118 protein-coding genes, 4 tRNA genes and 1 riboswitch (1 of these 123 only partly in view) are annotated in these 115,343 nt (G+C 33.7%); of the genes, 76 read left to right on the top strand and 46 right to left on the bottom strand.

The features are described from left to right. Window positions 1-239: 239 nt before the first annotated feature. From thrS to C4F50_RS24440, 10 genes are all read left to right on the top strand, one after another. The gene (gene thrS / locus C4F50_RS24490) at window positions 240-2,186 is read left to right on the top strand and encodes a threonine--tRNA ligase (protein WP_194141246.1); all 1,947 of its coding nucleotides are present in this window, start codon (window positions 240-242) and stop codon (window positions 2,184-2,186) included. A gap of 22 nt (window positions 2,187-2,208) precedes the next feature. Next, entirely contained in the window at window positions 2,209-2,760 is a 552-nt protein-coding gene (gene infC, locus C4F50_RS24485) for a translation initiation factor IF-3 (RefSeq protein WP_194141268.1), read from the top strand. A 99-nt stretch (window positions 2,761-2,859) separates the two neighbouring features. Beyond that, window positions 2,860-3,057 (top strand): 50S ribosomal protein L35, encoded by a 198-nt coding sequence (gene rpmI / locus C4F50_RS24480; protein ID WP_007810722.1) that lies wholly within the window; start codon window positions 2,860-2,862, stop codon window positions 3,055-3,057. Window positions 3,058-3,158: 101 nt separating this feature from the next. Beyond that, a complete protein-coding gene (gene rplT, locus C4F50_RS24475) occupies window positions 3,159-3,503 on the top strand; it encodes a 50S ribosomal protein L20 (RefSeq protein WP_035649542.1) in 345 nt (114 codons plus the stop codon). Window positions 3,504-3,623: 120 nt separating this feature from the next. Next, window positions 3,624-4,439: a hypothetical protein gene (locus tag C4F50_RS24470; protein ID WP_194141245.1), complete on the top strand. Its 816-nt coding sequence runs from the start codon at window positions 3,624-3,626 to the stop codon at window positions 4,437-4,439. Between the two features lie 140 nt (window positions 4,440-4,579). Next, window positions 4,580-5,152 carry a Crp/Fnr family transcriptional regulator gene (locus tag C4F50_RS24465; RefSeq protein ID WP_194141244.1) on the top strand — a complete coding sequence of 191 codons (573 nt, stop codon included), beginning with the start codon at window positions 4,580-4,582 and terminating at the stop codon, window positions 5,150-5,152. Between the two features lie 174 nt (window positions 5,153-5,326). Continuing rightward, entirely contained in the window at window positions 5,327-5,761 is a 435-nt protein-coding gene (locus C4F50_RS24460; RefSeq protein ID WP_194141243.1) for a carboxymuconolactone decarboxylase family protein, read from the top strand. A 560-nt stretch (window positions 5,762-6,321) separates the two neighbouring features. Continuing rightward, the gene (locus C4F50_RS24455) at window positions 6,322-7,653 is read left to right on the top strand and encodes a tetratricopeptide repeat-containing sensor histidine kinase (protein ID WP_228012130.1); all 1,332 of its coding nucleotides are present in this window, start codon (window positions 6,322-6,324) and stop codon (window positions 7,651-7,653) included. Between the two features lie 241 nt (window positions 7,654-7,894). Further along, window positions 7,895-8,563 carry a response regulator gene (locus C4F50_RS24450; RefSeq protein WP_194141241.1) on the top strand — a complete coding sequence of 223 codons (669 nt, stop codon included), beginning with the start codon at window positions 7,895-7,897 and terminating at the stop codon, window positions 8,561-8,563. 397 nt (window positions 8,564-8,960) lie between these two features. Continuing rightward, window positions 8,961-9,764 carry an endonuclease/exonuclease/phosphatase family protein gene (locus C4F50_RS24440; protein WP_194141239.1) on the top strand — a complete coding sequence of 268 codons (804 nt, stop codon included), beginning with the start codon at window positions 8,961-8,963 and terminating at the stop codon, window positions 9,762-9,764. On the opposite strand, the gene C4F50_RS24435 is transcribed toward C4F50_RS24440, so the two are convergent. The 9 genes from C4F50_RS24435 to tgt all read right to left on the bottom strand — a co-directional run bounded on the left by C4F50_RS24435 (window position 9,761) and on the right by tgt (window position 20,087). Continuing rightward, window positions 9,761-11,020: an asparagine synthetase B gene (locus C4F50_RS24435; RefSeq protein ID WP_194141238.1), complete on the bottom strand. Its 1,260-nt coding sequence runs from the start codon at window positions 11,018-11,020 to the stop codon at window positions 9,761-9,763. The two genes, C4F50_RS24440 and C4F50_RS24435, sit on opposite strands and share 4 nt — an antisense overlap. Before the next feature lie 342 nt (window positions 11,021-11,362). Beyond that, window positions 11,363-12,028 carry a response regulator transcription factor gene (locus C4F50_RS24430; RefSeq protein ID WP_194141237.1) on the bottom strand — a complete coding sequence of 222 codons (666 nt, stop codon included), beginning with the start codon at window positions 12,026-12,028 and terminating at the stop codon, window positions 11,363-11,365. A 111-nt stretch (window positions 12,029-12,139) separates the two neighbouring features. After that, a complete protein-coding gene (locus C4F50_RS24425) occupies window positions 12,140-12,931 on the bottom strand; it encodes a sensor histidine kinase (RefSeq protein WP_194141236.1) in 792 nt (263 codons plus the stop codon). Between the two features lie 696 nt (window positions 12,932-13,627). Further along, entirely contained in the window at window positions 13,628-14,014 is a 387-nt protein-coding gene (locus C4F50_RS24415) for a hypothetical protein (RefSeq protein WP_194141234.1), read from the bottom strand. A gap of 122 nt (window positions 14,015-14,136) precedes the next feature. Then, window positions 14,137-15,681: a replicative DNA helicase gene (dnaB, locus tag C4F50_RS24410; protein ID WP_194141233.1), complete on the bottom strand. Its 1,545-nt coding sequence runs from the start codon at window positions 15,679-15,681 to the stop codon at window positions 14,137-14,139. 140 nt (window positions 15,682-15,821) lie between these two features. Beyond that, window positions 15,822-16,775 (bottom strand): acetyl-CoA carboxylase carboxyltransferase subunit alpha, encoded by a 954-nt coding sequence (locus C4F50_RS24405; protein ID WP_194141232.1) that lies wholly within the window; start codon window positions 16,773-16,775, stop codon window positions 15,822-15,824. 112 nt (window positions 16,776-16,887) lie between these two features. Then, complete coding sequence (locus C4F50_RS24400; protein ID WP_194141231.1) at window positions 16,888-17,778, bottom strand: DMT family transporter; 891 nt, start codon at window positions 17,776-17,778, stop codon at window positions 16,888-16,890. Then, a complete protein-coding gene (locus C4F50_RS24395; protein ID WP_194141230.1) occupies window positions 17,765-18,853 on the bottom strand; it encodes an LptF/LptG family permease in 1,089 nt (362 codons plus the stop codon). Before C4F50_RS24395 ends, C4F50_RS24400 begins: the two co-directional genes overlap by 14 nt. Before the next feature lie 103 nt (window positions 18,854-18,956). After that, window positions 18,957-20,087 (bottom strand): tRNA guanosine(34) transglycosylase Tgt, encoded by a 1,131-nt coding sequence (gene tgt, locus C4F50_RS24390; RefSeq protein WP_071634924.1) that lies wholly within the window; start codon window positions 20,085-20,087, stop codon window positions 18,957-18,959. Window positions 20,088-20,503: 416 nt separating this feature from the next. On the opposite strand from tgt, the gene C4F50_RS24385 reads away from it, so the two are divergent. From C4F50_RS24385 to C4F50_RS24375, 3 genes are all read left to right on the top strand, one after another. Continuing rightward, window positions 20,504-20,806, top strand: coding sequence for a hypothetical protein (locus C4F50_RS24385; protein WP_194141229.1), 303 nt, complete (start codon window positions 20,504-20,506; stop codon window positions 20,804-20,806). A gap of 331 nt (window positions 20,807-21,137) precedes the next feature. Then, window positions 21,138-21,989 (top strand): transketolase, encoded by an 852-nt coding sequence (locus tag C4F50_RS24380; RefSeq protein ID WP_194141228.1) that lies wholly within the window; start codon window positions 21,138-21,140, stop codon window positions 21,987-21,989. 88 nt (window positions 21,990-22,077) lie between these two features. Further along, window positions 22,078-23,031 (top strand): transketolase family protein, encoded by a 954-nt coding sequence (locus C4F50_RS24375; RefSeq protein ID WP_194141227.1) that lies wholly within the window; start codon window positions 22,078-22,080, stop codon window positions 23,029-23,031. Window positions 23,032-23,163: 132 nt separating this feature from the next. On the opposite strand, the gene bamM is transcribed toward C4F50_RS24375, so the two are convergent. Continuing rightward, entirely contained in the window at window positions 23,164-24,333 is a 1,170-nt protein-coding gene (gene bamM / locus C4F50_RS24370; RefSeq protein WP_194141226.1) for a BamM family beta-barrel-assembly machinery protein, read from the bottom strand. 79 nt (window positions 24,334-24,412) lie between these two features. Here bamM and C4F50_RS24365 point away from each other — a divergent pair, with 79 nt between their 5' ends. Both C4F50_RS24365 and C4F50_RS24360 read left to right on the top strand, forming a co-directional pair. Then, window positions 24,413-24,802, top strand: a complete 390-nt coding sequence (locus C4F50_RS24365) for an RNA-binding S4 domain-containing protein (protein WP_194141225.1) — start codon at window positions 24,413-24,415, stop codon at window positions 24,800-24,802. A gap of 143 nt (window positions 24,803-24,945) precedes the next feature. After that, window positions 24,946-25,446 carry a phosphoribosyltransferase family protein gene (locus C4F50_RS24360; RefSeq protein ID WP_194141267.1) on the top strand — a complete coding sequence of 167 codons (501 nt, stop codon included), beginning with the start codon at window positions 24,946-24,948 and terminating at the stop codon, window positions 25,444-25,446. Here the strand turns inward: C4F50_RS24360 and C4F50_RS24355 are convergent. Further along, window positions 25,438-25,956, bottom strand: coding sequence for a shikimate kinase (locus tag C4F50_RS24355; RefSeq protein WP_194141224.1), 519 nt, complete (start codon window positions 25,954-25,956; stop codon window positions 25,438-25,440). The two genes, C4F50_RS24360 and C4F50_RS24355, sit on opposite strands and share 9 nt — an antisense overlap. A gap of 126 nt (window positions 25,957-26,082) precedes the next feature. Between C4F50_RS24355 and C4F50_RS24350 the strand changes: the two genes are divergently transcribed. From C4F50_RS24350 to C4F50_RS24340, 3 genes are all read left to right on the top strand, one after another. After that, window positions 26,083-26,155: transfer RNA gene (locus C4F50_RS24350), tRNA-Lys, on the top strand. Window positions 26,156-26,195: 40 nt separating this feature from the next. After that, a tRNA-Lys gene (locus tag C4F50_RS24345) sits at window positions 26,196-26,268 on the top strand. A gap of 44 nt (window positions 26,269-26,312) precedes the next feature. Continuing rightward, window positions 26,313-26,395: transfer RNA gene (locus C4F50_RS24340), tRNA-Leu, on the top strand. 237 nt (window positions 26,396-26,632) lie between these two features. Here the strand turns inward: C4F50_RS24340 and C4F50_RS24335 are convergent. The 6 genes from C4F50_RS24335 to C4F50_RS24310 form a co-directional block, all read right to left on the bottom strand. After that, window positions 26,633-27,112: a DUF416 family protein gene (locus tag C4F50_RS24335; RefSeq protein ID WP_194141223.1), complete on the bottom strand. Its 480-nt coding sequence runs from the start codon at window positions 27,110-27,112 to the stop codon at window positions 26,633-26,635. A 175-nt stretch (window positions 27,113-27,287) separates the two neighbouring features. Then, window positions 27,288-27,902 carry a hypothetical protein gene (locus C4F50_RS24330; protein ID WP_194141222.1) on the bottom strand — a complete coding sequence of 205 codons (615 nt, stop codon included), beginning with the start codon at window positions 27,900-27,902 and terminating at the stop codon, window positions 27,288-27,290. 330 nt (window positions 27,903-28,232) lie between these two features. Continuing rightward, complete coding sequence (locus tag C4F50_RS24325; RefSeq protein WP_194141221.1) at window positions 28,233-28,682, bottom strand: DUF7832 domain-containing protein; 450 nt, start codon at window positions 28,680-28,682, stop codon at window positions 28,233-28,235. A 164-nt stretch (window positions 28,683-28,846) separates the two neighbouring features. Further along, window positions 28,847-29,569 (bottom strand): SMI1/KNR4 family protein, encoded by a 723-nt coding sequence (locus C4F50_RS24320; RefSeq protein ID WP_194141220.1) that lies wholly within the window; start codon window positions 29,567-29,569, stop codon window positions 28,847-28,849. A 164-nt stretch (window positions 29,570-29,733) separates the two neighbouring features. Then, complete coding sequence (locus C4F50_RS24315) at window positions 29,734-30,378, bottom strand: tetratricopeptide repeat protein (RefSeq protein ID WP_194141219.1); 645 nt, start codon at window positions 30,376-30,378, stop codon at window positions 29,734-29,736. Window positions 30,379-30,841: 463 nt separating this feature from the next. Then, entirely contained in the window at window positions 30,842-31,483 is a 642-nt protein-coding gene (locus C4F50_RS24310) for a hypothetical protein (protein ID WP_194141218.1), read from the bottom strand. A gap of 632 nt (window positions 31,484-32,115) precedes the next feature. On the opposite strand from C4F50_RS24310, the gene C4F50_RS24305 reads away from it, so the two are divergent. From C4F50_RS24305 to C4F50_RS24250, 12 genes are all read left to right on the top strand, one after another. Beyond that, window positions 32,116-32,523, top strand: a complete 408-nt coding sequence (locus C4F50_RS24305) for a helix-turn-helix domain-containing protein (RefSeq protein WP_194141217.1) — start codon at window positions 32,116-32,118, stop codon at window positions 32,521-32,523. A 170-nt stretch (window positions 32,524-32,693) separates the two neighbouring features. Continuing rightward, window positions 32,694-32,766 (top strand) — tRNA-Lys (locus C4F50_RS24300). A 23-nt stretch (window positions 32,767-32,789) separates the two neighbouring features. Beyond that, window positions 32,790-33,608, top strand: coding sequence for a hypothetical protein (locus C4F50_RS24295; RefSeq protein ID WP_194141216.1), 819 nt, complete (start codon window positions 32,790-32,792; stop codon window positions 33,606-33,608). Between the two features lie 42 nt (window positions 33,609-33,650). Beyond that, window positions 33,651-33,935: a hypothetical protein gene (locus tag C4F50_RS24290; RefSeq protein WP_194141215.1), complete on the top strand. Its 285-nt coding sequence runs from the start codon at window positions 33,651-33,653 to the stop codon at window positions 33,933-33,935. A 115-nt stretch (window positions 33,936-34,050) separates the two neighbouring features. Next, entirely contained in the window at window positions 34,051-34,497 is a 447-nt protein-coding gene (locus tag C4F50_RS24285) for a hypothetical protein (protein WP_194141214.1), read from the top strand. A gap of 46 nt (window positions 34,498-34,543) precedes the next feature. After that, a complete protein-coding gene (locus C4F50_RS24280) occupies window positions 34,544-34,876 on the top strand; it encodes a hypothetical protein (RefSeq protein ID WP_194141213.1) in 333 nt (110 codons plus the stop codon). A gap of 101 nt (window positions 34,877-34,977) precedes the next feature. After that, on the top strand, window positions 34,978-36,006 hold the full coding sequence (locus tag C4F50_RS24275) for a helix-turn-helix domain-containing protein (RefSeq protein WP_194141212.1): 1,029 nt from the start codon (window positions 34,978-34,980) through the stop codon (window positions 36,004-36,006). 103 nt (window positions 36,007-36,109) lie between these two features. Next, window positions 36,110-36,571: a nuclear transport factor 2 family protein gene (locus C4F50_RS24270; RefSeq protein ID WP_194141211.1), complete on the top strand. Its 462-nt coding sequence runs from the start codon at window positions 36,110-36,112 to the stop codon at window positions 36,569-36,571. Window positions 36,572-36,612: 41 nt separating this feature from the next. Continuing rightward, window positions 36,613-37,362: a type 1 glutamine amidotransferase domain-containing protein gene (locus C4F50_RS24265; protein WP_194141210.1), complete on the top strand. Its 750-nt coding sequence runs from the start codon at window positions 36,613-36,615 to the stop codon at window positions 37,360-37,362. 136 nt (window positions 37,363-37,498) lie between these two features. After that, window positions 37,499-38,650, top strand: coding sequence for a DUF6438 domain-containing protein (locus C4F50_RS24260; protein WP_194141209.1), 1,152 nt, complete (start codon window positions 37,499-37,501; stop codon window positions 38,648-38,650). Between the two features lie 11 nt (window positions 38,651-38,661). Beyond that, window positions 38,662-39,009 (top strand): hypothetical protein, encoded by a 348-nt coding sequence (locus C4F50_RS24255; RefSeq protein ID WP_194141208.1) that lies wholly within the window; start codon window positions 38,662-38,664, stop codon window positions 39,007-39,009. Window positions 39,010-39,012: 3 nt separating this feature from the next. Further along, window positions 39,013-39,501, top strand: a complete 489-nt coding sequence (locus tag C4F50_RS24250) for a hypothetical protein (protein ID WP_194141207.1) — start codon at window positions 39,013-39,015, stop codon at window positions 39,499-39,501. A gap of 20 nt (window positions 39,502-39,521) precedes the next feature. Here C4F50_RS24250 and C4F50_RS24245 read toward each other — a convergent pair whose 3' ends face one another. The 6 genes from C4F50_RS24245 to C4F50_RS24220 are packed head-to-tail and all read right to left on the bottom strand — an operon-like array spanning window position 39,522 to window position 44,532. Then, a complete protein-coding gene (locus C4F50_RS24245; RefSeq protein WP_194141206.1) occupies window positions 39,522-39,986 on the bottom strand; it encodes a hypothetical protein in 465 nt (154 codons plus the stop codon). 44 nt (window positions 39,987-40,030) lie between these two features. Next, window positions 40,031-40,765: a hypothetical protein gene (locus C4F50_RS24240; RefSeq protein ID WP_194141205.1), complete on the bottom strand. Its 735-nt coding sequence runs from the start codon at window positions 40,763-40,765 to the stop codon at window positions 40,031-40,033. 57 nt (window positions 40,766-40,822) lie between these two features. Then, on the bottom strand, window positions 40,823-41,365 hold the full coding sequence (locus C4F50_RS24235; RefSeq protein ID WP_194141204.1) for a hypothetical protein: 543 nt from the start codon (window positions 41,363-41,365) through the stop codon (window positions 40,823-40,825). A 38-nt stretch (window positions 41,366-41,403) separates the two neighbouring features. Beyond that, complete coding sequence (locus tag C4F50_RS24230) at window positions 41,404-41,826, bottom strand: hypothetical protein (protein ID WP_194141203.1); 423 nt, start codon at window positions 41,824-41,826, stop codon at window positions 41,404-41,406. 26 nt (window positions 41,827-41,852) lie between these two features. Beyond that, complete coding sequence (locus C4F50_RS24225) at window positions 41,853-43,181, bottom strand: sensor histidine kinase (protein ID WP_194141202.1); 1,329 nt, start codon at window positions 43,179-43,181, stop codon at window positions 41,853-41,855. 1 nt (window position 43,182) lies between these two features. Beyond that, on the bottom strand, window positions 43,183-44,532 hold the full coding sequence (locus tag C4F50_RS24220; protein WP_194141201.1) for a sigma-54-dependent transcriptional regulator: 1,350 nt from the start codon (window positions 44,530-44,532) through the stop codon (window positions 43,183-43,185). 273 nt (window positions 44,533-44,805) lie between these two features. Here C4F50_RS24220 and C4F50_RS24215 point away from each other — a divergent pair, with 273 nt between their 5' ends. The 11 genes from C4F50_RS24215 to C4F50_RS24165 all read left to right on the top strand — a co-directional run bounded on the left by C4F50_RS24215 (window position 44,806) and on the right by C4F50_RS24165 (window position 58,305). Then, entirely contained in the window at window positions 44,806-45,516 is a 711-nt protein-coding gene (locus C4F50_RS24215) for an ABC transporter ATP-binding protein (RefSeq protein ID WP_194141200.1), read from the top strand. Window positions 45,517-45,520: 4 nt separating this feature from the next. After that, window positions 45,521-47,932 carry an ABC transporter permease gene (locus C4F50_RS24210; protein ID WP_194141199.1) on the top strand — a complete coding sequence of 804 codons (2,412 nt, stop codon included), beginning with the start codon at window positions 45,521-45,523 and terminating at the stop codon, window positions 47,930-47,932. Between the two features lie 41 nt (window positions 47,933-47,973). Next, window positions 47,974-50,397, top strand: coding sequence for an ABC transporter permease (locus C4F50_RS24205; protein WP_194141198.1), 2,424 nt, complete (start codon window positions 47,974-47,976; stop codon window positions 50,395-50,397). A gap of 160 nt (window positions 50,398-50,557) precedes the next feature. Next, window positions 50,558-51,595, top strand: coding sequence for a hypothetical protein (locus C4F50_RS24200; protein WP_194141197.1), 1,038 nt, complete (start codon window positions 50,558-50,560; stop codon window positions 51,593-51,595). 121 nt (window positions 51,596-51,716) lie between these two features. Further along, entirely contained in the window at window positions 51,717-52,217 is a 501-nt protein-coding gene (locus C4F50_RS24195) for a tetratricopeptide repeat protein (protein WP_228012128.1), read from the top strand. A gap of 219 nt (window positions 52,218-52,436) precedes the next feature. Continuing rightward, complete coding sequence (locus C4F50_RS24190) at window positions 52,437-53,336, top strand: MerR family transcriptional regulator (protein WP_194141196.1); 900 nt, start codon at window positions 52,437-52,439, stop codon at window positions 53,334-53,336. Window positions 53,337-53,375: 39 nt separating this feature from the next. Then, the gene (locus C4F50_RS24185; protein WP_194141195.1) at window positions 53,376-54,848 is read left to right on the top strand and encodes a phytoene desaturase family protein; all 1,473 of its coding nucleotides are present in this window, start codon (window positions 53,376-53,378) and stop codon (window positions 54,846-54,848) included. Beyond that, complete coding sequence (locus C4F50_RS24180) at window positions 54,845-55,684, top strand: phytoene/squalene synthase family protein (RefSeq protein ID WP_194141194.1); 840 nt, start codon at window positions 54,845-54,847, stop codon at window positions 55,682-55,684. Before C4F50_RS24185 ends, C4F50_RS24180 begins: the two co-directional genes overlap by 4 nt. Window positions 55,685-55,810: 126 nt before the next feature. After that, on the top strand, window positions 55,811-56,251 hold the full coding sequence (locus C4F50_RS24175) for a sterol desaturase family protein (protein ID WP_194141193.1): 441 nt from the start codon (window positions 55,811-55,813) through the stop codon (window positions 56,249-56,251). A gap of 129 nt (window positions 56,252-56,380) precedes the next feature. Beyond that, window positions 56,381-56,854 carry an SRPBCC family protein gene (locus C4F50_RS24170; RefSeq protein WP_194141192.1) on the top strand — a complete coding sequence of 158 codons (474 nt, stop codon included), beginning with the start codon at window positions 56,381-56,383 and terminating at the stop codon, window positions 56,852-56,854. 158 nt (window positions 56,855-57,012) lie between these two features. Further along, window positions 57,013-58,305 (top strand): cryptochrome/photolyase family protein, encoded by a 1,293-nt coding sequence (locus C4F50_RS24165; protein ID WP_194141191.1) that lies wholly within the window; start codon window positions 57,013-57,015, stop codon window positions 58,303-58,305. Between the two features lie 191 nt (window positions 58,306-58,496). Here the strand turns inward: C4F50_RS24165 and C4F50_RS24160 are convergent, their stop codons facing one another. Beyond that, window positions 58,497-59,801, bottom strand: a complete 1,305-nt coding sequence (locus C4F50_RS24160) for an ABC1 kinase family protein (RefSeq protein ID WP_194141190.1) — start codon at window positions 59,799-59,801, stop codon at window positions 58,497-58,499. Beyond that, on the bottom strand, window positions 59,798-60,460 hold the full coding sequence (locus tag C4F50_RS24155) for a TetR family transcriptional regulator C-terminal domain-containing protein (protein ID WP_194141189.1): 663 nt from the start codon (window positions 60,458-60,460) through the stop codon (window positions 59,798-59,800). Before C4F50_RS24155 ends, C4F50_RS24160 begins: the two co-directional genes overlap by 4 nt. A 95-nt stretch (window positions 60,461-60,555) precedes the next feature. Between C4F50_RS24155 and C4F50_RS24150 the strand changes: the two genes are divergently transcribed. Further along, window positions 60,556-61,467, top strand: coding sequence for a TIGR01777 family oxidoreductase (locus tag C4F50_RS24150; RefSeq protein ID WP_194141188.1), 912 nt, complete (start codon window positions 60,556-60,558; stop codon window positions 61,465-61,467). A 115-nt stretch (window positions 61,468-61,582) separates the two neighbouring features. Here the strand turns inward: C4F50_RS24150 and C4F50_RS24145 are convergent, their stop codons facing one another. The 5 genes from C4F50_RS24145 to C4F50_RS24125 all read right to left on the bottom strand — a co-directional run bounded on the left by C4F50_RS24145 (window position 61,583) and on the right by C4F50_RS24125 (window position 65,731). Then, complete coding sequence (locus tag C4F50_RS24145; RefSeq protein ID WP_194141187.1) at window positions 61,583-62,149, bottom strand: YceI family protein; 567 nt, start codon at window positions 62,147-62,149, stop codon at window positions 61,583-61,585. Between the two features lie 476 nt (window positions 62,150-62,625). After that, a complete protein-coding gene (locus C4F50_RS24140) occupies window positions 62,626-63,021 on the bottom strand; it encodes a VOC family protein (protein WP_194141186.1) in 396 nt (131 codons plus the stop codon). Window positions 63,022-63,061: 40 nt separating this feature from the next. Further along, window positions 63,062-63,442, bottom strand: a complete 381-nt coding sequence (locus tag C4F50_RS24135; RefSeq protein ID WP_194141185.1) for a DUF5071 domain-containing protein — start codon at window positions 63,440-63,442, stop codon at window positions 63,062-63,064. A 9-nt stretch (window positions 63,443-63,451) separates the two neighbouring features. Continuing rightward, window positions 63,452-64,000, bottom strand: coding sequence for an acyl-CoA thioesterase (locus C4F50_RS24130; protein ID WP_194141184.1), 549 nt, complete (start codon window positions 63,998-64,000; stop codon window positions 63,452-63,454). Window positions 64,001-64,357: 357 nt separating this feature from the next. Next, entirely contained in the window at window positions 64,358-65,731 is a 1,374-nt protein-coding gene (locus C4F50_RS24125; protein ID WP_194141183.1) for a DNA recombination protein RmuC, read from the bottom strand. A gap of 188 nt (window positions 65,732-65,919) precedes the next feature. Here C4F50_RS24125 and C4F50_RS24120 point away from each other — a divergent pair, with 188 nt between their 5' ends. The 5 genes from C4F50_RS24120 to C4F50_RS24100 are packed head-to-tail and all read left to right on the top strand — an operon-like array spanning window position 65,920 to window position 70,460. Further along, window positions 65,920-66,789: a protease complex subunit PrcB family protein gene (locus tag C4F50_RS24120; protein ID WP_194141182.1), complete on the top strand. Its 870-nt coding sequence runs from the start codon at window positions 65,920-65,922 to the stop codon at window positions 66,787-66,789. 7 nt (window positions 66,790-66,796) lie between these two features. Further along, entirely contained in the window at window positions 66,797-67,195 is a 399-nt protein-coding gene (locus C4F50_RS24115; protein ID WP_194141181.1) for a hypothetical protein, read from the top strand. 51 nt (window positions 67,196-67,246) lie between these two features. After that, complete coding sequence (locus tag C4F50_RS24110) at window positions 67,247-67,798, top strand: RNA polymerase sigma factor (RefSeq protein WP_194141180.1); 552 nt, start codon at window positions 67,247-67,249, stop codon at window positions 67,796-67,798. Next, complete coding sequence (locus C4F50_RS24105; RefSeq protein ID WP_194141179.1) at window positions 67,795-69,900, top strand: hypothetical protein; 2,106 nt, start codon at window positions 67,795-67,797, stop codon at window positions 69,898-69,900. Before C4F50_RS24110 ends, C4F50_RS24105 begins: the two co-directional genes overlap by 4 nt. Before the next feature lie 41 nt (window positions 69,901-69,941). Beyond that, entirely contained in the window at window positions 69,942-70,460 is a 519-nt protein-coding gene (locus C4F50_RS24100; protein WP_194141178.1) for a MepB family protein, read from the top strand. Window positions 70,461-70,526: 66 nt separating this feature from the next. Here the strand turns inward: C4F50_RS24100 and C4F50_RS24095 are convergent, their stop codons facing one another. The 3 genes from C4F50_RS24095 to C4F50_RS24085 form a co-directional block, all read right to left on the bottom strand. After that, window positions 70,527-73,934, bottom strand: a complete 3,408-nt coding sequence (locus tag C4F50_RS24095) for a T9SS-dependent choice-of-anchor J family protein (protein WP_194141177.1) — start codon at window positions 73,932-73,934, stop codon at window positions 70,527-70,529. Between the two features lie 302 nt (window positions 73,935-74,236). After that, a complete protein-coding gene (locus C4F50_RS24090; RefSeq protein ID WP_194141176.1) occupies window positions 74,237-74,989 on the bottom strand; it encodes an SDR family NAD(P)-dependent oxidoreductase in 753 nt (250 codons plus the stop codon). Window positions 74,990-75,148: 159 nt separating this feature from the next. Continuing rightward, on the bottom strand, window positions 75,149-75,547 hold the full coding sequence (locus C4F50_RS24085) for a hypothetical protein (RefSeq protein ID WP_228012127.1): 399 nt from the start codon (window positions 75,545-75,547) through the stop codon (window positions 75,149-75,151). A 176-nt stretch (window positions 75,548-75,723) separates the two neighbouring features. On the opposite strand from C4F50_RS24085, the gene C4F50_RS24080 reads away from it, so the two are divergent. From C4F50_RS24080 to C4F50_RS24065, 4 genes are all read left to right on the top strand, one after another. Continuing rightward, window positions 75,724-76,296: a pseudouridine synthase gene (locus C4F50_RS24080; protein ID WP_194141175.1), complete on the top strand. Its 573-nt coding sequence runs from the start codon at window positions 75,724-75,726 to the stop codon at window positions 76,294-76,296. Window positions 76,297-76,439: 143 nt separating this feature from the next. Then, on the top strand, window positions 76,440-76,895 hold the full coding sequence (locus C4F50_RS24075; RefSeq protein ID WP_194141174.1) for a tRNA (cytidine(34)-2'-O)-methyltransferase: 456 nt from the start codon (window positions 76,440-76,442) through the stop codon (window positions 76,893-76,895). A gap of 1 nt (window position 76,896) precedes the next feature. Next, the gene (locus C4F50_RS24070; RefSeq protein WP_194141173.1) at window positions 76,897-77,385 is read left to right on the top strand and encodes a hypothetical protein; all 489 of its coding nucleotides are present in this window, start codon (window positions 76,897-76,899) and stop codon (window positions 77,383-77,385) included. 151 nt (window positions 77,386-77,536) lie between these two features. Continuing rightward, the gene (locus tag C4F50_RS24065) at window positions 77,537-78,115 is read left to right on the top strand and encodes a hypothetical protein (protein WP_194141172.1); all 579 of its coding nucleotides are present in this window, start codon (window positions 77,537-77,539) and stop codon (window positions 78,113-78,115) included. Here C4F50_RS24065 and C4F50_RS24060 read toward each other — a convergent pair. From C4F50_RS24060 to C4F50_RS24050, 3 genes are all read right to left on the bottom strand, one after another. Further along, window positions 78,102-78,878 (bottom strand): ABC transporter ATP-binding protein, encoded by a 777-nt coding sequence (locus tag C4F50_RS24060; protein ID WP_194141171.1) that lies wholly within the window; start codon window positions 78,876-78,878, stop codon window positions 78,102-78,104. The two genes, C4F50_RS24065 and C4F50_RS24060, sit on opposite strands and share 14 nt — an antisense overlap. A 62-nt stretch (window positions 78,879-78,940) precedes the next feature. Next, a complete protein-coding gene (locus tag C4F50_RS24055) occupies window positions 78,941-79,969 on the bottom strand; it encodes an iron chelate uptake ABC transporter family permease subunit (protein WP_431357483.1) in 1,029 nt (342 codons plus the stop codon). A gap of 1 nt (window position 79,970) precedes the next feature. Beyond that, complete coding sequence (locus C4F50_RS24050; protein WP_194141170.1) at window positions 79,971-81,113, bottom strand: ABC transporter substrate-binding protein; 1,143 nt, start codon at window positions 81,111-81,113, stop codon at window positions 79,971-79,973. A gap of 95 nt (window positions 81,114-81,208) precedes the next feature. Here C4F50_RS24050 and C4F50_RS24045 point away from each other — a divergent pair, with 95 nt between their 5' ends. The 8 genes from C4F50_RS24045 to C4F50_RS24010 all read left to right on the top strand — a co-directional run bounded on the left by C4F50_RS24045 (window position 81,209) and on the right by C4F50_RS24010 (window position 89,223). Then, on the top strand, window positions 81,209-81,571 hold the full coding sequence (locus C4F50_RS24045) for a C1orf53 family protein (protein WP_194141169.1): 363 nt from the start codon (window positions 81,209-81,211) through the stop codon (window positions 81,569-81,571). 112 nt (window positions 81,572-81,683) lie between these two features. Continuing rightward, window positions 81,684-82,208 (top strand): bifunctional adenosylcobinamide kinase/adenosylcobinamide-phosphate guanylyltransferase, encoded by a 525-nt coding sequence (locus C4F50_RS24040; protein WP_194141168.1) that lies wholly within the window; start codon window positions 81,684-81,686, stop codon window positions 82,206-82,208. Window positions 82,209-82,362: 154 nt separating this feature from the next. After that, window positions 82,363-84,039, top strand: coding sequence for a nicotinate-nucleotide--dimethylbenzimidazole phosphoribosyltransferase (gene cobT, locus C4F50_RS24035; protein WP_194141167.1), 1,677 nt, complete (start codon window positions 82,363-82,365; stop codon window positions 84,037-84,039). A gap of 30 nt (window positions 84,040-84,069) precedes the next feature. Beyond that, window positions 84,070-84,501 (top strand): IS200/IS605 family transposase, encoded by a 432-nt coding sequence (gene tnpA, locus C4F50_RS24030; protein ID WP_194141166.1) that lies wholly within the window; start codon window positions 84,070-84,072, stop codon window positions 84,499-84,501. A gap of 208 nt (window positions 84,502-84,709) precedes the next feature. Next, a complete protein-coding gene (locus C4F50_RS24025) occupies window positions 84,710-85,507 on the top strand; it encodes an adenosylcobinamide-GDP ribazoletransferase (protein ID WP_194141165.1) in 798 nt (265 codons plus the stop codon). After that, the gene (cobC, locus tag C4F50_RS24020; RefSeq protein ID WP_194141164.1) at window positions 85,492-86,028 is read left to right on the top strand and encodes an alpha-ribazole phosphatase; all 537 of its coding nucleotides are present in this window, start codon (window positions 85,492-85,494) and stop codon (window positions 86,026-86,028) included. The genes C4F50_RS24025 and cobC overlap by 16 nt, the downstream gene beginning before the upstream one ends. Window positions 86,029-86,094: 66 nt before the next feature. Beyond that, a riboswitch (cobalamin riboswitch) is annotated at window positions 86,095-86,300 on the top strand. A 28-nt stretch (window positions 86,301-86,328) separates the two neighbouring features. After that, window positions 86,329-88,182 (top strand): TonB-dependent receptor plug domain-containing protein, encoded by a 1,854-nt coding sequence (locus tag C4F50_RS24015; RefSeq protein ID WP_194141163.1) that lies wholly within the window; start codon window positions 86,329-86,331, stop codon window positions 88,180-88,182. Between the two features lie 3 nt (window positions 88,183-88,185). Next, window positions 88,186-89,223: a DUF5074 domain-containing protein gene (locus C4F50_RS24010; RefSeq protein WP_194141162.1), complete on the top strand. Its 1,038-nt coding sequence runs from the start codon at window positions 88,186-88,188 to the stop codon at window positions 89,221-89,223. A gap of 68 nt (window positions 89,224-89,291) precedes the next feature. On the opposite strand, the gene C4F50_RS24005 is transcribed toward C4F50_RS24010, so the two are convergent. Beyond that, window positions 89,292-90,764 carry a S41 family peptidase gene (locus C4F50_RS24005; RefSeq protein WP_194141161.1) on the bottom strand — a complete coding sequence of 491 codons (1,473 nt, stop codon included), beginning with the start codon at window positions 90,762-90,764 and terminating at the stop codon, window positions 89,292-89,294. A gap of 166 nt (window positions 90,765-90,930) precedes the next feature. On the opposite strand from C4F50_RS24005, the gene C4F50_RS24000 reads away from it, so the two are divergent. The 6 genes from C4F50_RS24000 to C4F50_RS23975 all read left to right on the top strand — a co-directional run bounded on the left by C4F50_RS24000 (window position 90,931) and on the right by C4F50_RS23975 (window position 94,342). Continuing rightward, on the top strand, window positions 90,931-91,440 hold the full coding sequence (locus C4F50_RS24000; RefSeq protein ID WP_194141160.1) for an RNA polymerase sigma factor: 510 nt from the start codon (window positions 90,931-90,933) through the stop codon (window positions 91,438-91,440). After that, on the top strand, window positions 91,427-91,903 hold the full coding sequence (locus C4F50_RS23995) for a hypothetical protein (protein ID WP_194141159.1): 477 nt from the start codon (window positions 91,427-91,429) through the stop codon (window positions 91,901-91,903). The genes C4F50_RS24000 and C4F50_RS23995 overlap by 14 nt, the downstream gene beginning before the upstream one ends. A gap of 57 nt (window positions 91,904-91,960) precedes the next feature. Then, entirely contained in the window at window positions 91,961-92,488 is a 528-nt protein-coding gene (locus tag C4F50_RS23990; protein ID WP_194141263.1) for a DUF4252 domain-containing protein, read from the top strand. Between the two features lie 2 nt (window positions 92,489-92,490). After that, window positions 92,491-93,030, top strand: coding sequence for a DUF4252 domain-containing protein (locus C4F50_RS23985; protein ID WP_194141262.1), 540 nt, complete (start codon window positions 92,491-92,493; stop codon window positions 93,028-93,030). A gap of 184 nt (window positions 93,031-93,214) precedes the next feature. Beyond that, entirely contained in the window at window positions 93,215-93,613 is a 399-nt protein-coding gene (yiaA, locus tag C4F50_RS23980; RefSeq protein WP_194141158.1) for an inner membrane protein YiaA, read from the top strand. 186 nt (window positions 93,614-93,799) lie between these two features. Then, entirely contained in the window at window positions 93,800-94,342 is a 543-nt protein-coding gene (locus C4F50_RS23975) for a Riean_0653 family protein (RefSeq protein ID WP_194141157.1), read from the top strand. A gap of 54 nt (window positions 94,343-94,396) precedes the next feature. On the opposite strand, the gene carB is transcribed toward C4F50_RS23975, so the two are convergent. Further along, a complete protein-coding gene (gene carB / locus C4F50_RS23970) occupies window positions 94,397-97,252 on the bottom strand; it encodes a carbamoyl-phosphate synthase large subunit (protein WP_194141156.1) in 2,856 nt (951 codons plus the stop codon). Window positions 97,253-97,400: 148 nt separating this feature from the next. After that, window positions 97,401-97,562 carry a 50S ribosomal protein L34 gene (gene rpmH, locus C4F50_RS23965; RefSeq protein ID WP_008464848.1) on the bottom strand — a complete coding sequence of 54 codons (162 nt, stop codon included), beginning with the start codon at window positions 97,560-97,562 and terminating at the stop codon, window positions 97,401-97,403. Window positions 97,563-97,729: 167 nt separating this feature from the next. Between rpmH and C4F50_RS23960 the strand changes: the two genes are divergently transcribed. Continuing rightward, window positions 97,730-98,245 carry a DUF2892 domain-containing protein gene (locus C4F50_RS23960; protein WP_194141155.1) on the top strand — a complete coding sequence of 172 codons (516 nt, stop codon included), beginning with the start codon at window positions 97,730-97,732 and terminating at the stop codon, window positions 98,243-98,245. 140 nt (window positions 98,246-98,385) lie between these two features. Here the strand turns inward: C4F50_RS23960 and C4F50_RS23955 are convergent, their stop codons facing one another. Further along, the gene (locus tag C4F50_RS23955; protein ID WP_194141154.1) at window positions 98,386-99,045 is read right to left on the bottom strand and encodes an alpha/beta hydrolase; all 660 of its coding nucleotides are present in this window, start codon (window positions 99,043-99,045) and stop codon (window positions 98,386-98,388) included. Window positions 99,046-99,316: 271 nt separating this feature from the next. On the opposite strand from C4F50_RS23955, the gene C4F50_RS23950 reads away from it, so the two are divergent. After that, a complete protein-coding gene (locus tag C4F50_RS23950) occupies window positions 99,317-99,619 on the top strand; it encodes a GNAT family N-acetyltransferase (RefSeq protein WP_228012126.1) in 303 nt (100 codons plus the stop codon). On the opposite strand, the gene C4F50_RS23945 is transcribed toward C4F50_RS23950, so the two are convergent. The 4 genes from C4F50_RS23945 to C4F50_RS23930 all read right to left on the bottom strand — a co-directional run bounded on the left by C4F50_RS23945 (window position 99,616) and on the right by C4F50_RS23930 (window position 105,420). Continuing rightward, window positions 99,616-101,046, bottom strand: a complete 1,431-nt coding sequence (locus tag C4F50_RS23945; protein WP_194141153.1) for an anion permease — start codon at window positions 101,044-101,046, stop codon at window positions 99,616-99,618. The two genes, C4F50_RS23950 and C4F50_RS23945, sit on opposite strands and share 4 nt — an antisense overlap. A 20-nt stretch (window positions 101,047-101,066) precedes the next feature. Continuing rightward, window positions 101,067-102,227 carry a porin gene (locus tag C4F50_RS23940; RefSeq protein WP_194141152.1) on the bottom strand — a complete coding sequence of 387 codons (1,161 nt, stop codon included), beginning with the start codon at window positions 102,225-102,227 and terminating at the stop codon, window positions 101,067-101,069. A 217-nt stretch (window positions 102,228-102,444) separates the two neighbouring features. Then, complete coding sequence (locus C4F50_RS23935; RefSeq protein ID WP_194141151.1) at window positions 102,445-103,599, bottom strand: porin; 1,155 nt, start codon at window positions 103,597-103,599, stop codon at window positions 102,445-102,447. Between the two features lie 186 nt (window positions 103,600-103,785). Beyond that, window positions 103,786-105,420: an ABC-F family ATP-binding cassette domain-containing protein gene (locus C4F50_RS23930; RefSeq protein ID WP_194141150.1), complete on the bottom strand. Its 1,635-nt coding sequence runs from the start codon at window positions 105,418-105,420 to the stop codon at window positions 103,786-103,788. Between the two features lie 439 nt (window positions 105,421-105,859). Here C4F50_RS23930 and C4F50_RS23925 point away from each other — a divergent pair, with 439 nt between their 5' ends. The 5 genes from C4F50_RS23925 (at window position 105,860) to C4F50_RS23905 (ending at window position 109,398) form a co-directional block, all read left to right on the top strand. Continuing rightward, on the top strand, window positions 105,860-106,531 hold the full coding sequence (locus C4F50_RS23925; RefSeq protein WP_194141149.1) for a response regulator transcription factor: 672 nt from the start codon (window positions 105,860-105,862) through the stop codon (window positions 106,529-106,531). Continuing rightward, the gene (locus C4F50_RS23920; RefSeq protein ID WP_194141148.1) at window positions 106,531-107,802 is read left to right on the top strand and encodes a sensor histidine kinase; all 1,272 of its coding nucleotides are present in this window, start codon (window positions 106,531-106,533) and stop codon (window positions 107,800-107,802) included. The genes C4F50_RS23925 and C4F50_RS23920 overlap by 1 nt, the downstream gene beginning before the upstream one ends. 72 nt (window positions 107,803-107,874) lie before the next feature. Next, complete coding sequence (locus C4F50_RS23915) at window positions 107,875-108,318, top strand: PepSY-like domain-containing protein (protein WP_194141147.1); 444 nt, start codon at window positions 107,875-107,877, stop codon at window positions 108,316-108,318. Between the two features lie 32 nt (window positions 108,319-108,350). Further along, a complete protein-coding gene (locus tag C4F50_RS23910; RefSeq protein ID WP_194141146.1) occupies window positions 108,351-108,809 on the top strand; it encodes a PepSY-like domain-containing protein in 459 nt (152 codons plus the stop codon). A gap of 145 nt (window positions 108,810-108,954) precedes the next feature. Further along, on the top strand, window positions 108,955-109,398 hold the full coding sequence (locus tag C4F50_RS23905; RefSeq protein ID WP_194141145.1) for a PepSY-like domain-containing protein: 444 nt from the start codon (window positions 108,955-108,957) through the stop codon (window positions 109,396-109,398). Window positions 109,399-109,484: 86 nt separating this feature from the next. Here the strand turns inward: C4F50_RS23905 and C4F50_RS23900 are convergent, their stop codons facing one another. Both C4F50_RS23900 and C4F50_RS23895 read right to left on the bottom strand, forming a co-directional pair. After that, complete coding sequence (locus C4F50_RS23900) at window positions 109,485-110,660, bottom strand: GlmU family protein (protein ID WP_194141144.1); 1,176 nt, start codon at window positions 110,658-110,660, stop codon at window positions 109,485-109,487. Between the two features lie 337 nt (window positions 110,661-110,997). Next, a complete protein-coding gene (locus tag C4F50_RS23895; protein ID WP_008464817.1) occupies window positions 110,998-111,252 on the bottom strand; it encodes a type B 50S ribosomal protein L31 in 255 nt (84 codons plus the stop codon). Between the two features lie 243 nt (window positions 111,253-111,495). Between C4F50_RS23895 and C4F50_RS23890 the strand changes: the two genes are divergently transcribed. From C4F50_RS23890 to C4F50_RS23875, 4 genes are all read left to right on the top strand, one after another. Then, window positions 111,496-112,029, top strand: a complete 534-nt coding sequence (locus tag C4F50_RS23890) for a DUF4199 domain-containing protein (RefSeq protein ID WP_194141143.1) — start codon at window positions 111,496-111,498, stop codon at window positions 112,027-112,029. Window positions 112,030-112,050: 21 nt separating this feature from the next. Beyond that, window positions 112,051-113,007 carry a glycosyltransferase family 2 protein gene (locus tag C4F50_RS23885; protein WP_194141142.1) on the top strand — a complete coding sequence of 319 codons (957 nt, stop codon included), beginning with the start codon at window positions 112,051-112,053 and terminating at the stop codon, window positions 113,005-113,007. Window positions 113,008-113,092: 85 nt separating this feature from the next. After that, on the top strand, window positions 113,093-114,820 hold the full coding sequence (locus C4F50_RS23880; RefSeq protein ID WP_194141141.1) for a phospho-sugar mutase: 1,728 nt from the start codon (window positions 113,093-113,095) through the stop codon (window positions 114,818-114,820). Between the two features lie 235 nt (window positions 114,821-115,055). Continuing rightward, window positions 115,056-115,343: the 5' portion of an ABC transporter ATP-binding protein gene (locus C4F50_RS23875; protein ID WP_194141140.1), read on the top strand. 1,542 nt of this gene lie beyond the right edge of the window; the window shows 288 of its 1,830 coding nt (coding positions 1-288); its start codon is at window positions 115,056-115,058; its stop codon lies beyond the right edge, outside the window.

The raw sequence follows: 115,343 nt of genomic DNA, 5'->3' as shown, positions 1-115,343 counted from the left end.
AAAGCAGGTAACAGCTCCAAATTCCTGAAATATCGAATTAAAAACAGAAAGGATTATTCAGAGAAATGATTTTATACTTATATGATAATAGAACAGTAAAAACAAACCCGACAGGTTTTGGAAAAGCTGTCGGGTTGTGGGAATGAAATCTACTCTTATATATAATAGTGGAAACTTCTACATATATATTGTATGTATTTTTGTAATATCCTATATTTGCATTCACAAAATTATAAACAATGATCAAGATTACTTTACCCGATGGGTCAATTAGAGAGTTTGCTTCTGGCGTAACTCCAATGGAGGTCGCTAAAAACATTAGCGAAGGTTTTGCAAGAAATGTTATTTCTGCATCTTTTAATGGTACAACTATTGAAACCGAGACTCCATTAACGACCGATGGTAATCTAATATTATATACTTGGAATGATGCTGAGGGTAAAAAAGCTTTTTGGCACTCTACTTCTCACGTAATGGCTCAAGCTCTAGAGGAATTATACCCTGGAATTAAATTAACTCTTGGACCTGCTATTGCAAATGGGTTTTATTATGATGTTGATTTTGAAGATCAAAAAATCACTGAAGCTGATTTTAAAAAGATAGAAGATCGCGTTTTAGAAATTTCGAGAGGAAAACATGAATTCAAAATGCGTCCTGTTAGTAAAGCAGATGCACTTGAAATGTACAAAGACAACGTTTACAAGACTGAATTGATTTCAAATCTTGAGGACGGCACTATTACCTTTTGTGATCATTCTACTTTTACTGACTTATGTCGTGGAGGTCATATTCCGAATACTGGAATCATCAAGGCGATGAAAGTAATGAGTGTTGCTGGAGCGTACTGGCGTGGTGATGAGAAAAACAAACAGCTGACTCGTGTTTACGGAACTTCTTTTCCTAAACAAAAAGATCTGACTGAATATCTTGAATTACTTGAAGAAGCTAAACGTCGTGATCACCGTAAACTTGGAAAAGAACTTGAATTGTTTGCTTTCTCTCAGAAAGTTGGACAAGGATTACCTTTATGGCTTCCAAAAGGCGCAGCACTGAGAGATCGCTTAGAGCAATTTTTAAAGAGAGCTCAAAAGAAAGCTGGATACGAGCAAGTGGCTACTCCGCACATTGGCCAAAAAGAACTTTATGTTACTTCTGGACATTATGCAAAATATGGAGCTGATAGTTTTCAACCTATCCATACTCCAGCGGAAGGCGAAGAGTTTTTGCTAAAACCAATGAACTGCCCTCACCACTGCGAGATTTACAACGTAAGACCTTGGTCTTATAAAGATTTACCTAAGCGCTACGCTGAATTTGGTACTGTATACAGATACGAGCAATCTGGAGAATTACACGGTTTAACTCGTGTAAGAGGATTTACTCAGGATGATGCGCACATTTTTTGTACTCCGGAGCAATTAGATGAGGAGTTCAAAAAAGTAATTGACTTGGTACTATATGTATTTGGTTCGTTAGGTTTTGAAAACTTTACTGCACAAATTTCATTAAGAGATCAGGAAAACAGAGATAAGTATATTGGTACTGACGAAAATTGGGAAAAGGCCGAAAATGCGATTATCAATGCTGCTGCAGATAAAGGATTGAATACTGTTGTAGAATATGGTGAAGCTGCTTTTTACGGACCTAAGCTTGATTTCATGGTAAAAGATGCTTTAGGAAGACAGTGGCAATTAGGAACTATTCAGGTAGATTACAACTTGCCTGAGCGTTTTGACTTAACCTACAAAGGTGCTGATAACGAATTACATAGACCTGTAATGATTCACAGAGCTCCTTTTGGATCTATGGAACGTTTTATAGCAATTTTATTAGAACATACAGCAGGAAATTTCCCACTTTGGCTTATGCCTGAACAGGCTATTATCTTGTCTTTGAGCGAGAAATACGAAATATATGCTAAAAAAGTTTTAGATTTGCTAGAAAATCACGAAATTCGCGCCCTAATTGACAACCGAAACGAGACTATCGGTAAGAAAATTAGAGATGCAGAAATGCAGAAAACGCCGTTTATGCTGATTGTAGGTGAGGAAGAAGAGAAAAATGGAACCATTTCTATTCGTCGTCACGGTCAAGAAGGAAAAGGAAACATCACAGTTACAATTGAGGAATTTGTCAGAATTGTAAACGAAGAAATAAATAAGACATTAAAAGTATTTACAGTTTAACTTAAATTAGAAAGTCATAGCAATAAAAAGTAACAGAGGTTCTCAACCTCGAGTAGAAAAAAAGGATGCACACAGAATAAACAACTTTATTCGTGGAGTACAAGAAGTGAGACTAGTTGGAGAAAACATCGAGCCTGGTGTTTTTAAACTAGCTGAGGCACTGCGTTTAGCTGACCAATTTGAATTGGATCTAGTTGAAATTTCGCCTAATGCTGATCCACCGGTTTGTAAAATCATGGATTATAAAAAATTTGTGTACGAGCAAAAGAAACGTGACAAAGCATTAAAAGCTAAATCTTCACAAGTTGTTGTAAAAGAAATTCGTTTTGGTCCTCAGACTGATGAGCATGATTATGAATTTAAAAGAAAGAATGCTGAGAAATTCTTAAAAGAAGGATCTAAATTAAAGGCTTTCGTTTTCTTTAAAGGTCGTTCGATCATTTATAAGGATCAAGGTCAGATTCTATTATTGCGTCTTGCTCAAGATTTGGAAGAACATGGTAAAGTTGAAGCTATGCCTGTTTTGGAAGGAAAGAGAATGATTATGTTCATTGCTCCGAAGAAGAAAAAATAGTGGTCAGTTTTTAAGTATCAGTGTTCCCATTGAACCTGAGATTTTAAAATTGAAACGAACAATATAAGTAAGTAAGAATAAATTAAAACACTAGGAAAAATGCCTAAAATGAAAACAAAATCTAGCGCTAAGAAACGTTTTAAAGTTACTGGCTCTGGAAAAATTAAAAGAAAGCATGCTTTTAAAAGTCACATCTTGACTAAAAAATCTAAAAAACGTAAATTAGCTTTGACACACTCAGCGCTAGTTCACTCTACAGATATGAAAAGCATCAAACAACAATTAAGAATTATCTAATAATTCTTTAGGTTAAAAAATTATTTAAATAACCTTGGAGTACGGCTTTGAAGTTCCTTTGATTCAATTCAGGACGCCTGCTACAAAAACACATTAAAATTATGCCAAGATCGGTAAATTCAGTTGCTAAAAGAGCAAGAAGAAAAAAAATAATGAAGCAAGCCAAAGGTTTCTTTGGAAGACGTAAAAACGTTTGGACAGTTGCTAAGAATGCAGTAGAGAAAGCAATGTGCTACGCTTACCGCGATAGAAAACAAAACAAAAGAAACTTCCGTTCTTTATGGATTCAACGTATTAACGCTGGAGCTAGATTAGAAGGAATGTCTTATTCTCAATTCATGGGGAAAGTTAAAGCTAACGGAATCGAATTGAACCGTAAAGTTCTTGCAGATTTAGCTATGAACCACCCAGAAGCTTTCAAAGCTATTCTTAATAAAGTAAAATAAACGTTTTATAAACTCAATTTACTATTACTTACTTATCATAAAAAAGCCATTCGCTATGTCGAATGGCTTTTTACTTTTTTATTATCTTCACAAGCTGGTTATTAAAAATAGATTTTAGAAATGAAAAAATTCTTTATCGTTTTATTTTTATGGAAGCTTTCTTATATCAAATCTCAAGAGCATAATGCTGACCAGAACTCCATCAATACAATAATTGGTTTTATTGACAAACGAGATTCTAATTGTCTCTTTGAAATTAAAAAAGCTAAAATAGATTTTAAATCTCAAGAAATCTATTATCACATCATCCCCGAAGGTTATCTAGATACAGACTCAAACAGACATCATCAAATTTTAGGAGCACTTCTTACGAAAAAAGGAATTCGTTTTTTAACTTCTACAGAACCTGAATTCGATTCTTTTTGGTCAGATGGGAATGGCGAAAAATACCAGTTACAAACCAATTGTTATTGCAAATCATTTAATGAATTATTAAATTTAAAGTACGGACGGAGCTTCACAAAAAACATTGAACGCACAGCTGACAGTTTGTATGTAATAAGCCGGATCGATCAACCTTTTAATTATCCGTATGGAGTAGATAATTACTGTATGATATATCCCAATGCTAAAGATTTCCTGGATCAAAAAGAACAGATTAGAAAAGACTTTTTAGTAAATTTTAAATTTCCAGACGATTTCATTTATAGTGGTAAAGAAAGAGATTTTATGGCCAAAAGTAAATTCACAATAACAAAGGAAAGCACTATATCTAATGTTACTATTCAAGTTGAATTTAAAAATGAGAGTAATCAAAAATTTCAAGAGTACATAATTAACAGCATTACCGAGTTTATCAAAAATGCAAATTGGAAAGCAGCCATTTCCAGCGGTGTAAAAGTAAACAGCCTTTTTGAGGTTAATTTCTATAACTAGATTTACTACAATCTAAAATCGATTTATTACCACACAAAACAATAAAAAAGTAAATGGAGTTTTACTTTTATTGAAGCTTCAAATATCTATTATTTAAAACGAAATTAAAAAGTAACTTTGTACAAACCAAGCCTGTTATTATGTATAAATCACTTTTTGATCATATTCAAAAATTCGTTCCGTTAGAACCTTCAGACATTAATATATTAGAATCTTGTTTAGAACTTTCTAAAATAAAAAGAAAAGATCATGTTTTACAGGAGGGACAAGTTTGCAATACAATGTATTTTATTGTAAAAGGATGTATGCGTCAATATATTATTAATTCTAAAGGAACTGAGCAGACACTTCAATTCGGAATTGAAAATTGGTGGATTACCGATTATCTAAGCTTCCTTAATCATATCCCTTCTCATTTTTACATTCAAGCTGTTGAAAACACTGAAGTCATTGCAATCGATAAACCACTTATGGATTCTATACTCGTACAGATTCCTGCACTCGAAAAGTATTTTAAGATTGTAGCACAAAAAGCTTTTGGCGCGGCGCAGATGCGAATTAAATTCTTGTTTACGATGTCGGCAGAAGAACGATATCATCATTTTAACAACCTGAATCCGAATTTCACACAACGGGTTCCACAATATATGCTTGCCTCCTATTTAGATTTTTCTGCAGAATTTATGAGTAAAATCAGAGCGGGAAAAGTTTAAATGCAGATCCTGAGATTCTAAGCTGTTGAGATACTAAGTCTTTTGAGTATTTAAGTTTCATTTTTAAAATCAGCGAATTTGGAACCTTAACCGCTTGATTAATTTCTTGAAGTAGTTCAAGATTTTTAGAGTATTGTTTACAGAACTTTGTATCAAACTTTAAAACATATCAAAATGGAATCAAGAATTGTTATCCCGAATGTTGCTCCAGAAGCATATCAAGCATTAATGAATTTAGAAAAATACATTTCTACAACTTCATTAACTCCTACTCATAAAGAACTTCTTAAAATACGTGCTTCTCAAGTAAACGGTTGTGCATTCTGTATCAATATGCATACAGCTGACGCAAGAAAATATGGCGAAACAGAACAGCGTATTTATTTATTGAGCGCATGGCGTGAAGCAGATGTTTATACAGAAGAAGAAAAAGCTATTCTGGCATTGACAGAAGAAGTAACATTAATAAACAATCATGTTTCTGACGAGGTATATCAAAATGCTGCCCGATTGTTTGACAAAAAATATCTAGCTGAAATTATTCTTGCTATTATTACTATTAATGCTTGGAATAGATTTGCAATTACTACTGGATTAAGAGCTGTGTAATTTATAAAGATAAATTTTACAACTTACTATACTGCAAAAGCCTTCTTTAATTGAAGGCTTTTTGTATATTCCTCAAAATGAGAAATTCAAAAAAAGCGATTTAAAAATTATTTAAAATACCGTATTTCTACTCTTTCAAGGAAATTATATTTCTCTATTTTTGGCGCATGAGACCAAAAAAAATACTAACTTTTCTATATATTTTCTCTCTTATTGCCATTATTTTTTGTTGTCAAAAGAAGTCTTCTTGTAATGCAGCAGAAAGTAATCAGATCTCAATTTCGAAATTTATAACAAAAGCTAACCAATTTAATAAAAAATGTTCTAACACCGACAGCGCTTTCTTTTATTACAACAAAGCCAAATCACTCTGCAACCCAAAAAGTGACACAGAAAATTACGTCAGTATTTTAAACAATATGGCAGAAATTCAACTCAATCATGGCGATTACTTAGGTAGTGAAACTACTATTACGGCAGCGATTCCGTATATTAAAAACGTCAAGAAACCAGAAAATGTCTGGAACGTCTACACTACACTCGGGACCAATTATCTGTATATGTATGATTACAACAATGCGTTGCTAAATTTCAATAAAGCATTGGGACTGCAAACGGATGAATGGAGAAAGCAATCTACAAAAAGTAATATCGCTTTGGTATTGATAAAACAAAAAAAATACGATGAAGCACTACAGATTTTTTTAAAGCTTTCTACCAAAAAAGAAACACAGGAAAAACCAGAAATTTTTGCTAAAGTCATTGATAATATAGGTGTCTGCTATTTTAGACTGGGTGATCCACGAGGGATTCAATACCTGAATCGAGGTCTGCAGATAAGAACCGAAATAGAGGATCAACTAGGAATCGCAATTAGTAAACTGCATCTTGCGAGATATTATGATGAAAACCATAATAAACTGCTTGCTAAAAAAAATGCATTGGAAGCTTATACTATTTTTAATGAACTCCATCATGTGGAAAGAAAACAGTCGGCTTTAAAAATATTAATCAAAAACAATTCTCATAATGAATTAAAAAAATACGCTCTCCTCTATATTAATTTAGCAGACAGTATTTACGAAGTACGCCAGAAGGCAAAAAATCAGTTTGCTAAAATAAAATACGATTCAAAACTTGAAAAAGAGGAAAATTTAAAACTCAAAACAAATAAAGCAGAAGATGATTTAAAACTAGAAAGGCAGAAGAATAGAAATATTGTATCGTATATTTTTATTATCTTAAGTTTGTGTTTTGTTTTGATACTATATTATTATCTGACATCTAAAGCTAATCGCGAAAAAATTGAAGCGACTTATAGAAGTGAAACCAGAATTTCTAAAAAACTTCACGATGAATTAGCCAATGATATCTACCATACAATGGCATTTGCCGAGAATAAAAATCTCGCTTTGAATGAGAATAAAGAATTACTACTTCAAAACTTGGATGCTATTTATGCACGAACTCGAGATATTTCTAAAGAAAACGGCATTATTATAACAGATGAAAATTATGTTTTATCTTTAAAAGAGATGATATCTGGCTTTAGCACTTCCAACATTAATTTGATTTTAAACGGTCTAGATACCATTTCTTGGAATGAAATTGACAAAAATAAAAAGATAACACTGTATAGGGTCTTACAGGAACTTCTTGTAAATATGAGAAAGTATAGTGAGGCAACTCTTGTAGGCATAAATTTTAAAAAGACAGAAAAAAGTATTACTGTAAATTATACTGATAATGGAAAAGGAATTGAATCTGATAAAATTGTATTTAAGAATGGGCTTTACAATGTTGAATATCGGATATTAAAGATAAAAGGTGAAATTGATATAAAATCTAATAAAGATGAAGGTTTTAAAGTCTTTATAAAATTCCCTATTTAATTACAACAATAGCTCTTTCACCATCTTTTGCTATTGTAATTAACACTTGTCTTTCTTTAATTATTAAGTAATGGCGGGGCTTAAGAAAGATCATTCAATAAAAAATAAAAAATATTTCACAAAATGAAATGCAAAATGTGGAAAACCGTAAAAAAGGTAAAAAAAGAACTGTTAAATTTGAACTCTAATTAAGATGTGCTTTAAAATTAAGTTTCGCATTTCAGATCTAAAAGAATAAAATATGTTTAAAAAGGTTTTAGTCGCCGAGGATTTAGACAGCATTAGTTTAGCTGTTATACAGGTTTTGGAGGAGCTTAACGTTTCTACTATTCATCATGTAAAATATTGTGATGACGGTTTGATAAAAATTAAAAAAGCTTTGCACGAAAATGAGCCTTACGACTTATTAATAAGCGATTTGTCGTTTAAATCCGATCATCGTAAGACCACTTTATCCAGTGGTGAAGAATTAATTGAAGCCGTAAATGGTGTGCAAAATAATTTAAAAAAAATCGTTTTTTCGATAGAAGATAAGAACTTTAGAATAAAGTCTCTTTTTAATGACTTCGGAATAAATGCTTATGTCTCTAAAGGCAGAAACAGTATAACGGAATTAAGAAACGCAATTGAAGCTGTATACCGAAATGAAGAAAGAATTCTTTCGTCTGACCTTTCCTTTAATTTCAATGATAAAACTTTAATTGAAATCGAATCTTATGATATTTCAATACTAAAATTACTATCCAGAGGTTACATTTTGGAGAGTATTTCTAAAGAATTTAAAGAATTGTCTATTACACCAAACGGGACTAGCAGTATTGAAAAACGTATTAATAAACTAAAAATTTATTTTAAAGCAAACAATAACGTGCATTTGATCGCTATTGCAAAAGATTTTGGTCTGGTATAAAAACTTTATGCTTTTACGGAATCCCGTAAGGAAATGCCTTTTTATAGATATAAATTTGTTTGAACCTATTAACTAAACCATGAAACCTAGATATAGAGTTAATTTTTCTTCAAAGATTAACACCACGCAAAATAAAATTATCATGAAAACAATGCTCCTTTGCCTTTTTCTTTCCATCAGCTTTGCATTTATCTCCGAAAAAACGGGATGGCTGGAAATAGATTGGAAAATTATTTTTATACCTGCTTTACTTGTTCTTCAAATTATTATTATAGGAACCGCTTTAAAGAATAGATATAAAAAATATTAGGTCCTTGTATTGTATTAGACGAGAAAACAATTAAAAGAAAATGAGCGGTCAAAATTCAATTGCTTATATTTGATTTTTATATACAGCATGAAAAAAATCCTAAGTCTAACCTTCCTTTTCTTTACTCTTTTTTCTTTTTCACAAACCAAAATACTTTCTTGGAATCTGGAAAATTTTGGAAAATCAAAATCCGAAGCCGACCTAAAATTTATTACCAATAAAATCGTTGATTTTGATATTGTAGCAATCCAAGAAGTTGTTGCTGGTTATGGCGGTGCTCAAACGGTAGCAAAACTTGCTGCATTATTGAATGAAAAAGGAACAAAATGGGATTACAGCATAAGCGAACCGACCTCGAGCAGCAGTTATAAAAGAGAACGATATGCTTATATCTGGAAAACCAAAAAAGTAAAATTAAAAGGATCTCCTTGGCTTGAAAAAAAATATAATCTTGAAATTGATCGAGAACCTTTTTATGCCACATTTGAAATCGACAATAAAAGTTTTACCCTTGTCAATTTTCATGCGATAACTAAAACCAGACAGCCTGAAACTGAAATTAAATACTTCAAATTTTTACCCGAGCAATATCCGCATTTAAATTTGATCTTTTTAGGAGATTTTAATTGTCCCGAATCTCATACGGTATTTTATCCTCTTAAGAAAAAAGGTTACGATTCTATTTTAAAAGGTCAAAAAACAACTTTAAAACAAAAATGCCGAAACAATATATGTCTGGCATCTGAGTTTGATAATATTTTTTATTCCACAAACCGTATAAAACGATACAATTCGGGTGTAATTTTATTTTATAAAGATTTTGGTACCCTGCAGGAGGCAAGAAAAATATCCGACCATATTCCCATTTGGTTTGAATTTTCTGTCAATTAAGTTTTAAGTTTCTTTTTCTTCGCTGCTGGAAATAAAACATTGTTCAAAATTAATCGGTATCCTGGCGAATTTGGATGCAGGTCTAAGACCGTTGGCGGATCACCTACTTGATGCTGAAAGTCTTCGGGATCGTGGCCTCCGAAAAAAGTAAACATTCCTTTGCCCTTTTCACCATGAATGTATCGTGCTTCTCCGTTAAACTCACAAGTTCCCATCACTAAAATATTCGATTTAATTAATGCCGAATCAAAAGCGGTTGTTTGTCCCATAAACCCTTTAACAAGCTGGGTGTGATTTTGGCACAGCATACTTGGAATTGGATCCCATTTTGCAGAGAATTCCATCAAGGTAAAATAATCTTTTTCCATCGGAATTCTGCGTTTTATGGTCATATCAATATCTGAGAACTCATATACTTCTGGTTTTCTTTCTAAAGTAAAATTCTTAAAGGCAAAAGAATTACCATAATTCAGTTTTGATTGATAATTGGATTCGCTTGGATCACCATCAAACATTGCTTCACAGATATCAACCCCGTCAGCAGCAAGGGCAATATCAAAACTATCTGTAGCAGAACACATTGCAAACATAAAACCGCCGCCTATAACAAAATCTCTAATTTTTTTGGCAACTGCTCCCTTTTCCTGAGAAACTTTGGCGTATCCAAGTTTGGCTGCTAAGGCTTCTGAATCTCTTTTTTGATCAATATACCAAGGTGTGGTTTTATAAGCGGCATAGAATTTACCATACTGTCCAGTAAAATCTTCATGATGCAGGTGAAGCCAATCATAAAGCAATAATTGATCGCTTAATACTTCTTCATCGTAAATTGGGGTAAACGGAATTTCTGCGTAAGTTAACACCAATGTAACCGCATCATCCCAAGGCTGTTTGCCTTTTGGAGTATAAACGGCAATTTTAGGCGCTTTTTCTAAGATTACAGATTCCATGTTTTGAGAGGGACTTGAGATTTCGTTTAAAATCTGGTTTTCCTCGCCGTCAGAAATAATTTCGAAACTCACACCTCGAATTTTACATTCTTTACGAATTTCGTCTGCATCCGGAAGTAAAAAAGAACCGCCTCTGTAATTTAAAAGCCAGCTTGCTTTGTAGTCTTTACTTAAACACCAATATGTTATACCATAGGCTTTTAAATGATTCTGCTGCGTACTTTCATCCATTGGAATCAGGATAAAAGAAGCTTTGGCTGTAAAAGAAACCAATAATAAGAATAGAAAGAAGAAACCCTTTTTCATTAAAAAAACATTTTGAGTAAAGATATGAAGTAAGTGTTTAAAAAGCTTCCTCAATTCCCTTTTTTATAATTTAACCTAGTGTTAAAAAATTAGTAAAAAAAATATCATTTTTAACAAAAAACAGGTAAATACACGCATTTTGAAACTATTAAAACTGTTTACATTTGCTAACCCAAATGATAAAACTAATCAATATAAAACCACCACAATGAACTTTAATGATAGTAATAATCAACCAAAGGGGTTAAACATAATGCAGAAAATAGGTATATGCGTTTTAGTATTGACCATTATACTTTACTACGTATTATCAATTCAATTCTTGACAGCTTAAAATATAAGTTACAAAGTCAAAACTGCGATTTCGTTTTGTATCGCGTACACTACCAAACCCGCAATATTTCGAGATTCGGTTTTAAGCAGTAAATTGTTTCGATGTCCTTCGACTGTTCTTGGACTTAAGAAAAGATGATCTGCGATTTCAGAAGTCGTTTTCTGCTGGCAGATCAGCTGCAGTATTTCTATTTCTCTTGGAGAAAGAAAACTGGTTTCCAGACAGCCCTTAGAATTTTTTGGAGAAACAATCGTATCCTGAATCGTCTTTAACACGCTTTCGTTGTAATAAAAACCTTTTAATGCTACTTCATTAATCGTTTTTATCAAATCTTTTGGTGTTGTATTTTTAATTAAATACGCGACAGCACCAACCTGAATCATATTAGCGATAAAAGATTTGGTATCATAACTTGTCAAAGCTATGATTTTTATATCAGGGAAAGTTTTTCGGATAATTTTTGTTGCCTCAACGCCATTTAAGACTGGCATTTTCAAATCCATAATAATAATATCTGGCTTTGGCTCGACTTTGTTTAATAATTCTATTAATTCTTCGCCGTTTGATGCTTCAAAAACAATATCAATATTATCTTCTCTTTGTAGTAAAAAAGCAATTCCTTTACGAAATAAGATTTCGTCATCGACTAATGCGATTTTAATAGCAGCATTCATTTTTTTTTGGTTTTGGTCGTTTGGTCTGTCGAAATTACAAAATATGAACTAAAAAAAGCCAAAACAAAAAAGATTATTGATCAAAAAAAGCTTTTTTTTGATCTTTTTGACCTAAAAAGTAAAAATTACTGTAATTCCTTTACCTAATTCAGATTTAAAACTAATAGTACCATTGAGAAAGGAAATTCGGCTGTCTATATTTTTCATCCCAAGCCCTTTTTGATTTTCATGATCTGACGTGTCAAAACCTATTCCATTATCCTCGTAACAACAAGTATTGACTCCTGCTTGATTTTTAAATGCGATCCAGATCTGAGAAGCTTTTCCGTGTCGGACCGAATTATTCATTAGTTCCTGTAAAATTCTAAATATATGTAACTGCCTGTCAATCTCTTTTTCATCAAAATCAATTTCATTTATATAATGGGTCTTAACCGATTTACTGCTTTCAAATTCTTCACATAATTCTTCGACAGCGGCATTGAGTCCAAATTTTTCAAAAACTGGCGGCAGTAAATTATGCGCAATTTTTCTCGAGTTATCCAGTGCCTTTGTAGTAAGTTCTATAATATTTTCGGTTATCTCAAGTGTTTCTGCTGCTGTCAGATTAGGAGCAGTAAGCAAGTGGCTGTTGAGAGAAACTATATTGAGTTTTGAAGAGATATCATCATGAAGATCCTGAGCAATTCTCTTTCGCTCTTCTTCTTGTGTTACAATTATGGCATGCAACTGTTCTTTTTGATATTGAATTTCTAAGTTTTTATTTTCTAATTCTTTTTGAATAATTTGTTTTCTTGAGAAATAAAAAAATACAATTAAACACACTGCCAAAACCATAAAAAAAAGTGATGCATATAAAATTATTGCAACAATCTCTTTTTCAGAAATTGAATTTATATTCATATCAATTACTATTTATTTTCTTATCACTAGTTTCTGCAAAAATTAATTATTTTGTTTTTGCTTTTGGAGCACCGCTTTTTTTGAAAAACTGATTTTCCATTCGTACAAGATAAAAATTTGATTCATCAACACTAACACCGCGTTCAAAGTCCAGCTTAGAAATTTTAAATTCGCACTTAATCCAATAGTCAGGTTTCCAACTAAGAATAATATCGTACTTGCCAATAAGTAAATTATTATTCCAACTGTGATATAATAATACTCTTTGCTACCGCTAAGCATATGATACAAATGAAAAAGCGCAAAAAAAACAACTAGTAAAGAAGTTACTGTTATTTCAAGGAGATTAAATTTAAAAAATAGACTTGGATCCAAGCAATAATGCACAACGAGCACTAAAATTCCAGAGGCAATCCCGCCTAAAATGATTTTTTTATGATCCTCATTTTTTAAAAGAGTAAAATAAAAAAAGCCCATCAACAGTAATTGTCCCACAAAATAAATATGCGACATGTACAAATTTGTCATCTTAAAATACAATAACACTACACAGGTAACCTGCACAAAAACAAGCAGACCGAGATAACATGTAAAAATTTTATAGGCCTTTCCAAATCTGGAAAAGCCTATAAAATATAGAATGAAGTTAATTATTAAAAATAAGTAACCTAATTTCGCAATTATAGAATACATCATTTAAGAATTCATAGGACTGTTTGGGTCTCCGTTTGGAGGACATGGTTCTGTCATATCATAAACAACGTCCCCACCAGCATTTTCTGATCCTTCTGCTCCTACTTTAAAAACATCTCTGTATATATTTGTTTCCGGATCGTATTTTGTTCCGACAAACATAAGAACCTGCTGGCCTGCATTGTTAATCCCTTTGTAAGCACGAACAGCATCGATGTCCTGATCTAACACAAGTTTTAAAGTTGTTAGCGGAATCAGATAAGCATCTACCTTATTTTTTCCATCTTCTTCAAGTCCTGGCGCTTTTTTATACTTCTGCGCCCATTTTTGACCTTCAGCTAATGGAACTTCAACACTTCCTAGATTTCCTAAATTTCCTTTTTCAGACATAATTAATTTTGTTTTTGGTTAATTAATAAATTTATAATTGGTTTAGCTAAGCTACATTTTTTTATTAAGAAAAATAATAATTAAGCATAAAAAAAGCCTTAAAAATAAGGCTTAACATTTTATTAAAATGGAACATCGCTGTCGTCATCGTCATCATTGAGATTACTTCCAAAGGCTTCATTTGCCGAGGGCAGGTTTTTAGTAATAAACGGATTGTCGTCATGATTCATTTTTGAAGGTAAATCATCGTAACCTCCCGTAAAATCTTCAAGATTATCAAATTTACCTAAGTGTCCTAAGAATTTTAAACGAATGTTTTCTAGACCACCATTACGGTGTTTTGCGATAATGAACTCTGCTTGTCCGGCAGTTGGAGATGCTTCATCATCATCCCATTCTTCAATCTTATAATATTCAGGACGATAAATAAACGATACAATATCGGCATCCTGCTCAATCGCTCCAGATTCACGAAGATCCGAAAGCAGCGGTCTTTTACTAGATCCACGGGTCTCTACGGCACGCGATAACTGCGAAAGTGCAATTACAGGAACGTTTAACTCTTTTGCCAATGCTTTTAAGTTTCGAGAAATAGTCGAAATCTCCTGCTCACGGTTTCCGCCTCCTTTACCGCTTCCTCCGGCAGTCATTAACTGCAAATAATCTACAATAATCAATTTGATTCCGTGCTGTGATGCCAAACGACGGCATTTTGCACGTAAATCGAATATCGAAAGTGAAGGTGTATCATCAATAAATAATGGTGCTTTTTCTAAGTCTTTTACTTTTGTACTCAGCTGTTCCCATTCGTGTTTTTCTAATTTTCCGGTTCTTAATTTCTCAGAAGACAATCCTGTTTCAGACGAAATAAGCCTTGTAATCAACTGTACGGACGCCATCTCCAGAGAAAATACCGCTACTGCATGCCCAAACTGAATGGAAACGTTTCTTGCCATCGAAAGTACGAAAGCCGTTTTACCCATACCCGGACGAGCAGCAATAATAATTAAATCCGAAGGCTGCCATCCAGAAGTTACTTCGTCCAATTTTTCAAAACCAGTCGCAACACCACTCAATCCTTCTTTACCAGCAATTTCTTCAATACGTTTCTTTGCCTGCAGAACCAAACTCTGAGCAGTTTCAGAACTACGTTTGATATTTCCTTGTGTTACTTCATATAGTTTAGATTCGGCTTTGTCCAACAAATCAAATACGTCGGTAGTTTCGTCATAAGATTCTTCAATAATTTCAGAAGAAATTCTAATCAAACTTCTTTGAATAAATTTTTGCAGAATAATACGCGAGTGAAATTCGATGTGGGCAGAAGAAGCAATTTTCTGCGTAAGCTGAATCAAATAAAAATCTCCTCCAGCCAATTCCAGCTTTCCATTTTTCTTTAACTGAGTAGAAACCGTCAATAAATCTATTGGCTGTGTTTCTGTAAAAAGCTGCAAGATTGCTTCAAAAATATGTTTGTGTGCATCTTTGTAAAAAGCGTCGGGCTGTAAAATATCAATTACATCATCTACCCCTTTTTTATCAATCATCATCGCCCCAAGAACTGCTTCTTCTAAGTCAAGTACTTGCGGAGGTAATTTACCTTTTTCGAGATTAATTATTGTTGTTTTATCAACCTTTACAGGGTTTACATTTTTGAAATTTTCCATATAGCGAAAGTAGCAAAATTTACAAAAAATCTGCTATCGAGTTATAACTAAAATTTGTTTATAAATAAGGTCAGTTTGTTCATAACCAAAAAAAAATCCGAAACTGTAAGGCTTCGGATTTTTCATTCATTTTCATGAACTTATTCTTTATACTCGCCCATATTACTGTATTTGTCCATTCTTTGGGCAATTAAGTCGGCTGTTGATAAATCTTTTAATTCATTATATCCTTTAGTGATGTATTCTATAACTGTTTTAAAAGTAGTTTCACGGTCATAGTGTGCTCCTCCTAGTGGTTCTGGAATTACATCATCAACTAATTTTTGTTTTTTCATGTCAGAAGAAGTCAGTTTAAGAGCTTCAGCTGCACGCTCTTTGTACTCCCAGCTTTTCCATAAAATAGAAGAGCACGATTCTGGAGAAATTACAGAGTACCATGTATTTTCTAACATATATACTTTATCTCCAACACCAATTCCTAAAGCTCCTCCAGAAGCACCTTCACCTACGATAATAGTAATGATCGGCACCTGCAGACGAACCATTTCAAAAATATTTCTAGCGATAGCTTCTCCTTGTCCTCTTTCTTCTGCCTCAAGTCCTGGGTAAGCACCCGGAGTATCAACCAAAGTTAAAACAGGGATTCCGAATTTCTCTGCCATTTTCATCAAACGCAAAGCTTTACGGTATCCTTCTGGATTGGCCATACCGAAATTACGATATTGACGTGTTTTTGTATTAAAACCTTTTTGCTGGCCGATAATCATAAACGATTGTCCATTTACTTTTCCAAGTCCGCCCACCATCGCTTTATCATCTTTAAAACCTCTGTCTCCATGAAGTTCTAAGAAAGTATCGCCGCAGATTGCTTTGATATAGTCTAAAGTATACGGTCTATTTGGATGTCTTGACAATTGTACACGCTGCCAAGCGGTAAGGTTTTTGTATATATCTTTCTTAGTTTGCTCTAATTTTTTGTTGATTTCCTTGCAAGTCGGCGTTACATCAACATCAGATTCTTTTCCAATAATTACGCACTTTTCTAACTGTTCTTCAAGTTCTTTAATTGGAAGCTCAAAATCTAAATATTCCATGGATTTTTGAATTTTGTTTGTAAATCGAACCGCAAATATAAAAATATTATATCATTGGCGAAGTTAATTGTTATTTAAAGTATAAAAATGCAATTTAAAAATAAGGAAACTATTACAAGTTTTCTTTCTTAGTCTGATAATGTTTAAAAACACCGTTTAGGATTACGGTAATAATTATTATGACTGCCCCGATGTAAAATTCGACACTCATTTTCTCTTTTCCGCCAAGAATAAAATAGGCTAAAATAATTCCGTAAACAGGCTCTAAATTAGTGGTTAACATAACTGTGTAAGGCGTTAATCGCTGCATTACTTTTACCGAAGCAGTAAAGGCATAAGCCGTACAAACTGACGCTAAAACCAACAACAAAATCCAGTTATTTAAGGACAATTGAAAGAAATCTGCTGTGAATTTTCCTTGAAACAAAAAATAAACAGAAATAAAAAAAACACCAGCACCAAACTCATAAAAAGTAATTACCGAAGGTTCATGATCTGCAATCAATTTCCCATTCATTAGCGTAAACAAAACCCCTAAAATAATTGCCGCAAGCGCATAATAAACGCCTGTTAGGTATTTAATTTCTACCTGCAAGATCAAAGCCAGCCCCGCAATTATTATCAGACCAAAAAAAACTTCATACCATAATATCTTACGTCCGTAAAATAACGGTTCTAATAAAGATGCAAAAAAAGCACCTAATGAGAATATCGATAGTGTAATGGAAACATTGGAAACATGTATGGCTTTAAAAAAGAAAATCCAGTGCAGGGCAATCAACAACCCAACAAAAATTAGTTTAAAAAATTCCTTCATCGGAACTTGAAAAGACTGTTTTTTAAAAGCAATAAATCCGCCAAGAAAAATTCCAGCGATAAGCATTCTGAACCAAACTAAATTTTCGGCATCAATTGTAATCAAAGCGCCCAAAATTGCCGTAAAACCCCAGATAAAAACAATTAAATGAAGATTTAAATAACTTTTTAAATTATCGTTTTGCATTGCGTAGTAAGTAAACCGCTAAAATTCCGAAAACCATATTTGGGAACCAGACAGCTATTAAAGGTGAGAAAGTCGATTTTTCGGCAAGTGTACCAAAGATTTTATCAAAAAAGACAAAAGAGAAAGCAATTGCAATTCCGATTGCCAGATTCGTTCCCATTCCGCCTCTTCGCTTCATAGAAGAAACCGAAACAGCAATAATCGTCAAGATAAAAGCAGACACAGGCACACTGTATTTTTTGTAAAGCACAACCAGATAAGTATTGATATTTCCAGAACCTCTTTTGCGTTCTTTTTCAATAAAATCGATTAATTTACCCAAAGTCAATGTTTCAGCAATGTAGACAACCGGAGTTAAATCTGCCAATTCAAATTTAAACGGAATCGTTTTTTCTGGTGATTTTTCCAGAACATCATTTAATTCACCAACCGTCCTTTTAGTATAATCATACAAAATATACGTTTTCTTCTTCGGATCCCATTTTATTCGGCTTGCCGTAATTTTATAGGTTAATTTTTCTTTTTCAAAATGTTCTAATGAAAAATTAAAAGCGGTCTTAGATTCTTCATTAAAGCTGTTTACAAAGATAAAATCATGGTCGTTGATCTGTCTGTAAACATTCGTGTTTTCGCCCCGCATGAGTTCCTTTCCATTTCCTTTTAAATAAGTGTAGCGAAAATTATTATACCCTTCACTTGCTGCGGGAACAATAAAAAATCCCATCAGCAGCACAAAAAGAGACACAATAGTCGCACCTATAATATAAGGACGCAAGAAACGTGTAAACGAAATTCCTGAACTCAAAATCGCAATAATCTCTGTGTTGTTAGCCAACTTTGAAGTAAACCAGATTACCGACAAAAACAAGAAGATCGGGAAAAGCGAATTGATAAAATAAATCGTAAAATTGTAATAATAGAAAGCAATATCAGGAAACGGAATTTTGTTTTCCAGCATTTTATTTACTTTCTCAGAAACATCAATTACGATTCCGATCGGTGCAAACAAAAGTAACATCACAGAGAAAGTTCCCAGATATCTTTTTAAGATGTATTTATCTATTATTGATAACATATAAAATTTGTTTCAAGTTTAAAAGTTTCAGGTTTCACGTTTCAAGTTTCAGGTCATTATAGGTAATTTGAAACTTGAAATTAAAAAACTTGAAACTCTTTTTTTAAAGTCTTTGACTCATGTTTTTGACCATCATTTCTTTCCATGGTCTAAAATCTCCAGCTAAGATATGTTTTCTGGCTTCACGAACCAACCACATATAAAAACCAAGATTATGAATAGTAGCAATTTGTTTTCCTAAATATTCATTTGCAGCAAATAAATGACGTAAATAAGCTTTTGTATATTCAGTATCCACAAAAGTATGCCCCATTTCATCGATTGGAGAAAAATCAGCTTCCCACTTTTTGTTCTTTATATTAATCGTTCCGTTTGCTGTAAACAACATTCCATTTCTGGCATTTCTTGTCGGCATAACGCAATCAAACATATCAATTCCTAACGCAATATTTTCCAAAATATTTATAGGAGTTCCCACACCCATTAAATAACGAGGTTTATCTTCAGGAAGAATTTCGCACACTACCTCAGTCATAGCATACATTTCTTCTGCCGGCTCCCCAACAGACAATCCGCCAATGGCATTTCCCTGCTGTCCCGCGTTTGCAATATATTCTGCAGACTGGCGGCGTAAATCTTTATAAGTACTTCCCTGAACAATCGGAAAAAACGTTTGCTCGTAACCGTATTTGTAAGGCACTTTATCTAAGTGATTGATACAACGATCCAGCCAGCGGTGTGTCATGTGCATCGAGCGCTGCGCATATCTGTAATCGCAAGGATAAGGCGTGCACTCATCAAAAGCCATAATAATATCAGCTCCAATAGTACGTTGAATTTCCATTACATTTTCTGGCGTAAAAAAATGATACGAACCGTCAATATGTGATTTAAATTTTACCCCTTCTTCTTTAATTTTTCTATTAGAAGAAAGCGAATATACTTGATATCCGCCAGAATCGGTCAAAATATTACGATCCCAATTCATGAATTTATGCAATCCACCCGCTTTCTCCAAAATTTCGGTTTGCGGACGTAAATACAAATGGTAAGTATTTCCCAGAATAATATCCGGATTAATATCGTCTTTAAGTTCACGCTGGTGCACTCCCTTTACAGAAGCCACAGTTCCAACAGGCATAAAAATAGGAGTTTCTATAACTCCGTGATCTGTAGTAATACTCCCCGCTCTAGCTTTAGACTGCGGATCTTTTTGTAATAAATCAAACTTCATCTGTTTCTTTTTTCAGAGCGCAAAGATAGTTTAATTTGAGGAAAATTTAATTAATTAGAAAATTTGTCAATTAGAATAATAAGATAATTCCAAACACCCCAATAAAAACCTGAAACTTCAAACTTGAACATGAAACATGAAACCTGAAACTTGAAACATCTAACTTCTAACCTCTAACTTCTAACCTCTAACTTCCAACTTTTTTAAGGCGTTCCCCAAGGGTCGGGCTTTCGGCTATATCTTTTATTCCGTTTCACTCCATAAAAGGATACCGCCTCAATCCCTAACGCAGCCAGCAGGTATTTCCTTAAGATCTAATGTAAAAACTACAACAACTTCATCATGATAATGTAACATGACAATCGTACTGATTCCTTAATTTTAATACTCTTAAACAACAATTAAATTTAGAAATCATGATAAATTCAGACAAAAGAGACGAAACAACTGAAGACAGAATCGAACGAAATCTTGACAACTTAGATTACCCAGCGAACGAAGACATCTACAATCAGGATGAAGAACTGGAAGATATAGACCCAGAAGGAATTTCTGGAGAAAGAACCATTCTTCCAGAAGACAATCACGAATGGAAACAAAACAGCGATAAGCTAGGAAATGATTTAGATATTCCAGGCGCAGAACTTGATGACGAACAAGAAGAAATCGGTTCTGAGGATGAAGAAAATAATTTTTACAGCGAAAGCGATACCAAGTAAAATTATAGTCACCTATTTTTTGCCACAGATTTTACAGATTAAGACCGGTTTTTTTTTAAATCATCTTAATCCTGGAATCTGTGGCATTATTTTTTTTTCTGCAAATTCACGAATTTATCATGAAACGGAATTCGTGAATTCGCGGCCGATAATTTTTCATTTAATCGGTGTCCCGTTTTTTAGCTACTCTGTATTACATTTTAATCATTTTTTGCAGATCAATAAAAAAATATCCAGAATTTAACAATTGTTCTAAACTAAAGCAGAAAATCATTTGTCAGCCCGCAAAATAACCTTTACTTTTGCTACAGTTTAAACTTTTATATACAAAATGAAGCCTAACACACAACAATTAAGCGATTTAACTATCCAAGTAAGAAGAGATATTCTTCGTATGGTACATGCTGTTAACTCTGGTCATCCAGGCGGATCACTAGGTTGTACTGAATTTTTGGTTACACTATATCAAAATATTATGGACCGTAAAGAAGGTTTTGATATGAACGGAATTGGAGAAGATGTTTTCTTCCTTTCAAACGGACATATTTCGCCGGTTTTTTACAGCGTTTTAGCACGCAGCGGTTATTTCCCTATATCAGAACTTGCTACTTTTAGATTATTAAATTCTCGTTTACAAGGACACCCAACAACTCACGAAGGTCTTCCTGGAGTTCGTATTGCGTCTGGTTCATTAGGACAAGGTTTATCTGTAGCTCTTGGAGCAGCACAAGCAAAAAAATTAAATGGAGACAATCATTTAGTTTTCACACTTCACGGTGACGGAGAATTACAAGAAGGTCAAAACTGGGAAGCGATCATGTATGCTTCTGCAAAAAAAGTAGATAACATCATCGCAACAGTTGACGTTAACGGAAAACAAATTGACGGAACAACTGATGAAGTTCTGCCAATGGGAAGTCTTCGCGCTAAATTTGAAGCTTTTGACTGGGATGTTATAGAAATTGCAGAAGGAAACAACATCGATGCAATCCTTGCTGGTTTAACAGATGCTAAATCTAGAACAGGAAAAGGAAAACCAGTTTGTATTCTATTACATACTGAAATGGGTAACGGAGTAGACTTTATGATGCATACGCATGCTTGGCACGGAAAAGCACCAAACAACGACCAGTTAGCAGCAGCATTAGCTCAAAATTACTCTAAAGACCAAGTAGACTATTAAAAAAGTGTTCAGTATTCAGTATAAAATGTTCCGAAAAAAAGCTCTGAACCTTAGCAACTGAAAAACTTAGAACCTCAAAAGATAAACAATGAAAAAATATACAAATACAGGAAGCAAAGATACTCGTTCTGGTTTTGGAGCGGGAATGACAGAATTAGGTCAAAAAAACGAAAATGTAGTAGCATTATGTGCTGATTTAATTGGATCGTTAAAATTTGACGATTTCAAAAAAAATCACCCGGAGCGTTTTTTCCAAATCGGAATTGCTGAGGCAAACATGATCGGAATCGCTGCAGGTTTAACTATCGGAGGAAAAATTCCTTTTACAGGAACTTTTGCTAACTTCTCTACAGGAAGAGTTTACGATCAAATTCGTCAATCTGTTGCTTATTCTGATAAAAATGTAAAAATCTGTGCTTCTCACGCTGGTTTAACACTAGGAGAAGACGGAGCAACACACCAAATCTTAGAAGATATCGGTTTAATGAAAATGCTGCCTGGAATGACCGTAATCAATACTTGTGATTACAACCAGACAAAAGCGGCTACAATTGCATTGGCAGATCACCACGGACCGGCTTATTTACGTTTCGGACGTCCAGTTGTAGCAAACTTTACACCTGCTGACGAACCTTTCGTAATCGGAAAAGCTATTTTATTAAACGAAGGAACTGATGTTACCATCATTGCAACTGGACATTTAGTTTGGGAAGCAATTATTGCTGCAGAAGCTCTAGAAGCAAAAGGAATTTCTGCGGAAGTAATCAACATCCATACTATCAAACCTCTTGACGAAGAAGCGATTTTAAAATCAATCTCTAAAACAAAATGTGTGGTTACGGCAGAAGAACACAATATCCTTGGAGGTCTTGGAGAAAGCGTATCTAGAGTTTTGGCTTTAAACCAGCCGGCTCCTCAAGAATTTGTAGCAGTACAAGATAGTTTTGGTGAGTCTGGAACTCCTGAGCAATTAATGGAAAAATACAAACTTAACAACCAAGCGATTGTTGAAGCTGTAGAAAGAGTAATCAAAAGAAAATAATTTTAGATTTTCTTACTTTATAAAAAACCTCGAAAATTTCTTTTCGAGGTTTTTTTATTCCTGTTTCCGAAATATAGCAACAAAAAAAACACCTGCATGCGCAGGTGTTTTTTTTTGTATTTAATTCACACTCTATTTAGCTGTATGATGATCTTTATCAAGATGAATTCTTAATCTTCCAGGCGTAGTGTAATCTGGCGTTCCAGAAGCAGAGAAGGCAGGAATACCTCTCGGCTCTGTTTCATCAACATTTGGCGTATTCGGATTATCAGAAACAGGATCAAAAGGATAATATTTATTTATTCCGAAGTAAAACGGCTGCTCATTCAAGGTTCCCCAACCCACTTCATTTGTTGGTTTTGTAATCTCTAATCTTGTTGTATAACCATCACCATCATCATCTTGATCTAAGAAATCAGGAATACCGTCACCATCAGTATCATCAGGATTCTTCTCCGGAGGATTTGGATACAATGTCTTATTTCTGAAGTCACGAACATATCCATCTCCATCAATATCTTCTTGATAGTCAAAAACACCATCTGGGTTTGGAATTAGAACTCCTGCAGAAGTATATCCATTGTTTTCGTGATCTAATCTTTGAATATCATAAAGTTTTATAGAGAAAATAAGTGGTGAGTAAGCAGGAATTGAACTTCCACTTGGCGGATAGGCATAATATGCTAAACCCGAAGGAATAAACAACACTCCTGCACCAAAGTCTTGATAATTTGCAGAACCATCTGTATTATAAGTTGTAGTACCTGTTTTAAACTGTGGAAAAACCTCACTCCATCCTACAATAGTACTATATAAATCGAGCATTCCAGTAGGATAAATTACTTGCTCAAAAGATGTTGTTGTTAAATGTTCTGGTTCCGTATCTGTTTTGGCAACACGTTTTAAATATTCTCCCTCATAAGCAGTTACCACACCATCAGTGTTCATAGGAGCTAAACCATTACCTTCTCTTAAAACCAAATAATACATTTTATATTTAATCCCATGAACATCTATCTCTCTTGAAAGCAACTTAGGAAATGTCGCACTATTCAAATAAGACATAATAGACGGTTGAGATGCTGCATCTGTTATCGGAGACATGGTAACGTCCATTGTTGCATTATCTACCGTTATATAATTAGTTTTTAAATATTCTTCAATATCTGCATTATCTATATTAAATTGTTCTTGATAATCTTTTAATGGCTCTACTACTACATCGTCATCATCTTTTTTATTACAAGAAACAATCGCAGTAACTGCAAGCAATAAAACAAAATAATATTTAAATTTATTCATTATTCTAATTTTTTTAGGTGCGCAAGATACAATATTGATTTATTTTTGTAAAGAATTTAACTTGGATTTTAGAAAAATTATGAGAGTAGATAAATACTTATGGTGCGTGCGCTATTACAAAACTAGAAACATGGTTACTGAAGCCTGCAAAAAGAATCATATAACGGTAAACGGACAGGTTGCAAAACCGTCAAAAGAAGTTTTTCCGACCGACAAAATCACCTTTCGAAAAGATCAAATTACACAAATAATAACGGTTTTAGATATTCCTGAGAATCGTGTGGGAGCTAAACTGGTCGATATCTATCGAAAAAACGAAACTCCTCCTGAAGCTTATGCACATTTAGAACTGCTGAAACTTTCTAAAGAACATTACCGTAAAAGCGGTACAGGACGACCTACCAAAAAAGACCGAAGAGATATTGATGAATATGGAGAGGAAATTAATGATGAGGAAGAGGAAAACTAAATTTTTAAATTCCAAAATATAAATTCCAAATTCCAAAGACTGCATTTTTACTTTTGCAATTTTGGACTCGAGCGATAGCTGACAGCCGAATCAATTTTAAAAAAATTGAAATTTAAATTTATGTATTTTAGCAAAAAATAATTATCATGAGTAACATCATCCTTACTAATCAAGAAATCGAACACAAAATAAAACGTATTGCTTATCAGATCTACGAAACTTTTGTTGATGAAGAAGAAGTAATCATTGCCGGCATTGCTTCTAATGGATTTGTATTTGCCGAAAAAATCGCCTTGGCGCTGCGCAGTATTTCAACTTTAAAAGTTTCGATCTGTGAAGTAAAAGTAAACAAACAAAACCCGCAGGAACCTATACAAACTTCCTTAAGCACCGAAGAATACAAAAACAAAGGATTAGTCTTGGTTGATGATGTTTTAAACTCAGGCACCACATTGATCTATGCGGTTCGTCATTTTTTAGATGTTCCTCTTAAAAAATTCAAAACCGCAGTGCTTGTAGACCGAAATCACAAAAAATATCCTGTAAAAGCAGATTTTAAAGGAATCTCGCTTTCAACTTCCCTATTAGAGCACGTACAAGTTGTATTTGATGCAAAAGACGGCGACTATGCTTCTTTAAGCTAGAATGTCTAAAATTTCCTGAACCGTTTCTTCGACAGATTTTCCATCAACCGGAAGCTTATATTGCGCGTGGTTGTAATAAAAACTTCTGTCGAATAAATGTTTCGCGATAAACTCTCTCATTTCTTCTTCGTCCATATTAGCAATTAACGGACGCTTACTCTTATTATGTATTAATCTATTATATAAAGTATCAATAGATGCCTTTAAATAGATCGACACAACATCTTCTCTTTGCAGTAATTCATGATTATTGGCATAACATGGTGTTCCGCCTCCTAAACCAATAATAATTTCTTCATCAGATTGCAGCAATTCCAGAAACATTTCATGTTCTAATTTTCTAAAATAAATCTCTCCATGCTTTTCAAAAATTTCATTTATCGTTAAATCTGCTCTTTTTTCGATGCATTTATCTAAATCCAAGAATGGAATATCTGCAGTTTTTGATAAATTTTGGGCAATTGTTGACTTTCCGCAGCCCATGTAACCTAATAACACTATTTTTTTCATACTAATAAAACCTTATAAACTAAGCATTTGGGATTTTTTCCAAAAAAAAGACAAATTTATGATAAAATAGCTTGGAAACTTCAAAAAAAACTCCTTATATTTGCACCCGCATTCAAGAAATTAAATGACTCGATAGCTCAGTCGGTAGAGCACATCACTTTTAATGATGGGGTCCTGGGTTCGAGCCCCAGTCGGGTCACAAATTTTGTGATTAACAAATTAAATTTCTTGAAAGCAATGACTCGATAGCTCAGTCGGTAGAGCACATCACTTTTAATGATGGGGTCCTGGGTTCGAGCCCCAGTCGGGTCACAAAAGGTCGAGTAATTTATTTTACTTGACCTTTTTTCTTTTAAGGCCATGTGGAGAAACGGTAGACTCGCCATCTTGAGGGGGTGGTGCTCGCAAGGGCGTGAGGGTTCAAATCCCTCCATGGTCACTATGAAAAAATGAAAGCCTGTAAAGTGTATATTTTGCAGGCTTTTTCATGGTTCGAAAATTTTTATGATTTTCTTCTAGATCTTGAAAAAGCCTATATTTAAAGGAGATTTTGGTTCGAACCCCATTATGGATTTATCATTTTTTAATGTTTTTTTTTCAGATAGCGATTTAAAGGTTTGGTTTCCCAACTTGAATTCAATCCAAAGTTTTAAGTTTACCAAAATCCGTTAGGGTGTCATGCATCGTTTATTATTAAAAATGCTATTTGGCGCTTTCTTTCTTCAACAATTTTCGGATGATCTTCTATTTCGTCATTAGTCAAACCACTTTCTATTTCCTGAATTTTAAAATCAATTGTGTCAATTATAAAAGAACTTATATTAGAGACATGTATCTTATCATGCCCCATTATAAACTCCAATAATTCTAAAACTGCACAAGCAGAATTTAGCGCATAACTTACTTCAATATTTTCAAAATCTTCTGTATCTGGAGTTATTTTTTCAACTTTATGAATTAACTCTTTAACTTTTACTCTGTCGATTTTGGCAAATTCAGTTTCTTCACAATACTTAATTGCTTCATTTAAAATATTAGGATTGCCCCAATTGTATTTGATATAGAAATCGACATAATCATCAATTAATCTTTTACAGATATCTATACTGAAAACAATAAGTGTTTCAATTTTTGATTTATTAATTATGTTATCCATTTCTGTATTTAATTATATAGATTTATGATGATGTAAAACGTTCCAACACTAGAGCACGTTGAGTACTACATTAAGCCCATTCTTTGGATTTGCTAAATCGTTCAAATACAAACCATTTTTCCATTAAGCCAATTATGTTTTCTGTTCGGAGTTCGTTTTTTTGATTGTTCGGTTACTATGTGTTTTGCATTGTATAACACATTGTCTTTGTTGTAGGATCTATAAAAATGTATAAATTTCCATCACACCAAAAGTTTAATTTTTGGAAATATTCTTCCATTCCTTTTGTTGGTTCAACATTGCTAAATGTCGCTTCAATATCGCTAAAGCTTCCCAATTGACACAAAAATCTCATAGGTTTTCCGCTTTTCGGACAGTTTGGAATTTCAGCTTCTTGTAGCCAATCTGGTTCTCCACAAATTCCGATACTTTCGAATTCATCAATTTCCTCTTTTTCTTCTAAACTTACTCTAACTCCTTGCCAAATAATTATTGAGTTTTTGTCAATTTCATCAAATGCACTTGTCGATGAAGCAGTGTCTGTTGGTTCAATAATTGTCGGAGAATTTGGATTTGAATAATCAAGATAAACAAAATATTCATCAGTATAAATTGGATGAATTAAGTTTACTTTGAAAGGCAACCAAGAAAACAATGGATCAGAGTTGTCTATAAAACCTAAATATTGAAAACCTGCTATAAATTCATTATTTGGGATCGTAAAGTCTTGTGGAATTTCTCCGCCAATTTGATGTTTACCGTTTTCGTCGCTTACTATTTCGTATTGCATTTCATATGTGTTAAAAGTTTGATTTAAGATTTGCTGATATAGAAACACTCGGGTCTGGGTAATTTTCCTTTACCCAAAACAAAATAAGTATAAAGTCAATTATCGTTAGCAATAGTATTTTAATAAATAATTTTATTTGTCCTTTTTAGTATTGTAGTTTGACAATCAACGTTCAGGAACTACATCGGGTTTTGACTAAATTAAGATCATTCTTGGGATTTGCCACACGAGCCGATAGCGAACAGGCAAAGCAAATTATCCCAAATACAAAACCAACTTCCTATCAAACCAATTGCCCAAATCCGTTGTAGTAGCTGTTAGGCGATGTTTTTATATCCAGAATTGCCAAGGTTTTTTGTTATTCTTTTTCTGCCAGTCTTTAAAACGTTTATCTATTACAAGCCTTATTTTATCGTAGTTTTCCCAACTATTTTCATATTCATAAATACTATCTTGATTTGAATCTAACGTGTTTGCATAATCGCCAAAATATTTGTCTGATGAATAATAATCTTCGGTAAATTTTAGTCCTATTTCATTCAAATCTTCTGCCCAAAACTTTCCATCACAACATTTAATCAGGAAATCACGACCAGTAATTTTTTTGGCTTTTACATCTTCTAATAAGCTTGCAGATTCCGTCAAGTGAATCTCCCCAATTAAATTGTTCTCGATAATCCAATTTAAATACATTCCGATATGAGTTCCTCCATTTTCAAGAGGAATATTTTCAGGAAAATCTTCTGTTTGATGCCAATCTATTCTGTCGATACTTGCCATTTTAATGGTTGTGTTAAATGTTGCCTAACGTCTTGGCACTACAGCGGGTTTGGGACTAAATTAAGCCCATTCTTCGGATTTGTCAAATCATCCCAAATACAAAACCATCTTTCCATTAAGCCCAATGCCCAAATCCGTTGTATTGGCTGTTAGGTACTGGCTATTTATTTCTTTCCACCGAATAATCTTGATAGAAAACCTTGTTTCACTCGTTTCTCAACTATCCAAATTGGTTCATCACTCGGTCTTATGATTTTTGTGTTCGGTCCTGATTTACCCCAAGGAAATCCTGTTTTTATAGGTTGATTAGTCAAGTCCGCCACTAAAAACATTTCTGGCAGTTCAACTTGTCCGTTTTCAAAGTCATAATCCTTTTCATTTTTTTCCATTATTCCGATTTTTTCGGTCCAAATATCCATTACGGTTCTTTCGTGAATAATGTCCAAGTTGGATTGATTTCCTTTTTGTCCGAACTCGTCAACGTGTCTTATGAACTCCGTTAAATTTTCAGAGTGTTTTACAACGACAGATGGGTCGTGACAGACATAATAAACTGAATTCCAAATTCCCTTAGAGTCAATATCTAAAATCCAAAAATTACCAAACCCATCTCCTGCAAGTTGGATTGATTTTGGAAACATTTCTTCAAATCCAAAATGACCGAATGCATCAAAACGTACTTCTTCAAGTCCATAAAACTCAAAACCTTTGCTGAATCTTAATAATTCTTCGATTTCATTCGGTAAGTTGTTATCTGGAAGCTGATTTTTCAGGTTTTCTATTTCACTGTCGGTCATTCCATCCAGCAATTCGACCTTATACAAATCTCCGTCTTCCGATTCGTATTGGTTGGAAAGGATTGATTCTAATTGTTGTTTCGGTGTCATTTCTGTTCGTGTTGTTTTAGTTTGTGCCTAACGTTCTCGCGCTACAAGCAGTTTGGGGTTAAATAAGCGTTATCTTTCGGATTAGCCAAATCTTCTAAATACAAACCAATTTTTCCATTAAGCCAAATACCCAAATTGCTTGTAGCGTGTGTTGGCAGTAGTTTTTATTTTCTTCCGACTAGTTTGTCTAACCAATTTATTCGATTTTCTACAATACCTATTTTTTGCTTTCGTGGATTCCAAAGTGAATTCTTTTCTGCTTTCGAATTCTTTTCAGCTATTTCTGCAAAACTTCTTGCTTGTTCAGAGTTGCCCTTAAATTCTGAAATTATAGCCAAAATTGAGTACATTATATAATTTTGAACTGGAAAACTTATCGATTCATTTTCAATCTTTTCAATTAGTATTTTTTCTACTTCATTGTATGACTCTGTTTTACCTTCTTGAATCACAATTTTGGAGAAATCTAAATAAGAACTTGTTATTACGTTAGGAAATTCCTTTTCATAGTCAAGTGATTTTTTGTAAAAACATATTGCCATTTCTGCATCATTTCTTAACTCATAGATTTGACCTAAAAAGTTATAACACGGACTTTTCTCAATTCTATTTTCAGGATATTCTCTTAAGACTTTATTTAGTAGTTCTTCAGCAACATTTACTAGCTTTTTTTCCTTTGTGTATATTAATTCTATAGCTTGAATTTTTAAGTATTGAGCTCGTCCATCTTTTCTTGCACGACCAAGTTTGGCAAAGAATTCTTCTTCGTCCGTTTTCGTCCAAGTTTTTCGTCTATACCAATCTGTCATTTCTGTTAATTGTTAAGTTTCTTTCGTGGCAAAATTACTGCCAACTAGCATATACTACTGACAACATCAGACATATCACCCAAAAATTGGGCAGATATGTCTGACAAAGGTCAGGGTTTATTTGTTATCAAATATATAATAATAAACTTATAAATAATCAAAAGAACTTTTAATTCGTTGAATGATTTTGGTACTGACATGGATATAAAATTCAGTGGACTTAGTGCTGTTTTGAATCAATACAAACATGATTAATCAATAATAATATTAAAGTCGAATCAAAAAACTAAACATCATTCAAAATCTTCAAGTCTTCCAATAAATGGTTCGAATTCTGTACCGTCAAGGTCACTAAGTAAAGCTTCAGAGAAATCAGGAGCTTTTTTTGTCTAAGTGATTTTTAATTTCCGTTATATTCACTAGCGGGACGTTCGCACTAGCAAGGAGAGATCAAAGTCATAATTCAATTTAGCCAATATTCCAATTTCATTTCTGAGTAATAAGGCCCATAAGAAATTTGGACTTCTCTATTTCCTGCTTTGGGAATCAAAAAGGAGACTTTTATTTTTCTAGTTCTATTATCAATCAAGGTTAAGATTTTTACATATTCTTCGATTATCACACCTTCTTTTTGAGCCATTTCCACTATTTTCCTTGATTTTCTTATTGTTCTTTTGGTAGGCGAACAACCAAATACTGCTTTATATTTTCGTGGTTTAATGGAGTCCAAAGTCTTTTTATTGAGAGCAGATTCTATAAAATCTTCATAATCGTTGAAACTTACCCCAATTTCTTGAACACCATTTTCATAAGAAAATATATGATCATTATCGAAAAGAAAATCTTCATAAATTCCATATTTTCTTTCAGAAAAATTATATCCCTCAACTATTAAAATTGTCGAACTAGTTGTATCAATTCGCTTTTGAGTTTGGTAATCTTCTCTTTTTGAAATCAACAAATTAAAACAATTTATTTGCTCTGTTTTTAGTTCGCTCTTTATTGAGTCTAAAGTTTTAATTGTAATTTCATTCCAATTCTCTTTTTTTTGTGCAAAAGATAGAATCGATGTCAATAATACTAATATTGGGAGAATTTTTCTCATGTGACTTTAACATTTATATAATTTACTTGACAAAATGCTCTTTAAAAAGATGCAAAGCAAATATCTCCCGCTTTGGTCTTTTCCAAAAAATATATTCAAAAAATGTGCCCTTCATGAAGTCTCTCACTTATTGCTTTTTAATTTCGTTCCATCGTCTTTCAAGTTCATTCAATTTCGTTAAGAATTCCTCGTCGTCAAGATAGAAAAGTTTGGCGTTAGCTTCATCAGGTTTATTATGCACATAACTTTTTATTTGTCGAATAATTCTAGTGTTGACATACGTGCAAATTTCGGTGGACTTTTTACTTTATTAAATCACAAAATTAGGCATCATTTAAATTTTTTAAATCATCTAGCAAAAGGTTCGAATTCTGCCCCGTCAAGGTCACAAAACGATATAAAGAAGAAAAAATCTTCGTTATACCGTCCCCCCCCTATTTCATACGTCTCAAAAATCATGAACAAAATAGAACTAACTTAAAAAATCAAAAAGTTTTTAAAAAGACAACTATTCTTAAGCGGATATAATATCTGACAAAAAGAATATTTTGCAGGATATTTTTCTATCTTTGAAAATCACACTTTTTTTAATCTGTATGGCTCTATCTTTAAGCCTTTAGAAAATACTCATTATGGAACAGAAAATACATCAGGGAAGAAATGTAAAACGTTTTAGAGAAATGCTTAACATAAAACAGGAAGCATTAGCCTATGATTTGGGAGAAGATTGGAATCAAAAGAAAATTTCTATGCTGGAGCAGAAAGATGTGATTGAAAACAATTTGCTGAAACAAATTTCAGATGTATTGAAAATTCCTGTGGAAGCTTTTCAAAATTTTGATGAAGAACAGGCGATAAATATTATTTCTAACACTTTTCATGAAGGAGCAGTTGCTAACAATTCTGGATATATCAATTGCACTTTAAATCCGATTGATAAAATTGTACAAATGCATGAAGAAAAAATTGCCTTGTATGAGCGTATGTTGAAAGAAAAAGACGAGATGATGCAAAGACTTGAGAAACTAATCAATAAATAATTCAGAAAATTAGCATTTTTAATTTTCCCCCGCCATAATTACATAAAACATATTTCATTGCAAAATAAGAACTTACAGCTATAATAAAATTTATTATAAAAATCATTGCAAAAAAGGCTTTACAAACTAAATAAAGTACTTATCTTTGCACGCTCATTAGAAAAAGCAATGACTCGATAGCTCAGTCGGTAGAGCACATCACTTTTAATGATGGGGTCCTGGGTTCGAGCCCCAGTCGGGTCACAAAAGGTTAAGTATTAATTTACTTGACCTTTTTTCTTTTTAAGCCTTTAGCTAGCATTAAAATTAATACGCTGCAGTCTCTATTTTTATCTTCAATATTTTTATCTGTACCTATATTTCTATCCCTATATTTGTTTGGCTCTGAAAACAAAAAAATGAAAAACATACTATACTTAATCTTATTTTTCTCAATTGCGGGTTGTAACAAGAAAATTGAAAACGAAAATACAGCTGAATCTAAAGAACAGAAAATCGAAACATTTTGGAATTGGTTTATTGAAAATGAAAAAAGGTTTAGGAATCCAGAAATAGATTTAGACGAAGTCTTACAAGAGATTTTAGATAATGCAAGCGCAATTGAAAAAGAACTCGCATTCGAAATAAAGCCAATAAAAAATGGAATTATATCTTTAACCATTTCCGCAGATGGTGTAAAACAATTAATTCCAACTGTCCAAAAAATGATAGAAAAGTCTCCAAAAATTAAAGGCTGGAAATTTATTGCTTTTAGGCAAAAAAAAGACAAGAAACTATTCACAGACATTATTTACTTGTCGGATCAAATAGAACTGGAACCTTCTAAAATGCAATTTCTTCCAATAGTTGAAAATGGCAGTTTAGAATTGATAATATATTCTACTGGAATTAATGAGGAAAATTATAACGAAATATTTTATGGAGGTTCTTTATTACTGGATAATTTGGTCGGAGAATATAAATTTATGACACAAGTAGATAATTATGATTTTCATAATATGCCGACAAAAAAAGAAGATTTAAATCAATTAAGACCATTATCTGAACTTCCTGCTTTCATTGATAATCATGAAGCCAAAAAATAATCATGTAAATTTTATCAACCTCAACTTAATCATTATAAATTTATGAGAAAGAAAACGTTTCTTTATTTGTTTATAGCTCTAACTTCAATCTCACTCCTTTGTTATTTAAGTTTTAAAGATTATAATAAAAATGGCTACGATATTTCTCAACAAGGTTTTTCAGAAGTAAAAGGAGGATTTGTTCCTGAACAGCATACAGATTATATCTTCACAACTGTTGAATCTGAATTTACATTTAATTATATAACTTTTATTTTAGCAGTGACCTTATTAGTTGTTATTCTTATTTGGAAAAAAGTAATTAAAAAGAACGTCAAAAAACAATAAATATGAAAATTGCATTTTCTAATAAGTATAAACTTTAAGTATAATGTTCTAATTAATTATTCTTTTCTAAAATAAAACAACTAATATACCTGATATGAGAAAAAGCATATTCTTAATGTTATTATTGATTATTTACTGCTGTAACTCTTCAGATTACTGCATAAATGGAAATTGGAAAATTGTAAATTCTGAAATTTTCACAACATCGGATCTTAATGAAAAGGAACAATTTTACAAATCCTGTTTAAATAAAAACATTGTCATTAAAGAAGATAAAATTTATTTCCCTCAACCCGATAATTGCTTTGATCTAAAAACAGACATTCAAATTCTAAAGAAAAAGGTTTGCCAAATGAAAGAACTCCCTATTAATAATTTAGAACGTCTTTCTACTAGTTTAGGATGGAAAAATGATTCTATTTCAAAAAACAAAAAGATTGAATATTTTGAAGGTATTTTAGATTCTAAAAAAGAAGAAAATAAGATCCTTATTTTTAAGATTAATGCATCTGAAATTGCAATTTATCAAGATCCTTATTTTTTAATTTTAAAAAAAGAGTAATCATAAAAACTTTTTACATTATGACACACTTTAATTTGTACAATTTATGAGAGCAAACATTCTAAAGAAATTAAATAGTATGATTAATGATCTTGAATCAAAACCTAAAATGTTTTTTACAAACCCTGATTACGCTAAACTATCTTCTTTTTCATTTGGTTATTTAACTTGTATTGATAACATTCATTCAACTTCAATTAATAATCTTTTCTCTGAATGGCTAAATAACAGAGACAAAAAAACTTCATTGTTTTGGACAGAATATATTTTAAAAGTAATCGCTGATGGTAATGAAAGGAATGCATATGAAATATTAATTAAAGAGTTCAAATTATTCATTTCAGATTTAGCTTTGCAAGAAAATATTAAAATAACGTGAATATCCAATCTTAAGAAAGTAAAAACAAATAAAGTTGATTTAAAATTTTTCTTACATTCGCTTAAAGCAATACATGAAATGGCTTTAAAACAACAAAAAACATGGCAGATTCAAACCAGTTACTTTTTTTTCTTAGTGCATTAGGAGCATTTAATGGTTTTATACTTTCGGTTTATTTTGCGATAAATGCGAAGAAGAAAATTTTCTCTAACTATTTTTTATCGCTGTTAATGCTGGTTTTAAGTATTAGAATTGTTAAATCAGTCTTTTTTTACTTTAATCCAAACCTCTCCAATATTTTCATTCAAATCGGACTTTCTGCTTGTATTCTCATTGGTCCGTTTCTTTTTTTATATCTAAAACCTTCAAAAGAGAAAAACCAAAATTGGGTCAAACACGTTATTCCGTACCTAGCCGCAATAACACTTATAGGCTCTTTTTATCCGTATGTTAAACATTTGGCAATTTGGAAAATCTGGATTGTAAAAGCAATCTATTTTCAATGGTTTGTTTATATCGTTTTGTCTTTCCAGTTTATAAACCCCATTATTCAAAAAATCAGAGAAAAAGAACCTTTAAAAAAAATCGATGTATGGTCACTGAGTATTTATATTGGCGTAGCCATTATCTGGCTGGCTTATACCGTCGCATCTTACACCTCTTATATCATTGGCGCTTTGTCCTTTACATTTGTTTTATATTTAGTTGCCTTGCTTTTGATTTTTAGAAATAACAATGAATCCAACTTTTTTCAGGAAAAAGAAAAATATAAGAATAAAGAAATCGATGCTGCAATGCTGGCTCTAATCGATCAAAAATTAGCTTTGATAGTAGAAAAAGAACTTTATCTTAATCCTAATTTTAGTCTTGACGATGCTGCAAAAGAACTCAAAATATCCAAACACATCTTATCTCAATACGTAAATGAAGTTTTAGGTAAATCTTTTTCTAACCTCATCAAAGAATATAGAATTGAAAAAGCCAAAAAACTTTTAGAAAACGAAAGTAAAATCACACTCGAAAGTTTGGGTTACGACAGTGGCTTTAACTCAAAATCTACCTTTTTTACGGCCTTCAAAAAAACAACTGGTTTAACTCCCGCAGAATACCAAAAATCGTATTCAAAATGAGTTTTATTTTATAAAATAAGAGTTCAAGATTATAAATTAAAACCGCCGCTACATCCTGATCTAAGATATTTGCTCTCATTATTAACAATTTAAAATTTTAAAAATGAGAAACGTCTTTTATTTATTTCCTTTTGTTTTTTTGTCCTTTACTATGAATGCCCAAGACCCAGATGCCGGGAACGATTTACTGCAAATTCAAAAAACGCTTAATCTTTACATTGATGGGCAGGCTACCGGCGATTCACTTAAGGTTGCTACCTCTTTTCACGACTCTTGGCAGCTCAAGTATTTTGCCGAAAACAAATTCAACATAGTTACAAAATCAAAATATGTTGTTGGTTATAAAAAACATGCCAAGCCCGAAAACTGGTCGGGACGTATCGTGTTTATAGATTTCACAAATGACATTGCCAATGCAAAAGTCGAAATCAGTACCGCAAGACTTTTATTTGTAGATTATTTTCATCTCATGAAAACCAATGACGGATGGTTTATTGTAGATAAAATTTCAACCAGAACACCTCATAAAACAGTAGAACCGATTGTTGCAAAGGCACAAAAATAGATCAATTTTCTTTCTTAAAACTAACCTCAACTTTTCTAAAAATGAATAGACTACTATTGTATCTGATTTTCACAGTCCAATATACTGTCGGCTGTTATGCGCAAAATAAAATACTGTTTGTAACGTCCAACCAAGATTTTTATGGAAAAACTAAAATTACTGCTGCTAACCATTTTGAAGAAATTATAGTTCCTTATGATGTATTTATAAAAGCGGGCTACAGTGTAGATTTTATCAGTCCGAGTGGCGGTGCAATTCCGATTGGTTATATCAATACCTCTGACAGTCTGCAAAAAAAATATCTTTACGACGGTATTTTTATGGACAAATTAGAACATACTTTAAAACCATCTGAAATTATTAGCAATAATTATTCAGCAATTTTTTATGTTGGCGGCGGTGCTGCAATGTATGGCGTGCCAGAAAATGCAGCTATACAAAGAATTGCAAGAGCGATCTATAACAAAAACGGAGTAATTGCTGCTATTTGCCATGGTACTGCAGGAATTACCAATTTAACAGACGAAAACAAAACAGCTCTGTATGCCGGAAAAAAAATAACCGGTTTTCCTGACGAATTTGAAAATAAAGATGCTGCCTATTACAAAGCATTTCCGTTTTCTATAGACAAAGCAATTAAAGATAATAGAGGCGATTTTGTATATTCTAAAAAAGGCGGCGACGCATTTTACATTGTTGACGGACGATTTGTAACGGGTCAAGACCCAACTTCAGGCGCAAGAGTAGCAAATGAAGTGATCGTGATTTTAAAAAATAATTTCAAAACTTAATTCTCTCATAAAAAATCAAGTCGCTATAAAAACAAACAGCTTTAGAATTTCTAAGGCTGTTTGTTTTTATATAAACTTATCAGAAAAAAATTATATTTACAAAACCATTAACCTACACCAAAAACCGCTATAATTTATGATTCAAAAAATTACACTACTTATTATAACTGTTTTCATTTTGAATTCTTGTAAAAGAAACAACGACAAGCAATTTTCGAAAGACATACTTGGCGAATGGACTTACGTTAAAACTGAAGACCTAAGAAAACCAAAAAAAGATCAGGATTACAAATATCCGCCACCGCCATCTCCTTTTGGCGGTCACATCCAGGGATACCATTTTCTTGAAAATAATGTCTGCGAAAACAAATTAGGTTATTATAAATTAATCGAAGCGGAACAAAGACGAAACCGAAAAATCATTTTCTTAGGAACAAAAACGGAATATAAAATCGAAAATGACAGCTTAAAAATTTTAGATCTAGAAGCTAAGACTTGGGAAAATCAAAAAATACAATCCATTATTGGAGATACTTTAACCGTAAAAATGAGCGACAGTATATTTGCAAAATATGCACGTTCAAAGTATAAAATCGATCCTAATGAAAATTATGATCAAATCATAGTTTCGTCTTCTGGTTGTTATGGTTCTTGCCCTATTGCAGATATAAGTATTGATCACAATGGCAAAATCTTATTTTATGGACAGGATTATAATACTCAAAACGGGATTTTTACTTCTAAAATTACTAAAAGTGAATTTCAAAAAATTCAAACCAATTTTAAAAAAGCCGATATAAAAAATCTTCAAAATAATTATGAAGCCAATTGGACAGACGATGAAAACGTTACTATAACATTCATAAAAAATAAAAAAGTTGTCAAATCGATTAACGATTATGGAAGAAATTCTCCAATACCGCTAATTTGGGCTTATATGCCTGTTCGATATTTATATCAACAAATAAAATTAGTTCCTTTTAAAACCGAAAGACCTGTTTTATCAATATTTGGTGCAGGATTTACAAAAGGAAATCAAATTTGTGATCTTTCAAAATCGGAGAGTTTTTATCTTTTCACAGAAATTTACAAAGGAAAAGAAACCTCTCAGGAATTTGAAAACAAATACCAAATTATGTTTTGGAATACAGACGACAAAAAAGAAACGGTCAATACTGACGGAAGATATTTTAAATTTAAAAACAAAACTATTGATATTGGCTATAATTTCTTAATTCAAAACAATCTGACTGAAAAATTTAGACAAAAAATAAAATACGATTACTAAAAGCAATAATCATGAAAACCATAAAAAAGATTCTCCTGATTTTTTTCATAGTGATTATTATATCTATTAGTTTAAAAAAAACAATTACGAATTACTACAATAAAAAGAAACTTCAAACCAATTCAAAAATCATTGAAGGCGTAATTACCGATTATTACGAAATTGGTCTTTCAAATTATTATTTGCATTACAACTATATTGTTGATGGTGTTATTTATGAGAAAGAAATAATGCCTGATAAACTTTTAAAAGGATGCGAAAATGATAAATGGTGCATCAAGAAAAAAATTATTGTCAAATATTTCCCCGAAGATCCTTCAATTAGTGAACCAATTTTAGATAGTATTTCGAATTTTTAAAACATGCATTTAATCTTATATAAAATAAACAAAGACCATCAGCAATTATACGATCTCATTAAAAATCATATCGGTGCATTTGAAAATCCTGTCTATTACAAAACAGATTCAGATGATGGTTTAGAATATAATGTTTTTGAAGGCTCTTTAAACAATGAGGAAACCATCATTTGTTTTGAAGGAAAGATTAATTTCATCAAACTGCACATTAAATACAGTCAGTTTTTAAATCACGAATCGTATTATGAAAGGGTTATAAATTTTGAAAAAGCACTAATTGAGTTATTTAATAATGACGCAGATTTATATCGTCTAGATGAAATACTTGTAGAAGATTTACTCTTAAACAAAGGAATTTATTGGTACAGACAAAACGATGCCAATGAAACTTTTAATCAATGGATTGAAAATGAAGAAAAATTACACTGGTTAAAAATGGAGATTCCTTACAAAGAATTACGTTTTAAGGATTTTTGGAAAGAGCGCAGTTAAAAGAAATCATATCAATAAAACTATTTCACAACTTCAAGTCTAATTTTATCAACTAACCATCTATTTTCTTTTACGGTATACAACTCTTTAATATTTCTCCATTTTCCTTTTGCATCTTTTATCAATACTATTTTACCTTCCAAATCAACCCAAGCCTCAAATTCAATGTATTTTGCTTCTGTCGCATTTACAGTAATCACATATTGGTCATCACTTTTTGGAGTGTTTTCAATTTGTACATTGCTGTTAGTTGTCGTTAAGTAAATATAGTTATCTCCAAAAGGTGTGTTATAAAGACCAGGAAGAATTGTAAAAACAAGCTTGCTTTCTCCTATTTTAAGTTTTGGTGACGCCTTGTATTCTGGATACCAGCTATGAAGTATTACTTTTGGTTTTTTAGTTAATCTGACAGTATCCTGACTGTACATATTTCCAAATGATACAGACAGAAAAATCAATATTAATACGGCTTTGGTTAGTTTCATTTTTATTTAGTTTTTTACAAATTCAATTCTATATTTTATCTTGTTTACCTCTCCAAACGAACCCCAGTCAGTTTTTGTTCCAGCCAAAATTCTTTACTTAGTAATTTGTTTTGTGGCAATAATTCAAGGCTTTCCTCATTCATATCTACGCCACACACAAAACCTAGATTATGATTGTAAGCAATCTCCAGAAGCTGCAAGAAAAACTCTGCGCTTTCGTTGTCTTCAAATTTTAGATTTTCTCGATCCAAATAAAGAATTTCAACATCTTCGCTAGAAATCCAATTGGTGATTCCCATACCGTATGCAGCTAAAAATTCATTCCAATTATCAAGTTCAGAAATTATGTTCTCTGCAACAGTTCTTGATGGTATCTCAAATCGACGAGAAACCCCTCCTTTTCCCAAACCTAAATGTGGAAAAAAGTCGGCACAGGACGCAAACAAATAATATTCAAAAAATCGGCAGAATTCATAATGTGCATCCAAATTACTTATATTTTTTTTGCGCTCTTCATAACTTATCTTTTGTATAAATTCATCTTGGTTTTTGAAAGTTTCATCGAATGACCTCGAGATCAAAATAAATTTCTCAACGTAATTTTCAACCATTCTCTCTATTTCGACTTCAGTAAAACGAGAAATTCCGCCAACAAGATGCGTTTTTAGAAACTCGAGACACATTTCTGTCAAATCGCCCGTTTCTCCTTTTAAAACCGGAATAACTTCGCAGTAAAATTTGCTGTCATCAAATAAATGCAGCGAACACCAATGTCCCATTTTGCTATTTCTTTTCTATAAATTCTTTTAGGCTCAAAAAGCGAACTAACAAAAGTTCTATTTCCTTTTCTGTGGTTTCTTCTTTTTCAACGTTTTAAAAATTGTGAGCACTTTTTTCAAATCTGCTTCAGAAGAAGTATGAGCAAAAGCGTGAATATAGCTGTTCCAGCCTTCTGTACTGCCGCTCTCAATAATCGTTTGCAGAGAAAATCTTGTTTTGCACTGAATACTTGTCCATTCCGTATCTTTGCTGAGTACGATACTCTTTATTTTTTTAGTCTTACAGCTGTCAACGCTTTCATCGAATTGACTTGGATGGTTTCCAAAATACATGCCGCCGGTAAAAGCTTGAGTCTTTGTTGTATCCTTAGGAAAGAAATAATAAACCGAAAAATCCGGACCCCTATTTTCTTTTATAGTATAGCCTTTTGGAATAGAGATGTAAAAATCAATATCTCCAATCTGCGTTTCTTTTAACTCTTTTAAATAAGGATCTTCTACAGCCTTTTCGACTTTTTTATCGTCTTTACAACCAAAAGCAATTAACATTAAAACTAAAGAAAAGAATGAAATTCTAAAATTGAGGGTTCTGTTCATCATACTATATTTAAAAAATTCTCTAAAAATATTAAAAGTAGTTATTCTATTGTTTTGAAATCATTTCTGCGCTCATAAATATTTTGACATTCAATAAATAAAACGGCATTTATAAACATAAAAATTATGGCATACCAAAACCCAAAATGATTGCTGATCCAGCTCGATGCTCCAAAAGAATGGGCAATTAAAACAAATAGTACAAATATTTTCAGTTTTCTACCAGACAATTTACTTGCCGCTGCTCCAATTATTAAGAGCCATAAAATGCAAAGTACAAACAATCCGTAAATATGCTGCGCCATGAAAAACGCTCCAATCGGATTTCCTTCGTCTGCTTTGCTCAAATCGCCTTTCCAATATTGTTCAGATTGAAAAACAATTGTAATAATTTCGTCAAACAAACAAGCCCAATAAGCGGGAATCAATAAGATTATTTTGGAGTTCAAAACTTTTTCTTTCATGTATAGTCTTTCAAGTGATTTTATTTTTAATCTTCAATCAAACAAATTACAAAAGTGGTTTTCTCATTTTGATTTCTAAAATCAAGATAACCGCCGTGCGCTTCGACAATATTTTTAGAAAGCGTTAAGCCAATTCCCGCGCCTTCTTTTCTTGTGGTAAAAAACGGCAGAAACACTTTGTTTTCAATTTCTTTATCAATTCCATTTCCATTATCCGAAATCTGGATAAAAATGCGGTTTTCTTTTATTTCTGCTGCAATCGTGATCTCTTTTTCACTAACATTTTCTAAAGCGTGTAAACTATTCGTCAGCAGATTAATCAGCACCTGTTCTATCTGCTGTACATCTACAGATAACAAACGATCAATTGCAACTTCATTATAAACCTCAACACCTTTTTCTTTAAACAACGGATTCATTACTTCTAATGAATTTTCAATCACTTGTTTTAAACCTGTTTTTTCTTTTTTAGGCGACGGAAGCATGGCCAGTTTTCGATATCCTTCTACAAACTTCTGCAAAAGGTCGCTGCGTCTTAACATGGTTCCGATTCCGCTTTTAATATCCTCCAGATCTTCTGTTGAAATAGCATCCTGTTCTATCAATTCCTGTAAATTCTGCGAAATAGAACGAATCGGCGTGATCGAATTTAAAAGTTCATGCGAAATCACTTTCATCAAATTGACCCAGGCTTCTTTTTCTTTTTTCTCCACCACATTCTGAATCGAATCTAAGAGAACAATAAAATAATCCTGTTCAAAAATTTCGGTTCTCGAAGTCTGCATCACAAAAGTCTGCGTGTTTTGTTCGTTAACACGAATTTCAAGCGAAGTTTTGATTTCCTGAAAATTTTGTTCTTCGATAATTTCACACAACGACGGAAGATGGCTTTTCAGCAAATTCCATTTGGAAACTTTTGGCGAATTAAAGTATTTTGAAAAATAATCATTCATTAAAAAAACATTCCATTCGCTGTTTTCCTTTTTTAGAATAATAATGCCCGTTTCAATATTATTTAAAATCGAAGTATAAACAATATCTCTAGAAACCTGCTCGTTTTGTTTGCTCTTCAATAAATCATACAACCGGAACAAATCGTTTTGGCTGGATTTGTATTTAGAAAAATCGGACGTAAAATCGTTCTGCATGATCGAAGCAATTGTTTTATCGTAGAGCAAAATAATGCCTTTAACATAAAAATAAAGTTCAATAACCAAAAAGGCAACAATCACAAAACCAAAAATTGGTGCAAAGACAAAATTTATTTTAGACAGATAAATCGAGAATTCTATTCCGGCAATAATCAATAACAGTCTTAAAAAAAGAAGTTTGTAGGTTTGTAAGGACTGCAGCATCTTAATTGGTTCTGATGTTATATTTTTCTAAACGACGATACAAAGCGCCCCTTGACAACCCTAATTCTTCGGCCGTCTTGCTGATGTTATTATTGTGTTTTGACAACACCTTTTCGACTGCTGCTTTTTCTACACTCGAAAGCTGAAAATCATCTGAGTTTTCTTCATACTGAGTAATAAACTCCAAATCCAGATCTGAAACCGTTATGATATTATTTTCGCACAGAATCACGGCGCGTTCCATTTTATTTTCCATTTCGCGGATATTCCCGTTCCAAGCGTGTTTTTCTATTTGTTCCAGTACTTTTTTATCAAAAGTGATTTCGTCCCGATGATACTTGGCAATCATTTTATTTAAAAAATATTCGGCCAGCGGCATCTTATCTTCGTTTCTTTCTCGGAGCGGCGGTAAAAGAATTTCCATCGTATTAATGCGATAATACAAATCTTCTCTAAAATTTTTATCGGCAACTTCTAGTTTTAAATTAAGATTGGTTGCTGTAATAATCCGCACGTTCAAAGGTCTTGCATTTGACTCTCCTAATCTCGTAACCGATTTACTCTGAATAACCTGCAGTAATTTTGACTGCAGATGCAAGGGTACATTTCCTATTTCGTCCAAAAAAATAGTGCCGTTTTGCGCCATTTCAAAACGTCCTGGAGTATCGACTTTGGCATCTGTAAAAGCGCCTTTTGCATAACCAAACAATTCGCTTTCAAAAATATTTGAATTCAGTGAACCCAAATCTACAGCCACAAAAGGCAAATTTCTTCTTTCGGATTGGTTGTGAATATGATGCGCCAAAACAAATTTTCCTGTTCCGTTTTCACCCAAAATCAAAACATTGGCATCGGTTTTGGCCACTTTATCTGCCAGCGAATAAGCTTTTTGAATAACGTCTGAAGTACCCACAAAAAAGGTATTTTCAACAACAGTGTTCTTTTGTTTCTTTTGTTCTTTTCGGCTTTTGTCAACTGCTTGTTTTACAGATTCTAATAATTTAGTATTTTCCCAAGGTTTCAAGATATAATCAAAAGCACCGTTTTTTAAACCTTCAACAGCTGTTTCAACTTTTCCAAAAGCCGTCATTAAGATTACAACTGTTTTGGGCGAAAGTGTTTTTATTTCTTTTAATAAATACAAGCCTTCTCTCCCATCTTCAAAACCTATTCTATAATTCATGTCGAGCAAAACCACATCAATCGCATTTTTTGCCAATAGATCGATTATATTTTTCGGATTATTTAAGGTATAAATAGTGTCAAAATATTTTTTAAGATACAATTTGGACGCAAAAAGTATGTCTTCCTGATCGTCTATAATTAAAATTGAAGCATTTGTTTTTTTCATTCTTGTTCGGTTTTGGACAAAAGGTGTCCATTTATGGACATTATAACTTTTTTCTTATAATTAATACTGTCAGACTTAGACAGTTACAAGCTTTAATTTTTTGGCACGAAAATCATATTATGACTTGTAAATCATTAATTATTAACACCTTTCTGGAGTAAAAATAACAAAATAAACATTTCAAAAGCAACGCAAATTATCTTAATTTTCGGGCCGGTTTCTTTTACTTCTGAAGACACAAATATTCATCAAAAACATTAAAAAACAGCCATCATGATTAAAATCGAAAAGCTTTCAAAAATTTTTAGAACCGAAGAAGTAGAAACCAGAGCATTAAGCGAAATTTCATTAAAAATCAACCAAGGTGATTTTGTCTCGATCATGGGACCGTCTGGAAGCGGCAAATCGACATTATTAAATATTATCGGATTACTGGACAGCGCTTCTGGCGGCAGTTATAAATTACTCGATCAGGAAATGGCCGGCGCAAAAGAAAAAGTGAAGTCAAAAGCCCGAAAAGAAAACATTGGTTTCATTTTTCAAAATTTTAATTTAATTGATGAATTATCTGTTTTTGATAATATCGAATTACCTCTTATTTATAATCATGTTCCCGCATCAGACCGAAAAAAGAAAGTCAACGAAATTGCTGCTAAACTTGGAATTTCGCATCGATTAAAACATTTTCCGCAGCAGCTTTCGGGCGGACAGCAGCAGCGTGTCGCGGTAGCAAGAGCTTTAATAAACGATCCTAAAATTATTCTGGCCGATGAACCAACAGGAAATCTGGACAGTAAAAACGGAAACGAAGTAATGGAATTACTAACCGATCTGCATGCTAACGGTGCCACAATACTGATGGTGACCCACTCCGACTATGATGCTTCTTTTTCTCAGAAAACCATTTTGATGAAAGACGGCGTTGTTCTTTCTGAAAAACTGAATCATAGAAATGTAGACGTTTTGGTAACTTCTAAAAACTAGAACGATGCTTAAAAATTGGATCAACACGTTTTTTTATCACATCAAAAACAACAAACTATTTTCGATTCTGAATGTTTTAGGATTGTCTATCGGAATGGCAGCCTTGATTTTTGCGATTCTTTTCTGGAACGACGAACATGCTTATGATCAATGGAATCCAGAAAAAGATAAAATTTATTCGGTTCTAAATGACATCGGAAATCATAATATCTGGACCACAAATGCCGCCACAACGGGACCGATGCTCAAAGCCGTTTCTTCTGACGTAGAAAGTTATTGTTATTTCTACGCAGAATATGCCAAAGATGTTATTTCATACCAAGGCAAAAAAGAAATGTTCAATAAGATTTTTACCGCTCAAAGTAATTTTTTCTCATTTTTCCCTTATCCGTTTATTCATGGAAATCCTAAAACGGCCATTCAGGATTTAAACAGTATTGCATTGTCTGAAGAAACAGCTGAACGTTTATTTGGAACAGAAAATCCAATGGGAAAAATGGTAAAATACGACAACCAGATTTTTACTGTTCGAGGTGTTTACAGACTCAACGAGAAATCTTCTGTAATGCCACAGGCTGTTACATCACTAATTGAATACGACTTAAAACGTACAAAAGACCAATGGACTTATCACTACGGATTGGTTTTGAAAATAAAAAATCCAAATGCGGCACCAGCAGTCGTAAAAACGATGGACCGTATTTTCTTAGATAACTGCACTAAAGTGTATGCCAAACAAGAAGGTATAACAGTAAATGAATTTATAAAAAAATATGGCGAACCAGTAAAAACCAGTTTATTACCATTACCAGAAGCAAAACTTTACAAAGGAAGCCAGCCGTTTTCTGAACCTAACGAAAATTTGCAATACCTGCTTATTTTTATGGGACTGTCTCTATTAATTCTGGTTCTGTCTATTGTAAATTATATTAACCTGGCGACTGCCAATGCCATAAAAAGAGCGAAAGAGATTGGCGTACGAAAAATTTCTGGTGCAGGAAAACCTCAGATTATTGCGCAATTTGTTTTTGAAACGGCATTGATCGCATTTTTTTCGGCCTTATTGGCTTTGGTTTTTGTAGAAGTATTACTGCCTTATTACAACTCCTTTTTACAGAAAGACCTTCGTCTTATTGGAGCTCAATTTTACACCCAATTAATTGTAATAACGATTCTTATCATTTTGGTATCGGGAGTTTTACCCGCCATTTATGTTTCTAATTTTGAAGTTTTAAAAGTTTTAAAAGGAAATTTTTCCCGCAGTAAAAAAGGAATCTGGCTTCGCAACGGAATGCTGGTTTTACAATTTGCCATCGCTGTATTTTTTATCATTGGGTCTTTTATTGTTTATAAGCAGGTCAATTTTATGGCCGAAAAAGATTTAGGTTTTAAAGGCGCGCAAGTTTTGGATATTACTTTTAAGGCCCGAAAAGAAGGAACGCAATACGAGCGATACAAAACTATAAAACCACAAATTATGCAGCTAAAAGGTGTCGAAGGAGTTTCGACCGCTTTATTTGCAATGGGGTCTCAGGAAAATTCTTGGTCCAGCATTAACTATAAAAACATCAAACCTTTTTTGACACAAGAAATGGCAATGGATTTTGATATGCTGGACATGCTGGACATTAAACTTTTGAAAGGACGAAAATTAAGCCCTGCTTTCTCTTCAGATACTATTTCATCAGTTTTAATAAATGAAGAAACTGCAAAATTAATGGGCGAAAAAGATCCGTTAAACAAAACAATTATCTGGAGAGACGAAAAAGTGAAGATTGCAGGTGTAGTGAAAGACTTTCATTATTTCGGGTTTGAAAGCCGAATTTCGCCTATGATTTTCTTTTATGTCACTAAAATTAACGGCGTAAAAGACGACATCAGACATGTTTTTGTAAAAGTTGCTCCTCATGATATACCGCAGACCATAAGCAGTCTCAACAAATTATGGATCGAAAAAGTAGATTCTGAATATCCGTTTGAATACAATTTTGTGGATAAAAACTACGCGAAAAATTTTAAAAAATACGAGAATCAAAGAAACTTATTCGCTTTATTAAACATTCTCGTAATTATGATCGCGGTCTTCGGATTGTTTTCTTTGGCTTCTTTTTCTATGGAAAGACGATCAAAAGAAATTGCCATCAGAAAAACGCTTGGAGCAGAAACCAACATTCTACTCAAAGAATTGTCCAGACAGTATATTATTTTTTGCATCATAGGTTTTATAATCGGCATTATTCCAGCGTATATTTTATTGCAGAAATGGCTTGAGAATTTTGCTTTCAGGATTGATATTCCGGTGGTTCCTTTCGTCTTTGCATTCTTCTTTTTACTGTTTTTGACTTTAACAATTGTGTTGACAAAAGCCTATCAGGTAACCAAAATTGATGTTTTACGCTATTTAAAATACGAGTAAAAAACTTCATCTTCCATTTATTAACCTTACCGCCAAAAAATATGATCCTCAATTATATTCACATATTTATTTACAATTTAAAGCACAGTAAAGTTTTTTCGGCTTTAAACATTTCGGGATTAGCCATTGGAATTGCCGGAATCATTTTCGCTTTGCTTTACTGGAACGATGAACACAGCTTCAACAATTGGAATCCAGAAAAGGACAATGTTTACCAAGTTTTGGTTCAGTTAACCGATATGCCGGTAATGGCCGAACATCCTGTAAGTTTAAAACCTTATCTGGAAAATGATCCTAATGTGGCAAACATCGTTTTTGCCGACAGCTGGTATCAAAAAGACAAAGTTGTTTATAAAGAAAAAAAAGAGTTTGTCGATAAAATTATCAATGTCGAAAGTGATTTCTTTTCGCTGTTCCCTTTTAAAATTATAAAAGGAAACAGTTCTAAACCGCTTGAGAGCGAAAATAGTGTTGCCATTTCTGAAAATCTTGCACAGCGCCTTTTTGGAAGTAATAACCCGATCGGGCAGCAAATTAACTGCTTAAATGCGATTTGCACTGTAAATGCCATTTATAAAATTCCAGGCAATTCTTCTCTAGCACCCCATATTGTTCTTAGAAGAATGAAAGATTTAATGGATCCTAAAATTCAACACGGACTTTTTTCGTATAAAATTCTTGTAAAATTGAAAGATCCCTCAAAAGCAGAATTGACAAGACAATTGCTGGAGAAAGCATATTACAACGAAATTATTGTAGTCTATGCAAAACAAGCCGGTTTTACCAATCAGGAAATGGAAAAGAAAGTCGGGCATTTTAAGGTTTTTATGGAACCGCTTTCAGACGCAAGACTGCATTCTAGCATAGACGGTTATCCTGAGGGAAGAGGAAACTATCAATTTTTGGTAATCATGTTCGGATTGTCTGTTCTAATTCTGATTTTGTCCATCATCAATTACATCAATCTGGCGACTGCAAATGCTATAAAAAGAGCCAAAGAAGTGGGAGTCCGCAAAGTTTTGGGCGCTTCAAAAAGCGATATTGTTTTACAGTTTATTTTTGAAACCGTTTTAATAAGTTCTTTTTCGATTTTACTGGCTTTGGTGCTTGCAGAAGTTACGCTTCCGTTTTACAATAACTTTTTGGGCAAAAATTTAACGATGATTCAAGGTCAGTTTTACTTACAATTAATCCTGATTTTTATCGCGACTGTTTTGCTTGCAGGAATATTTCCGGCGCTGTATGTTGCTAATTTTGAAACTATAAATGTATTGAAAGGCAATTTTGAAAGAAGTAAAAACGGAATCTGGCTTCGAAACGGAATGCTGATTTTTCAATTTGCAATTGCCTCCTTTTTTATCATTGGTTCTAATATCGTTTACAAACAAATTCAATATTTAAGCAATAAAGATTTAGGTTTTAAAGGAAGTCAGGTCCTTGCCATCAATTTGAATTTCCCGCATAAATACTACGAAGGAGAAAATACGGGCGCAAAAATCTTTAATCGATACAATACTATAAAACAAGAACTAAGCAAAATAAAAGGTGTCGATAACGTTTCAACCGGAATCTTTTCATTTGATGGTTCAGACAATTCTTTAGATCCTGTATTATACAACGAAGTACTTTTTAAACAGCGTTCTATAGGCATAGATTATGGAATGTTGGATTTATTGAAAATAAAAATGCTGAAAGGAAGAGAAATTGATCCAAAATATGCATCCGATACTATAAACTCGGTAATGATAAATGAAACGTCTCAGAAATTAATGAATATAAAAGATCCTATTGGAAAAGAATTCTTAATGAGAGGACAGAAATTAAAAATTATTGGCATCGTAAAAGATTTTAATTTATTAAGCCCGGAAAGTGCCGTGCCTCCGATGGTCTTTTACCACATTAAAACCTTGGATTTAGGAGAAAATATGAATATGGTTTATGCAAAAATTAAACCCGAAAACATAGAAAATACAATTGCGGAAATCGAAAGTTTCTGGAAAACAAAAGTCGATGCTGAATATCCATTCAAATACGATTTTGTAGACAAACAATACGCGAGAACTTATGAAGTGTATACCAAACAAAAGAATTTGTTTTCGATTCTTAACATTGTCGTGATCCTGATTACCCTGTTCGGTTTATTCGCTTTAGCTTCTTATTCCATTCAAAGGAGAATGAAAGAAATCGCGATCAGAAAAACGCTGGGTGCAGAAACCAATGTTTTATTAAAAGAATTATCCAAACAGTATATTTTGTATTTTCTAATTGGTTTTTCGGTAGCAGTTTTACCAATCGTTTATTTCCTGACCAAATGGCTCGAAAATTTTGCTTTTAGAATTGACATCAGCATCATTCCGTTTATTGTCGGTTTTGTGATTTTACTATCCTTAACATTATTAATTGTCTTATCACGTGCTTATTTAGCAGCAAAAGCAGACATTCTAAAATACTTAAAATACGAATAAAAAATGTTGAATTAGTCAAAAGCGGAGCAAAGAATTAGTTTATTCTTTGTTCCGCTTCTTGTTTAATTCTATACTCAAACTCACTTATATAACAAAAGAAATACTACATTTGAAAGATTAAACCCAAAACGATTTACCGCAACCTTTTAGATTTAAATCAATGAGAAACCTTTTATCTCTTTTGCTTTTATTTGTCTTTCAATTCAATTTTTCACAGTTAAATACGATAGACAAAAATCGGCTTATTCCTCGAAACATTGATTTTAAAGGCTGCGTTAAAAACATAACCCTAACAGAGTATCAATTTAACAAAAGTGATTCTAAAGTTGATACCACTAAAATGATATCTCAAACGGTTTTTAGCAAAAAAGGCAAAGTAGCAATCGTAAAACTCTATCCTAAATTATTAAATGATTTCACCCGAATAATCGAACTCGATTCGCTTGAAAGGATTAAAACTGTTTTAGAAAAAAAAGAAGGTGCTTTCGAAATTTTTATCCGTCAATACTTTGGCTCCAAAACCGAATTTCCAGATTCTACCTTTATCAATAATGACAATTACAAAGAAAAATACGTTAATCATTTTAAAAATAATCTTGTAGTGAAACAAGAACATTTTGTAAATGATTCTCTTATCGATAACAGACTCTACAAATACAATAAACAAAACCAATTAACAGAAGAGCTGTATCTCAATCCCGAAAATCCTACTGGAGAAAGTGTTGTTTTCAAATCCGAAAATCAATTGTCTTTTTATCCCAACAGACAAGTAATTTACGAATATAAAAAAATAAAAGACACCCTTATTATTTCAAAAATACACCCAGACTACAATAATCAAGAAGTAATCAAAAAAATAAAGAAACCCAATTACACGCTGGAGATTACAGAGGAATATGATAAGAGTTTTTTACTAAAATCAAGATTCCTTTACACTGCCAAAGATTCTATTTCTGATATAACGTATTATTACAAAGGCAAAAAAGAAATTCGAGATTACTACAAAACTTTTACTACTCCAAAAACTATTACTTCAAAATGGAAAATGCAAGGGGACTCTAGTGATGAGGAGAAAAACAGCATTACCACAATTGATACCCTTTACGACGAACGTCATAACTGGATCAAAAAAACCTATACTTCCAATAACACCAGTACGTATATAAGAGAACGAAAAATAGAATATTATTGTGATTAAGCCCTCTTGAAAGCCCCAATTAAGGATTAACCATAATTTCATTAAATAAATGCCTCAACAAAGCAAATCTTTGCTAAATTCGTTTCAAATTCAAATTAACCTACTAATCCCAAATTAGTTTATGAAACATTTTTTACTTGCATCTCTTATGATGCTTTCTTGCTCTGTGTGGGCACAATCTGCAACCGGCTATTTTGACAAAGCCATGAAAAAAGCTGAAGCCGGCAATACAAAAGGTGCTATTGCAGATTACACCAAAGCCATAAGCATGAATTCTAAATTTGTAGAAGCCTATCAAAACAGAGGTGTCGCAAAACTTAAACTCAATGATCTAAAAGGTGCCCTTGCAGATTTTACCAAAACGATCGATTTAGACATCATGAATGCTGATGCTTTTACAGGCAGAGCCAATGTCAATTACAAACTTCAAAAGTATCAAGAAACTGTTGATGACTGCTCGGCATCTTTAGGGATAAATCCCAAAGATTATATTGCGTATAATTTGAGAGGTTTGGCGTATAATAAAATGGGCGACAAGAAGAAAGCTTGTCAAGATTTTACTAAAGCAATCGAATTAGGCAGCCAAAGCGCCGCAAAAAACAAAGCTACATTCTGTAAATAGCAAAAATCCAAAAAACACTTTTAGGAGCAATCTGCTAATTATCATAAGCAGATTGCTCTTTTTTTATCGAAACATTAAATTTTACGCAAAGAATAGCAATGTTTTAATATAAAAAATGCATTTTTACAAAACAAACCACTTAATCTGCTATCTTTTTAATGTAATTTTAAGGTTCCATTTAAGATTTTATTTTACTTTTGTTGACCATAATCGCAAAAAATGATAAACAACATTAAAACTGTTTTCAGTATTAAAGACCTTGAGAACTTATCAGGAATAAAAGCGCATACCATCCGTATTTGGGAAAAGAGATACAACATTCTTGAACCAATGCGAACAGACACCAACATTAGACTTTACAACCTTCAGAATCTGCAAAAACTACTCAATATCACGTTATTGCACGAATACGGTTATAAGATTTCTAAAATAGCAACCTATCATGAGGACAAAATTCCGCAGCTGGTTCGCGAAATTATTTCTAAGAAAAATTCTCAAAACTACGCCATCACCTCTTTCAAAATGGCCATGATGAATTTTGATCAGGAGTTGTTTTTCAATACTTTCGATTGGCTGATCTCCGAAAAGACTTTTAAAGAAGTTTTTAAAGAGCATTTTTTACCTCTTTTAAAAGAACTCGGATTGTTATGGCAGTCTGAAACGATCACCCCGGCAAATGAGCATTTTATGAGCCACTTGATCAAACAAAAAATATTGATTTATACCGAAAGTCTTCAAATTAGAAAACCGAGCAGAACAGATCGCATTTTTGTTCTATCACTCCCTCTAAATGAAATTCACCAAATCGGTTTGTTATACCTGCAATACGAAATTCTGGATAAAGGTTACAAAACCATTTATTTAGGAGAAAGCATGCCAATTGAAAACCTGCAGGACTTAACCAAACATTTTGAAAACATTACGTTTGTTTCTTTTATGACAATTCAGCCCGACAGAAGTGTCATCAATCAATATGTGAAATCTATGGGACAAAAATTACTTCAAAAAAATAACGAAATCTGGCTGATGGGAAAAATGGTAGAACACATCGATCAGAAGGTTTTATCAGACAGAATCAGAATTTTTGACTCGATGGAGGAAACTATTAACATGATCTAATTTTATTTTGTTTAAAGTTTTTCTATATTTGTTAAACAAATGAGAAAAACTGTCGCAATACTAGGTTCTGGCTTTTCTTCTTTAGCCGCCGCTTGTTACCTTGCTCAGCAAGGAAACGATGTTACTATTTACGAAAAAAACGAAACTATTGGCGGCCGTGCCAGACAGTTTAAAGAAGATGGCTTTACCTTTGACATGGGACCAAGCTGGTATTGGATGCCCGATGTTTTTGACCGTTTCTTTGCTGACTTCAACAAAAAAACAGCCTCTTACTATGAGCTTATAAAACTCAATCCTGCCTATCGCGTTTACTTTGGCGCAGATGATTTTATTGCCATTTACGACAATCTTGAAGAAATAAAAGCAACTTTTGAAAGTATCGAAAAAGGAAGCGGTAAAAAACTGCAAAAATTTATCGACAGCGCCAAAAGCAACTATGATATTGCGATTAAAGACCTGGTTTATCGCCCTGGAATTTCTCCGTTAGAATTGGTCACGCCCAAAACAATTTTAAAACTCAATCAGTTTTTGGGATCTGTAAGCCAAGATATCCGAAAAGAGTTCAAAAATGAAAAACTAATTCAGATTCTCGAATTTCCTGTTTTATTTTTAGGTGCCAAACCAACCAAAACGCCTTCTTTTTATAATTTTATGAATTATGCCGATTTCGGTCTCGGAACCTGGCATCCTAAAACCGGAATGTTCGACGTCGTTCTCGGAATTCAAAAACTGGCTCTGGAACTTGGCGTAAAAATCAAAACCAATGCTGCCATTGACAAAATAGTTGTAGAAAATAAAACCGCTGTCGGAATAATTTCAAACAAAGAATTTATTCCTGCCGACATTATTCTAAGCGGCGCCGATTATCAGCATACCGAAACCTTGTTAGAAAAAGAACACCGTGCCTATTCTGAAAAATATTGGCAAAGCAGAGTTTTTGCGCCTTCTTCGCTCCTATTCTTTTTAGGTTTCAATAAAAAAATAGCAGACATTTCGCATCACGCTTTGTTCTTTGATACCGATTTTAACCAGCATGCGGTTGATATTTATGATAAACCTAAATGGCCTGACGAACCATTATTCTATGCTAATTTTCCATCCAAGACAGATCAAACCGCTGCTCCTGACGGAATGGAATCTGGTTTTTTCTTAATTCCGCTCGCACCAGGAATCAACGATTCTGAGGAACTTAGAGAAGCATATTTCAACAAGATCATTTCCCGTTTTGAAAAAATCACCAAACAAGAAATAAAAAGCAGTATTATTTTTAAAAAATCATTCTGTAAAAACGATTTTGTAAACGACTATAACGCCTGCAAAGGCAACGCATACGGAATGGCCAATACGCTATTGCAAACGGCTTTTCTGCGTCCTAAACTAAAAAGTAAAAAAGTTCGTAATTTATATTTTACAGGACAATTGACCGTTCCTGGCCCGGGTGTTCCTCCCGCTTTAATTTCTGGAAAACTAGCAGCAGAGTTAATTCAAAAATCATTAAAAGCTAAAAAATGAAATCAATTTTCGACACCGTTTCTTTCAAATGCAGTAAGCTGGTCACACAACATTACAGCACTTCATTTTCCTTAGCTGTCAAAATGCTCTCGCCAAGTATTCGCGAAGCCATTTACAGCATTTACGGATTTGTACGTCTGGCAGACGAAATTGTAGACTCTTTTCATGATTTTGACAAAGAAACACTGCTCAACGATTTTGAAAGTGAATATTACAAAGCAATAAATAGTGATATCAGCCTAAACCCCATTCTTAATTCGTTTCAGCAGACTGTAAAGCAATATAATATTACCGACGATTTAATTCAGGCTTTTTTAAAAAGTATGAAACTCGATCTTAGCAAATCGACCTACAATACCCAGACAGAGTACGAAGACTACATCTACGGCTCGGCAGATGTTGTCGGTCTTATGTGTTTAAAAGTCTTTGTAAAAGGAAATCAGCAAAAATACGAACAGCTTCAATTTGAAGCTATGAAATTAGGTTCGGCTTTTCAGAAAGTAAATTTTCTTCGTGATTTGAAAGACGATAACTTACTCCTAAACCGAAACTATTTTCCGGGAGTTGATCTCAATAATTTTACTGAACAATCTAAAAATACGATCATAAACGAAATCGAAGAAGATTTTAATATTGCGTTCGAAGGAATTATCAAACTTCCGATAGAAGCAAAATTTGGCGTTTATACGGCTTATGTCTATTATAAAAAATTACTAAAAAAACTAAAAAACACACCGTATTACGAAATCGGAAATTCGAGAATCAGAGTTTCTAATTATACAAAAGCAGGGCTTTTGGCACAGAGTTTTGTGACTTACAAACTGAAGTTGGTTTAAAAAAGACACCAAATTGCAAGGGTTGTAAGCTTCAACAAAAAACACCTTTTCAGATTTGTTTTTTTCAATCAAAAACCAACCTATTAAATTTTTAAATCCTAACTTTAATATTAAACAAAATATAAAATGATTTCATTTTTGATCTTTATAAGTGTTTTTTTATTCATGGAATGCATCACTTGGCTTACGCACAAATACATCATGCATGGATTTATGTGGTATTTCCACGCCGATCATCATCAGCCCAAATACGAGCATGTTTTTGAGCGCAACGATATTTTCTTTGTTATTTTTGCCACTCCAAGTATTACGTTATTTTATTTTGGCGTTCAGGGCGGTTTCAATTACTTATTTTTCATAGCCTGCGGCATCACACTTTATGGATTCTGCTACTTTTTAATTCACGATGTTTTAATTCATCAACGGTTTAAATGGTTTAAAAACACCAAAAACAAATACCTCATCGGTTTGCGAAAAGCACACAAAATGCACCATAAACATCTCGGGAAAGAAAAAGGAGAATGCTTCGGAATGTTATTCGTTCCTTTCAAATATTATAAAATGTAAAATACCAAAGCTGTTTGTTCATTTTCTCTCAGATTGAGCAGATTCAAATTTGTGAAAGTCAAAAGTTTTACAGCGATTTTCACAAATTAGAAATGGAGATTAAGAAATCGGAATTTACAATTCGCTATTATGAAATTATACAAAATAGAAACCGTACAATACATCAATTCTACAATAGAAGAATGCTGGGATTTTTTCTCCAGTCCAAAGAATCTTCAAACGATAACTTTGGACAATATGAGTTTCGAGATTCAGGATTTTGACGAAAAAAGAATGTATCCTGGACAAATTATTACCTACACTTTAAAACCATTGCTGGGAATTAAAGTTTCTTGGGTAACCGAAATTACATCCGTCAAAGACAATGATTATTTTATCGATGTACAGCTTTTTGGTCCTTATAAATTATGGCATCACAAACATTTTTTTGAACAAACAGAAAACGGAATCAAAATGACAGATGTCGTTCATTACAGCCTGCCATTTGGTTTTCTCGGAAGAATCATGAATAAATTAGTGGTAGCAGACAAACTCAAAGCCATCTTTGACTATAGACGCAATAAGATTGACGAATTATTTAATTCTAAAAATACAGCTGTATAATTTTTCGCTGCAGATTACACAGATTAAAAGATCTAATTTCTTTGCTCCAATTTAAATTGAAAGAACAGTTTGTGGAAATTTATGGAATTCGTCAAACAATTTTTCATTCTAAAAAATCTGTAAATCTGCAACAAGAAACAATAGCCAACACATAATTAATGACAAAACAAAAAGCAACATTTTTCTGGTTCAGACGTGATTTGCGTTTAGACGATAACTTCGGATTATTCAATGCCTTACATTCCGATTTTCCTGTAATTCCGTTATTTATTTTTGATGAAGACATTCTCGACAATCTTCCAAAAAACGACGCCAGAGTTAATTTTATCTACGATTCACTTCACAAAATAAATGAAGAACTCCAAAAAAAGGATTCTTCCCTCTTAATCAAAAAGGGAAAACCGATTGAAGTCTGGAAATTCCTGCTGGAAGAATACGATATTCAAAAAGTATTCTTCAATAAAGATTACGAACCATTTGCCATAAAACGCGATTTGGCAGTTGCTGCACTATTAAAACAAAATAATATCGAAGCACTTTATTTTAAAGATCACGTAATTTTTGAAGAAAAAGAAATCACAAAAGCAGACGGACTTCCGTATACGGTTTACACACCTTACAAAAATAAATGGCTTGAAAAATACCATTTGCTCGGCATAGAAGAATACGAATTAGAACCATTATTTTCTAATTTCGCTAAAATTACTTTTAACTTTCCCGAACTTTCAGAAATTGGTTTTGAAAGAAGTTCGATAAAAGTTTTGCCGCACAATTTAAGCCAGATCAGCAATTACAAAGAAACACGTGATTTTCCAGCTTTAGACAGCACTTCTTATCTTTCGCCGCATTTGCGTTTTGGAACCGTAAGCATTCGAAAACTGGTAAATTGGGCAGACAGAAAAAATCAGACTTTTTTGAGCGAGTTGATCTGGCGTGAATTCTTTATCCAGATTTTATTTAGTTTCCCAAAAGTTGTCCATCATAATTTCAAATCCAATTACGACGGCATCCAGTGGCGCAATAACGAAGACGATTTTAAACGCTGGTGCGAAGGAAAAACAGGTTACCCGATGGTCGATGCCGGAATGCGCCAGTTAAACGAAACGGGCTATATGCACAATCGGGTTAGAATGGTTGTGGCAAGTTTTCTGTGCAAGCATCTTCTCATCAATTGGCAATGGGGCGAAGCTTATTTTGCAGAAAAATTATTAGATTTTGAACTGGCCTCTAACGTAGGAAACTGGCAATGGGCTGCTGGAACGGGCTGTGATGCGGCGCCGTATTTCAGGGTTTTCAATCCCGAAATCCAACAAAAGAAATTTGACGAAAAAGGACAATACATCCGAAAATGGATTCCCGAATTTGATTTTGGTTACAGCGAACCGATGATCGATCATGCATTTGCCAGAGATCGTGCGATTGCGACCTATAAAGCGGGAATAATTAAATAAAATTGTAAATCTAAAATTGTGTTTTTACCAAAAGCCATTCACATTTTAACCCAAACTCCGGCAGATTTATAAAAAAGATTTTTTGATGTTTCTATGTCTAATCTAAGAACCAAAAACTCAAAAACAAAAAAATCCAAATTCTAATTTTACAATTGGAATTTGGATTTTTAAAAATTTGGAATTTCTTATAATTAGTATTTCAAATAATTATCGACTACAATAGTTGCTTTTAAATCAAACATCAAATTATACAATCCGAAAAAAGTTCTGTTCATGTAAATAAAATGTTTGGAACCACGGTTTCCGTTCATTTTTCTGAGAGCAGTATCATTCGAAAAGCGCTCTCCTAATTTACCGATACTGTCAAAAAAAGTCTCGTCTGAAAAATCGAATGTCTCATTTTGAAAAGGCTTTGTAAAGAGCGATAACAAATCATGAAACATGGCAGTGAAATATTCTATTTCAGAAGGTGTATCATCAGGACGAAGGATTTCTAATTCAAACAGTTTTTCGTTGAACAGGTTCGGATCTGTAATGACATTTTTATTGATTAACTCAAAATACGGCGTGTAAAAATCTTGTGGAATCTTTTTCATACAGCCAAAATCCAGCGCAATCAGATTATTGTTTTCGTCTACCAAAAAGTTTCCTGGATGCGGATCGGCGTGAACTTTCTTCAAAACATGAATTTGATACATATAAAAATCCCAAAGCGCCTGACCCAATTGATCCCCAACCGCTTTATCTGTATTAATTGCAGTAAACTCCGAAAGATGAATACCGCTCATCCAATCCATCGTGATAATTTTTTCTGATGAAAACTCTGGATAATAATTCGGAAAAGTGATATTTTCTATTTTACTGCAGGCATCAACAACTTCCTGGCTTTGCTGCAGCTCTAGTAAATAGTTTGTTTCTTCAATTAATTTATCTTCTACTTCCTTAAAATATTTATCAGAATCTTTTCCCTGCAAATTAAACATTCGAATTGCAATTGGTTTTACAAAAGCCAAATCTGATGAAATACTGTTGGCAACTCCCGGGTACTGAATTTTTACGGCTAGTTTTTTTCCGTTTTTCTCAGCCAGATGCACCTGACCAATACTCGCCGCATTTACAGAATTCGGATTGAATTCGTCAAAGATTTCATAAGGTGTTTTACCCAAATTGCTTTTAAATGTTTTTAAAACCAAAGGCGCAGAAAGCGGCGGAACAGAAAACTGCGAAAGCGAAAATTTCTCTACATACGCCTGCGGTAAAAAGTTTTTGTCCATACTCAGCATCTGCGCTACTTTTAAAGCGCTGCCTTTTAGGCTTTTTAAACCGTCATAAATATCTTCTGCATTATTTTCGTTTAATTTATCGCGGCTTAAATCTGGATTAACCACTTTTTCAGCATAATGCTTTATGTAGTTGACCCCAATTTTTGCGCCTGTCTGAACCAGTTTTCCGGCTCTTTCTATTTTTGAAGTTGGAATGTAGTCTATCGTTTTCATTGTCTGCTGTACACTTTTTCTTTAAACAAAAATTTCCCCAAATCAATCAAATGATTCAGCGGTGCTACATTCATCAATTCGAAAGAAGCATTTACTGATTTTTCGATAAAAATATCTGTTTTCTCAAAGGCTGGAGAGGCATCGTCAATCCAAAATTTCAGCGTCAGCATTAACTGAACCCAAGCGGATTCTTTAATTGCTTTTTCTTGAAATTGCTGTAATTTTTCTTGTTCTAGTCGGTAATCATCGGTCAGAATTTCCGCAACATAATCTTTAAAACTTTCGCGCAGTAAAGTCAGCTGTGTTAAATTCTTAATCGGATTTCTACTTATTTTCAAAACCTCAACAACATAACTTCTGTTGGCAGTTAATACTTCGAAGAAAGTAAAATAGAAACTCAGCATTTTATTCTTCATATCGTACTGCTGATATTCTTCGTTTTTGTGAAGAAGATCGACCGTATTGGTAAAAAACATTCTGAAAATCTCTTTCTCCAAACCTTCCAAAGTTCCAAAATAGTGATAAAATTCGGCTTCCTCAAAATCATTTTCTTTAGCAAAATGATAAACCGATTTAGGCTTTTGCCCCTTCTCTAAAACTTCTTCCATGTATTTAGAAACAATATCTTCTTTACTGATATTCTCATTATTAGCTGCCATTTTGATTAAATTTAGAATTTGCCATAAAGGTAAGCAATGTTTAAGTACCTTTACTTATCCCTAAACAAAACGCGCTGTTAAATAAATTATAAACTATGTCCAAAAATGTCTTATTAACAGGAGGAACGGGATTCATCGGCAGTCATTTAATTGAAATGCTTTTGGAGAATGGATACAATGTTTCTGTTTTAAGCCGTTCTTCCAAGAAAAACAATCCTCAGGTAACCTACTATCAATGGAATTTAAAACAAAATCTTATTGACGAAGAAGCTGTTTTAAAGGCCGATTATATTATTCATTTAGCTGGAGAAGGTATTGTAGAAAAACGCTGGACTTCGAGACGAAAAAAAGCAATCGTAGAAAGCCGCGTAAAGCCTATCGAACTAATTCATTCTATTTTAGTAAAACACAATAAGACTTTAGATGCTTTTGTTTCTGCTTCGGGTATTGGAATTTACGGAGCCAAAACCGATCATAAAATTTGTAACGAAAATACGCCTCCTGCCAATGATTTTCTAGGAACAACCTGCCAGAAATGGGAAAACGCGGTGGATACAATCGGTGCATTGAATATTAGAACGGTGAAAGTGAGAACTGGAATCGTATTTGGCAAAGACGAAGGTTTTATAAAAAAACTGGCTCCGACTTTTAAATCTGGTTTTGGTGCCGTCCTCGGTTCCGGAAAACAATATCTTCCTTGGATTTACATAGACGATTTATGCCGGATTTATCTAAAAACAATCGCTGATGAAAAACTAGAAGGCCCTTACAATGCCTGCGTAACCGATAATACCACCAATTCGCGATTTTCTAAAACATTTGCCAACTTATTTGGCTATACAATCTGGCTTCCTAAAATCCCTCCTTTTTTTCTACGCTTTTTATTAGGCGAAATGAGCGAAGCGGTCTTAAAGGGACAACGCGTTTCTTCTGAAAAAATTCAGGAAACAGGATTTCAATTTCAATTTACTGACTTAGAAAAAACCTTAATTAACTGCATAAAATAGTGGCCATTAGCACGGATTACAAATCCGCGCTAACTCAAACTAACTCAAATCCGCGCTAACTCACTCAAATCCGCGCTAACTCAAATCCGCGTTGACAAATCCGCGCTAACAACGTTTATTTTAAAGTCAGCAGCATTTCTTCGGTGCGCACTATAGCCGTTAATTCTGTATTGGCGGTCTTAGAAATTTTGGCCGCAATCGGATTGGGAATCTGAATGTCAAAATCAGAAACAGCGATCGGAAAATCGGAGATTATCTGAATTCCGTCGGCTACTTTTTTAATAAAGGCGTTTACTGTAATTTCTCTCGACTTTCCTTTTAAGCTTAGTCTGCCTTTTATCTGGTATTCTTTTTCAATTTCATTGATATCCTTCAAATCAAATTTCTGAATTTTTCCTTTAAAAACAGCTTTAGGATAACGATCGCTGTGCATGTAATTTTCGTTAAAATGCTGCTGCATCATATCGAGTTTGAATTGAAAATCTTTGATGACAACCGTGCAGATAAAAGTGCTGGTTTTAGGCTCTAAAAAAATAACGACTTGTCTGTTTACCGCTTTTATTTCTTCAAAAAAAGGAACAGATGCTTCAAAATTTACGGTGCCGGCAGTGGTAAAAAACTTGTCTTGCGCTAAGACTGAAAAGGCGGTAAAAAATAAAATAAATAATGTAGTTGTTTTCATAATCGTCTGCATTTAACAATTATGTCATTCGATTTTTCTTCATTCAAGAGAAACGAAAAAATTAAGATTTCAGGTTAATTTAAAAAAATCAAACGGCAGTACTCCGTGAATATCAGTTCGTTGAACGTCATACTTAAAGTTACGTTTTTTTCATGAAGATAGTTGCTGTCTTTTCCTAAATATTTGTGAATATTTTTGAAGCAAAATCTCAGATGTAAAAGGCAAAGTGAAGGATTTAAAATTTTGCTTTTTTTGTCTAAAACATGAATTGCCTCCAGCTTTAGATGGAGGTTATAAATTCAAAAAAACAATGGCTTTAGCCAAACTATTATAGTTCGGCTAAAGCCATTTATATCTAATTTTTAAGACCTCCAGCTAAAGCTGAAGGCAATTCATATAATATAGATTTACAAATTGTATGATTAATATCTAAATTTTATGATTACGAATCTGCAATTACTTTATGAAGAAAAAAATTACTCTTTTACTTCTGTACAGATTTCAATTAAAAATCCGTTTAAGTCTCTTATATAGGCTACAATTTGTCCCCAAGGTTTTTCTACAGGTTCAGATACGATAACAGCCCCAAAAGTGGTGGCTTTTTGCAGCATTTCTGGAACATTTTCTGTTATAAAACCAATTTCTATGGCAAAAGGTTTGTCTTCTAGACTGCTCTCTATAAAACCCTCTTTTAGATTTTGAGCCGCTAGTTTTTTTGATGCAAAAGACAAAGTAGTTTCTCCAGTAATTAATTCTCCGTAATCATTGTCGGGAGAAACAAATTTTCTTGAAAAACCGAAAGCATTCTCGTAAAACGCAATCGACTCTTCTACATCTTCAACGTATAATATGGTATATCCGAATTTTATCATTTTCTAAAATATTAAAGTTTATGATCTTAAAGATAAAAATTTATCTGTAATTTTCTCTCAAAATATCGACGGCTATGAGATCAAGTTCTTGCTCTTTTTCCTCTGATGTTGGAAAAGAAGCAATTCGGTTTATTTCTTTTAGAAGAATCGGGTTGGTTGTTTTTAAAATGAGATTCTGCAAAATCCAATATTTCCAAACACCATCATTTCCATTTAAAACTTCCAAAATTTCTGGAGTTATTTGATCTACTAAAGGTCTTAAAATTTCTAAAATCGAACGCGCAACAGGCCAATTACAATCCTGAAGCCATTCTAACAAATCGGGAACAATGGGCTGAATTTGGTTAAACGAAAGCTGTTTTAATTTTTCTATACCACTTTCGTCACATACATTTTTAGGAATTAAGGCTCTAACATTCATTTTGTTTTTTTAGCTAATCTCTAGTAAAACATTGTATTTCTCTAAACTTGCCAAATCTTCAATCGAGTTGATATTCGTTAGTTTTTCATGTTCTTCCACCTCTTTTCGAACCTCAATATGTTTTATTGCTTTTCTAAAACGGCGTACTTCTTGCAAATTCGATAAAATCAGTCCTGGAACCTGCACGCTTTTGCCTTCTTTATCTTTGGCAACCATTGTAAAATAAGATGAATTGCAATGTTTTATCACGCCGGTTTGAATATTTTCTGCTTCAACACGAATACCGACAATCATAGAACTTCTCCCTACGTAATTTACAGAAGCTTTCATGGTTACCAATTCGCCGACTTCGATAGGTTTTAAAAAATTGACTGTATCCACCGAAGCTGTTACGCAATAATTACCACTGAATTTTGATGCCGAAGCAAAGGCAATCTGATCTAATAACTGCAAAATATATCCTCCGTGAATTTTACCGCTAAAGTTGGTATGCGACGGAAGCATTAATTCTGAAATGCTGATTTTTGAGGAAGAAACGGGTTTGAAATCTGTAGTCATGTTTTGTTTGTTTTTGGTATTTGATTTTTACCATATAAGGCATATCAGAAAATTAAGTTTGAATTAAATGAACTTAAATGCCTTATATGATATAAAAAACTTTTTTTAGTATTAATTTTTGCAATCTAGAAAATTAAATTTTGAATTAAATGAACTTATATGCCTTATATGGTTTAAAAACTTTTTTAGTATTGATTTCACCATATAAGGCATATCAGAAAATTAAGTTTTGAATGAAATGAAATTAAATGCCTTATATGATTTAAAAACTTTTTTTAGTATTAATTTTTACAATCTAGAAAATTAAATTTTGAATTAAATGAACTTATATTCCTTATATGGTTTAAAATTTATTTTTTAATCCAGCAACTCATTTTCTTCTGAGCTTGAAGCTCTGCTGATAATATTTTCTGGAAGTGATTTTTTGGTCTTTGCTCCCATCTTTTTTAATCGTTCTACGCTGCTCACCAAATTCCCTTTTCCGTCCACTAGTTTATTCATTGCATTTTCGTATTCTGTCTTGGTATCTTTTATTTTGTTTCCGATTCGGACTAAATCAGATACAAAACCTTCAAATTTATCATATAATGCTCCTGCTTGTCTTGCAATTTCAAAAGCATTTTCTTGCTGTTTTTGGTTCGTCCACATGCTGTCTATAGTTCGTAAAGTCGCCAAGAGCGTACTTGGCGTCACAATAACAATGTTTCGATCAAAAGCTCTGGTGTAGAGTGTAGGATCTTCATTTAAAGCAATTGCAAATGCAGGTTCCATCGGAATAAAAAGCAGTACAAAATCGGGACTTTCTATCTGGTACAAATCATGATAGTTTTTATTTCCCAGCTGCTCAACATGTCTTTTAATCGAAATAACATGTTCTTTTAAAAATTCAGTTTTTAAAAGTTCCGATTCTTCATTAATCCATTTTTCGTAGGCCGCAAGCGAAACTTTAGAATCTACAATCATTTTTTTGCCGTCCGGAAGATTGATCACCACATCTGGAAAAACACGGTTTCCCTCGGTATTGGTAAAACTTTGCTGCACTTCATATTCGCGTCCTTTTTCTAAGCCCGATTTCTCTAGTACACGTTCGAGCACCAATTCGCCCCAATTTCCCTGCATTTTGCTGTCTCCTTTTAGGGCTTTAGTCAGATTGAGGGTTTCTTTGCTCATTTGGGCATTCATTTCGCTCAAACCTAAAATCTGCTGGCGCAGTGCGGCATGGTAATCGATACTTTCTTTATGAGTCTGTTCTACTTTTTGTTCAAAACCATGAATTTTATCCTGAAGCGGCAACAGTATGTTTTTCATATTCTCACTGTTTTGTTCCGTAAATTTTGCCGATTTTTCTTCTAGAATTTTATTCGCTAAATTTTCAAATTCTTTCGTGAATTTTTCCTGAAGTTCATTGATTTCGCTTTTCTGTTCTTTGTGGCGTTCCCATAAATTTTCAAAATCAACTTCTTTTTTAGAAAGCTGGATGGCGAGACTGTCTTTTTCGGTTCTGATATTTTCTTTTTCAGAATTGGTTAGCTGCAATACCTTCTGAAAATTATTTTTTTCATTTTCAAATTGGTCTTTTTGCGTTTGCAGCTGTATATTGAGCGTATTCAATCTTTCTTCAAAAATGGCTTTATCCGACTGGGATTTTGTTCCAGAAAGTAATTTTCCAACATAAATACCTAATACAAGAGCTGCCGTAAAACCCAGCAAAAACGGTAAATAATCCAACATATCTAAGTTTATTTTACGTAAAAGTACGCAATAATACGTAGTAGAAAGTTTTAAAAATAAAAATTTCACGAATTCCCATTCAATTCAAATTAAATCAACATTTTATTTTTTTATTTTTTTTTTCCTGGCCCACGCAACCTTTCTTTCAATCTTTAATCTACATGATATAAACCTATTTTAATACCATCATGAAAAAATTAATGCTTAGCTTGTTGATCGCTTTTGGATTCAGCGCCTGTTCTCTTAATAATGACGATGTTTACACTGATTGTGGTGCTAATACAGAAGTTTCTTTTACCAAATTCCCATTAGGATGTAACTACACTGTAAAAACGCTTTATAATAATCCTGTTGCTTTGATTGCGACATCTACAGAAAAAATGGATCAGTATTTTACTAAACATGACAATAGCTGCTCTGTTCCAAGCGATCCTAATATTGATTTTTCTAAAAGTTACTTGGTTGCTATTTTTGCTGGTGCAAAACCAACAAGCGGTTACGCTATTAAGATTACTTCTATTGTAGAAAACCAATGTGAAATGGTTATTAATTTTTACGAAAAAAACCCGGCAGCAGGCGAATCTCTTACACAGAACCCTACTTATCCGGCGGATTACATATTGATACCAAAAACAAGTAAGCCTATCATTTTTAACAAAACATCAGAAAGTCCGAACAATATCGTACTTGGAAACTTTACGAGTGTAACCGGCGGTACTCAAAAATTTATCCAGCTGAACGACTTTAATATTTTGAAGTACCAAAACGTGGCTTTCAATCAATATAATTTTGATCAGTATAAATATACTACGACCACTAAGAGAAGTGAATATACTACTTTTTCAAAAACGTTACCGACAGAAATTTTAAACCTTAAAGGACAAACTAAAATATTTGGTTCTCCAAATACTGCAGCTGAAGGCGGTGTTTATTTTGAATTGAATGAAGGAGCTTCTGTTACTAAAATCTATATTGACAATAATGATACTGCAGATCAAAGCGCCGCTGTTATTGCATTTAAAAAAGCTGTTAGAGAAAAAATTGCTGCCGTAAATTAATATAACCATGAAAAAATATTTATTCTTTTTTATCACTATTGGTCTTTTTACGACTAGTTATTCTCTAGACTCTAAGAAAGTTGCCGGAGGATCAATTATCAATACATGGACTTGGGAAAAATCGGTTGGAGGAAATGCTAACCCGTACATCTCCACTCCAAAAACGATTGGCTTTACTAAGAAAATTGTTTTTACATCAGACGGTAGAATTATTACTTATAAAAATGATGTAGAAATCAGAAACAATACTTATCAAATAGAAAAAGGAATTGCGGTTTTTGACCAAGCAGAACACGACCTTATTACGTTTGAAGGCAAAACATATGCCATAGAAAAACTTGATAATCAAAACTTAACGATTGTAGCTAACAACGAAGAAGGTGCCCGCACCATTTTTAAAAGATAGTTTTGTAAGCTATTATAAACTATTTTTGCAAGACCAAATTTAAACCATTTCTTGAAAGACGATTTAGAAAAATATATCAAACTGTGCGTAAAAAACGACAGAGAGGGACAACTGAAAATTTATCAGTTATTCTCTCCTGTTTTATATGGTATTTGTTTGAAATATATGAAAAATGAAGACGACGCTAAAGACGTTTTTCAGGAAGCATTTGTAATCGCTTTTCAGAAAATAAGCCAATACAAATTTGAAGGAAGTTTTGAAGGCTGGCTGAAAAGAATTTTTATCAATAAACTCATCGAGACTTTAAACAAAAAGAAAAAAGAAAGTTTCTTTTTGGATGTTTTTGATCCAGATACTGATTTTATTGAGGAGGAAGAACTCGAAGTGATTCCGATAGAGCAGGAAAAACTGCTGGAATACATTCGAGATTTACCCGATCAATACCGGACGGTTTTTAACCTCTATGTTTTTGAAAAATTAAAACACAAAGAAATTGCCGAACTTCTAAAAATATCAGAAGGAACATCAAAATCAAATTTAAATCGCGCCAAGCACATTTTGCAAAAGCGAATTTTGAGCATAAAAAATTTTAAGACAGCATGAAAAAGCAAAAAATAGAAAATATTTTCTCTCCAATGGAAGACTTTTCAAGTGTTCCGCCGCCAGAATTATGGGCACAGATTGAAGAGAAATTAGACAAACCAAAAAAGAAAAAGAGAGCTATTCTTTGGTGGTCGGCTGCAGCATGCTTGTTATTGGGTTTAATGCTTCCTTCTATTTTACACTTTAAAGCTCTTGAAAACAAAAATTTTGATTTAAACACTAACGACGGCACTCAAAAAGTAGTTCTGGACGAAAAAACACCTCATCCTAATCCGCATAAAACAGAATCGATCAAGAAAAACGAAACCAAACAACAAACTAGGAATGCAAGTGAAAAAGAATCTATAATCGTAAAAGAGCAGTTAGGCAATTCTTCAAACAGCTTTAATCAGCAGTCAAGTTATGTTTATTCTGAGTCGGATTCTAAAAACAATAAAGATTCAAAACGTTTGAATTCTAATGCTAAAATTCAAAACAATCAAACTAAAACAAATTTAGATAAGAAAGAATCTTTGATCGTAAAAGAGCAGTTAGATAATGCTTCAAACAGCTTTGATCAGCAGTCAAGTTATGTCTATTCTGAGTCGGATTCTAAAAATAATAAAGATTCAAAACGTTTGAATTCTAATGCTAAAATTCAAAACAATCAAACTAAATCAAATTTAGATAAGAAAGAATCTTTGATCGTAAAAGAGCAGTTAGGCAATTCTTCAAACGGCTTTAATCAGCAGTCAAGTTATGTTTATTCTGAGTCGGATTCTAAAAACAATAAAGGTTCTGAGTATTTGAATTCTAATGCTAAAATTCAAAAACAAAATACTGCCAATTCAGTTACAGTGGTTCCAGATGTAAATATTACTGCTAAAAATCGCGCAATAGCGGAATCAAATGCAGCGAACGCGAAGAACAAAAAAACAACACCAGAAATTCCTGCTGAAAAAGCAGTTTTTGGAAAAACAAAAGGTTTTAATTCATCTGTTGAAAGTCCGTTTACAAATGCTTTTGAAGAGCAAAAAACAGCATCTAATATTCACAAAAAGGATAAAAACAACAGCTTAAAAGGAAATAGCAATTTCGGTAATCCAAAAACTAATAGCGGCAGTACAATTTTCGGAAACACGAACAATGCCGACAATCCTTATCTTGCGTTGAGCCCAGAATTGAATGCCGGAAATAAAAAGGCTTCTGATCCGAGTAAATCAAGTTCTAAAAAGGAAACTGCAGTTTCTGAGAAAGCATTGGCACTGAATCAAGAAGAGAATGCTAAAAACACCTCTAAGTTTGGAGAAGCGTTAACGAAGCAGGATTCTGTACAATTGGCGGTACTTCAAAATTTAGAAAAGGGAATTTTGACACCAGAAATCATAAAAGATCCAGAAAACGATAAAGAAGACAAAAAAACAACACAAAAAGAAAAGTGGGCGGTTGCTTTATATGCGGGAGTTGCTAATTCTGAAAATTATAGAAATAATAAAACACTCGGAAGCGTAAACGATTCTAAACAGAGCAGCGCATACGGTGTAAAAACATCTTATAAAATCAACAAAAAATGGGCTGTTGGATCTGGATTAAAAATTAATGAGCTCGGACAAAGCGTGGCCAATGTTTCTTATATGAATGCTAAAAACACAGCGTTTTTTACTTCTAGTGATTTTTACAACGCACAGCTTTCTTCGGCAGATAAAATTACTGGAAATGCTGACTTTATTTTTGTTCCGACAAACAGCCAGCAGTTAGCGGCAAGCGAAAACATTCAAAGTGGTAATCTGGATCAAAACCTGCGTTACATCGAAATGCCTCTGGAAGTTTCGTATTCTATTTTCAACAGAAATAAAGCAAGCATTAATTTAAATACAGGAGGTTTTGTCGGAAAACTGATTTCGAATACCGTAACGCTCGACGGGCAGTCCCTCGGACAAAACATTAATGCAAATGATTATGTTTATGGTTCGACTCTAAGCAGCACGCTGCAATACCGTGTTTATAAAAAGACCAATGTTTTTGTAGAGCCTGCGATGAATTATTATATTAATCCTTTGAACAGCCAGTCTTTCAATCAATTTCAATGGGGACTTAATTTTGGTTTGAATGTTTCGTTTTAAAAGATATTTTGATGTAAATTTCAAAAATATTTTTTCATAAAATGACATTTAATCCCCATTCAATTCCTGCTGCTTTACTGCAGGTTCAAGAGCTTTTTACAGCTCACAATCTAGAACTTTCTCTTTTAGCAAAAGAAAAAGAAAGCGAAGAATACAGTGCGTATCGTTTTCAACTTCAAAACAAAAAAATCTGTTACCGAGAAGCTAAAATCACGCCTGCAAAAACGGGACAATTTGTTACTTTATGGAAACGAAATCAAAGCGGGATTATAGAACCTTTTGATTATTCTGATCCCATAGATTTTGTTCTAATTAGTGTTCGAAAAGATGAAAATTGGGGAATGTTTGTTTTTCCTAAAAATATCCTGCTGGAAAAAGGTGTTTTTTCTACTTTAAAAAAAGAAGGTATTAGAGCCACACGCGTTTATCCGCCCTGGGACGAAACTTCGAGCAGACAAGCGCAGAAAACTCAAAAGTGGCAGCTGGAGTTTTTTTTCTCTCTTGAAGGTAAAGACCGTTTTAATCTGGATCAACTTCAAGAACTAGTTGCTTCAAAATAAATTTCTTTTAAAAATAAAAAAAGGCAGTCTTCAATTAGACTGCCTTTTTTATTGTATTCAAAACAATTATTTTTTAACCAATTTATCTTTAAAAATTATTTTATTATTTTCTGAAACAGTGTAGAAATAAAACCCAGCATTCAAATTGCTTACAGAAACCACTGTCGTACTGATTTCGTCTTCATTCTTGACACTGATCGGACTTCCAATCGCGCGTCCGTTGATATCGTACAATCTAATTTTTAAATTCCTGTCTGGTGTAGTTTTTACATCAAAACTTACAAAGTCTGATATCGGATTCGGATAGGCTTTTACATAATAGTTGTTTTTTGCAAAATCCGGCGTTGACAATACATCCTGTTTCAATTGGAAACGGGCAATTACCGGTCCGTGGTCAGACGTCGTAGTGGTGTAACTCGCAATATCATTACGAGGATCATAAACCGCTGTAGAACCTGCAACATACTGGTCAAACAATTCGTTAGAAATTGTAATATGATCTAAAAATCCTCCTGAACTTAAAAAACTATAAGCTCCAGCCTGACTAATTTCCAATGTTAAAGCTTTGTAATTGTTAGTATCATTTACAAAAGCTTCGTAAGAAGACGGATTTGGCGTAATAACCGAAGCTTTTACGTCATCATTGTAATCTCCTAAAAGAATGATATTAGAAGCTGCGTAATGAGCATCTAAGCTGTCTTTTAAGACCTGAGTGTCGTATTTACGCATATTATAACGTGAAATATCCGATCCGCTGTTGGCACGGGCATGAAGATCAATAAATTTAATTTCATTTTTAACTCCGTTAACATTCGTTTCTAAAGTAACCATGTACGGCAAACGTCCTGAAGAGAAAAAACTACTGCTGGTACCACCCGGATAGTTAGCCAATGTTTGAGCACCGCTTCTTAAGTCATCATAGAATTCTTTAAACATAACACGTGTATTCTTCAAAGTAGTAGTTTGCGTATTATAAAGCACCACTAACTTCTGAGGAGGAAAACTTGGATCTGAATTCGGATCCCATGAATAAGACCATGAGGTTGAAGTGGCTTTATCGAATGTTTTTCCGTTTACATTAATTTTGGTAATCAAAGCATCAATCTGAGCATCGCTCGAAACTTCCTGAACTACATAAACATCAGCGTCTAATTTGTTCATTACTTTAGAAACATTTTCTAATTGCAACGCTTTATCACTTGGCCCGTAAGCCGAAGTCGGAGCACCAAAAAACTCTAAATTATAAGTTACAACATCAAAGGTTTCTGCTTTTGGAAGAGAAGATCCTGTTAAAGAACCAACTTGTTTATTTAGTGAAGTCCCTGTTACAGTAAGAGATCCGGAAATTTTAAACTCTTTGGTTGTTGGAACAAATCTCGCATGCAATGTTTTTCCAGCAAGTGCATCGGCTTCTGTCAACGAAACACTATTTTGAAATAAGCTGTTATCTAAAGACAATTGGTAACCCGTTGGAGCAGTAACTACAACATCTCCATATCCTTTTGCTTTAAAACTAAAAGATTGTGAGGCAGAAATAGTATTTTGATCGACAGTTCCAAAATCTAAAACTGGATTTGAAGCAACATAACCTGATTCGTTTGTGATCAGATAATCATCAAATGACCACTCTGCAGCTAAATTATTACCGCCGGCAGTTGTCTCATAAACCCAAGCTAAATAAGTATGGTCTGTTTTATAATTTGTAAGTTCAATATATTGTGACTGAACATAAGATCCAGTTGTGGAAGGAAAATTTCCATCAATTTCTGTCCAAGTCGCAGTTTCTGGACTGCTTACTCCATCATAATTAGTAGAAACCATTAATTTTAAAGAAGGTCCAGCGTAGAATTTACGAGAATAGAAAGACAGCAATGGTAATTTATCAAAAGAATCTAAACGTAATTTTGGAGAAATCAACCAGTCTTTACTAGCGCCGCTGTCTGAAAATCCGTTCATTAAAACTGCTCCAGTTCCAGAATTTACATTTCTAGCGACAGCTGTATATGCCCATTTATTGGCAGTTCCCGCGACATCATACTGTGTCCAGCCACTGTTGTTTAACACATTCGGATCATCAAAATTTTGAATGTAAGGATTAATTCCTCTTCCCGTTAAAGAGATGTGTTTGGCAATTGCAGCAGTCGACTCATGTGTAATCTGACCTGTAAAAGCACCTCCTAAATTTGGATTAAACTTTACATAAACCGTCTGTGAAGCATTTGAAGCAAAATCAGCTGCGGCATAAGTAAGCGTTGAGCCAAATGTTACATTATCTTTTGAGATCGAAAAATTTGGAGTAACACTTACTGCTAAATCATTGGCAAGATCACTTACCTGGATTTGGTAGCTTTTAGATACTGATTCAATGTTTATTTCGGAAAGACCTAAATCAAGAGCACTTACTGTTGTCGAAATTACCGGTAATGCGGTTGCAGTTGTGGTAACATCTACTTTGTTTACTACAGTTTGTATGTTTCCATAAATATCCTCAGCAACAGAAAATACAGCATAATCAGTTGAGGCAGTTAAACCTGTAAAATTTTTAGTATATGCAGTTGCTGCATTTATAATATCTAAAGACCCCGCTTGTAAAGCCGCAGTTCCACCTGCATCAAGTCCTGCTTTTACCTGAGCAGCTGTTGGTGCAGCACTGCCGCCGGCTAGTAAAACATAATACGTTTTGCCCGCTTCATTTAACTTTTCAGAAAAATTAAAAGTAGTTGCGGATATATTGGCTGCTGTTGGAAATCCAGTTTCATTTACTGGTGCCGTGTAGTCGGCATTTATATCAATATTATCAATCGCATAAGATTGACGAGAACCTGATGTCCCAGAAATTAATCTTGCAATCCATCTAATTTGAATTTCGTCCTGATTATCGCACTCTGCAGGAAGTATCACCGTAATCTTGGTGGTTTGTAAATTTAACGGAGTGGTAACAGCTCCCGTTTGTTGAACAGTACTGTTGTTAGAATATGCCGTTGTCGGCAGGTTTTTAAATATTCCTGAAGTTCCAACTCGATATTGAAGTGCCATTTCCTGAAGGCGATAAGCCGCTGTTCCATCATAAGGATTACGAATTACCATAGCATCATATATAACCCGAACCCCAGTGAGGCCAGAACTTGAAAAAGCAAAACCAATTGCGAAATCGGCAGAAGTGGTATTTAAAAAACCGATTTTTCCATTATAATTATGAATGTTACCGCTGTTTACTGCTGCGGTACTGCTCGCAATCAAGCCGCGGTCTCCTGACAAACCTGTAGCATATTCATTTGTATTTTGACTCGCACTTACAAGCCATCCTTGAAAACCTGCGGGGTAAGAAGTTGAATTTGCTGCTAAATTATCAAAATTTTGTTTGTAAGGAAGTGGCTGCTTAGCAGGATTTGTCTGGGAAAGAATGGTTCCAGAAAAGCATCCAAAAAAACATAATAAAGCCAAAATCCGGCGTGAATAGTAAAGTTTTTTCATACGTTAAAAAATAGAGTTTTTAGAAATCAAATTTAGAGCCTTTAAAGTTAAGCGAGTATTACGAAACCTTAAAGTTAATGCTTATAAAATTATAAATATAATTTAACAAAAAACAACAATGCTTTTAATATTATAAAATAAAACCAACAAACACCCCAAAATTTAACACATATTTCAACAAAACTTCTATTTATAAAAACTGCAGAACCTGCGAATTTCCTACAATTCAAAGGATTTATTGCACAAAAAAAGCAGTAAACAAAAAGTTTACTGCTTGCTGAAAAAATATATTTTTTTGACTATTATACTGCTGTATAACCTCCATCGGCAATAATATAACTTCCGGTGGTGAAAGAGGATTTATCAGAGTTTAAGAAAACCACTAATTCCGCAATTTCTTCTGCCGTTCCTAATCGGTTCATAGCCGATTTTGCTGCAACAGCATCCATCATGTCTTTGTTCAGATTGTCTTTTAGTAATGCTGTTTCAATATAACCTGGACCGACAGCATTACAGCGAATGTTTTTTTGAGCATATTCTACTGCAATATTTTTAGTCAATCCAACAACACCGTGTTTAGAAGCGGTGTAAGCCGGACTTAGCGGTGCCGCAACCTGCCCATGAATAGAGGCAATATTTACGATACTGCCGCCGCCGTTTTTTTCCATTTGTTCCAGTTGATAGCGACAGGCATAAAATACACCGTTTAAGTTAAGTGCAATAACTTTGTCCCAAGCTTCTGGTTCGTATTCTCCAGTTGGTTTTGCTGGTCCGCCCATTCCGGCGTTGTTGCAGGCAATATCCAATCGGCCGTATTTTGATACCGTAACCTCAACCATGTGTTTGTTGTCAGAGGCACTCGACGAATCTCCTTTAATGAAAAAAGCTTCGCCGCCCTTTTCTTTTATAATTGTTACGGTTTCTTCACCGTGCTCTACATTGATATCCGCTACTACTACTTTTGCTCCTTCTCTAGCGTAGGCTTCTGCAACTGCGCGTCCGATTCCTGAACCGCCGCCAGATACAAAAGCTACTTTATTTTCTAAAAGTGCCATTTTATAAATATTTTAAAATTGATACCTCTAATTTACAAAGGCAATGACCTAAAATTTTCAATGCTTTAAGGGTTTACAATAAGATTAACGTTTAGTGCTAATCAAATGTTATTTGATATTAAAATGATCAATTTCTGTTAAAAATTTCGTATTAGTATATTATTCGTCTTCATCCAATTTCATATTTCCACGATCTTTATGATTGTCGGGATGTGAGTTTGGATATCGGTTTGCTGCTATATCAGAATTTTTATCTTTATTCTCAACCGTTTTTTGAGCCTCTTCGTCTGTTGAAACCCCTCGATTTGAATTGGGATTATCGGCAGCGGCTTTTGGAATTTTAGTCGGGATATCTTCGTTTTCGTTTCGGGCTCTTTCTACGATTTTTTTATCACCATCGGCATCTGTTACTATTTCACGTTTCAAATTCGGATCTTTTAAATCTTTATCGTGCGAAACATTTTTACCTTTCTCGTCTGTTTTTTTTTGAGTGCCGTTTATCTTTTTTGTTCCTAAATTATTACTTTCCATGACATTATCGTTTTTCGTTAGTATCATAATATTACGAATTCTAATTTTGAAAAATAAGTCATTTAACATTGCTTTGGGTTTATCAAGCTGGGAATGATAGCTTGTTTGTATAGCAGGGGCTGCAAAATGAAACAGCCGAATTAGAATCGATTTTGCTTTTAATCTTTTCAAACAAAACTATCTTTGCAGTCTAAAATTACAGCATGCACAGACATTTTATTCTTTTTAAACCTTACGGCTATCTGAGTCAGTTTATTTATGAGCTGAAGCGAAAGAAAAAGCTTCTAGGCGAATTATTTGATTTTCCGGAAGGAACGATGGCAATCGGGCGTTTAGATGAAGATTCTGAAGGTTTACTGCTTTTGACTACCGACGGAAACATGAGCGAGCTGGTTCGCAGCAAAAAGGTAGATAAAGAATATTATGTTCAGGTTGATGGTGTTATTACTCCAGAAGCTATAGAAAAACTGCAGCATGGTGTCGAAATTGGGCTTGACGGCGGGAAATACAAAACAAAAAAGTGCAAAGCTTTTATTGTTACTGAGGTTCCAGATTTTGGTATCCGGGCCAAAAAAATCAGAGACGAACGCCACGGTCCTACTTCTTGGGCTTCGATCACGGTGAGAGAAGGAAAATTTCGTCAGGTGCGAAAAATGACTGCTGCGGTTGGTTTTCCGACTTTAAGATTGGTTCGTGTTCGTGTAGGAAATGTATATTTGCAAAACTTAAAAGCAGGTGAAGTACGCGAAGTGAACGACTTTCAATTGGATAATTAGATAATTGGGCAATTAGATAATTGGGCAATTAGAAAATTAGATAATTATCTGCCCGCCTTCAGCCTTTGAGCCTCTGAACCTTTGAACCTTTGAACCTTTGAACCTCTGAACCTTTGAACCTCTGAACCTTAAAAAAAAACAAAATGCTAAACATAGTTCTTGTAGAACCAGAAATACCAAATAATACCGGAAACATTGGACGTTTGTGCGTGGGAACCGAAAGTCGTCTGCACTTAATTCATCCGTTTGGGTTTGTGATTAATGATAAAAATCTAAAACGTTCGGGTTTGGATTATTGGGTGCATTTGGATGTTACCGAATATCAAAATGTAGCAGAATGGATGCAGCAGATTCCTGATAAATCCCGTGTGTTTTTGATGAGTTCGCATGCTGAAAAATCGTATTTGGAGACCGAATTTCAAGACGGTGACTGGCTGGTTTTTGGCAAAGAAAGTGTCGGTTTGAGTAAAGAAGTTTTAGCTTTGTTTGACAATCACCTGACTATTCCGATGTCCAAATTGATCCGCAGTTTTAATATTGCGAATTCTGTTGCTTTTGTGGTGGGAGAAGCTAAAAGACAAATTGGTTTAAAGAAATAATATGAGACCAATTGTTGATTTAAATAATCTCAGCTATTCTAAAGAAACCTTAATTTATTACACGCGATTAAAGATCCTCTTAAGAATAGTTGTGATGCTGGGAGCGACAGCAGCTGTAATTTATTGCTGTATGAATAACAACTATTGGATTGCACTTTTAACAGCACTCATATTTTTCTTTCAAATTCCTTATTTGACAGAATCGATAAAGAGACGAAATGAAATTCAATTTAGGATCAACGATAAAGGAATTCAGTACCGAGATGGAATGCTGGAAAGCTGGGATAATATTGAAAACGAAAGAGTAACTTATGAAGAAAATATAGGCATTGACAAAGAAAGAACCTATTATTTTATCTACTATATTATAGACTCTGGGCAAGTCATGAAATTTGGAATTGAAGAATTGAGTATCGGCATCAGCGAGTTAGAACACTGTCTCAAAATACACCGTGGCCGCTTTGAAAGAGAAAAAACGGCAAAAGTTTAATTCTATTTTTTTCTTTTAAATTTGAAATAACAAAATCTCTTTTGAAAACGAATGCCCTAGCCCCGATCGAAGCGGCATCCTTTTATTTTTTTCTTTAAAAAATAAAAGATACAGCGGAGAGCGGGAAATAGCTCCTGATAAAAACCTAAAAATGATATTCGAATTAAAACTCTTAATTACCGATTTATTCTTTGCTTTCAGTATTTTTACTTTCCTGTTTTTTATTGGTTCTGTTTTTATAAAAAAAGAGTTCTTGAAAATTCTGGATGAAGAAGCTTCGCATTTTATTGCGTTTATTGGAATTCTATATGCAGCTGTTTTTTTTACTGAAACTCTGATCAATCTAAATTCTGATCAGGAAGGACGGGTTACTTTTCAAGACTTGATTTTGGGAGAATATTGGCCGACATTCTGGATCGAGCCTTTGGTTTGGATATTGATGACTCAATTGCTCCGATTTAAAAAAATAAGACGCAATGTTTTTCTAAGATTGATTTTCAGTTTGGCGTTTATTGTAACTATCGAAAATCTGATTTCTTTTTACAGCCTTTTTAATCGCGATTATCTGCCGAGTTCCTGGCGTATAAAATCTTCTTTGGTTATTTATCCGTCCAATTTATTTTTGGAGATTCTGATGAAGCTTTTCCTTTTAATCTTATTGACTGGAATTTTTTATGTTGTAAAGAAAAAACTAAACGATTGGAAAACTTCAAAAATTAAGTCACAATAAACTTCCCTTTTTCGGCATCAAAAAAGATGTTTTCATCTTTGAACAAAGCATCAAAACTTCCTTTTGAAATTAAATTACAAGGCTGGTCCTGAACTACAAATTCTGGGGTCATAATGATCATTTCGTCACTAAGCTGAATGGCCAGATCGATATCGTGGGTAGAAAATAAAATGCTTTTCTGGGTTTCGTGAGTTAGTTTTTTTAATAATTTGAATAACGAAACTTTATGAAGCAAATCGAGATGCGTTGTTGGTTCGTCCAAAATAATCAGTGCGGTATCTTGCGCCAGAGCTCTTGCAATTAAGACTTTCTGCAATTGTCCGTCGCTGATTTCAAAGTGTTTTTTCTTTGCTAAATGTTCTATTTGTGTTAAAGCCATTGCTTCCTGCACTTTTTCGACATCGGTTTGAGATAAAGCGTCTATCCAATTGGTATACGGCTGGCGTCCTAAAGCTACTAACTCAAAAACAGAAAGATTGCTCGGCGGTAATTTTTCTGTTAAAACGACGCTTAAATTCTGTGCCAGATCAAGCGGATTGTAACTTGTAATTTCTTTTTCATTCAAAAAAACATTTCCTGATAAAGCAGGCTGAATTCCGGTAATGGTACGCAATAAGGTTGATTTCCCGATTCCGTTTGCTCCAATTAAGGTAATAAGCTTTCCGGAATCTAAATTTAGGTTTAGATTCTCGGCAATGGTTACAGTTTCTTTTTTGGATTTGTAACCAATGTTTAAGTTTGAAGTTTTTAGGATCTGGTTCATTTTTATAGCCGCTAAGTCACTAATTTTCTAAGCTTTATTACAGATTGAGGGATTAAACTATTTTATTTGAAATTTCTTTTTCTAACTAAAAGCCAAATCACAACTGGTGCCCCGATTATAGACGTAATTGCATTTATGGGAAGTGTAACTTCAAAGCCTGGCATTTCTGAAACAATATCGCAAAACAGCATTATAATTGCTCCAAAAAACAAAGTGCTCCAAAACAATACCGTATGGTTGCTGGTCTGAAAAGTGAGCTTTGCAATGTGCGGCACTGCTAAGCCTACAAAAGCAATTGGTCCTGCAAAAGCAGTGATGCTTCCTGCCAGAATACTGGTTGCAAATATGATAATCAAACGTGCTTTTTTAAAATTTAATCCCATGCTTTTGGCATAGTTCTCGCCCAAAAGCAATGCGTTTAAAGGTTTGATGCTGCCGGCGCTTAATAAAAGTCCGATGAGGACTGAAATGGCTAAAATCCCGATAGTCGACCACGAAAGATTTCCTAAACTTCCCATTGACCAGAATGTAAATTTCTGCAATTGTTCTGCTGTACTAAAATAAGTTAAAACCGATACAATTGCGGTAGTAAAACTTCCGAACATTAATCCGACAATTAAGATAGCCATTGTGTCTCGCAATCTTTGCGAAACAACCAAAACTAATAATAAAACCAAAGTACTGCCCAGAGTCGAAGCCAAGACAATTCCGTAAGAAGACAAGGCGATGGTCTGCAAAAAGGAAGGCAGTAATCCGGCTCCCAAAATTACAAAAGCAACACCAAGACTGGCACCTGAACTAAGCCCCAGTACATAAGGTCCTGCGAGCGGATTTCTAAAGAGCGTCTGCATCAAGAGACCGCTTATAGACAATCCGACACCAACCAAAACGGCCGTAATGGCTTTGGGTAATCGGTAATTTATAATAATGTATTCCCAACTCGATTTGCTGGCGTGGCTTCCTGTTAAACTCGAATACACTTCTTTGAACGGAATATTTACCGACCCTAAACTTATGCTCGAAAAAAACATAAATACAAGCCCTAGACCAAGTAAAACAAACAAAATGGTATTTCGTTTTTTATCTGCCAATTTAATTCAGTTTGGTTGCAAAAGTAAATTCGTAGCTAGGCATTAAATCGGGATGAAGAATTTTGATATAATCTTTTAATACCAAATCTGGACGGCTTGGCGACAATTCATAATAAACAGTACCGCCGGTTGCTCCCAATTTAGTTTCAAAAGAGTATACATTTTTATTCTTAAAAGCATCGAATTCGGTATAATGCGGATTGCTTTTTCCTAATTCGTCCAGCGTTTTTGCAGAACCAGAAGCAACCCAGACCTGTGCCGTTTTGGCTTTGTCCAAAACTTTTTCAAAAGACAAACCTTCGCTTCCTGTTCCATCAAGATCTGACCATAGATAGTTTGCTTTGGCATCTTTCATAAACTGGGCAACCCAGCTTTTTCCTTTTGCCACATACCAGACATCCTCATACATTGAGCCATACAATACGGTTGCAGAAGCAGGCTTATCGGCTGTTAGTTTTTTTGCCTGATTATAACTTTCTACAATTTTATTAAATAGTTCTGCGGCTTTTTCTTCTTTGCCGAATAAGGCGCCGTAAAGTTTGATCCATTCTGCTTTTCCAAGCGGCGATTGCTCCATCCAATCACCTTGAATCAAAACATTTAAACCGCTTTTCTTTAAATTATCCAACATCGGATTATTATTGTCTACACCAAAAGTTACTATTAAATCAGGTGCCAAATCAATCAATTGTTCGATGTTTAGTTTTTCATTTTGTCCAACATTTTTAACAGAACCTTCATCAATACGTTTTCTGGTTTTTTCTGAAGAAATGTAATCTGTATGCGGAAAACCAACTAGTTTATTCTCCACTTCAAGCATTTCTAAAAACGGAATATTGGTTGTAGAAGTAACCACAACGGATTCTAATGGTACTTTGATTGTAGTATATTTTTGTAAGCTGTCTGGAATCTTAGCTTCTTTTTCTTTTAAAACATAAGTGAAATTTTTAGCCGCATTTGGCCACGGATTTATCACATTTACAACAGAATAACCTTCGTATTTTACAATCGAAAGTCCAGAGGCATATTCGATGCTGCTCTTAGCAATAGGGGCAATTACAAGATTTTGCGTTTCATTCTTTTTACAGCCGACAAGCAGAAAAAGCGAAAAAACAAGAAGGATTTTAGATAAAAAATATTTCATATTTTGCGTTTTGTATCTTAGCAAAGGTAAATCAATTTCTATTTTTTTTGTTTATCTTTATTCTTACAAATTTAAACAAATAATATTTTTATTTGATGAATGCAGTCAAAACAAAAAAATGTTCCGGTTGTGATAATACTTTCAGCTGTGGAGATATTTCTACCGAAAATAAATGCTGGTGCAATGACTTTCCTCCTATTTTTAGTCTTACGGAAGGCGGAGACTGTCTATGTCCCTCTTGCTTTAAAGAAGCTTGTGAAGACAAAATAGAGGCATACGTAGAGACAATAACACCTGAAAAAGCTGCTGCTAATAAAGCCCAGACACTTCCTAAAACAGAAAAACTTATCGAAGGAATTGATTATTATATCGAAAACGGAAATTATGTTTTTAAAACCTGGTTTCATCTTAAAAGGGGAAGCTGCTGCGGCAACAACTGCCGGCATTGTCCTTATTAACCCACTTGTAAAATTTTATGCATGAAAGGCCGTTTGTAAAAAACTTTTTATTTACTAAACAGATCCTTAATTTTACCTTTTCATCTCACAAATAACATTTCACAGAAAAAAAATGATCTACTTAATTACCGGCGGGGAACGATCTGGCAAAAGCACTTATGCACAGAATCTGGCTTTAGAACTTTCAAGTACTCCAATTTATGTTGCTACTGCAAGAAAATGGGATGATGATTTTCAACTCCGAATTAATCGCCATCAATCAGAACGGGATCATCGCTGGACTAATATAGAAAAAGAAAAATACTTGAGTGAGATTGATCTTTCTGAAAAAACAGCTTTGATTGACTGTGTTACGCTTTGGCTGACTAATTTTTTTGTAGACAATAATAATGATGTTGATTTGAGTCTGGAGGAAGCCAAAAAAGAATTTGAAGCAATCGCAAATCAGAAAGGCACAAACATAATTATTGTTACCAACGAAATCGGAATGGGTGTTCATGCGGAAACTCATATGGGGCGAAAATTTGTTGAACTTCAAGGCTGGATGAATCAGTTTTTGGCTTCAAAAGCAGAGCAGGTTGTTTTACTGATTTCTGGAATTCCAGTGATAATTAAGGGGAAAAATTCTAAATTATAAATTCCATATTCCAAACTTCAGCTTCTTAATTTTTTGAGAAAATTAAAGCTGCTAAACGGCAAATTCCAATATTGTAAAGTATCTTTACTTAAGAACTAAGCAAATGTCAATCGTGAAATTGACTATTTATTAGAATTTATAAATTGGAATTTAAATGAATCTAGACGATATACTAAAATCCCGCCGCGATACCCGGCATTTTACCCAAGATGACGTTCCAGACGAAGTGATTGAAAAAGCGCTTCGAGCCGGACATTGGGCGCCATCGGTCGGGCTGACAGACGCTACTCGTTATTTTCTCATAAAATCGGATGAAGTAAAAACAGCAATAAAAGACTTATTTTTAGAATACAATCAAAAAGCAGCCTCTTTAACAGACAATCCCGAACAAAAAGAATTGTATAATTCGCTCAAACTAGAAGCGATCGAAGAAGCTCCAATCGGCCTTATAATTGCTTACGATCGTTCTGTTTTAAATCAATTTACCATTGGCACAATCGGCAGTAACGAAGCAGTAAAATTCAGCTCGGTCTGTGCGGCACAAAACATCTGGCTTTCGCTTACAGAACAGGGTTACGGTATGGGATGGGTTTCTATTTTAAATTATTACCAATTTAAAAAAATCCTGGATCTGCCCGAAAATATTGAACCTCTGGGCTATTTCTGTATCGGAAAACCAGCGACAAACTACAACAATCAGCCCATGTTGCAGCAACTGCATTGGAAACAAAAATCGGAAGCACCAGACTGTAAAGAAATTACAAGTCTTCACTTAAAAAAAACTTTTGAACACAACGCTGTTGCAGCCCCGGAAAAAAAGAGAGCAGATAATTTTGAAACTCTTTTGCAAGATAAAATTGATTCTAAAACCAAACCGCTGGGCGCATTAGGCACTTTAGAATCCCTGGCATTCCAAATCGCATCTGTTTTTGGAACTTTAAATCCGAAGATTACAAAGCCAAATATAGTGGTTTTTGCAGCCGATCACGGAATCGCTAATCATGGTGTAAGCGTATATCCGCAAGATGTGACCCGACAGATGGTTACTAATTTCTTGAACGGCGGCGCGGCAATAAATGTTTTCTGCAAGCAAAACGACATTCAATTATCAATCGTTGATGCAGGAGTTAATTATGATTTTCCGACCAATAGTAAGCTGATAAATGCTAAAATTGCAAACGGTACGCAGTCTTTTCTGCATGCGCCGGCAATGTGCGAAAGGGAATTAGAATTGTGTTTTGAAAAAGGAAAATCTGTTGTCGCCGCTATTGCAAAAACGGGGTGCAATTGTATTGGTTTTGGCGAAATGGGAATTGGAAACACTACAACTGCTTCTGTTTTAATGAGTCTTTTAACTGGTTTTTCTATTGAAGAATGTACCGGAAAAGGTACAGGCGTTTCTGAAGAGAAATTGATCGAAAAACAAAATATCCTGAAAAAAGCTATCGAAAATTATTCTGGTCAAGCCGAATTAAATCAGCAGCTGGCTTATTTTGGCGGTTTCGAAATCATACAAATGGCGGGCGGTATGCTGAGTGCTTTTGAAAATAATATGCTTATTTTAGTTGATGGTTTTATCTGTACAACAGCTTTCTTGATTGCTTTCAAAATAAATCCGAAAATCAAGCAAAATGCTGTTTTCTGCCATTGTTCGGCTGAGAAAGCGCATCAGAAATTATTAGACTATCTAGACGCTCAACCAGTTTTAGATTTAGATTTGCGCTTGGGCGAAGGCACGGGCTGTGCCATTGCTCTTCCGATTCTAAAATCGGCTGAAGCTTTTTTGAATGAAATGGCAAGTTTTGAAAGTGCTGGAGTGAGCAGAAAATAAAACAATTCTTACTTTTGCAAGAGAAAAAATATGCCTTTCGTTAAAATTCATGTTCACTGTGTCTGGAGTACTAAAAATAGATTCCCATTTTTAAACTCAATTGATTTACGCCAAAAAGTCTGGCAGCATATTAAAGAAAATGCACTGCAAAAAGGTATTTATATTGATTTTATAAGTGGTTTTTCAGACCATTGTCATTGTTTAATTTCTTTAGGAACAGATCAAACGATTCAAAAAGTAATTCAGTTATTAAAAGGCGAATCTTCATATTGGATTAATAAAAATAATTTAATCAAAGAAAAATTTGAATGGCAGGATGAATATTTTGCAGTTTCTCTATCGGAATCTATTGTTGGGAGAGTGCGAGATTACATTAAAAATCAGGAAGAACATCACAAGAAGAGAACATTTCAGGAAGAATATGATGAATTCATGAACAAGTTTGGATTTAAAATATCTTAATAGAATTTGGCTAAAGCCCTGATGATCTCATTTTTTTTTAACCTCCAGATAAATCTGGAGGCAATTCAAAAATATTCTGTTTCACGAAAATCAATAAATTTGATTGAAAAACATTTTCAATCCTAAAAATTGAATTGCCAACATCTTTAGATGTTGGTATTAAATATTGATCACTAAAAAGGCTTTAGCCAAATAACCCCCAATCTAAATGAAAAAAGAACTCCATATTTTTTTTACCTGTTTAATGTTTTACACTCGGATTCCATGTCCAAAAAGCATCACACATCATCCTGATTATTTAAATAAAGCCACACGATATTTTCCTTTTATTGGATGGATTGTTGGAAGCATTTCTTTTTTCTTTTTTTATGTGTTTTCTTTTTTCGTATCAGTCGATGCTTCTGTTATTTTGGCAATAATTGCTTCTGTTTTAACAACAGGTGCTTTTCATGAAGATGGTTTTGCAGATGTTTGTGATGGTTTTGGCGGCGGATGGACGAAAGAAAAAATCCTGACCATTATGAAAGACAGTGCCATTGGAGCCTACGGAGCTATTGGACTCGTTTTACTTTTTCTTTTAAAATTCAAACTACTGTCTGAGACGGTTTCCGTTTTCAAAACAAACAATTCTTATTTTCCTTTTGTCATTCTTTTGTTGTTTATAACCGCTCATTCATTAAGTCGCTTATCGGCTGTAAGTATTATTTTTACGCATGAATATTCTCGTGACGATGCTTCGAGCAAAAGCAAACCCATAGCGCAGCAATACAGCTGGAAAGAAGTTTTTGGTGCTTTTTTGTTTGGTTTACTGCCTTTGATCGTGCTTTCTTATTTTTATCATTTGTTTATTCTGATTTTGATTCCAGTCTTTTTAACCCGCTTTTTTTTGGCGCGTTATTTTCAAAAATGGATTGACGGTTATACGGGAGATTGTCTTGGAGCGGCGCAGCAAGTTTGTGAAGTAATCATTTACCTCAGCATTTTAATTTTATGGAAATTTATTTAATCCGTCATACCGAAACGGTTTGCGAAAAAGGCATCTGCTACGGACAAACCGATGTAAATATAGCCGAACCATTTGAAGAAGTTTTTAAAAATATACTTTCTCAATTACCTTCAGAAGCAGTATTATTTTCAAGTCCGCTTAAACGATGTGTGCTTTTAGCAGACTATATTAAGAACAATATAAAAATTGATTCTTACCAAAAAGATCGTCGTTTAATGGAAATGAATTTTGGAGACTGGGAAATGGTTTCTTGGAATGAAATTCCGCAGGAACAATTAAATCCGTGGATGGAAGATTTTGTAAACATAAAAGTTTCGAATGGCGAATCGTTTACTGAACTTCATGAAAGAACAAAATCTTTTTTAAATGAAAAAACCTCAAAAGACGTTTTGCAGCCGATTATAATTGTGGCGCATGCCGGAATTATCAGAAGTATCTTATGCCATCAAACTTCTTTACCGTTAAAAGATGCTTTTCAAAATAATGTCGATTTTGGCGAGGTTATTAGAATTGAGGTCTAACGATGTTTTGTTTAGAATTTGGCTTAAAATGTGAAACAAATTTGAAAAATCGATAGTTTTAACTTTATCTTTGCACAAATTTAAGGTTGTGTTTTTATAAAAAAAACGCATTAAAAGGGAATCAAGTATAATCTTGAGCTGTACCCGCAACTGTGAGCTTAGTTCTAAAACGAATGCTTGTTGTTACTGCAAACCACTGTCACGAACTGCGTGATGGGAAGGAAAGACAACAAGACGCAAGCCAGGAGACCTGCCTTTGTAACTAATATCGAGCTCTCGGGAAAAAGAGTGTAGAAATTTATGACTATAAAATTAAGGTTTGCTTTTTGTTTGCTTTTCTTGTGCCAGATTTCCTTGGCGCAGAACGATACTATTACCAATTTAAAAGAAGTTTACGTTTCAGACAAAAATTTAAAAAAGTATTCCGCTTCTCAATCCGTTTTGAAGCTTAATGATTCTGTTATCAATAAAAATGAAGCCTTACTTACTGATTTATTAAACTTTAATTCCACTTTATATTTCAAAGAATATGGCCGTGGTATGCTTTCTACGGTTTCTTTCAGAGGAACAACTTCTTCTCAAACTGCAGTAATTTGGAACGGAATCAATATCAATTCGCAAATGAATGGAAGCACTGATTTTAATACTATTTCAGGTTCCGATTATAATTCTATTAGTGTAAAAGCCGGTGGAGGAAGTGTAATTTATGGAAGTGGGGCAATTGGAGGAACAGTTCACTTAAATAACGATTTGTTGTTTTTTAATCGGTTTGAGAATAACTTAAAACTAGATTATGGCAGCTTTAATACGATTGGAATTAATTACAAAACTTCTATTTCAAACAAAAAATGGAGTACTCAAATTGGTTTCTCTAAAAACAGCTCAACAAACGATTATAAATATTTAAATCGATACACTTGGAGAGGCGAACAACGTTGGAATCAAAATGGCCAGTACGACATTATTACCTTAAGTGCAAATGTTGGTTATAAAATAAACGATAACAATATTTTAAAGCTGTACAGCCAAACTTCAAATACAGACCGCAATACTTCTCTCATTACCGAAACAGATACTAAAACCAAATACGTTAACGGTTTTAATAGAAATCTTCTTGAATATGATGGGAATTTCGGGAAATTGAAAACCAATTTTAAAACGGCTTATATTTTTGAAAACTATCAATATTTTGGAAACATTGATTCTAAAAATTATTCATACGGGAAAACCGAAAACCTTATAACAAAACTAGATCTTGATTATACTTTATTTAAATCTACTCAAATCAACGGAATCATAGATTACAGCAGAACAAATGGTTACGGAACCAGCTTTGGAAACCATGTTCGCGAAATAAGTTCTGCTTCTTTATTACTAAGACAAGATATTGGAAGTAAATGGAAAACCGAACTTGGCGTTAGAAAAGAATTTACAAACAATTACAAATCACCACTTTTATTCAATTTTGGTTCTTCTTATAAATTAAACGACTGGTACAATTTAAAACTGAATGTTTCCAGAAATTTCAGAATTCCGACTTATAATGATTTGTATTGGGAAACCGGAGGAAATCCAGATTTGAAACCAGAAAGTTCTTATCAGGGAGAAATTGGTAATGTCTTCACATTTAAAAATATCAATTGTACGCAGAACTTTTATTACATAAAAGTAAAAGATATGCTGCAATGGGTTCCAGGACCGGGCGGTCTTTGGGCTCCAGTAAATCAGGATAAAGTTAACAGTTACGGAACAGAAACTTTAATTAACTGGACAAAAAGATATGGCAAGAATACTTTTGCAGTAAATGCAACTTATGCTTATACTATTTCAGAAGACAGCAAAACTAAAAATCAGATTTTCTATGTGCCGTTTCATAAAGCGACGGGAGCTGTTTCTTATTCCAGAAATAGGATGAATGCCTATTATCAGGTTCTCTACAATGGTTTTGTTTATACAACTGCTGATAATAATTCTGCCGATATCATAAACGATTATACTGTTTCTAACATTGGAATCGACTATGATTTTAAATTTTTAGATTCTTTTAAACTGGGCTTTCAGGTTTTAAACCTCTTAAATAAAAATTATGAAAGCTTAGAAAACAGACCAATGCCGGGTCGCAATTTTAATATGTATATAACCTTAAAATTTTAATATATGAAGTTCAGCAAATTACTTTTAATAGCTTTAAGCATTTCAGTATTCGTTTCTTGTTCAAGTGATGATGATAATGATACTCCAAAAGGTGCTTATGACAATGGTTTTTTCATTTTGAATGAAGGAAGTAAAAGCCTTGGAACTATTTCTTTCTCAAGTAATGATTTTAGCTCTTTTACTAAAGATGTTTACAAAACAGAAAATGGAACTGATGCAGTTGGAGGATATTTACAAAATATCTTTTTTAGCGGAGACAGAGCGTATATCATTGCAGGCGGATCTAATGTAATTAACGTAGTAAATCGTTATACATTTAAATTAATTGCAAAAATAGATTCTGATCTTGCTGCGCCAAGATATGGCGTTGTTAAAGACGGAAAAGCGTATGTGATCAACGCAAACACCTATTCGTATGATAATCCTGTAAGTGGCGATACAGACGACTACATTGCAGTAATCAACTTGTCGACAAACACTGTAGAATCTAAAGTAGCTTTAAACGCAACAGCAAATAGAGTTATTGAGGAAAATGGAAAACTTTATATTACAGACACCTATAATGACAAAATGTTAATCTATAACATTGCATCAAAAGCGCTTGAAACTCCTGTAACAATTGGTTATGACGGAGATTCTATTGAAGAAGAAGATGGAATAATCTTCATTTTAAGAAAACCTTACCAAGCTGCAGGTGAAATTGTAAAAATAAAAATAGCTGATAAAGCTGTTTCTCGTATTGCACTTCCTGCTAGTATTGGAGAAGCTGGTTTCTTGGATATTGAAGATAATAAAGTTTATTATACAGCTTCAAATGCAGTTTATTCTATTGGCCTAAGTGCTACAACAGCTGCGACAGCACCATTATTTACTTCGGATGCAAGCTACGTATATGGTTTTACTGTTAATGATAACCGCATTTATATTGCTGATGCAAAATTTGGAGCAGACAGTAAAGCATTTATCTACAGCTTATCTGGAGCTTTACAAAAAGAATTAACTACCGGAGCCGGATCAAACGGTTTCTATTTTAACGATTAAACTTTTACTTTTAGAATTGTTTTTGTTTAATTCACAAAAAAAGGCTTTCATTTCTGAAAGCCTTTTTTTTATTTCTTTATTAGATTTACTAACTCTTGCGGAGCCGTTTCTAAATACATACCATGACGAAGTCCGTTAATAATTTTCGAATCTGTTACATAAGGCATTGTAGTAACTTCTGAATCCTGACCGCTGCTTTTAGCAGTATTACCGGTAATTATCGAAATAGCCTTACTTAACAAAGGTTCAGCAGGATCTCCCAGAACTCCATAAGTTGTAATTCTTTCGATCTGCGGATAATCTGCAGTCAAACCTTGCTGGTAATCTCCAAAACCAGAGGCATTAGCAATTTTAAACACCAATGGCTGCATTGCATATTTGTGATTTTTATTCAATCCTTCTTTGGTAAGATAAGTATCTGAATCATAAACCGTAAAAGAACCTACATTTTTCCCTGTAGTAGTTTCTCCAATCTGCACAACGCTGATATAAGGTTTCAAACCATTAATAATCAATTCACTTGCAGATGCCGTACTTGCAGTTGTAATAATATAAATTTTACTTAGATTTAAGCTGTTTACTGCTTTACCGTCAATATCAGAGACAAATCTTTCGTTTAAGCTTTCTGGACTAAAAACACTCATCAATTTATCATTGTATTGTCTTTTCGAAAACACATTCGTTCCAAACTGTCCCGTAATCATGGTTGCCAATCGGGTTGAAGTACGAACAGATCCTCCTCCATTATAACGTAAATCTAAAACCAACTCTGTAATTCCTTGTGATTTTAACTCCCCAAAAGCTTGATTTAGTTTTTCATCATAATCAGAATAAAAACCATTATACAACAAATAACCAATTTTATGACTTCCTGAAGTAATTACTTTATTGATAAAAATAGGATTTTCTTCTAAAACAGTCTTAGTCAAAGAAACCGATTTTCCGTTTGACACAAATGTGCTTCCGACATAATCTGCAAAGTTTAAAGTATAACTGTCCTGACCTAACAATTGCTGATAATTAGAAACCGTAATTTGAGTTCCGTTTATTTTGGGAAACAAATCACCTCGTTTTATAGCTTTAGAAGAAGCGTCAGAATTTGGAATAATATAACGTACATAACCAACTAAATCATTAGAACCAGCTGCGGCACGCATTAATCCAAAATCAACTCCGTTATTTTTAGAAACACCGTTTAATTCTTGTTCAAGTACGGTATAATCGGAAACAATCCAGCTGAAACGGTCTACTGCGTCACCATTTTGAAATTTACTTTCTGGCTTGTACAATAAGTCTTCGAATAAATCTTCTGGTTTAGCATACCCTTTCAAGAAATTATTTAACTCGTTCTGATTTGCAAAACGATTATCTGCTAAGTTCGGAACATCTGCCTGCCATAAATAAACTTCATTCAATGCTTTCCAGATAAAATCATTTACCTGTATTGCTGCGGGAGCTGCTGTATCGTCATTATCTTCGCAGGACTGCAAAGAAAAGGCAAGAAGAAAAATAAAAAGAACGCTTTTTAAAGGTGTTTTCATACTGTGTAGGTTTCTTAGTGGTATAATTGTAAAAGTAATACCTTTAGTTTTATCTTGTACCAGTACCTAAGTTTTTTTTTACAACAAAAAAAAAATATTTTTTGTTGTAACAAATAGAATCTTGCTTCGTCTTGAATTTATAAGCTAATCAATAACCAACCGATTAATGAACCAAAATGTATTTATAGAACTCATAAATCCTTTTAAAGACAAAGTTTTTCGTCTGGCAAAAAGATTGCTTACCAGCACCGAAGAGGCCGAAGATGCGACTCAGGAAGTAATGGTAAAATTATGGAACAAAAAAGAAAACCTGGAAGATTACAACAGTGTAGAAGCACTGGCCATGACAATGACCAAGAATTATTGTCTGGATCAGTTAAAATCTAAACGAGCAGGAAATCTAAAAATCGTTCACAATAATTTTACAGACCGCCAGCCGCAACTGGACAAACAATTGGAAGACACGGACAGTCTGGAATGGGTAGAAAAAATTATAAATCAGCTGCCCGAACAAATGCAGTTATTAATACAGCTTCGGGATGTAGAACAATATGAGTTTGACGAAATAGCAAAAATTGTCAACATGAACGAAACTGCAATACGAGTGGCACTTTCGAGAGCTAGAAAAAAAATTAGAGAATCAATGACCAATACTCATCTATATGGAACTAAATAAAATAGAAGATATAATAGAAAAATACTTTCAGGGAGAAACATCTATTGCCGAAGAAAACCAATTAAAAGAATACTTTTCTTCATCAAATGTTGCGCAGCATTTGGAGCAGTACAAACCTATGTTTGGCTATTTCTCTCAGGCAAAAGAACAGAAATCAACGCATGAAATTCCACTACTTCCGAAGACTCGGAATAAACAACGTAAAACAGCGTGGTTATCGATTGCAGCTTCAACTGTAATTTTGCTCGGAGTGGGATCTTATTTTTATGTCAGCGAAAGCAATAATTCAAACACTGCAGTGGCTTCGAAGACAGAATTAGGAACCTATGATAATCCTGAAGAAGCATTGGCGGCAACGCAGAAAGCTTTAGCGTTATTATCAAACAATGTTAATGTAGGTATTGAAAGTGTACAATACATTAACGAATACGAAAAATCAAAAAATAAAATATTTAAACAATAAAATCAATCAAAAATGAAATCAACAATCTTAGAAAACAGTAAAAATAATACCACTAGCATGAAAACGATCTTTTTAACTTTAGTATTTGCCTTATTTACACAATTGTTCTACGCTCAAAATGCGTTTGACAAGTTTGACGGTCAAGACGACGTAACCTCTGTAATTGTCAACAAAAAAATGTTCGATTTGATGAGCAAAGTAAAAGTAGACGCTTCTGATAAAGAAACACAACAGTACATTAATCTCATCAAGAAACTGGATTACTTAAAAGTGTTTACAACTAAAAATCCAAAAGTAGAAGCTGATATGAAAGCTACCGCAGATAGATACATTAAAACTGCTGGTTTAGAAGAACTAATGCGCATTAACGACAGTGGAAAAAATGTCAAAATAATGGTAAAATCTGGTGCGACAGATACGCAGATCAAAGAATTACTAATGTATGTGGAAGGTGCTAAAAATGACGACACTGTTCTTTTATCGCTTACAGGTAATTTTGATTTAAATGAAATCTCTGTACTAACAGACAAAATGCAGCTTCCAGGCGGTTCTGATCTTAAAAAAGCCTCTAAAGGCAAAAAATAATGATGAAAGCGACAGTTATAACCTCAGCCCTATTCTTCTTACTTACTTTAGTAAGCTGTAATTCTGAACCGTCTCTGCAAAAATATTTTGTAGAAAACTCAGAGAAAAAAGATTTTATCTCAGTGGACATTTCACCGGATATTCTTAATGTAGAAAAATCCAAACTATCTGCCGAACAAAGTGAAGCTTTAAATTCTTTTGATAAAATGAATATTCTGGCTTTCAAAGCAGATCAAACAAATCAGGCGCAATTTGAAACCGAAAGAACCAAAGTAAAAGCCATATTAAAAGATCCGAAATATCAAGAATTGATGAAATTTGGTTCGGGTAAAGACGGTGCATCTGTAAGTTATGTAGGAAGTGACGATGATATTAAAGAGTTTGTCATTTTTGCCAACAGAAAAGAAAACGGTTTTGCAGTCGTGAGGGTTTTAGGAGATAATATGAATCCGAATAATATTATGACGTTGATGTCTGTGCTGCAAAAATCAAAAATTGATATGGAACAGCTGAAACCATTAGAACAATTACTTAAAAAATAATTTCTTACTTTATTTTATGAAAGCTCCAATAATGGAGCTTTCTTTTTTTAAAAACCAAATAAGAAAGATAAAACTTACTAATTCAATATTTTTTTTATTTTGATGCTACTCAAAATTAATTACATTTACCAAATGAGATTGAACTGCCAAAAACTCAATTTCATAACCTAATTAAACCATAATTATGATACAAAAAACATCGAATGCATTTATTGCAGCATCTTGGGTAGCTCTTGCAGCAGGAACAATCGGATTTATTGTTGGACTTGCCAGAGCCGAAATGCTGTTGAACGAAAAAGGATATTATTTCACTGTTTTAATGTTCGGACTTTTTGCTGTTGTTTCTCTTCAAAAAAGTGTTAGAGACAGACTTGAAAAACTTCCGGTAACCGATATGTACTACGGAATCTGCTGGTTCGGAACTCTTTTATCTATTGTTCTTTTAGTAGTAGGATTATGGAATGCAACTATTTTACCAAGCGAAAAAGGTTTCTATGCGTTTGCATTTTTATTAGCATTGTTTGGCGCCATTTCTGTGCAAAAAAACACAAGAGACAATATGAATTTTGGTCAAAGTGAATAGTTTTATAACCAAATAAAAGCAAAAAGCTCCAATTTTCATTGGAGCTTTTTTTATATAAAACTAATAATAAGGCTTTTAAAAAATTGTAATAAATACTTCATCAATTTTTTATTATTTAGAGGATTAGAAATAAATATTAACAAACATTTTTCTACATTTACAACCAAGATAACACAAATACCAATTATGAAAACACCAAAAATTCTTTTTCTTTTTTTAGTTTTAATTCTAAGCAGTTGTTCAAGTGATAACAGTGAAAATCCAGAAGATCCAACCGTTCCGACATCAAAATATGCTATGACTGCTAAAATTGATGGAACTTTATGGGAAATGAACAACCCGTTCAATTCAAATTTTGCAACAAAACCATTATTTACTTATTATCCTGCAAATGAATACATTCAATTACAGGGAAGAAAAGGATTAGACGAAATAGTTATATACATTAAAAGAAGCGATCTAAAAATTGGCACTTACCCTATTACACCAGAAACTTATGATGCTTCAAAAACACAAATACAATTTACATTTAATAGTAAACCCAAAAAACAATATGCTGCCAAAGGAACTTTATCTATAACATCAATTGATTTAAATACAAAAATCGTAGCAGGAACATTTTCTTTTAATTGCGTTGAGGAGTATTCAAAACCAATTGGAACGGATAATCCAGTTACAACGCAGGTTACAGATGGCACTTTTAATTATAAATATGATGTTGCCTACTAAGAAACAAAAAAGCTCCAATTTTCATTGGAGCTTTTTTTATATCTGAATCCGAGATTATTTACTCAAATACATTTTTCTTCTAGAGTACAATTCGTAGAATTGATCGTCTTTTAAGTCATCAATAAACAAGATGCTTTCTCCTGTCGATTTCATTTCTGGCCCTAACGCTTTGTTTACATTCGGGAACTTGCTGAAAGAGAAAACCGGCTGCTTAATCGCATATCCTTTTAATTGCGGATTGAAATCAAAGTCAGTTACTTTATTGTGGCCTAACATCACTTTTGTAGCGTAGTTTACATAAGGTTCTCCGTAAGCTTTTGCAATAAACGGAACCGTTCTAGAAGCTCTTGGGTTTGCTTCGATAATGTAAACCGTATCATCTTTTATCGCAAACTGAATATTGATTAAACCAACTGTTTTTAAAGCTCTTGCAATTTTATGCGTATGATCTTTAATTTGCTGCATTACAAATTCTCCTAAGTTAAAAGGAGGCAATGTTGCGTTACTATCTCCAGAGTGAACCCCGCAAGGCTCGATGTGTTCCATAATTCCAATGATGTACACATTTCCGTCAGCATCACAAATAGCATCCGCTTCAGCTTCGATTGCTCCAGCTAAGTAGTGATCTAAAAGTAATTTGTTTCCTGGAATTGTTTTCAACAAATCGATAACGTGCTCTTCAAGTTCTTTTTTGTTGATTACAATTTTCATTCCCTGACCTCCTAATACATAAGAAGGACGAATTAAAAGCGGGAAATCTAAAGAGTCTGCTAATTTTGAAGCCTCGTCAGCAGTTTCAGCAATTCCGAATCTTGGGAAAGGAATATGCAATTCTGTCAACAAGTCAGAGAAACGTCCTCTGTCTTCTGCTAAATCAAGTGCATCAAAACTAGTTCCGATAATTTTGATTCCGTATTTAGAAAGTTTATCCGCCAATTTCAAAGCCGTCTGCCCTCCTAACTGCACGATTACACCTTCTGGTTTTTCGTGTTGGATAATATCGTAAATATGTTCCCAGAAAACTGGTTCAAAATATAATTTATCAGCTGTATCAAAATCTGTCGAAACCGTTTCAGGATTACAGTTAATCATGATTGTTTCGTAACCGCATTCTTTTGCAGCCAAAACTCCGTGCACACAAGAGTAATCAAACTCGATTCCTTGTCCGATTCTGTTTGGTCCAGAACCTAAAACAATTACTTTCTTTTTCTCTGTAACAACGCTTTCATTGTCTACAAAACGCTCTCCGTTTGCTTTTTCGATTTCAGCTTCAAAAGTTGAATAGTAATAAGGAGTCTGCGCTTTAAACTCAGCCGCACAAGTATCTACCAATTTAAATACACGGTTGATTTTTTGCTCCATACGTAAAGTATGCACTTCACTTTCCAAGCAATTCATCATGTGAGCCAATTGTCTGTCGGCAAAACCTTTTTGTTTTGCTTCTAGTAATAATTCTTTTGGAAGATTAGAAACTTTATAGTTTGAAATTTCTTTCTCTAAAACATACAGTTCTTCGTATTGTTTTAAGAACCACATGTCAATTCTTGTAATTTCATGAATTCTGCTCAACGGAATTCCCATTGCTATTGCATCATAAATCACAAAAACTCTGTCCCAGCTTGCATAAGTAAGCTTTTCGATTATCTGCTCGTAATCTTTGTATCCTTTTCCGTCAGCTCCTAAACCATTTCTTTTAATTTCTAAAGATTGAGTTGCTTTGTGAAGCGCTTCCTGAAAAGAACGTCCGATTCCCATAACCTCACCTACAGATTTCATCTGAAGACCTAAAGTTCTGTCAGATCCTTCAAATTTATCGAAGTTCCAACGTGGTATTTTTACGATTACATAATCTAAAGTTGGTTCGAAAAGAGCCGAAGTAGATTTTGTAATTTGATTTTGCAATTCATCTAAATTGTATCCTAAAGCCAGTTTAGAAGCAATTTTTGCAATTGGATAACCCGTTGCTTTTGATGCTAAAGCAGAAGAACGAGACACACGAGGGTTAATTTCGATTGCTACGATATCTTCTTTTTCGTCTGGAGAAACTGCGAATTGTACGTTACAACCTCCTGCAAAATTCCCGATACTTCTCATCATTAAGATTGCGTAATCTCTCAGTTTTTGAAAAGTTGTATCCGATAAAGTCATTGCAGGTGCAACGGTGATCGAGTCTCCTGTATGGATTCCCATTGGATCCATGTTTTCGATAGAACAGATAATAACTACGTTATCATTTTTATCTCTTAAAAGTTCTAATTCGTATTCTTTCCATCCCATCAAAGCTTTATCGATCAAAACTTCGTGAATTGGAGATGCTTCTAAACCTCTTGTTAGAAGTTCGTCAAAATCTTCTTTTTTGTAAACCACTGCTGCTCCAGTTCCTCCTAATGTGAACGAAGGACGAATTACAAGCGGAAAACCAAATTCCTGAGCAATTTCTTTTCCTTCAAGGTAAGAAGTAGCTGTTTTAGCAGGCGCAGTTGGCACATTTATTCTTTCTAAAAGCTGTTTAAACTGCTCTCTGTCTTCTGTAATATTAATAGCGTTTACATCAACTCCAATTAATTTTACTCCGAAATCCTGCCAGATTCCTTTTTCTTCAGCTTCCAAACACAAGTTCAATGCTGTCTGCCCTCCCATTGTAGGTAAAACTGCGTCAATTTGCGGGTGTTCCTTAAGAATTTCAATAATCGATTTTGTAGTCAAAGGTTTCAAATAAATATGATCGGCCATAGATGGGTCGGTCATAATAGTTGCTGGATTTGAGTTTATCAAAATAACTTCAATCCCTTCTTCACGAATCGAACGAGCAGATTGAGATCCCGCATAGTCAAATTCGCAAGCTTGGCCAATAACGATAGGTCCTGAACCTATAATTAAAACTGATTTTATTGATGTGTCTTTAGGCATTTTTGTATGTATTGTGTAGTTATATAAAGTCTTCTAAAAAACATTCGTAGTCTATTCTAAACGAGAATGTTGAGATTTTTTTTACCGACAAGGTATAAAAAAAGGCGATACTAAAAAAGTAATCGCCTTATGTATGTTTATACAAACATTATTTTTTGTGTCTAGGCTCGCTAGAAACAGTTAATTTATGTCTTCCTTTTGCTCTTCTACGCGCTAGAACTTTTCTTCCATTCGCAGAAGCCATTCTGTCCATAAATCCGTGCTTATTTCTTCTTTTTCTTTTCGATGGTTGAAATGTTCTTTTGCTCATTGCTTTGTATCTTTAAAAATGGTATCTATTAACTCTTTTTTGGTTTTGGATATCGTTGTTCAAAAACCGAGTGCAAATATACAAAGACTTTTTTTTCTGGCAAGTACTTTTATAAAAATATTTTTAATTCCTTTTACTATCTTTGCAATCACAAATTTACAATAATTATGTTTCACAAAAATATTAAACTTATTTTAGCCGGACTTCTAGTAGTGGCGGGCATTTGGCAATTTACAGAAAGTAATATCGGGAATGGAATCTTTCTTATTTTACTAACTGCAATTCCAATTTTTCTTTATTTTAAAAATGAATTTATCCTTTTAGCTTTCCTTAAATTAAGAAAACAAGACTTCGAAGGCGCTAAAAAATGGTTATCCCATATTAAAAGCCCAGAAACTGCTTTGGTAAGAAAACAACAAGGCTACTTCAATTATCTTCACGGAATCATGTTATCTCAAACTAATATCAATCAGGCTGAGAAACATTTCAAAAAAGCTATCGAACTTGGACTATCAATGGATATGGATTTGGCTGTAGCTAAATTAAACCTTGCAGGAGTTGCAATGTCACGCAGAAGAAAACTGGAAGCTACTAATTTATTGAACGAAGCTAAAAAATTAGATAAACAAGGAATGCTGAAAGAACAGATTTCTATGATGAAAGAACAAATGAAGAAAATTTAAACTTTTCTGAAATTCCAATAGTAAAATCCCAAATTCAAAAAGAGTTTGGGATTTTTTTATTTTAGATTTTAGATTTTTGGAATTTGGAATTTGGGCTTTGGAATTTGAAATTTGGAATTTAGAATTTTCAAAATTGGAATTTACTTTTCCAAAATGATCGACGGCAGATTCTCATTCAGCCATTTGTATTTATTGAGAATCATAATATGCGTACCGCCTTTTACTACAATACAGCTGTTGATATATTTTATAGGAAAAACGTGGTCGTTATCTCCATGAATATGAATTACTTTTTGGTCAACCTGATTTCTATCCCATCGAATAACGGTTTCCACCGCCCATTGCAAATAATAAATATCGCGTACTGAAAGAAATTTTTCATACAATTGAATGCGTTTGTTTATTTTTTCACCAAACGAAAATTTAGCCAATTTTTCTACATTCAATATAATCTGCATCGGAATCAATTTGTATGCTCTTGTCCTTTTTCCGATCTTCATTCGTCTCGGAAACTCGGCATTACTTCTTACACTCGAAATAATAATCACCTTACGGGCATTAATGTATTTTGCCATTTCCTGCACCAAAATCCCTCCAAAAGAAACGCCTATCAAAACTGGATTTTCGTGTTTGATGTTTTTAGAAATTCGCAGCGCATAATCTGACAAAGCTTCTTTGGGATGCGGAATTTCCCATTCTAAAAAACATATTTCAAAAATAGTTTCGTCTAGTTTAATTCTTTCAAAAATAGAAGGACTTGCTGCCAAGCCCGGCATAAAATAAACTGGAATTTTACTCATAGCACCAAAAAGATTACAATTACCACTAACTTATTTAAAAAAAATAAAGTTACTTTTTTTCCTTTCATCTAATCAAATTTCGAGCCTTAATTATGTAATCGATTCCAAAAAAAACATTGCATGTCAAAAAAATAACTTAATATTGAAAATCAAATGATTACATTTGTATTTGAAACAAATTCTGGCTGAAAATCTTATAAAGAATTTTCTTTCAACTTTGTTTACCGTCCCAAATTCACTATTTAAACATAACCAAAAAACACTAATTACTATGGAAACAATTGCAACTATGGAAATCAAAGACAACACTTTTGCGCGCCAATTTGAAGCCACAGTATCTGAAGGAATGCTGGCAGTTGAATATTCATTTCAAGAAAAAAAGATTTTTTTAACCAAAATTAACACGCCGGATTCGTACCAAAACGAAGAGGCGATTAATACTTTGCTTAAAAACGTCTTAGATTTGAGCGGCGAAAAAAACTACAGAGTCGTTCCTATTCATCCAAAAATCGTAGCATTTTTCAAAAAAAATCCCCGCTACAAAGAATTACTCCCTCCAGGAATCCGTATCTAAAAGTCACCAATTAATCGGAGCCATAAACCTCCTATTACCATATAAATAAAGAGCATAACCAATCCGGTTATAAGCCCTTTAACCCACCAGCTTTTAAGGTCTACGTAACCGCTCCCAAAGAAAACGGGAGCGGGCCCGTGGCCATAATGCGTTAAAGTTCCATACAGCGAACCTATAAATCCTAACATAAAAGCCAGCAGCAATCCCGGAATTCCCAGTGAAACCCCTACTCCAAGCAAAGCTGCATACATGGCAGCAACGTGAGCTGTGGCGCTGGCAAAAAGATAATGGCTGAAGAAATATACCAAAACAATAATTGGAAAAGCCATCTGCCAGCTCAAACCGCCAATCTGCACTTTTATCAAATCACTAAACCAAGCAATAAAGCCCAATTCGTTAAGCGAGCTGGCCATCATAACCAAAACAGAAAACCAGACAATAGTATCCCACGCTCCTGTTTCGGCTTTGACATCTTCCCAAGTTAAAACAGAAGTCAGCAGTAAAATCACCAAACCTATAAAAGCGGTTGTTGTGGCGTCTATAGAAAATAAATCTCCTGTCATCCAAAGAAAAAGCAGTATAAAAAAAGTCAACAGCATCATCCATTCATTTCTGGTAACAGCTCCCATTTCTTTTAATTTCTGCATGGCAATTTGAGGGGCATCTCCCGTCTTTTTTAATTCTGGAGGATATATTTTATACAACAAAAACGGGATCACAAAAAAGGCGCACAATCCCGGAACAATTGCTGCCGCAGCCCAAGACATCCACGTAATCTTTATTCCTAAATTAAGCGCAAATTTTTGACACATCGGGTTACTGGCTGTTCCAGTAAGAAACATTGACGAAGCGATTAAATTCATATTGTAACTGTTTAAAGTTAAATAAGAACCTAATTTCCTATGCGTTTCAGGATTTTCTGGCATTGAGCCAAAACTCATGGCCATTGATTTCATAATCGGATAAATAATACCGCCGCCTCTAGCCGTATTACTGGGTACTGCCGGCGCTAAAACTAAATCGGCCAAACCTAAACCATAAGCTAATCCGAGCGAACTTTTTCCGAATATTTTTATGAATAAAAATGCAATTCTGTTTCCTAAACCTGTTTTGATAAATCCGCGGGCAATAAAAAACGAAATTCCGATGAGCCAGATCACTTTATCCCCGAAACCTTTTAATGCCAAAGTAATCGATTTTCCAGGATCTCCAGGCGCCAAAACCTGAGACATAGCCGTTAATGCAATTGCGATCATACACATGGTTCCCATGGGAGCCGCTTTTAAGATGATTCCTAAAATGGTAGCAACAAAAATGGCAAACAAATGCCATGCTTCCGCTTTAACTCCGTTTGGTGCTGGAATTAACCAAATTATAATTCCAACTGCAAGTGTAATAAGGGTTTGAGTAATTTTTATCTCTTTCATAAATTAAAAATTTAGTTAAACTAAAGACGGCATTGAAACTGAATTAAAAACAAGTTGTCACTATAACTTGATGTATCTGGAATATCACGAGCAAATCGATCAATTTCAAACCCCATTTCGATTCGGCCAGTGTATGCTTTACCAAATTCGAGACTTATCATTGGAGTGTAAGTCTGTCTAAGGTTGGAATTAATCTTGTAACTGGGATCAAATCTTTCGTAACGACAGGATAATTCTAAAGAAGTTAATTTTTTGTAATCGATTAAGTACCTCAAATTAGGCAGAAAGTAAACACCTCGCATTTGATAATCGGCAACATTTGGCGTTCTGCCCGTTACAGGTAAAGAAAAATATAAATTATGATTGGTTCCCTGTTTGTATTCTATCTGCAGATCAAAAGTAAACTTATCTGTGAGTTTAAAATCGCTGGTAATATCAGCACCAACAGCAAAAACATCCTGAGTAGAAACCGCTCCTATCCCGCCGTTTAATCCTAAATTTATTTTATGCTTTTTTGAAAGCCCTAAAACCCATCTAGTCGAATACAGTTTCCCATTATCAGAATCTTTTTCCTGATTTTTGCCGTTTCCATTTAAGATGGAAAAAGCATAGCTGATCGGAATTTTTCCAATATCTACAGCTCCTGTAACCGAAGCTCCGATTTGAAAACTCGTCCAGCCATTTTTTCCGAATTCGTAATACTGATTAGAAAAATCAAATGATTTTATAATATCAACAGGAACTAACTCTTCTATACCAAAAGCTGGTCGAAATTGTCCACCAGTCACGGCTATATATTTATTAAAAGTATATTTTCCGTAGGCATTTTCAAGAACCTTCCCTTTTGTATCCGATTTAAAATCGGCTAGATTTACTAAAATTACAATTTCTGTAGCTTCGCTTAATTTAGTATTCAACCCTACACGCATTCTTTTAATATCAAATGAGGTCTGGGTAACTTCTCCTGTAGAATGATGTACTCCAAGAACATCAACATCGTTGGTCGTATTGGCCATAAACCTTGCCTGAAAAAGACCTTTAAATTGAAATTGAGGATATTTTATACTACTTTCTGGAGTTGGCGGTGTAGTTGTTACTGTGGTTTGAGCATGTAAAAAATTCGGCAGTATAAAAAGAACAAAGACAATTTTTACTCTAATCAGTGTATTCACTTTTTTCATAAAATAAAAATTTAAGTTGTACTAAAAATTAGGGACAATCCCTTGTCAAAAAAAAACATAACTATCTAATAATCAACACGAAAAGGATTGCCGAATTTACTAAAAAAAGAAATACATTATAAAAAAAAAGAAGAAAAAAAGCACAAAACACCTATAATAAGTCGGTTTTTTATGGTTACTTCTTTCATAATACACCTCTTAAGTTAAATCATGGAGGTTAAAAAAATCTTCCCTGAAATTGTATGATAAAAAGCTTATTATCATAAGAGGTACTATTACTAATATTCTTTTTGTAGTTATCAAGCTGCATTCCTATTTCGACTCGTCCAGTGTAGCCTTTTCCAAATTCTAAACCTGCCATTGGAGTATAGGTTTGTTTTGCATTTGAATTTATTTTAAAACTTCTGTCAAAATATTCATAGCGGCAGGAGAATTCTATTGCAGTCAATTTTTGGTATTTAATTTCATACCTTAAATTGGGCAAGAAATAAGCTCCCCGCATTTGATAATCAGCAATATCTGCAGTTCTTGAATTTGTATCCAACGAATAATAAAGAAAGTGATTAATACCTTGTTTTCCTTCAAGCTGTGTTTGCAGGATCAATTTATCCGTCAATTTAAAATCAGCCGTAAGATCCAATCCAACTGCGTACACACTGCTGTTGTAAACTTCTCCGATACCGCCATTTATACCAAAATTGATATTGTGTTTCTTACTAAACTCAAAAACAAGACGAGAAGAATATTGTTTCCCATTATCTTTATCAGAAACCTGATCTTTTCCGTTACCATTTACAGCAGAAATGGTATAGGATACCGGAATTTTGCCCAACTCAAAACTTCCGAAAACCGAAGCTCCTATTTGAAAACTCGTCCAGCCGTTATTGCCAAATTCATTATACTGATTTGAGTAATCAAACGATTTAAGAATATCGGCAGGATTTGCTTCTTCAATTCCAAAAGCAGGCCTAAACTGCCCAGCCATAACCCCTACTCTTGTATTAAAAGTATACCTCGCAAAAGCATTTTCTAAAACTTTCCCTTTGGGATCTGATTTAAAATCCGCAAAATTCGCTAAAACAACAACATCAAAATGTTCTGCTAATTTTACTGTAGCTCCCAAACGCATTCTTTTAATATCGAATGTGTTCTCAACGGCCTTTCCGTCTGTATGATGAAGTCCTGTAACAGCATCAATCCCATCATTGAAACCGCTTAAATACCTTCCCTGAAAAAGTCCCTGAAATTTAAATTGAGGATATTTTATTTCACTTTGAGAATTAAATTCATTTGTCTGTCCATTAGACATAAAGGGAAATAGCAAAAGGAATAAAATAGATTTTAAGCCTAAAAAATTATGGGCCTTTTTCATAATTATTAAATTTTGTAAACACAAGCTTTTTATGCGCTTATTCTTACGGTAAATTTAATTTCTTAATTGAAAGAAAAAACTGATATATATCATTCCTCTAAATTTTATACCAATATTTTTAATATGCGATAAATAAAAAAGGCATAAGAGTAAACTTATGCCTTTTAATAGTATTTAAAACAGAATTTATTTTTCGATCTCTCTCATAGAATCCATTTTTTTGTGCGCTAGGAAACCGGCAACATCTTCAAAATGTTCTTTTACTCTTTTGTTTCCAAATTCAAAAACTTTAGTTGCTAATCCGTCAAGGAAATCACGGTCGTGGGATACCAGAATCAAAGTTCCGTCAAAATCACGCAAAGCATCTTTAATAATATCTTTGGTTTTCATATCCAAGTGATTCGAAGGCTCATCGAGAATTAACAAGTTTACAGGCTCCAGCAGCAATTTGATCATTGCCAAACGTGTTTTTTCTCCTCCAGAAAGTACTTTTACTTTTTTGGTGATATCATCACCCTGAAACATAAAAGCACCTAATATATTTTTGATTTGTGTTCTAATATCTCCTACTGCAATACCGTCAATGGTTTCAAAAATAGTGGCATTTTCGTCTAATAAAGCAGCCTGATTTTGTGCAAAATATCCGATTTGTGAATTATGTCCGATTTCAACGCTTCCTGAATCCACGCCGATTTCTTTCATAATGGCTTTGATCATCGTTGATTTTCCTTCACCATTTTTTCCAACAAAAGCAACTTTTTGGCCGCGCTCGATTACGATATTAGCATCTTTAAAAACTACGTGATCTCCGTACGATTTAGACATTTCTTTTACCACAACTGGATATTGTCCCGAACGTGCTGCAGGCGGGAATTTTAATCGTAAAGCCGAAGTATCTACTTCGTCAACCTGAACAATTTCCAATTTTTCCAGCATTTTTACACGAGACTGCACCGCATCGGTTTTAGAAAATGTTCCTTTAAAACGATCAATAAAAGCCCTGTTATCTGCAATCATTTTTTGCTGCTCGTCATATGCTTTCTGCTGGTGGATACGACGGTCTTTTCTTAATTCTAAATAATGAGAATATTTCGCTTTGTAATCGTAAATTCTTCCCATAGTAACTTCAATAGTACGGTTTGTGATGTTATCTACAAACGCTCTATCGTGCGAAATTACCACTACTGCTTTGGCTTGATTTAAAAGAAAATCTTCCAGCCATTGAATACTTTCAATATCCATGTGGTTGGTTGGCTCATCCAGCAAAATCAAATCTGGTTTTCTTAATAAAATCTTCGCCAGTTCGATACGCATTCTCCATCCTCCGGAAAATTCAGAAGTCTGACGTGTAAAATCTTCACGTTCAAAACCTAAACCTACTAAAATTTTCTCTACTTCTGCTTCGTAATTGACTTCTTCGATTGCATAATATTTCTCGCTTAAGTCCGAAACTCTTTCAATTAATTTCATGTAAGCATCACTTTCATAATCTGTACGAACCGTTAACTGCTCATTGATTTCGTCGATTTCAGCTTTCATGCTAAAAATTTCACCAAATGCCTTAGAAGCTTCCTCCATAACAGTTGCACCGTCTTCGGTAAGTAAATGTTGCGGCAGATATGCAATAACCGCTTCTTTTGGAGCCGAAATACTTCCTGTTGATGGCTTATTGGCTCCCGCAATTATCTTTAAAAGTGTCGACTTTCCCGCACCATTTTTACCCATAAGGGCAATTTTATCATTTTCGTTTATAGCAAAAGAAACATCGCTAAATAATGTAGTTCCACCAAACTGAACCGAAATATCGTTAACTGTAATCATTATGTCCTGTAAATTTGTTTAATCGGTTAATCGTTTAGCTGATAACCCATTTTTTTTTCGTGGTGCAAAGATAGATTTTAATTAGATAATGTGCCAATGAGATAATTAGATAATTTTATAATGTGTCAATTAGAAAATGTGAGAATTAGAAAATTATAATAATGTGACAATTAGAAAATGTGAGAATTAGATAATTCGTCAATTAGATAATTAGAATAATGTGACAATTTGGAATATTCAACTTTATATGTAACAAAACCCGCTAGATTTAAAAAACATCTCAGATTTGAACATCGACGTTCATTATCTAATTATCTAATTGACAAATTTTCTAATTGACAAAATTTCTAATTGACAAAATTCCTAAATGTTTCCAGAAATGGGGTTTAATTTTGAACTTGTATTCCTAAATTTGAAATACGAGAAAAACTGTCAAAAGATGAAAGTGTTAATAATAGAAGATGAAGCAGGTTTGCGTGAAGTGGTACAGCAGTCACTTGAAAAAGAAAAATATATTGTAGAAACGGCAAACGATTATATTTCTGGTTTTGATAAACTGGGCGCTTATGATTACGACTGTATTTTAATAGATATTATGCTTCCGGATGGAAATGGATTAGATTTACTGCAGGAAATAAAAAGACAGAAAAAACAAAGTGCTATTATTATAATTTCGGCAAAAGATGCGGTTGACGATAAGGTTAAAGGACTGGATCTTGGCGCCGATGATTATTTGAGTAAACCGTTTCATCTATCTGAATTACATGCCCGAATCAAATCGGCTATTCGGAGAAACAATCATAATGGAGATAATTTAATTGTCTGGAAAAATGTGACACTTTCTCCAGAACAGCGCACCGTTTCTATAGACGGCAGCGAATTGATTTTAAACCGAAAAGAATTTGATTTGCTTTATTATTTCATTATCAATCCAAACCGATTGATAAACAAAACTGCAATAGCAGAATACGTTTGGGGCGACCACACGGATCAGGCAGACAATCTGGATTTTGTATATTCGCAGATTAAAAATCTTCGTAAAAAACTGAAAGACAGCAATGCCGAAATTGATATTCAGGCGGTTTACGGTATTGGATATAAAATGAATTAATGAAATTACAAAATTACACTCTTCGCTATCTGGCACTTACCCTTTTGATCGTAATTCCAATTTGGGCAGGGATTTTTTATGTTCTTATTTTAGATGAAGTGTATGATAATATTGATGATGATTTAAAAAACTCCAAAATTATCATTATCAGACATGCTTTTGTCGACAAAAAACTCTTGAATTCTCCTGAATTCGGCATCAATAAGTTTACTATAAAACCGATTCCGAAGGGAAATTATTCAAGTAAAGATGAGTTTTCTTCCACAAAAGAATTTATGGAATATGATAACGACGACGAACCTATTCGGATTTTAAAAACAGTTTTTAAAGATGAAGCGGGAAACCCGTACGAATTAATCATAAAAGCTTCAATAGTTGAAGAAGACGAACTGCTCGAAGATTTATTCCTGGCTTTGATTGGATTATATATCATGCTCGTGATTAGTATTTTGGCCGTAAATCATTTGCTTCTAAAAAAAATATGGAAATCATTTTATACGATTTTAGAGAACCTTAAAGAAATAAAACTCGGAACGGGAAGCAAATTAAAACCAATTGATTCTCCTATAAACGAATTTAATATTCTGGCAAAAGAGGTTGAAAAAATGCTAAATCGTAACGAAAGTATTTACTCAAGCCAAAAACAATTTATAGAAAACGCTTCGCACGAATTGCAGACTCCTTTGGCAATTAGTATTAATAAATTAGAATTATTTGCAGAAAATACTGTTTTGACAGAGGAGCAGATGATGGAAATTGGTAAAATAACCGATACTTTAAACCGATTAACCAGACTAAACAAATCATTATTAATGTTGTCGAAAATTGAAAACCAGCAATTTTCTGAAGAAGAAAACATTAATTTTAACGAGCTTATTCTTTTATTGACAGAGGATTATACTGATCTGGCCGATTTTAAAAAGGTAAAAATTACTGTAACCGAAAACGATACGTTGTACTTTATAATGAACAAAGGATTGGCCATTGCCTTAATCAGCAATTTATTAAAAAATGCCTTGATCCATAATCACCACGACGGTTTTGTGAATTTTGTAATCAACAAAAATGATATTCTAATTTCTAATACGGGCATTAATTTTCCATTAAATTCTGAAGTGATTTTCAGCAGATTTTACCGCCACACTACCACAAACGAATCTACCGGTTTAGGATTATCAATTGTAAAATCGATTCTTAACAATTATTCCATTGGTATCGAATATTCATTTATGACGCAGCACCAATTCAAAATTATTTTTCCAAAAAAATAGTATTTTTCTTTTTTTTCCTAATTGTTTCCAAATTCAGGTCATAATCTTGTATCAGAATTAAAACATACAATTATGAAAACGAAATCAAATTTAGCTGTGTGCCTTATTGCAGGCTTAGCATTTGGATTTTCTGCAAATGCTCAAAAAACTACCATTGCAAAATCTGCTTTGCCGGCCAATGCCCAGACTTTTCTAAAGACTCATTTTGCAGGACAAGAACCTACTTATATTATAGAAGACAAAGAAACTTTTTCTAAAGATTACAAAGTTCGATTTGCAAACAATATTGAAGTAGAATTTGACGGAAAAGGAAATTGGGAAGAAGTAGACGGAAATCATACCGCAATTCCGGCAACTGTAATTCCGAAGGCAATTGCATCTTATGTAAAAACAAATTTCCCTAACACGGCCATTACCAAAATTGACAAAGGAAACTGGGGCTATGAAGTTGATCTAAGCAACGGACTAGAACTGGAATTTAACTCTAAAGGAAATTTTTTAAGAATCGACAACTAAAACAAAACTCATAAATTAAAAAAACAATAATCATGAAAAGAATACTATTATCAGGATTTATCGCTTTATCACTTTTATTAACAACAACATCATGCGATAACGATGATGATCACGACACGGTTATCACTGCCGCAGATTTACCGGCAGCCGCAACTGGTTTTATTACTGCATATTTTCCTAATGCGACGTATCAGTCTATAAAAAAGCAAAACAAAGCAGATTCTGACGGATCTATATACGATGTTTACTTAACCAATGGCTTTGATATTGATTTTGACGTCAACGGAAACTGGGTTGATATTGATGGAAATTACCAAGCGATTCCAGTTGAATTGATTCCCGAGAAAATCAATGCCTACGTAACAACAAATTATCCTAATCTGTTTGTAACCTCAATTGACAACGAAACAACTTCTACCGAAGTGGAACTTTCTAATAATCTGGAGCTGGTTTTTGATCTTCAGGGGAATTTCCTTCGAATTGATAAATAAACACAGCCTACAGTAAAACCTAAAAGCTCCGAATTTAATTTCGGGGCTTTTTTTTTAGAAGTTCTGATTTTGTAATATATCAATATTCCGATATCTTTTAAAAATTTAAGTATTATCTTGTATAACAATTAAAAATCAGCAAAATATGAAAACGAAATTGAACGTTACGGCCAGCCTATTTGCAGGATTAATATTTGGATTTTCTGCTAATGCGCAAAAAACTGTAATTAAAAAAGAAGCTTTACCAGCAAATGCACAAACTTTTTTAAAGGCTCACTTTGGATCAAAAAAGCCGAGCTATATCATTGAGGACAAAGAAATCCTCTCTACAGAATACAAAGTTCAGTACGACAATAAAATGGAAATCGAATTTGATAAAAAAGGAAACTGGAAAGAAGTAGATGGAAACAATTCTAAAATACCTTCTTCGATCATTCCGAAAAAAATTGCTTCGTATGTGAAAGATAACTTTCGTAAAGAAAAAATAACCAAAATAGAAATAGGAACCTTTGGTTATGAAACAAAACTCACCAACGGTTTAGAATTGAAATTTAACCTAAAAGGAGATTTTACTAAAATAGATAAATAGCAATTATAAAAAAACAAAACCCGACAGGCTTTAGAAACCTGTCGGGTTTGTTACATTATCTCATTATCAAATGGACTAATATTTAATTAGTCTTTTCTCCATTTTTTTGTTTCTTCAAAAACGTGTTCTAAAATTGCTTGTTCAGTTGCATCAAAATCGATATTTCGTCTTGACAGTACCAGTCTTGCCGTTTCAAAAGCTTTTTTGGTTACATAAGTTGTAAAGCCTGCTGCACCTCCCCATGAAAAACTCGGAACAAAGTTTCTTGGAAAACCGCTTCCAAAAATATTCGCGCTTACTCCAACTACAGTTCCAGTATTAAACATGGTATTAATACCGCATTTACTGTGATCGCCCATCATTAAACCACAAAACTGAAGTCCGGTTTTAGCGAATCCTTCTGTTTCGTAACTCCAAAGTTTTACTTCTTCGTAGTTGTTTTTGAGGTTCGAATTATTAGAATCTGCACCAATGTTGCACCATTCCCCTAAAACAGAATCGCCTAAAAATCCTTCATGGCCTTTATTAGAATTAGCAAAAAGAACAGAGTTTTTCACTTCTCCCCCAATTCTGGATCCAAGACCAACAGTGGTTGCTCCGTAAACTTTAGCCGACATTTTTACCATTGCATTTTCGCATAAAGCAAAAGGCCCGCGAATTACGGTTCCTTCCATAATTTCAGAATTCTTACCAATATAAATAGGCCCTGTCGAAGCATTTAATGTTACGAATTCTAATTTTGCTCCTTCTTCGATAAAGATATTTTCTGGTGCAATAACATTTACGCTTTTTGGGATTGGCTGCGAGGTTCTATCTTCCGTTAAATAATTAAAATCTTCACGAATCGCAGCATCATTTTTAGAAAAAATATCCCAAGTATTTTCTATAGTAATACAATCATCATTGTACTGAATGATTTCATAAGTCTCAAAATCGACTTCTTCTTGATTTTCGTTTGCAAAAAAAGCAATTACATCTTCACCTTTAAAAACAGCCTGATTTTCAGTCAAATTAGAAACCAACTCTGCAAGCGTATCATTTGGCAAATACGCGGCGTTGATCATTATATTTTCCTCCATTTCCACCATCGGATATTTATCTGACAAATATTCTTCGGTTATGGTGGTAATGGTCGAACCTAATCGTTTTTCCCATTTCTGGCGAATGGTCATTATTCCGACTAAAATATCAGCCACAGGTCTTGTAAAAGTAAATGGTAATAAAGCATTCCGAACGGGACCGTCGAAAAGAATGTAGTTCATAAATAATTGAGTGTTTGTTAAAATTTGATTTGGTTACCTGAGCCCAAAGTTACAAATATTTATGTGTCTGATTAAATAGGCTCTTATTCAAAATAAGAAAATAATTCTTTTTTTAGAGGAAGGAGAAATATTGAGGAGAAATTTGACCTTTATATTCTTATTTTTTTTAATCGCAAAGTTCGCAAAGCTTTGTCTGGATTTCGCTTTACGAACTTTGTGTGTTTCAAAAAAACTGATCGTAAAAATCCTTGCACACTTTGCGGTTAAATTACAATGGTACAAGCATAAAAAAAGCCTCCCAAATTTGGAAGGCTTTCTGTATAGTTTTAAACAGCTATTATTTTTTAGCGTGTTTAGCATATTTAGTTTTGAATTTATCAATACGTCCTGCAGTATCGATAAGTTTAGATTTACCAGTATAAAAAGGGTGAGATGTTCTAGAAATCTCCATTTTTACAACTGGATACTCAACTCCGTCAACTTCAATTGTTTCTTTTGTATCTGCAGTAGATTTAGTGATAAAAACTTCGTCGTTTGACATGTCTTTAAATGCAACTAATCTGTAATTTTCTGGGTGAATTCCTTTTTTCATCTTGTTTTTTATTTATTGTTTGGAGTATCTTTATTTTGAAGCTTTTTCATGGTTAGAAAAAGGTGTAAACAACTAATACTCTTTTTGTTTAAAAATTTAATTATTTTTGAGTGTGCAAATTTACAATTCTTTTTTAATAATCAAATCTTTAGCACACTTTTTTTTAGTTTATTTCGAAAAGCTTTTTTTATCTCCGATTATAGTCGGAATTACTATATTTGTGGATTAATTAAATATAACTTTATGGATGTAAAAGTATCTCCTGCCAAGTCAGGCACACATTACGGTGTTTTGTTCGGTGTTATTATGATTTTAGAGTTTGTGATCATGTATGTAATTGGCATGAAATCACTAGTAAATACAAGCGCTGGAACAATTGTAAACATAGCCAATTATCTTGTCCTGCCTCTCCTATTCATATACTTAGGCTGTAATAATTACAAAAAAAACATCAACAATGGGTTTATATCCTTTTCTGAATGTTTAAAAACAGGAGTTTCCATTACAGTTATTGCCGGCTTAACATATGCTGTTTTCAGTGTGATCTTTAATTTTATATTTCCTGATTTTATCAATGAAATGCTGGACATCACAAAAGAACAAATGCTTACTCAAAACCCGAATATGACAGCAAAAGAACTAGAAATGGGTCTTGGCATGGTTAAAAAATTCATGAATCCATTAATTGTTTTTCCAGTAACACTTGTCATGTATTCATTAATTGGGTTAATATACTCCTTAATAATTGGAGCAATCGTTAAGAATGACAAACCTTAAAAAGTCTATAATAAAACATAAATGAATTTATCTATACTTATACCGCTTCTAAATGAGGAGGAATCACTGCAGGAACTCTATACATGGATTATAAAAGTGATGCAATCTAATAATTATTCTTATGAAATCATTTTTGTAGATGATGGAAGTACAGATAATTCGTGGTCAATTATTGAAGGTTTTTCGAATACAGATCCGAATGTAAAAGGAATTCGCTTTATGAAGAATTTCGGAAAATCTCAGGCGCTGCACGCTGGTTTTGCAAAAGCTAAAGGCGATGTAATTATTACAATGGATGCCGATTTACAAGACAGTCCAGACGAAATTCCAGAATTGTATGATATGATTACTGCTCAGAAATTTGATTTGGTTTCGGGCTGGAAGAAAAAACGTTACGATTCTGTTGTGGCCAAAAACCTTCCGTCTAAATTATTCAACTGGGCGGCTAGAAAAACTTCTGGCGTTGAGTTAAATGACTTTAACTGCGGCTTAAAAGCGTACAAAAATGTTGTGGTAAAAAACATCGAGGTTTCTGGCGAAATGCACCGCTACATTCCCGTTCTGGCAAAAAATGCCGGATTTGGAAAAATCGGCGAAAAAGTGGTGATTCACCAAGCTAGAAAATACGGGGAGACCAAATTTGGAATGGAGCGTTTTATAAACGGTTTTCTCGATTTAATAACAATTTGGTTTTTATCACGTTTCGGAAAAAGACCGATGCACTTATTTGGCGCAATGGGTTCTATAATGTTTATCATCGGATTTCTATCTGCAGGATATATTGGTGTTTCAAAATTATACCATATGTATAATGGAATGAGATATACCCTGGTAACCAACAATCCGTGGTTTTACATTGCTTTGACCACAATGATTTTAGGGACACAGCTTTTCCTTGCCGGATTTTTAGGCGAAATCATTTTAAGAACAAAAAATAATGAAGAACGCTATAAAGTAGCCCGAGAAGTTAATTTTTAACCCGAATTAGAACAAAAAAATCTTTTTTGAGTTAATCTAACTTTCAAACAAAAGCTATCTTTATTCAAACATAAAAAAAATTTACATGAATATTGCTCCTAATATATTAGATGCAGTCAATGAGTGGTTAACCCCAACATTTGATCAAGAAACACAGGCGGCTGTTAAAGATTTAATGACAACGTCTCCAAAAGAACTTGAAGAAAGTTTTTACAAAAACTTAGAATTTGGCACTGGCGGTATGCGCGGTGTAATGGGCGTTGGAAACAACAGAATCAACAAATATACACTTGGAAAAAACACGCAGGGATTATCTGATTATCTGCATGAAGTTTTTCCAAATCAAACTATAAAAGTGGTTATTGCTTATGATTGTCGTCATAACAGTAATACTTTGGCAAAAGTTGTAGCAGATGTTTTTTCTGCTAATGGAATTCAGGTGTATTTGTTTTCAGACTTACGTCCAACGCCAGAATTGTCTTTTGCACTTAAATATTTAGGCTGTCAGTGCGGTATTGTTCTAACAGCTTCACACAATCCGCCAGAATATAATGGTTATAAAGTGTATTGGGAAGACGGCGGACAAATTGTGCCTCCACAGGATGCTGCCATTATCAATGTAATCGAAAGTTTAAGCTACGATAAAATCAAATTTAATGCGAACGACAGTTTGATTAAATACATTGATATCGAAATTGACAAAGCTTTTGTACAATCGTCTGTCGATAATGCAAGCTTTAATACTCCAGCTGCAGCCAAAGACAATCTGCATATTGTATTTACTTCACTGCACGGAACTTCTATAAAATCTATTCCTGATACTTTGTCTCAGGCAGGTTATAATAATGTACATATTGTTCCGGAACAAGCTGTTCCAGACGGAAATTTCCCAACAGTCAAATCTCCAAATCCAGAAGAACCAGAAGCTTTGACTATGGCCCTTGCTTTGGCAGATAAAACGAATTCTGATATTGTTGTTGGAACGGATCCTGACTGTGATCGTTTGGGAGTTGCCGTGAGAAACAACGACGGAAAAATGATTCTCTTAAACGGAAATCAGACGATGGTTTTAATGACTTCTTTCTTATTGAAACAATGGAAAAAAGCTGGTAAACTTAACGGAAAACAATTTGTAGGCTCAACTATTGTTTCGACTCCAATGATTATGGAATTGGCGACAAGCTATGGCGTAGAATGCAAAGTAGGCTTAACAGGCTTTAAATGGATTGCTAAAATGATCAAAGATTTCCCTGAGCTTGAGTTCATCGGCGGCGGAGAGGAAAGTTTCGGATTTATGGTAGGCGACGCTGTAAGAGATAAAGATGCTGTAGCGGCTACTTTATTAATCTGCGAAATTGCCGCTCAGGCAAAAGCTGCAGGAAGTTCTGTTTACAAAGAGTTAATTCAGCTTTATGTAGAAAATGGGTTCTATAAAGAGTATTTGGTTTCTTTAACTAAAAAAGGAATGGAAGGGCTGGAAGAAATTAATCAGATGATGATTAATTTACGTCAAAATCCTTTAAAAGAAATTAACGGAGAAAGAGTCATTATGGTTGAAGATTATCAATCTTCTACTGCTTTGAATTTATTGACGAATGAAGAATCGGCAATGGATATCCCGAAATCTAATGTGTTAATTTACTACACGGCAGACGGATCTAAAATCTGTGCAAGACCAAGCGGAACGGAGCCAAAAATCAAATTCTATATCAGCGTAAATGCCGAATTAGAATCGGTTTCGGATTTTGATGAAGCGGAAAGTTTCTTAGATCAAAAAATACAAAATATTATTGCGGACATGCAATTAAATTAATTCTACAATTACAATTGCGGAAACAATGTTTCCGCAATTGACAATTTCGATATTTTAAACTCTGATTAACATTCTCGAAATGCTAATCAGAGTTTTTTTTTATAAAAAAAAGCAAAAAGAAATTGAAAATACCCTAATTGGATTAATTTTGTCCAATGAAAATTTACATGACAAATTACGTGTCAGCATACACAAAAGAGTCATTTCCCAAAGAAAAACAATATCAAAAAAATAAATGAGTAATTTTAAAAAAATAGTTCCTTTTATATATCCATATAAAAAATACGCGTTCTTAAACATCTTTTTTAATGTTTTGTATGCATTGTTCAGTACTTTATCTTTTATGTCACTAATTCCTATGATACAGGTTTTATTTGATCAGACTAAAAGAAATACCGTAAAGCCAGTTTACGAAGGATTGCTGCACATTAAGACTTACGCAGAAAATTATTTAAGCTACTTTGTAACCCATACTACAGACGAATATGGTGTCGGCCGTACCCTATCAATCATGGTAGCGGTG

It is taken from the genome of Flavobacterium hungaricum, assembly GCF_015182285.1.
Lineage (GTDB): Bacteria > Bacteroidota > Bacteroidia > Flavobacteriales > Flavobacteriaceae > Flavobacterium > Flavobacterium hungaricum.
Note: the sequence above shows the minus strand (reverse complement) of the source record. Positions and strands in the feature narration are given on the sequence as shown.

Coding starts and splice junctions, on each gene's coding strand:
- thrS (WP_194141246.1), top strand. CDS start 240: ATGATCAAGATTACTTTACCCGATGGGTCAATTAGAGAGTTTGCTTCT.
- rpmI (WP_007810722.1), top strand. CDS start 2,860: ATGCCTAAAATGAAAACAAAATCTAGCGCTAAGAAACGTTTTAAAGTT.
- rplT (WP_035649542.1), top strand. CDS start 3,159: ATGCCAAGATCGGTAAATTCAGTTGCTAAAAGAGCAAGAAGAAAAAAA.
- C4F50_RS24470 (WP_194141245.1), top strand. CDS start 3,624: ATGAAAAAATTCTTTATCGTTTTATTTTTATGGAAGCTTTCTTATATC.
- C4F50_RS24465 (WP_194141244.1), top strand. CDS start 4,580: ATGTATAAATCACTTTTTGATCATATTCAAAAATTCGTTCCGTTAGAA.
- C4F50_RS24460 (WP_194141243.1), top strand. CDS start 5,327: ATGGAATCAAGAATTGTTATCCCGAATGTTGCTCCAGAAGCATATCAA.
- C4F50_RS24455 (WP_228012130.1), top strand. CDS start 6,322: ATGTATGATTACAACAATGCGTTGCTAAATTTCAATAAAGCATTGGGA.
- C4F50_RS24450 (WP_194141241.1), top strand. CDS start 7,895: ATGTTTAAAAAGGTTTTAGTCGCCGAGGATTTAGACAGCATTAGTTTA.
- C4F50_RS24440 (WP_194141239.1), top strand. CDS start 8,961: ATGAAAAAAATCCTAAGTCTAACCTTCCTTTTCTTTACTCTTTTTTCT.
- C4F50_RS24435 (WP_194141238.1), bottom strand. CDS start 11,020: ATGAAAAAGGGTTTCTTCTTTCTATTCTTATTATTGGTTTCTTTTACA.
- C4F50_RS24430 (WP_194141237.1), bottom strand. CDS start 12,028: ATGAATGCTGCTATTAAAATCGCATTAGTCGATGACGAAATCTTATTT.
- C4F50_RS24425 (WP_194141236.1), bottom strand. CDS start 12,931: ATGAATATAAATTCAATTTCTGAAAAAGAGATTGTTGCAATAATTTTA.
- C4F50_RS24415 (WP_194141234.1), bottom strand. CDS start 14,014: ATGTCTGAAAAAGGAAATTTAGGAAATCTAGGAAGTGTTGAAGTTCCA.
- dnaB (WP_194141233.1), bottom strand. CDS start 15,681: ATGGAAAATTTCAAAAATGTAAACCCTGTAAAGGTTGATAAAACAACA.
- C4F50_RS24405 (WP_194141232.1), bottom strand. CDS start 16,775: ATGGAATATTTAGATTTTGAGCTTCCAATTAAAGAACTTGAAGAACAG.
- C4F50_RS24400 (WP_194141231.1), bottom strand. CDS start 17,778: ATGCAAAACGATAATTTAAAAAGTTATTTAAATCTTCATTTAATTGTT.
- C4F50_RS24395 (WP_194141230.1), bottom strand. CDS start 18,853: ATGTTATCAATAATAGATAAATACATCTTAAAAAGATATCTGGGAACT.
- tgt (WP_071634924.1), bottom strand. CDS start 20,087: ATGAAGTTTGATTTATTACAAAAAGATCCGCAGTCTAAAGCTAGAGCG.
- C4F50_RS24385 (WP_194141229.1), top strand. CDS start 20,504: ATGATAAATTCAGACAAAAGAGACGAAACAACTGAAGACAGAATCGAA.
- C4F50_RS24380 (WP_194141228.1), top strand. CDS start 21,138: ATGAAGCCTAACACACAACAATTAAGCGATTTAACTATCCAAGTAAGA.
- C4F50_RS24375 (WP_194141227.1), top strand. CDS start 22,078: ATGAAAAAATATACAAATACAGGAAGCAAAGATACTCGTTCTGGTTTT.
- bamM (WP_194141226.1), bottom strand. CDS start 24,333: ATGAATAAATTTAAATATTATTTTGTTTTATTGCTTGCAGTTACTGCG.
- C4F50_RS24365 (WP_194141225.1), top strand. CDS start 24,413: ATGAGAGTAGATAAATACTTATGGTGCGTGCGCTATTACAAAACTAGA.
- C4F50_RS24355 (WP_194141224.1), bottom strand. CDS start 25,956: ATGAAAAAAATAGTGTTATTAGGTTACATGGGCTGCGGAAAGTCAACA.
- C4F50_RS24335 (WP_194141223.1), bottom strand. CDS start 27,112: ATGGATAACATAATTAATAAATCAAAAATTGAAACACTTATTGTTTTC.
- C4F50_RS24330 (WP_194141222.1), bottom strand. CDS start 27,902: ATGCAATACGAAATAGTAAGCGACGAAAACGGTAAACATCAAATTGGC.
- C4F50_RS24325 (WP_194141221.1), bottom strand. CDS start 28,682: ATGGCAAGTATCGACAGAATAGATTGGCATCAAACAGAAGATTTTCCT.
- C4F50_RS24320 (WP_194141220.1), bottom strand. CDS start 29,569: ATGACACCGAAACAACAATTAGAATCAATCCTTTCCAACCAATACGAA.
- C4F50_RS24315 (WP_194141219.1), bottom strand. CDS start 30,378: ATGACAGATTGGTATAGACGAAAAACTTGGACGAAAACGGACGAAGAA.
- C4F50_RS24310 (WP_194141218.1), bottom strand. CDS start 31,483: ATGAGAAAAATTCTCCCAATATTAGTATTATTGACATCGATTCTATCT.
- C4F50_RS24305 (WP_194141217.1), top strand. CDS start 32,116: ATGGAACAGAAAATACATCAGGGAAGAAATGTAAAACGTTTTAGAGAA.
- C4F50_RS24290 (WP_194141215.1), top strand. CDS start 33,651: ATGAGAAAGAAAACGTTTCTTTATTTGTTTATAGCTCTAACTTCAATC.
- C4F50_RS24285 (WP_194141214.1), top strand. CDS start 34,051: ATGTTATTATTGATTATTTACTGCTGTAACTCTTCAGATTACTGCATA.
- C4F50_RS24280 (WP_194141213.1), top strand. CDS start 34,544: ATGAGAGCAAACATTCTAAAGAAATTAAATAGTATGATTAATGATCTT.
- C4F50_RS24275 (WP_194141212.1), top strand. CDS start 34,978: ATGGCAGATTCAAACCAGTTACTTTTTTTTCTTAGTGCATTAGGAGCA.
- C4F50_RS24270 (WP_194141211.1), top strand. CDS start 36,110: ATGAGAAACGTCTTTTATTTATTTCCTTTTGTTTTTTTGTCCTTTACT.
- C4F50_RS24265 (WP_194141210.1), top strand. CDS start 36,613: ATGAATAGACTACTATTGTATCTGATTTTCACAGTCCAATATACTGTC.
- C4F50_RS24260 (WP_194141209.1), top strand. CDS start 37,499: ATGATTCAAAAAATTACACTACTTATTATAACTGTTTTCATTTTGAAT.
- C4F50_RS24255 (WP_194141208.1), top strand. CDS start 38,662: ATGAAAACCATAAAAAAGATTCTCCTGATTTTTTTCATAGTGATTATT.
- C4F50_RS24250 (WP_194141207.1), top strand. CDS start 39,013: ATGCATTTAATCTTATATAAAATAAACAAAGACCATCAGCAATTATAC.
- C4F50_RS24245 (WP_194141206.1), bottom strand. CDS start 39,986: ATGAAACTAACCAAAGCCGTATTAATATTGATTTTTCTGTCTGTATCA.
- C4F50_RS24240 (WP_194141205.1), bottom strand. CDS start 40,765: ATGGGACATTGGTGTTCGCTGCATTTATTTGATGACAGCAAATTTTAC.
- C4F50_RS24235 (WP_194141204.1), bottom strand. CDS start 41,365: ATGATGAACAGAACCCTCAATTTTAGAATTTCATTCTTTTCTTTAGTT.
- C4F50_RS24230 (WP_194141203.1), bottom strand. CDS start 41,826: ATGAAAGAAAAAGTTTTGAACTCCAAAATAATCTTATTGATTCCCGCT.
- C4F50_RS24225 (WP_194141202.1), bottom strand. CDS start 43,181: ATGCTGCAGTCCTTACAAACCTACAAACTTCTTTTTTTAAGACTGTTA.
- C4F50_RS24220 (WP_194141201.1), bottom strand. CDS start 44,532: ATGAAAAAAACAAATGCTTCAATTTTAATTATAGACGATCAGGAAGAC.
- C4F50_RS24215 (WP_194141200.1), top strand. CDS start 44,806: ATGATTAAAATCGAAAAGCTTTCAAAAATTTTTAGAACCGAAGAAGTA.
- C4F50_RS24210 (WP_194141199.1), top strand. CDS start 45,521: ATGCTTAAAAATTGGATCAACACGTTTTTTTATCACATCAAAAACAAC.
- C4F50_RS24205 (WP_194141198.1), top strand. CDS start 47,974: ATGATCCTCAATTATATTCACATATTTATTTACAATTTAAAGCACAGT.
- C4F50_RS24200 (WP_194141197.1), top strand. CDS start 50,558: ATGAGAAACCTTTTATCTCTTTTGCTTTTATTTGTCTTTCAATTCAAT.
- C4F50_RS24195 (WP_228012128.1), top strand. CDS start 51,717: ATGAAACATTTTTTACTTGCATCTCTTATGATGCTTTCTTGCTCTGTG.
- C4F50_RS24190 (WP_194141196.1), top strand. CDS start 52,437: ATGATAAACAACATTAAAACTGTTTTCAGTATTAAAGACCTTGAGAAC.
- C4F50_RS24185 (WP_194141195.1), top strand. CDS start 53,376: ATGAGAAAAACTGTCGCAATACTAGGTTCTGGCTTTTCTTCTTTAGCC.
- C4F50_RS24180 (WP_194141194.1), top strand. CDS start 54,845: ATGAAATCAATTTTCGACACCGTTTCTTTCAAATGCAGTAAGCTGGTC.
- C4F50_RS24175 (WP_194141193.1), top strand. CDS start 55,811: ATGATTTCATTTTTGATCTTTATAAGTGTTTTTTTATTCATGGAATGC.
- C4F50_RS24170 (WP_194141192.1), top strand. CDS start 56,381: ATGAAATTATACAAAATAGAAACCGTACAATACATCAATTCTACAATA.
- C4F50_RS24165 (WP_194141191.1), top strand. CDS start 57,013: ATGACAAAACAAAAAGCAACATTTTTCTGGTTCAGACGTGATTTGCGT.
- C4F50_RS24160 (WP_194141190.1), bottom strand. CDS start 59,801: ATGAAAACGATAGACTACATTCCAACTTCAAAAATAGAAAGAGCCGGA.
- C4F50_RS24155 (WP_194141189.1), bottom strand. CDS start 60,460: ATGGCAGCTAATAATGAGAATATCAGTAAAGAAGATATTGTTTCTAAA.
- C4F50_RS24150 (WP_194141188.1), top strand. CDS start 60,556: ATGTCCAAAAATGTCTTATTAACAGGAGGAACGGGATTCATCGGCAGT.
- C4F50_RS24145 (WP_194141187.1), bottom strand. CDS start 62,149: ATGAAAACAACTACATTATTTATTTTATTTTTTACCGCCTTTTCAGTC.
- C4F50_RS24140 (WP_194141186.1), bottom strand. CDS start 63,021: ATGATAAAATTCGGATATACCATATTATACGTTGAAGATGTAGAAGAG.
- C4F50_RS24135 (WP_194141185.1), bottom strand. CDS start 63,442: ATGAATGTTAGAGCCTTAATTCCTAAAAATGTATGTGACGAAAGTGGT.
- C4F50_RS24130 (WP_194141184.1), bottom strand. CDS start 64,000: ATGACTACAGATTTCAAACCCGTTTCTTCCTCAAAAATCAGCATTTCA.
- C4F50_RS24125 (WP_194141183.1), bottom strand. CDS start 65,731: ATGTTGGATTATTTACCGTTTTTGCTGGGTTTTACGGCAGCTCTTGTA.
- C4F50_RS24120 (WP_194141182.1), top strand. CDS start 65,920: ATGAAAAAATTAATGCTTAGCTTGTTGATCGCTTTTGGATTCAGCGCC.
- C4F50_RS24115 (WP_194141181.1), top strand. CDS start 66,797: ATGAAAAAATATTTATTCTTTTTTATCACTATTGGTCTTTTTACGACT.
- C4F50_RS24105 (WP_194141179.1), top strand. CDS start 67,795: ATGAAAAAGCAAAAAATAGAAAATATTTTCTCTCCAATGGAAGACTTT.
- C4F50_RS24100 (WP_194141178.1), top strand. CDS start 69,942: ATGACATTTAATCCCCATTCAATTCCTGCTGCTTTACTGCAGGTTCAA.
- C4F50_RS24095 (WP_194141177.1), bottom strand. CDS start 73,934: ATGAAAAAACTTTACTATTCACGCCGGATTTTGGCTTTATTATGTTTT.
- C4F50_RS24090 (WP_194141176.1), bottom strand. CDS start 74,989: ATGGCACTTTTAGAAAATAAAGTAGCTTTTGTATCTGGCGGCGGTTCA.
- C4F50_RS24085 (WP_228012127.1), bottom strand. CDS start 75,547: ATGATACTAACGAAAAACGATAATGTCATGGAAAGTAATAATTTAGGA.
- C4F50_RS24080 (WP_194141175.1), top strand. CDS start 75,724: ATGCACAGACATTTTATTCTTTTTAAACCTTACGGCTATCTGAGTCAG.
- C4F50_RS24075 (WP_194141174.1), top strand. CDS start 76,440: ATGCTAAACATAGTTCTTGTAGAACCAGAAATACCAAATAATACCGGA.
- C4F50_RS24070 (WP_194141173.1), top strand. CDS start 76,897: ATGAGACCAATTGTTGATTTAAATAATCTCAGCTATTCTAAAGAAACC.
- C4F50_RS24065 (WP_194141172.1), top strand. CDS start 77,537: ATGATATTCGAATTAAAACTCTTAATTACCGATTTATTCTTTGCTTTC.
- C4F50_RS24060 (WP_194141171.1), bottom strand. CDS start 78,878: ATGAACCAGATCCTAAAAACTTCAAACTTAAACATTGGTTACAAATCC.
- C4F50_RS24050 (WP_194141170.1), bottom strand. CDS start 81,113: ATGAAATATTTTTTATCTAAAATCCTTCTTGTTTTTTCGCTTTTTCTG.
- C4F50_RS24045 (WP_194141169.1), top strand. CDS start 81,209: ATGAATGCAGTCAAAACAAAAAAATGTTCCGGTTGTGATAATACTTTC.
- C4F50_RS24040 (WP_194141168.1), top strand. CDS start 81,684: ATGATCTACTTAATTACCGGCGGGGAACGATCTGGCAAAAGCACTTAT.
- cobT (WP_194141167.1), top strand. CDS start 82,363: ATGAATCTAGACGATATACTAAAATCCCGCCGCGATACCCGGCATTTT.
- tnpA (WP_194141166.1), top strand. CDS start 84,070: ATGCCTTTCGTTAAAATTCATGTTCACTGTGTCTGGAGTACTAAAAAT.
- C4F50_RS24025 (WP_194141165.1), top strand. CDS start 84,710: ATGAAAAAAGAACTCCATATTTTTTTTACCTGTTTAATGTTTTACACT.
- cobC (WP_194141164.1), top strand. CDS start 85,492: ATGGAAATTTATTTAATCCGTCATACCGAAACGGTTTGCGAAAAAGGC.
- C4F50_RS24015 (WP_194141163.1), top strand. CDS start 86,329: ATGACTATAAAATTAAGGTTTGCTTTTTGTTTGCTTTTCTTGTGCCAG.
- C4F50_RS24010 (WP_194141162.1), top strand. CDS start 88,186: ATGAAGTTCAGCAAATTACTTTTAATAGCTTTAAGCATTTCAGTATTC.
- C4F50_RS24005 (WP_194141161.1), bottom strand. CDS start 90,764: ATGAAAACACCTTTAAAAAGCGTTCTTTTTATTTTTCTTCTTGCCTTT.
- C4F50_RS24000 (WP_194141160.1), top strand. CDS start 90,931: ATGAACCAAAATGTATTTATAGAACTCATAAATCCTTTTAAAGACAAA.
- C4F50_RS23995 (WP_194141159.1), top strand. CDS start 91,427: ATGGAACTAAATAAAATAGAAGATATAATAGAAAAATACTTTCAGGGA.
- C4F50_RS23990 (WP_194141263.1), top strand. CDS start 91,961: ATGAAAACGATCTTTTTAACTTTAGTATTTGCCTTATTTACACAATTG.
- C4F50_RS23985 (WP_194141262.1), top strand. CDS start 92,491: ATGAAAGCGACAGTTATAACCTCAGCCCTATTCTTCTTACTTACTTTA.
- yiaA (WP_194141158.1), top strand. CDS start 93,215: ATGATACAAAAAACATCGAATGCATTTATTGCAGCATCTTGGGTAGCT.
- C4F50_RS23975 (WP_194141157.1), top strand. CDS start 93,800: ATGAAAACACCAAAAATTCTTTTTCTTTTTTTAGTTTTAATTCTAAGC.
- carB (WP_194141156.1), bottom strand. CDS start 97,252: ATGCCTAAAGACACATCAATAAAATCAGTTTTAATTATAGGTTCAGGA.
- rpmH (WP_008464848.1), bottom strand. CDS start 97,562: ATGAGCAAAAGAACATTTCAACCATCGAAAAGAAAAAGAAGAAATAAG.
- C4F50_RS23960 (WP_194141155.1), top strand. CDS start 97,730: ATGTTTCACAAAAATATTAAACTTATTTTAGCCGGACTTCTAGTAGTG.
- C4F50_RS23955 (WP_194141154.1), bottom strand. CDS start 99,045: ATGAGTAAAATTCCAGTTTATTTTATGCCGGGCTTGGCAGCAAGTCCT.
- C4F50_RS23950 (WP_228012126.1), top strand. CDS start 99,317: ATGGAAACAATTGCAACTATGGAAATCAAAGACAACACTTTTGCGCGC.
- C4F50_RS23945 (WP_194141153.1), bottom strand. CDS start 101,046: ATGAAAGAGATAAAAATTACTCAAACCCTTATTACACTTGCAGTTGGA.
- C4F50_RS23940 (WP_194141152.1), bottom strand. CDS start 102,227: ATGAAAAAAGTGAATACACTGATTAGAGTAAAAATTGTCTTTGTTCTT.
- C4F50_RS23935 (WP_194141151.1), bottom strand. CDS start 103,599: ATGAAAAAGGCCCATAATTTTTTAGGCTTAAAATCTATTTTATTCCTT.
- C4F50_RS23930 (WP_194141150.1), bottom strand. CDS start 105,420: ATGATTACAGTTAACGATATTTCGGTTCAGTTTGGTGGAACTACATTA.
- C4F50_RS23925 (WP_194141149.1), top strand. CDS start 105,860: ATGAAAGTGTTAATAATAGAAGATGAAGCAGGTTTGCGTGAAGTGGTA.
- C4F50_RS23920 (WP_194141148.1), top strand. CDS start 106,531: ATGAAATTACAAAATTACACTCTTCGCTATCTGGCACTTACCCTTTTG.
- C4F50_RS23915 (WP_194141147.1), top strand. CDS start 107,875: ATGAAAACGAAATCAAATTTAGCTGTGTGCCTTATTGCAGGCTTAGCA.
- C4F50_RS23910 (WP_194141146.1), top strand. CDS start 108,351: ATGAAAAGAATACTATTATCAGGATTTATCGCTTTATCACTTTTATTA.
- C4F50_RS23905 (WP_194141145.1), top strand. CDS start 108,955: ATGAAAACGAAATTGAACGTTACGGCCAGCCTATTTGCAGGATTAATA.
- C4F50_RS23900 (WP_194141144.1), bottom strand. CDS start 110,660: ATGAACTACATTCTTTTCGACGGTCCCGTTCGGAATGCTTTATTACCA.
- C4F50_RS23895 (WP_008464817.1), bottom strand. CDS start 111,252: ATGAAAAAAGGAATTCACCCAGAAAATTACAGATTAGTTGCATTTAAA.
- C4F50_RS23890 (WP_194141143.1), top strand. CDS start 111,496: ATGGATGTAAAAGTATCTCCTGCCAAGTCAGGCACACATTACGGTGTT.
- C4F50_RS23885 (WP_194141142.1), top strand. CDS start 112,051: ATGAATTTATCTATACTTATACCGCTTCTAAATGAGGAGGAATCACTG.
- C4F50_RS23880 (WP_194141141.1), top strand. CDS start 113,093: ATGAATATTGCTCCTAATATATTAGATGCAGTCAATGAGTGGTTAACC.